80 protein-coding genes and 2 pseudogenes are annotated in these 115,343 nt (G+C 72.8%); 35 read left to right on the top strand and 47 right to left on the bottom strand.

Translation table 11 applies throughout. The annotated features are described in order from the left end of the window. Positions 1-175 precede the first annotated feature (175 nt). Entirely contained in the window at positions 176-1,171 is a 996-nt protein-coding gene (locus tag K7862_RS14435) for a pyridoxal-phosphate dependent enzyme (RefSeq protein WP_222962962.1), read from the top strand. Positions 1,172-1,216: 45 nt separating this feature from the next. Here the strand turns inward: K7862_RS14435 and K7862_RS14430 are convergent, their stop codons facing one another. Together K7862_RS14430 and K7862_RS14425 are read right to left on the bottom strand one after the other, a co-directional pair. Continuing rightward, positions 1,217-2,332, bottom strand: coding sequence for a MerR family transcriptional regulator (locus tag K7862_RS14430; RefSeq protein ID WP_222962961.1), 1,116 nt, complete (start codon positions 2,330-2,332; stop codon positions 1,217-1,219). A gap of 83 nt (positions 2,333-2,415) precedes the next feature. After that, on the bottom strand, positions 2,416-2,787 hold the full coding sequence (locus K7862_RS14425) for a VOC family protein (RefSeq protein ID WP_222962960.1): 372 nt from the start codon (positions 2,785-2,787) through the stop codon (positions 2,416-2,418). Between the two features lie 136 nt (positions 2,788-2,923). Between K7862_RS14425 and K7862_RS14420 the strand changes: the two genes are divergently transcribed. From K7862_RS14420 to K7862_RS14410, 4 genes and pseudogenes are all read left to right on the top strand, one after another. Beyond that, positions 2,924-3,463 carry a DinB family protein gene (locus K7862_RS14420; RefSeq protein ID WP_222962959.1) on the top strand — a complete coding sequence of 180 codons (540 nt, stop codon included), beginning with the start codon at positions 2,924-2,926 and terminating at the stop codon, positions 3,461-3,463. Positions 3,464-3,967: 504 nt separating this feature from the next. Beyond that, positions 3,968-6,310 (top strand): annotated as a pseudogene (locus K7862_RS14415) (GH92 family glycosyl hydrolase); the annotation flags it as partial. Positions 6,311-6,364: 54 nt separating this feature from the next. Further along, complete coding sequence (locus K7862_RS38610) at positions 6,365-7,222, top strand: beta-sandwich domain-containing protein (RefSeq protein ID WP_504740054.1); 858 nt, start codon at positions 6,365-6,367, stop codon at positions 7,220-7,222. Between the two features lie 115 nt (positions 7,223-7,337). Next, a complete protein-coding gene (locus tag K7862_RS14410) occupies positions 7,338-11,291 on the top strand; it encodes a GH92 family glycosyl hydrolase (RefSeq protein ID WP_222962957.1) in 3,954 nt (1,317 codons plus the stop codon). A 133-nt stretch (positions 11,292-11,424) separates the two neighbouring features. Here the strand turns inward: K7862_RS14410 and K7862_RS14405 are convergent, their stop codons facing one another. Genes K7862_RS14405 through K7862_RS14395 form a run of 3 tightly spaced genes read right to left on the bottom strand, consistent with a single transcriptional unit; the run spans position 11,425 to position 14,902 of the window. Beyond that, positions 11,425-11,781, bottom strand: coding sequence for a UBP-type zinc finger domain-containing protein (locus tag K7862_RS14405; protein ID WP_222962956.1), 357 nt, complete (start codon positions 11,779-11,781; stop codon positions 11,425-11,427). Continuing rightward, positions 11,778-13,229, bottom strand: a complete 1,452-nt coding sequence (locus K7862_RS14400) for an ATP-binding protein (RefSeq protein WP_222962955.1) — start codon at positions 13,227-13,229, stop codon at positions 11,778-11,780. The genes K7862_RS14405 and K7862_RS14400 overlap by 4 nt, the downstream gene beginning before the upstream one ends. Next, positions 13,226-14,902: an NAD(P)/FAD-dependent oxidoreductase gene (locus K7862_RS14395; RefSeq protein WP_222962954.1), complete on the bottom strand. Its 1,677-nt coding sequence runs from the start codon at positions 14,900-14,902 to the stop codon at positions 13,226-13,228. The genes K7862_RS14400 and K7862_RS14395 overlap by 4 nt, the downstream gene beginning before the upstream one ends. Positions 14,903-15,164: 262 nt before the next feature. Here K7862_RS14395 and K7862_RS14390 point away from each other — a divergent pair, with 262 nt between their 5' ends. Then, complete coding sequence (locus K7862_RS14390; RefSeq protein ID WP_222962953.1) at positions 15,165-19,319, top strand: beta-galactosidase; 4,155 nt, start codon at positions 15,165-15,167, stop codon at positions 19,317-19,319. Positions 19,320-19,529: 210 nt separating this feature from the next. Beyond that, entirely contained in the window at positions 19,530-21,149 is a 1,620-nt protein-coding gene (locus tag K7862_RS14385; protein ID WP_308011985.1) for a tol-pal system YbgF family protein, read from the top strand. A gap of 72 nt (positions 21,150-21,221) precedes the next feature. Here the strand turns inward: K7862_RS14385 and K7862_RS14380 are convergent, their stop codons facing one another. From K7862_RS14380 to K7862_RS14325, 12 genes and pseudogenes are all read right to left on the bottom strand, one after another. Beyond that, positions 21,222-22,112 carry a M55 family metallopeptidase gene (locus tag K7862_RS14380; RefSeq protein WP_308011984.1) on the bottom strand — a complete coding sequence of 297 codons (891 nt, stop codon included), beginning with the start codon at positions 22,110-22,112 and terminating at the stop codon, positions 21,222-21,224. Then, positions 22,109-23,056: a glycosylasparaginase gene (locus K7862_RS14375; RefSeq protein WP_222962952.1), complete on the bottom strand. Its 948-nt coding sequence runs from the start codon at positions 23,054-23,056 to the stop codon at positions 22,109-22,111. Before K7862_RS14375 ends, K7862_RS14380 begins: the two co-directional genes overlap by 4 nt. A gap of 251 nt (positions 23,057-23,307) precedes the next feature. Beyond that, positions 23,308-24,825, bottom strand: coding sequence for a glycerol kinase GlpK (gene glpK / locus K7862_RS14370; protein ID WP_222962951.1), 1,518 nt, complete (start codon positions 24,823-24,825; stop codon positions 23,308-23,310). A 75-nt stretch (positions 24,826-24,900) separates the two neighbouring features. Next, positions 24,901-25,529: pseudogene (locus K7862_RS14365) on the bottom strand (MIP/aquaporin family protein). Between the two features lie 175 nt (positions 25,530-25,704). After that, positions 25,705-27,585 (bottom strand): glycoside hydrolase family 76 protein, encoded by a 1,881-nt coding sequence (locus K7862_RS14360; protein WP_308011983.1) that lies wholly within the window; start codon positions 27,583-27,585, stop codon positions 25,705-25,707. Positions 27,586-27,786: 201 nt separating this feature from the next. Continuing rightward, positions 27,787-29,223 carry a Re/Si-specific NAD(P)(+) transhydrogenase subunit beta gene (gene pntB / locus K7862_RS14355; protein WP_222962950.1) on the bottom strand — a complete coding sequence of 479 codons (1,437 nt, stop codon included), beginning with the start codon at positions 29,221-29,223 and terminating at the stop codon, positions 27,787-27,789. Between the two features lie 9 nt (positions 29,224-29,232). Next, complete coding sequence (locus tag K7862_RS14350) at positions 29,233-30,774, bottom strand: Re/Si-specific NAD(P)(+) transhydrogenase subunit alpha (RefSeq protein WP_222962949.1); 1,542 nt, start codon at positions 30,772-30,774, stop codon at positions 29,233-29,235. 331 nt (positions 30,775-31,105) lie between these two features. After that, entirely contained in the window at positions 31,106-32,194 is a 1,089-nt protein-coding gene (locus tag K7862_RS14345; protein ID WP_222962948.1) for a sugar ABC transporter substrate-binding protein, read from the bottom strand. A 238-nt stretch (positions 32,195-32,432) separates the two neighbouring features. After that, a complete protein-coding gene (locus K7862_RS14340) occupies positions 32,433-33,647 on the bottom strand; it encodes a GNAT family N-acetyltransferase (protein WP_222962947.1) in 1,215 nt (404 codons plus the stop codon). A gap of 153 nt (positions 33,648-33,800) precedes the next feature. Beyond that, entirely contained in the window at positions 33,801-34,445 is a 645-nt protein-coding gene (locus K7862_RS14335; RefSeq protein ID WP_222962946.1) for a CGNR zinc finger domain-containing protein, read from the bottom strand. 40 nt (positions 34,446-34,485) lie between these two features. Then, positions 34,486-35,430 (bottom strand): ketopantoate reductase family protein, encoded by a 945-nt coding sequence (locus K7862_RS14330; RefSeq protein ID WP_222962945.1) that lies wholly within the window; start codon positions 35,428-35,430, stop codon positions 34,486-34,488. 116 nt (positions 35,431-35,546) lie between these two features. Further along, on the bottom strand, positions 35,547-36,377 hold the full coding sequence (locus K7862_RS14325; RefSeq protein ID WP_222962944.1) for an aldo/keto reductase: 831 nt from the start codon (positions 36,375-36,377) through the stop codon (positions 35,547-35,549). 219 nt (positions 36,378-36,596) lie between these two features. On the opposite strand from K7862_RS14325, the gene K7862_RS14320 reads away from it, so the two are divergent. Next, positions 36,597-37,997: a cellulose binding domain-containing protein gene (locus tag K7862_RS14320; RefSeq protein ID WP_262413133.1), complete on the top strand. Its 1,401-nt coding sequence runs from the start codon at positions 36,597-36,599 to the stop codon at positions 37,995-37,997. Positions 37,998-38,136: 139 nt separating this feature from the next. On the opposite strand, the gene K7862_RS14315 is transcribed toward K7862_RS14320, so the two are convergent. The 4 genes from K7862_RS14315 to K7862_RS14300 form a co-directional block, all read right to left on the bottom strand. Next, positions 38,137-39,330 carry a cellulose-binding domain-containing protein gene (locus tag K7862_RS14315; RefSeq protein WP_222962943.1) on the bottom strand — a complete coding sequence of 398 codons (1,194 nt, stop codon included), beginning with the start codon at positions 39,328-39,330 and terminating at the stop codon, positions 38,137-38,139. 130 nt (positions 39,331-39,460) lie between these two features. Further along, positions 39,461-40,381: a carbohydrate ABC transporter permease gene (locus K7862_RS14310; RefSeq protein WP_222962942.1), complete on the bottom strand. Its 921-nt coding sequence runs from the start codon at positions 40,379-40,381 to the stop codon at positions 39,461-39,463. Continuing rightward, on the bottom strand, positions 40,378-41,298 hold the full coding sequence (locus K7862_RS14305; protein WP_222962990.1) for a carbohydrate ABC transporter permease: 921 nt from the start codon (positions 41,296-41,298) through the stop codon (positions 40,378-40,380). The genes K7862_RS14310 and K7862_RS14305 overlap by 4 nt, the downstream gene beginning before the upstream one ends. A gap of 86 nt (positions 41,299-41,384) precedes the next feature. Further along, positions 41,385-42,740 carry an ABC transporter substrate-binding protein gene (locus K7862_RS14300; RefSeq protein WP_222962941.1) on the bottom strand — a complete coding sequence of 452 codons (1,356 nt, stop codon included), beginning with the start codon at positions 42,738-42,740 and terminating at the stop codon, positions 41,385-41,387. A gap of 514 nt (positions 42,741-43,254) precedes the next feature. Here K7862_RS14300 and K7862_RS14295 point away from each other — a divergent pair. Continuing rightward, positions 43,255-44,256 (top strand): beta-ketoacyl-ACP synthase III, encoded by a 1,002-nt coding sequence (locus K7862_RS14295; RefSeq protein WP_222962940.1) that lies wholly within the window; start codon positions 43,255-43,257, stop codon positions 44,254-44,256. Positions 44,257-45,013: 757 nt separating this feature from the next. Here K7862_RS14295 and K7862_RS14290 read toward each other — a convergent pair. Continuing rightward, a complete protein-coding gene (locus tag K7862_RS14290; RefSeq protein WP_222962939.1) occupies positions 45,014-46,021 on the bottom strand; it encodes a phosphotransferase family protein in 1,008 nt (335 codons plus the stop codon). A gap of 279 nt (positions 46,022-46,300) precedes the next feature. On the opposite strand from K7862_RS14290, the gene K7862_RS14285 reads away from it, so the two are divergent. From K7862_RS14285 to K7862_RS14275, 3 genes are all read left to right on the top strand, one after another. Further along, positions 46,301-47,563 carry a phosphodiester glycosidase family protein gene (locus tag K7862_RS14285; RefSeq protein WP_222962938.1) on the top strand — a complete coding sequence of 421 codons (1,263 nt, stop codon included), beginning with the start codon at positions 46,301-46,303 and terminating at the stop codon, positions 47,561-47,563. A 48-nt stretch (positions 47,564-47,611) separates the two neighbouring features. Further along, complete coding sequence (locus K7862_RS14280) at positions 47,612-48,373, top strand: SDR family NAD(P)-dependent oxidoreductase (RefSeq protein ID WP_308011982.1); 762 nt, start codon at positions 47,612-47,614, stop codon at positions 48,371-48,373. Positions 48,374-48,440: 67 nt separating this feature from the next. Next, positions 48,441-48,854 carry an RNA-binding S4 domain-containing protein gene (locus tag K7862_RS14275; RefSeq protein ID WP_222962937.1) on the top strand — a complete coding sequence of 138 codons (414 nt, stop codon included), beginning with the start codon at positions 48,441-48,443 and terminating at the stop codon, positions 48,852-48,854. A 124-nt stretch (positions 48,855-48,978) separates the two neighbouring features. Here the strand turns inward: K7862_RS14275 and K7862_RS14270 are convergent, their stop codons facing one another. After that, positions 48,979-49,386, bottom strand: a complete 408-nt coding sequence (locus K7862_RS14270; RefSeq protein ID WP_222962936.1) for a VOC family protein — start codon at positions 49,384-49,386, stop codon at positions 48,979-48,981. Positions 49,387-49,453: 67 nt separating this feature from the next. Between K7862_RS14270 and K7862_RS14265 the strand changes: the two genes are divergently transcribed. Beyond that, positions 49,454-49,915, top strand: coding sequence for a MarR family winged helix-turn-helix transcriptional regulator (locus tag K7862_RS14265; protein WP_222962935.1), 462 nt, complete (start codon positions 49,454-49,456; stop codon positions 49,913-49,915). A 96-nt stretch (positions 49,916-50,011) separates the two neighbouring features. After that, complete coding sequence (locus K7862_RS14260) at positions 50,012-51,196, top strand: acetyl-CoA C-acyltransferase (protein ID WP_222962934.1); 1,185 nt, start codon at positions 50,012-50,014, stop codon at positions 51,194-51,196. A 22-nt stretch (positions 51,197-51,218) separates the two neighbouring features. Here the strand turns inward: K7862_RS14260 and K7862_RS14255 are convergent, their stop codons facing one another. The 5 genes from K7862_RS14255 to K7862_RS14235 all read right to left on the bottom strand — a co-directional run bounded on the left by K7862_RS14255 (position 51,219) and on the right by K7862_RS14235 (position 58,159). Continuing rightward, positions 51,219-53,309 (bottom strand): restriction endonuclease, encoded by a 2,091-nt coding sequence (locus tag K7862_RS14255; protein ID WP_222962933.1) that lies wholly within the window; start codon positions 53,307-53,309, stop codon positions 51,219-51,221. A 257-nt stretch (positions 53,310-53,566) separates the two neighbouring features. Continuing rightward, positions 53,567-54,907, bottom strand: a complete 1,341-nt coding sequence (locus K7862_RS14250; RefSeq protein ID WP_222962932.1) for a D-alanyl-D-alanine carboxypeptidase family protein — start codon at positions 54,905-54,907, stop codon at positions 53,567-53,569. Positions 54,908-55,083: 176 nt separating this feature from the next. Further along, a complete protein-coding gene (locus tag K7862_RS14245; RefSeq protein ID WP_222962931.1) occupies positions 55,084-56,235 on the bottom strand; it encodes an inositol-3-phosphate synthase in 1,152 nt (383 codons plus the stop codon). Continuing rightward, positions 56,232-57,083 (bottom strand): MBL fold metallo-hydrolase, encoded by an 852-nt coding sequence (locus K7862_RS14240; protein ID WP_222962930.1) that lies wholly within the window; start codon positions 57,081-57,083, stop codon positions 56,232-56,234. Before K7862_RS14240 ends, K7862_RS14245 begins: the two co-directional genes overlap by 4 nt. Further along, on the bottom strand, positions 57,080-58,159 hold the full coding sequence (locus K7862_RS14235) for an LLM class flavin-dependent oxidoreductase (protein ID WP_308011981.1): 1,080 nt from the start codon (positions 58,157-58,159) through the stop codon (positions 57,080-57,082). Before K7862_RS14235 ends, K7862_RS14240 begins: the two co-directional genes overlap by 4 nt. A 166-nt stretch (positions 58,160-58,325) precedes the next feature. On the opposite strand from K7862_RS14235, the gene K7862_RS14230 reads away from it, so the two are divergent. After that, positions 58,326-59,600 (top strand): transglycosylase family protein, encoded by a 1,275-nt coding sequence (locus K7862_RS14230; RefSeq protein WP_222962929.1) that lies wholly within the window; start codon positions 58,326-58,328, stop codon positions 59,598-59,600. 69 nt (positions 59,601-59,669) lie between these two features. On the opposite strand, the gene K7862_RS14225 is transcribed toward K7862_RS14230, so the two are convergent. Together K7862_RS14225 and K7862_RS14220 are read right to left on the bottom strand one after the other, a co-directional pair. Beyond that, entirely contained in the window at positions 59,670-60,674 is a 1,005-nt protein-coding gene (locus tag K7862_RS14225; protein WP_222962928.1) for an aldo/keto reductase family protein, read from the bottom strand. Positions 60,675-60,755: 81 nt separating this feature from the next. Beyond that, positions 60,756-61,475: a hypothetical protein gene (locus tag K7862_RS14220; protein ID WP_222962927.1), complete on the bottom strand. Its 720-nt coding sequence runs from the start codon at positions 61,473-61,475 to the stop codon at positions 60,756-60,758. 277 nt (positions 61,476-61,752) lie between these two features. Here K7862_RS14220 and K7862_RS14215 point away from each other — a divergent pair, with 277 nt between their 5' ends. From K7862_RS14215 to K7862_RS14195, 5 genes are all read left to right on the top strand, one after another. Next, positions 61,753-64,539 (top strand): alpha/beta fold hydrolase, encoded by a 2,787-nt coding sequence (locus K7862_RS14215; protein ID WP_222962926.1) that lies wholly within the window; start codon positions 61,753-61,755, stop codon positions 64,537-64,539. Beyond that, positions 64,536-65,441: an ABC transporter permease gene (locus K7862_RS14210; protein WP_222962925.1), complete on the top strand. Its 906-nt coding sequence runs from the start codon at positions 64,536-64,538 to the stop codon at positions 65,439-65,441. Before K7862_RS14215 ends, K7862_RS14210 begins: the two co-directional genes overlap by 4 nt. 255 nt (positions 65,442-65,696) lie before the next feature. After that, on the top strand, positions 65,697-67,076 hold the full coding sequence (locus K7862_RS14205; protein WP_222962924.1) for a S53 family peptidase: 1,380 nt from the start codon (positions 65,697-65,699) through the stop codon (positions 67,074-67,076). Between the two features lie 221 nt (positions 67,077-67,297). Further along, positions 67,298-68,836, top strand: coding sequence for a chitinase (locus K7862_RS14200; protein WP_222962923.1), 1,539 nt, complete (start codon positions 67,298-67,300; stop codon positions 68,834-68,836). A gap of 188 nt (positions 68,837-69,024) precedes the next feature. After that, positions 69,025-71,286, top strand: a complete 2,262-nt coding sequence (locus K7862_RS14195) for a pectate lyase-like domain-containing protein (protein ID WP_372461575.1) — start codon at positions 69,025-69,027, stop codon at positions 71,284-71,286. Positions 71,287-71,391: 105 nt separating this feature from the next. Here K7862_RS14195 and K7862_RS14190 read toward each other — a convergent pair whose 3' ends face one another. From K7862_RS14190 to K7862_RS14175, 4 genes are all read right to left on the bottom strand, one after another. Continuing rightward, positions 71,392-72,495: a Gfo/Idh/MocA family protein gene (locus K7862_RS14190; RefSeq protein WP_222962922.1), complete on the bottom strand. Its 1,104-nt coding sequence runs from the start codon at positions 72,493-72,495 to the stop codon at positions 71,392-71,394. Continuing rightward, positions 72,492-73,238: a sugar phosphate isomerase/epimerase family protein gene (locus K7862_RS14185; RefSeq protein ID WP_222962921.1), complete on the bottom strand. Its 747-nt coding sequence runs from the start codon at positions 73,236-73,238 to the stop codon at positions 72,492-72,494. The genes K7862_RS14190 and K7862_RS14185 overlap by 4 nt, the downstream gene beginning before the upstream one ends. 98 nt (positions 73,239-73,336) lie before the next feature. Further along, positions 73,337-74,257, bottom strand: coding sequence for a sugar phosphate isomerase/epimerase family protein (locus K7862_RS14180; RefSeq protein ID WP_222962920.1), 921 nt, complete (start codon positions 74,255-74,257; stop codon positions 73,337-73,339). Between the two features lies 1 nt (position 74,258). Further along, on the bottom strand, positions 74,259-75,419 hold the full coding sequence (locus K7862_RS14175) for a Gfo/Idh/MocA family protein (protein ID WP_262413132.1): 1,161 nt from the start codon (positions 75,417-75,419) through the stop codon (positions 74,259-74,261). Positions 75,420-75,535: 116 nt separating this feature from the next. Between K7862_RS14175 and K7862_RS14170 the strand changes: the two genes are divergently transcribed. After that, positions 75,536-76,711 carry an ROK family protein gene (locus K7862_RS14170; protein ID WP_222962918.1) on the top strand — a complete coding sequence of 392 codons (1,176 nt, stop codon included), beginning with the start codon at positions 75,536-75,538 and terminating at the stop codon, positions 76,709-76,711. 306 nt (positions 76,712-77,017) lie between these two features. Here K7862_RS14170 and K7862_RS14165 read toward each other — a convergent pair whose 3' ends face one another. Both K7862_RS14165 and K7862_RS14160 read right to left on the bottom strand, forming a co-directional pair. Then, a complete protein-coding gene (locus K7862_RS14165; protein ID WP_222962917.1) occupies positions 77,018-77,512 on the bottom strand; it encodes a GNAT family N-acetyltransferase in 495 nt (164 codons plus the stop codon). 134 nt (positions 77,513-77,646) lie between these two features. Next, complete coding sequence (locus K7862_RS14160; RefSeq protein ID WP_222962986.1) at positions 77,647-79,077, bottom strand: AlkA N-terminal domain-containing protein; 1,431 nt, start codon at positions 79,075-79,077, stop codon at positions 77,647-77,649. A gap of 152 nt (positions 79,078-79,229) precedes the next feature. On the opposite strand from K7862_RS14160, the gene K7862_RS14155 reads away from it, so the two are divergent. Further along, complete coding sequence (locus K7862_RS14155) at positions 79,230-79,745, top strand: GNAT family N-acetyltransferase (protein WP_222962916.1); 516 nt, start codon at positions 79,230-79,232, stop codon at positions 79,743-79,745. Positions 79,746-79,791: 46 nt separating this feature from the next. Here the strand turns inward: K7862_RS14155 and K7862_RS14150 are convergent, their stop codons facing one another. Further along, positions 79,792-80,211: an NTP pyrophosphohydrolase gene (locus tag K7862_RS14150; protein WP_308011980.1), complete on the bottom strand. Its 420-nt coding sequence runs from the start codon at positions 80,209-80,211 to the stop codon at positions 79,792-79,794. A gap of 101 nt (positions 80,212-80,312) precedes the next feature. Beyond that, a complete protein-coding gene (locus tag K7862_RS14145) occupies positions 80,313-80,975 on the bottom strand; it encodes a ferredoxin (RefSeq protein WP_222962915.1) in 663 nt (220 codons plus the stop codon). Between the two features lie 311 nt (positions 80,976-81,286). Between K7862_RS14145 and K7862_RS14140 the strand changes: the two genes are divergently transcribed. Further along, entirely contained in the window at positions 81,287-83,755 is a 2,469-nt protein-coding gene (locus K7862_RS14140) for a beta-L-arabinofuranosidase domain-containing protein (RefSeq protein WP_222962914.1), read from the top strand. Positions 83,756-83,964: 209 nt separating this feature from the next. On the opposite strand, the gene K7862_RS38220 is transcribed toward K7862_RS14140, so the two are convergent. Continuing rightward, positions 83,965-84,741, bottom strand: coding sequence for a peptidoglycan-binding domain-containing protein (locus tag K7862_RS38220; protein ID WP_222962913.1), 777 nt, complete (start codon positions 84,739-84,741; stop codon positions 83,965-83,967). A gap of 646 nt (positions 84,742-85,387) precedes the next feature. On the opposite strand from K7862_RS38220, the gene K7862_RS14130 reads away from it, so the two are divergent. From K7862_RS14130 to K7862_RS14120, 3 genes are all read left to right on the top strand, one after another. Then, complete coding sequence (locus K7862_RS14130; protein ID WP_222962912.1) at positions 85,388-85,630, top strand: hypothetical protein; 243 nt, start codon at positions 85,388-85,390, stop codon at positions 85,628-85,630. Between the two features lie 432 nt (positions 85,631-86,062). Beyond that, positions 86,063-86,521, top strand: a complete 459-nt coding sequence (locus K7862_RS14125; protein ID WP_222962911.1) for a hypothetical protein — start codon at positions 86,063-86,065, stop codon at positions 86,519-86,521. A 295-nt stretch (positions 86,522-86,816) separates the two neighbouring features. After that, on the top strand, positions 86,817-88,970 hold the full coding sequence (locus K7862_RS14120; protein ID WP_372461576.1) for a SpoIIE family protein phosphatase: 2,154 nt from the start codon (positions 86,817-86,819) through the stop codon (positions 88,968-88,970). A 35-nt stretch (positions 88,971-89,005) separates the two neighbouring features. Here K7862_RS14120 and K7862_RS14115 read toward each other — a convergent pair whose 3' ends face one another. Further along, positions 89,006-90,502 (bottom strand): hydrolase, encoded by a 1,497-nt coding sequence (locus K7862_RS14115; protein ID WP_222962909.1) that lies wholly within the window; start codon positions 90,500-90,502, stop codon positions 89,006-89,008. A gap of 432 nt (positions 90,503-90,934) precedes the next feature. On the opposite strand from K7862_RS14115, the gene K7862_RS14110 reads away from it, so the two are divergent. The 6 genes from K7862_RS14110 (at position 90,935) to K7862_RS14085 (ending at position 101,462) form a co-directional block, all read left to right on the top strand. Continuing rightward, positions 90,935-92,332, top strand: a complete 1,398-nt coding sequence (locus K7862_RS14110) for an NADP-dependent succinic semialdehyde dehydrogenase (protein ID WP_222962908.1) — start codon at positions 90,935-90,937, stop codon at positions 92,330-92,332. Between the two features lie 217 nt (positions 92,333-92,549). Further along, the gene (locus tag K7862_RS14105; RefSeq protein WP_222962907.1) at positions 92,550-93,812 is read left to right on the top strand and encodes an FUSC family protein; all 1,263 of its coding nucleotides are present in this window, start codon (positions 92,550-92,552) and stop codon (positions 93,810-93,812) included. Positions 93,813-94,144: 332 nt separating this feature from the next. Further along, positions 94,145-98,413: a discoidin domain-containing protein gene (locus K7862_RS14100; RefSeq protein ID WP_222962906.1), complete on the top strand. Its 4,269-nt coding sequence runs from the start codon at positions 94,145-94,147 to the stop codon at positions 98,411-98,413. A gap of 86 nt (positions 98,414-98,499) precedes the next feature. Continuing rightward, positions 98,500-99,012, top strand: coding sequence for a mycothiol transferase (locus K7862_RS14095; RefSeq protein WP_222962905.1), 513 nt, complete (start codon positions 98,500-98,502; stop codon positions 99,010-99,012). A 168-nt stretch (positions 99,013-99,180) separates the two neighbouring features. After that, positions 99,181-100,902: an MFS transporter gene (locus K7862_RS14090; protein WP_222962904.1), complete on the top strand. Its 1,722-nt coding sequence runs from the start codon at positions 99,181-99,183 to the stop codon at positions 100,900-100,902. Positions 100,903-100,928: 26 nt separating this feature from the next. Continuing rightward, entirely contained in the window at positions 100,929-101,462 is a 534-nt protein-coding gene (locus K7862_RS14085) for a MarR family winged helix-turn-helix transcriptional regulator (RefSeq protein WP_222962903.1), read from the top strand. 93 nt (positions 101,463-101,555) lie between these two features. Here the strand turns inward: K7862_RS14085 and K7862_RS14080 are convergent, their stop codons facing one another. After that, entirely contained in the window at positions 101,556-103,082 is a 1,527-nt protein-coding gene (locus tag K7862_RS14080) for an MFS transporter (RefSeq protein ID WP_222962902.1), read from the bottom strand. Positions 103,083-103,332: 250 nt separating this feature from the next. Here K7862_RS14080 and pgm point away from each other — a divergent pair, with 250 nt between their 5' ends. Beyond that, complete coding sequence (pgm, locus tag K7862_RS14075; protein ID WP_222962901.1) at positions 103,333-104,976, top strand: phosphoglucomutase (alpha-D-glucose-1,6-bisphosphate-dependent); 1,644 nt, start codon at positions 103,333-103,335, stop codon at positions 104,974-104,976. A 105-nt stretch (positions 104,977-105,081) separates the two neighbouring features. On the opposite strand, the gene K7862_RS14070 is transcribed toward pgm, so the two are convergent. The 5 genes from K7862_RS14070 to K7862_RS14050 all read right to left on the bottom strand — a co-directional run bounded on the left by K7862_RS14070 (position 105,082) and on the right by K7862_RS14050 (position 111,746). Continuing rightward, positions 105,082-106,848, bottom strand: coding sequence for an ABC transporter ATP-binding protein (locus K7862_RS14070; protein ID WP_222962900.1), 1,767 nt, complete (start codon positions 106,846-106,848; stop codon positions 105,082-105,084). Between the two features lie 223 nt (positions 106,849-107,071). Next, positions 107,072-107,800, bottom strand: coding sequence for a chaplin (locus tag K7862_RS38135; RefSeq protein WP_222962899.1), 729 nt, complete (start codon positions 107,798-107,800; stop codon positions 107,072-107,074). A 150-nt stretch (positions 107,801-107,950) separates the two neighbouring features. Next, complete coding sequence (locus K7862_RS14060) at positions 107,951-108,484, bottom strand: CYTH domain-containing protein (RefSeq protein WP_222962898.1); 534 nt, start codon at positions 108,482-108,484, stop codon at positions 107,951-107,953. Between the two features lie 60 nt (positions 108,485-108,544). Then, positions 108,545-108,814 (bottom strand): DUF5133 domain-containing protein, encoded by a 270-nt coding sequence (locus K7862_RS14055; RefSeq protein WP_222962897.1) that lies wholly within the window; start codon positions 108,812-108,814, stop codon positions 108,545-108,547. 127 nt (positions 108,815-108,941) lie between these two features. Next, positions 108,942-111,746 (bottom strand): AfsR/SARP family transcriptional regulator, encoded by a 2,805-nt coding sequence (locus K7862_RS14050; RefSeq protein WP_222962896.1) that lies wholly within the window; start codon positions 111,744-111,746, stop codon positions 108,942-108,944. Positions 111,747-112,001: 255 nt separating this feature from the next. On the opposite strand from K7862_RS14050, the gene K7862_RS14045 reads away from it, so the two are divergent. Then, entirely contained in the window at positions 112,002-113,177 is a 1,176-nt protein-coding gene (locus K7862_RS14045) for a hypothetical protein (RefSeq protein ID WP_222962895.1), read from the top strand. 136 nt (positions 113,178-113,313) lie between these two features. Here the strand turns inward: K7862_RS14045 and K7862_RS14040 are convergent, their stop codons facing one another. Then, on the bottom strand, positions 113,314-113,487 hold the full coding sequence (locus tag K7862_RS14040) for a hypothetical protein (protein WP_222962998.1): 174 nt from the start codon (positions 113,485-113,487) through the stop codon (positions 113,314-113,316). A 435-nt stretch (positions 113,488-113,922) separates the two neighbouring features. Between K7862_RS14040 and K7862_RS14035 the strand changes: the two genes are divergently transcribed. Continuing rightward, positions 113,923-115,191 carry an MFS transporter gene (locus tag K7862_RS14035; protein WP_222962894.1) on the top strand — a complete coding sequence of 423 codons (1,269 nt, stop codon included), beginning with the start codon at positions 113,923-113,925 and terminating at the stop codon, positions 115,189-115,191. Positions 115,192-115,343: the final 152 nt, after the last annotated feature.

Raw genomic sequence — 115,343 nt, 5'->3', positions numbered from 1 at the left:
GCCGGCCGTACCGTACCGGTGACGTGTGCGGTCAGGCCGGGCGGAACGGGTCTGACCTGGGGATCGAACGGGGGCGCGGGTGCTCGGGGACGCGTTCAGCGGTTAGCCTCGGCGCACGACCACCGAGCGCGGGCCGCCCGCCGACGGGCCCCAGATCTCTCAGGAGGAGACCCCCATGAGCACCAACGGCCGGGTACAGCTGGGGACATGGCCGACGCCGCTCGAACCGGCGCCGCGCCTCGCGGCCGCGCTCGGCCTGGGCAGCGCGGACCTGTGGGTGAAGCGGGACGACCTCACCGGGCTCGGCGGCGGCGGGAACAAGGTCCGCAAGCTGGAGTGGACGGTCGGCGCCGCCCTCACCGACGGCGCCGACACCCTGGTGACCACCGGCGCCCCCCAGAGCAACCACGCGCGGCTGACGGCGGCGGCCGCGGCCCGGCTGGGTCTGACGGCGGTGCTCGTGTTCCCCGGCGCTCCGGGCGGGTCCGCGTCCGGGAACCTGGCGCTGGACGGCCTGTTCGGCGCCAGGATCGTCTGGGCGGGCGACGTCGACGCCGACGGGCTGGCCGAGGTGGCGGCCCGGACGGTGGAGCGGCTGGCCGGGGACGGCCGGCGTCCGGCCCTCATCCCCTTCGGCGGCTCCAACGCCCTTGGCGCCCAGGGCTACGCGGAGTGCGGGCGTGAACTGCTCGCCCAACTGCCGGACCTGGCCACCGTCGTGGTCGCGCTGGGCTCCGGCGGCACCATGGCCGGGCTCGTCGCCGCCCTGGGACCGGAGCGTGTGCTCGGCGTCGACACCCGGGCCATGGCCGAACCCGCCGCCGCGGTGGCCGCGATGGCGACCGGGGCAGGCGAGCGCGCCGTCACGCCCGGCGAACTGCTGATCCGCGACCAGCCGGGCGACTACGGGGTCCTCACCCCGCCGATCGCCGACGCCCTGACCCTCGCCGCCCGGACCGAGGGACTGGTGCTGGACCCGGTCTACACGGGACGGGCCCTCGCCGGGCTGGCCGCGGCGGTCGCGGACGGGACCGTCCTCCCCGGCCGCGCCACGGTGTTCCTGCACACCGGCGGACTGCCCGGCCTGTTCGGCCACCCGGCGGCCATCCGCCACGCCGAGGACGGCTTGCGGGACGCCGCGACGGCCCCCGAACCGGACCGGCACCCGTAGGCCCGAGGCGCCGGTCGCGGCACATCACCCGGCCGGCGAGTCCGGTCAGGCGACGAGGAGGCGCAGGCCGAGCTCCGCCGCGTCGAGGTCGACGAGTTCGCGGTTGCGTTCGGCCCACCGGCCCGAGGACAGGTCGTCGCGGAGCCTGCCGACCGCCCGCTGTTCGGCCTCCGGACCGACTCGGGTCCACACCGACACCGCGCGGCGCACGTGCTCCTCCAGGTACGCCCCGGGCCTGCGCCAGTACGCCTCGAAGAAGCCGTCGGCGCAGTCCCAGGGGATGAGCACCGGCTCGATGCGGGCCCCGATCGCGCGGGCCGCCTCCTCCACCGAGGGCCGTCCGGCGACGAGCCGGGCGACTTCGGGCAGGTAGTCGCGGGAGAGCCAGAACCGGTGACGCCAGCCGGTGTCACTGGCGTCGTGCGTGAACACCACCACGCGGCGCGCCACGCGTCGCATCTCGCGCAGCCCGGCGATCGGGTCGTGCCAGTGATGGAGGGTGCTGAAGGCCATCGCGGCGTCGAACGACCCGTCCTCGAACGGCAGCTGCTCCGCGGTGGCGGCCACGCACGGCGCCGCGCCCGCCGGACGCTGCGCCCGCATCACCGCCGACGGTTCGACCGCCGTGACGTCGCGGTCCGGGGGTTCGTAGGAGCCGGTCCCGGCGCCGACGTTGAGCACCGTCCGCGCGTCGCCGAGCGCGTCCCAGACCCTCGCGGCGATCCTGGGCTCCGTGCGTCGCGTCGCCGGGTAGGCGGACCCGATGGCTTCGTACAACTGCGCTCCGAACACCTTCAGTTGGTCCTCCGGCGGTGTCCTCATCCCCATCGCCCGTGCCTCCAGTTCCCTGTCGATGGCCGTCACCATGGCGGCAGCGCGGTCGCGCTGTTCCTGCAGGAGGCCGCGCAGCCGGTGCAGGTGCGCGACCGCGTCGGTGGCCGGGTCGTCGACCAGATCCGCGATCTCGCGCAGGCCGAAGCCCAGCCGCCGGTAGGCGAGTACCTCCCGCAGGCGCTCCACGTCACCCGCCGAGTAGGCCCGGTAGCCGCCCGCGGTCCGCGCGGACGGCCGTACGAGGGCGATCTCGTCGTAGTGGTGCAGCGTGCGCACGCTCACGCCGGCCAGCTCGGCAACGCGTCCCACGGTCAGGTGTTCCTCCATGCCACCGACGATGCGGCATGACGCCACGTGAGGGTCAAGCACTGGGCTCGTGCGGGGCGTGAGCGCTGCGGTCGGAGGGCCGGCTAAGCGGCGCGGCGGCCGAAGACGAGGCAGAAAGGGTGGTCCGCGGGGTCGGCGAACACCCGGTAGCGGCCTTCGAGTTCGCCGGGCAGACGCCGGGCGCCGAGGGCCAGCACCTCGTGTTCGGCGGTCTCGACGTCGTCCACCCGGATGTCCAGGTGCAGTTGCTGCGGGCGCCGCGGGTCGGGCCGGTCGGGAGCCGTCCAGTCGGTGACGCGCTGGAAGGCCGACTGCCGTGCGCCCGGCTCCGTTCCGATGACCACCCAGTCGTCGCCGTCCTCGTTGACGCGCATCCCCAGGACGGCGGCGTAGAACGCGGCGAGGGCGCGGGGATCGGGGCAGTCGAGCACCGTCTTCTCCAAGCGACCGATCATGTCCCGATTGTGGCACCCGCGCCCGCACCTTCACCCGCACCCGCGTGCGGAACGCCGCCGGGCTCCCTGCCCCGCCACGCCGACGGCCCGACAACTCCCGCGACGCGCGGCCCCCGGGCCCCTACACTCACCGCCCATGACACAACTGGACGAGCAGGGCCGTCCCGAGCCGCCCGCCGCCGCCGACGAGGCCGCGACCCTGCTGGGTTTCCTGGAGTTCCAGCGAGCGACCCTGGCCTGGAAGTGCGAGGGCCTGGACGCCGCGGGCATGGCGGCCACCGCTGCGGCCTCCACCATGACGCTCGGCGGGATGCTCAAGCACCTCGCCCTGGTGGAGGACTGGTGGTTCAGCGAGTGGCTCGACGGCAGGGAGCAGGCCGCGCCCTGGGACACCGTGGACTGGGACGCCGACCCCGACTGGGAGTGGCACTCCGCCAAGGACGACACGCCCGGGCAGCTCCTCGGTATCTGGCAGGACGCGGTCGGCCGCTCCCGCGAGCGCGTCGAGGCGGCCCTCGCGACCGGCGACATGGGTCAGTTGGCCCGGCGGACCGGAAAGAACGGCTTCAACCCGAGCCTGCGCTGGATCGTCTGCCACATGATCGAGGAGTACGCGCGCCACAACGGCCACGCGGACCTCATCCGTGAGGCCGTGGACGGCTCGACGGGGGAGTAGCCGAGGCGGGACGGTGCGGGCGGGGCCCGCACTCGCCCCTCGGGCAGAGCCACAGGCCAGGTGACGCCCGCCGGTCCCAGTCCCCGCTGCCTGCCCGGCCCGCGCGTGCCGACCCGGTGCCTGCCGCCCCGGTCCGGGCCCACCCGGGCTACCCGGGCGACCCCAGTCCGGGCCCACCCGGCCCCCCGGGCACGCCCCGTCCGCTCCACCCGCCCCGTCCGCATCATGAAACGGTTCACCGGCTCCCCGGGGCCCACGGGGAACGATCTCGGCCCCCCGTCCGAAACCAGCTCTGACCAGCCACGATTGACACCCAGGCAGGTCCGCGGGGACCACCGACCCCGCCCCCGCGCCCAAATCCTTTCACCTCGCCCCATTGACGCCGGTCGGCACTGAGGACAAGATTCCTGACGTCTCATTGGCATGTCCCGTGCCCCCACCACCTGGGCGCCAGGTGCGCCCGGCTCTCTGACAACGTTGTCACGGGAGGAGAGAGAGGAAAGCATGGCTGGAAGCAAGCAACGTCGCAGAGGTACGGCGGTGGTGGCGGTCGCCGCCTTCGCCGCGGCCGCCGCGGCAATGCTGCCGGCGCAGTCCGCGCTGGCGGCCGGCGACACCACAGGGGATCTCACCCACCTGGTCAACTCGTTCATCGGCACCCAGAACGACGGCAACACCTACCCCGGTGCGGCGGTGCCGTTCGGCATGGTGCAACTGTCGCCGGACACGGGCCACAACACGGGATACGACTACAACCAGGACCACATCCTCGGCTTCAGCTCCGTGCACCTGTCCGGTGTGGGCTGCGGCCTCGGCGGCGACCTGCCGGTGCTGCCGACGACCGGTGCGGTCACGTCCACCGACGACGCCGTGTACGCCGCGCCGTTCAGCCACAGCGACGAGACCGCCTCCCCCGGCTACTACAAGGTGAAGCTCGGCACGGGCATCACCGCGGAGCTCAGCGCCACCGCCCGCACCGGCTGGCAGCGCTACACGTTCCCGTCGACCGACCAGGCCAACGTCCTGCTCAACACCGGGCAGGCGCTGCACAAGGTCACCTCCAGCACGGTGACCGTGCTGGACGACCGCACGGTCGTCACGGCCATCACCGGGCGCGGCTTCTGCCAGGACACCCAGCCGTACACCCTCTACACCGAGACGAAGTTCGACCGGCCCTTCGCCTCGTTCGGCACGTGGAACGGCGCTGCCGTCACCGCGGGCAGCCACACGTCCACCTCCACCGGGCGCGGCGGCGCCTATGTGCGGTTCGACGCGACGCAGAACCACAGCGTCACGGCCGTCACCTCGCTGTCCTGGGTGGACGCGGCGGGCGCCGCCAAGAACCTCGCCGCCGAGGGCGGCGGCACGTTCGACACCACCAAGGCCGCGGCGACGCAGGCCTGGCAGGACCGGCTGAGCCAGATCCGTGTCCAGGGCGGTACCGACGAGCAGCAGCGCACCTTCTACTCCTCGCTCTACCGGTCCTTCCTCGCGCCGAACATCGGCAGCGACGTCGACGGCCGCTACACCGGCTGGGACGACAAGGTGCACGCCGGGGACGGCTCGACGTACTACCAGAACTGGTCCCTGTGGGACACCTACCGCACGCAGCAGCAGCTGCTGTCGCTGCTGGCTCCGGCCGAGTCCCGGGACATGGCGCTGTCGCTGCTGAAGATCGCCGAGCAGAGCGGCCAGCTGCCGCGCTGGGGCTACGCCACGGCCGAGACCAACATCATGACCGGCGACCCGGTGACCCCGTGGCTCGTCGACGCCTACCGCCAGGGCCTGCTGAAGGGCCACGAGGAGGAGGCGTACCGGATCCTGAAGAAGCACGTGGACAGCGCGGCGCCCGACTCCTCGCCGTCCGCGGTCCGTCAGGCCGACCCGGAGTACCTGGCCAACGGGTACGTCCCCTACGACCCGACGCGCCCGCAGACCAAGCCCGGCGACGACGACTACCAGCACGGGCCGTCCGCCACGCTGGAGTACGCGCTCGCCGACGCCGCGCTGGGCGGGATGGCCAAGGACCTCGGTCACGGCGCCGACGCCCGCAGGTACCTGGCCCGCGGCCAGAACTACCGGAACATCCTGGACCCGGCCACCGGCTTCTTCCGTGCCCGTGACAACGACGGCGCGTTCGTCGGCCCGTCCGACCCCGCTTCCAGCGTCGGCTTCCACGAGGGCACCTCGTGGCAGTACATGTGGCTGGTGCCGCAGGACGTGCCCGACCTGGTCGGCCTGATCGGCGGGACGGACACCGCCAACTCCCGGCTGGACTCGTTCTTCGCCTACGACCAGCTGCTGAAGGACCCGGCCGGCACCGCCCGCAACGTGTGGGTCAACGGCCCGTACTCGTACTACAACCAGGACAAGTACAACCCGCAGAACGAGCCCGACCTCGGCGCGCCGTACACGTACCTGTCCACCGGGCAGCCGTGGAAGACCACCGACGTCGTGCACGCCGCGCTGACCCTGTTCACCGACGCGCCCAACGGCGTGACCGGCAACGACGACCTGGGCACCATGTCCTCGTGGCAGGTGCTCTCGGCGATCGGCGTCTACCCGATGACGCCGGGCACCGACCTGTGGGGCCTGTCCACGCCGCTGTTCGACCGGGTGGACGTGACCCTGGACAAGCGGTACTACCCCAAGGGCCACCTCACCATCACCGCGCCGGGCAGCTCGGACAGCAACCGGTACATCCAGTCCGCGCGGCTGGGCGGCAAGCAGCTCGCCCACACCTACCTCACCACCGGTGACATCCGGGCCGGGCGGGACATCGACCTGACCCTGGGCACCAGCCCGTCGGCCTGGGGGACTCTGAAGTCCGACGCGCCGCCCACACTGGACAAGGCGCCCGACACCCAGCGTCACACCGCGGCGGCGGTCTCGCCGTCCGCCGTGGGCGTGCTCGGCGGCGGCACCGCCACCGACGTGACGGTCTCCGCGGTGCTGACCGCGCCCGGCACGGCGTCCGGCACCGTGAGCATCAGCGCCCCGGCGCCGCTCACCGTGGAGCCCGAGCAGGCCTCGTTCCAGGTGCGTTCGGGGACGGTGCCCGCCACGCACACCGTGCCGGTGCACATCACCGCGCCGGCCGGCACGCCCGACGGCACGTACCAGGTCACCGTCAAGGTGACGCAGACCGGCGGGCCCTCGGTCACCCGGACCCTCCCGGTCTCGGTGACCACCGCCACCTGCACCGGCGCCACGGGATCCTGCCCGCAGGACCTGTCCGGCCAGTACAACGTGGACGGGGTCAGCGCGTCCGGCGCCACCGGTGCCGACTTCGACGGCACGGGGACCAGCTTCCCGGCCGAGCAGCTGCCCGCCCCCGGCCCCGGGGTCCTCGGCGGCCACGCATACCGGTTCCCGGACACCACCGGCAGCGCGCCCAACTTCGCGACCGCGCACGGCCAGACCGTCGCCCTCGTGCAGCGGAACTACTCCGCCCTGGACGTGCTGCTCACCGCCCACCACGGCGACGTGCAGGGCACCGCGACCGTCCACTACTCCGACGGCAGCTCGGCCTCCGTGCCCCTGAACGCCACCGACTGGGCGTCGGGCTCCCCGCGGCTCGGCGAGGATCCCGCGATCCACGCCGACAGCCGCTACAACGCCCAGGGGCAGCCCGACGGCGTGGCGGTCAACATCTGGCACCTGACGGTGCCGCTGGACAGCGGCAGGACCGCTGTCTCGATCACCCTGCCCGACGACACCCGCATGGCGCTGTACGCGCTGAGCGGACGCAACGCCTGACGGACCGTCACACCTCCGTCGTCCAGTCATGCGGCCGGTCGCCGCGCCCCACGGGACGGGCGCGGCGACCGGCACGCACAGCCGGCCCCACCACGAAGCAGAGAGGCAGCACCCCATGACCCATGGCCGTGCCCGCCGTACCCTCGCCAGATCCCTGCTGGCAGGAGCGGTATCCCTGGCCCTGACCGCCCCCCTGTCCGCGCTCGCCCACGCGGACACCCCGGGAGCGGACGACGCGCCCGCCTTCACCACGTCGTTCGAGTCCGGCCAGCCGCAGCCCGACTGGACCAGCACCGCGGAGAACGGCCCGGACGGCAAGCCCATGGTCTCCGGTGTGACCGCGGGCACCCTGCCCGTGCTCGCCGGCAGCATCAAGGACAAGATCACCGCCGTCACCGCCAACTCGGACAACCCGCCGAACGAGGTCGCGGCCAACGCCGCCGACGAGGACCCCAACACCAAGTGGCTGACGTTCAACTCCACCGGGTGGGTGCAGTACCAGCTCAGCGGTGACGTCACGGTCAAGAAGTACGCCCTGACCTCGGCGAACGACTCCCCGGGCCGCGACCCCAAGGACTTCCAGCTCCAGGGGTCGGCCAACGGCACCGACTGGACCACGGTGGACAGCAGGACCGGCCAGGACTTCCCCGGCCGCTTCAAGTCCAAGGTCTACGACGTCGCCACGCCCGGTGCGTACCGCTACTACCGGCTGAACGTCAGCGCCAACCACGGGGACCCGATCGTGCAGCTCGCCGACCTGATCCTCTCCGACGGCTCGGCCGCACCGCCGCCCACCGCCGGGATGACCACCGACATCGGCAAGGGCCCGTCCTCCGGCCCCGACGTGAAGCCCAACGTGGGCTTCACCGGTCTGAAGGCCCTGGAGTACGCGGGCACCCACACCCAGGCGGGTGCGGTGCACGCGTACAACAAGCTGTACGACGTGCACATCAAGGTCAACCCGAACACCCGGCTCTCGTACGAGATCTTCCCCGAGCTGACCGGCGGCGACCTCAACTACCCCAGCACCTACGCCTCGGTCGACCTGCACTTCACCGACGGCACCTACCTCAGCCGGCTGCAGCGCACGGCGCAGGACGAGTACGGCAACGAGCTGTCCCCGCGCGGCCAGGGCGACGCCAAGGTGCTCTACGCCTCGCAGTGGAACCAGGTCTCCGCCGAGGTCGGCAAGGTCGCCGCGGGCAAGACCATCGACCGGATCCTGCTCGGCTACGACGACCCCAAGGGGACGTCGGGCGAGGGCGGTTCGACCCAGTTCAAGGGCTGGATCGACGACCTGGCCGTCGGCACCGTGCCGGCGAGCCACCCCAACGCCGACTACGTGAACGCGGTCGACACCCGGCGCGGCACCAACTCCTCGGGCTCGTTCTCGCGCGGCAACAACCTGCCGCTGACCGCGGTGCCCAACGGCTTCAACTTCTTCACCCCGGTCACCGACGCGGGCTCCGACAGTTGGGAGTACAGCTACGCGGCCCAGAACAACGCGGACAACCTGCCGACGCTGCAGGCGCTCGGCATCAGCCACGAGCCCAGCCCCTGGATGGGCGACCGCGACCTGTTCCAGGTGATGCCGTCCGGCGCGACCGGCACACCGGACCTCAGCCGCAGCGCCCGCGCGCTGCCGTTCCGCCACGCCGACGAGACGGCCGAGCCGGACTACTACGGCGTGACGTTCACCAACGGCATCAAGGCCGAGATCGCGCCCACCGACCACGCCGCGGAGTTCCGGTTCACCTTCACCGGTGACACCGGCAACCTGCTCTTCGACAACATCGACAACAACGGCGGCCTGACCTTCGACGCGGCCGACGGCACCCTGGACGGCTGGTCGGAGCACCGCAGCGGCCTGTCCACCGGGGCCAGCCGGATGTTCGTGCACGCCGAGTTCGACCAGGCGCCGGCCACCGCGGCCAAGACCACCGGGCAGGGCCGCGACAACGTCACCGGCTACGCCCGGTTCGACACCTCGAAGACCAAGACGGTGACGATGCGCATCGCCACGTCGTTCATCAGTGCCGCCCAGGCCAAGAAGAACCTCGACCTGGAGATTCCGGCCGGCACGTCCTTCGACACGGTGAAGAACCGGGCCGCCCAGGCGTGGAACGCCAAGCTCGGCAAGGTACAGGTGCAGGGCGCGAGCCAGAACCAGCTCACCACGCTGTACTCGAACCTGTACCGGATGAACCTGTACCCGAACTCCGCCTCGGAGAACACCGGTTCCGCGGACAAGCCGGTCTACCGGTACGCCAGCCCGTTCTCCAAGCAGGGCCCCAGCTCGGCCACCGAGACCGGCGCCCAGGTGAAGGACGGCAAGGTCTACGTCAACAACGGCTTCTGGGACACCTACCGCAGCGAGTGGCCCGCCTACTCCCTGCTGGAGTCCAAGACCGCCGGTGAGCTCGCCGACGGGTTCGTCCAGCAGTACAAGGACGGCGGCTGGACCTCGCGCTGGTCCTCGCCCGGCTACGCCGACCTGATGACCGGCACCAGCTCCGACGTGGCCTTCGCCGACGCCTTCGCCAAGGGCGTCGACAACTTCGACGTCAAGGCCGCCTACGCCGCCGCGGTGAAGAACGCCACCGTGGTGCCGACCAGCTCCGGCGTCGGCCGCAAGGGCCTGGACACCTCGGAGTTCACCGGTTACACCAACACCGCCCAGGGCGGCAGCGTCTCCTGGTCGCTGGACGGCTACATCAACGACTACGGCATCGGCACCATGGCCGCCAAGCTCGCCCAGGACCCGAAGACATCGAAGGCCGACCGCCAGCGCTACCAGGAGGAGTCCGACTACTTCCTGGCCAGGGCGCTCAACTACACCACCATCTTCAACAAGAACGTCGGCTTCTTCGAGGGCCGCAAGGCCGACGGCTCGTGGCGGGTGCCCGACGCGAGCTACGACCCGCAGCAGTGGGGCAACGAGTACACCGAGACCAACGCGTGGAACTACGCCTTCACCGTTCCGCAGGACCCGAACGGCGTCGCCGCCCTCTACGGCGGCCAGCAGAAGCTGGAGCAGAAGCTCGACACGTTCTTCTCCACCCAGGAGACCGCTGACGGCGACGCGGGCGGCTACGGCGGCACCATCCACGAGATGATCGAGGCGCGGGACGTCCGCATGGGCGAGCTGGGCCTGAGCAACCAGCCCTCGTTCGGCATCCCGTACATGTACGACTACGCCGGCGCCCCCGCCAAGACCCAGGCGGTCATCCGGGAGATCCAGCAGCGGCTGTTCACCGGCAGCCAGATCGGCCAGGGCTACCCCGGCGACGAGGACAACGGCGCCACCTCGACCTGGCAGATCTTCAGCGCGCTGGGCTTCTACCCGCTGCAGGTCGGCAACGACAACTACGTGATCGGCTCCCCGCTGTTCACCCGCGCGACGGTTCACCTGGACAACGGCCGCAGCATCGTGGTCAACGCGCCGGACAACAGCCGGAGCAACGTCTACGTGCAGTCGCTGAAGGTCGACGGCCAGCCGTGGAACAAGGTCTACCTCACCGGCGACCAGCTCAGGAACGGTGCGGTGCTCGACTTCACCATGGGCTCCAAGCCGTCCGACTGGGGGACCGGCAAGAACGCCCTGCCGCCGTCGCTCACCCCGGCCGGCAGCACCCCCGACCCGCTGACCGACACCACCGGTTCCGGGCTCGGCACCGGCAAGGCCTCCGACGGCACCGACGTCTCCGGCCTGTTCGACAACACCTCGGCCACCCGGGTGAGCTTCTCCTCCGCGACCCCGGTGATCGACTACGCCTACTCCGGCAAGGACGGCCAGCCGGCCGCCGGGCAGAAGGCGACCTTCTACACCCTGACCTCGGCCACCACCGCGGGGCAGGACCCGACGAGCTGGCGGCTCCAGGGTTCGAACGACGGCCAGAGCTGGAAGACGCTGGACAGCAGGTCCGGTGAGACCTTCAGCGACCGCCTGCAGACCCGTCCGTTCGAGATCGCCACGCCGGGCACGTACACCACCTACCGGCTGGTGGTGACCGCCAACAGCGGTGCCACCACCACCTCGCTGGCGGAGATGGAACTCCTCGCCCGCTAGGTGCCGCACAGGCCCGGGCTCCGCGGAACACCCCGCGGGGCCCGGCAGCGCGGTGGGCCGGTCCTCCGGGACCGGCCCACCGTCGTCCGTCGACCGGCGCTACGGCGTTGCGGCGGTTCAGCGGTTCAGCGGTTCAGTAGTTCAGATGGGTCTGCCAGTCCGCCGGGACCCGCTCGGCCGGACCCGGAGCCGACTGCCCCTCCGGGTGGCTGACCGGCGGGGCGAGGTCGGGCCCGTCGACGTAGGACTGCGTCCGGTAGTTCCAGTACCAGTCCTCGCCCGGCTCGTAGCTGCGGACCACGTCGTGGCCGGTCGTCCTGGCGTGCGCGTCCGCGTGCTGGGACGGGGAGCTGTCACAGCACCCGATGTGGCCGCAGGTGGCGCACCGGCGCAGGTGGAACCACCAGCCGCCGGCCGCGTCGCAGTCCAGGCAGCCCTCACCGCTCGGCGGCACGGTCGGGTCGATCCCCGGGATGTCGGAAGTGGTCATACGGGAGAAGCCTCCTCGGTGTCGGACTCCGCGGCGGTCAGCGGCAGCAGCACCCGGAAGCGGGTGTCACCCGGTTCGGACTCGACCTGCAGGTCCCCGTGGTGCTTGTTGACCACGATCCGCCACGAGATGTCGAGGCCGAGACCGGTGCCCTGTCCCACCGGTTTGGTCGTGAAGAAGGGCTCGAAGATCCGTTCGCGGATCTCCGCCGGGACCCCGGGACCGGTGTCCCGGAACTCCACGGCAAGCCTGCCGTGCTCGGACGAGGTGCGCACGGTGAGCGTCCCGGTGCCGTCCATGGCCGACACCGCGTTGTCGATCAGGTTCGTCCACACCTGGTTGAGCTCGCCCGGGTAGGCGGGGACGCGCGGCAGGGAGGTGTCGAACTCCTTGACCACCTTCACTCCGTCGCCGATCTTCCCCGCGAGCATCTGCAGGGTGCTGCCGAGCAGTTCGTGGATGTCGACGACCTGGTACGGCGCCCGGTCCAGCTGGGAGTACTGGCGGGCGGCGTTCACCAGTCCGGAGATCCGGGTGGTGGAGTCCTCGATCTCGTTCATCAGCAGTTCGGTCTCGACCGTGTAGTTCAGCCAGCGCAGCGCGCTCTCCAGCAGTTCGGCGTCGACCGCCGCAGCCACCTGGTCGAGCCACTCCTCGTCGAGGCCGGCCTGGACGAAGACCGGCGCCAGGTCCCAGCCGCCGCGGATGCCGTGGTCGTCCAGCCAGTCCGCGACGACGTCCTCGCGGTCGGAGGCTTCCAGCGGGCTCAGGTCCTCCGCCTTGGCGACCCGGTCGGCCGCGCGCTCCTGGATGCCCACCAGGGTGTCCAGGTCCGCCTGCCGGTACGAGCCGCCGGCCAGGATCTTCAGTTTGTGCCGCATCCCGGCGACGCGCTCGCGCAGCGCCGCGGTGGCCCGCAGCGCGGCCGCGGCCGGGTTGTTGAGCTCGTGGGTCAGGCCCGCCGACAGCGAGCCGAGGGCGAGCAGCCGCTCACGCTGGCTCACCCGCTGCTGGAACGCCTGGTTGCCGAAGAACAGCCCCTCCAGCAGGTGCACGGCCATCGGGAACCAGTCGTGCACGATGCGCGAGAACTCGTCGGCGGCCAGCACGAAGAACCGGGAGGGGACGGTCACCCGCATCGAGTTGGTGTAGAGCTGCGGCACGCGGTCGCCCAGGTAGGCCTGGAACGCCCCGGCGTACACCCCGCGCTGGGAGGTGCGGGTGATCTCCACGTCGTCGTCGCCGACCCGGCGCGAGGTGACGACGGTGCCCTCCAGCAGCACGTAGAAGCACGTCGCCGGGTCGCCCTCGGCGTACACCGGCCCGGGGTCCACGCACTCCACCCGGCCGGACGCGCAGAGCTGCCCGAGCTGGTCGTCGGTGAGCTTCTCGAAGAGGAACAGCGTCTGCAGCTCGGACGGGTCGCAGGGCAGCGTTTGCGGGGTCACAGGCCCTCCAGGTAGCGGTGCACGAGCATCACGGCCATCGCGCCCTCGCCGACCGCGGACGCGACCCGCTTGGCGGACTCGGAGCGGACGTCGCCGGCGGCGAACACCCCGGGCACACTGGTCTCCAGGTGGTAGGGCAGCCGGTCCGGTTCCCAGCCGGGGGGCCGGCGGCCCTCCGCGGTCAGGTCGGGACCGGTCAGCACGAACCCGTGGTCGTCACGGCGGACGACGCCGTCCAGCCAGTCGGTGCGGGGCGCGGCGCCGATGAAGACGAACATCCGCTGGCAGTCGACCAGTTCGGTGCGGCCGGAGGCGCGGTCGCGCAGCGCCAGGCCCTCCAGGTGGTCGCTGCCGTGCACCCCGGACACCTCGGTGCCGGTCCGGACGTGGATGGTGGGGACGGCCGCGATCTGCTGGATGAGGTAGTGCGACATCGACGCCTCCAGCGAGGGCGCGCGCACCAGCAGGGTCACGGACTTGGCGGTGCGCGACAGGTACACGGCCGCCTGCCCCGCGGAGTTGGCACCGCCGACGATGAAGACGTCCTGGCCCTCGCAGCCCGCGGCCTCGGTGAGCGCCGAGCCGTAGTAGACGCCGCGCCCGGTGAACTCGGTCATGCCGGGGACGTCCAGCAGCCGGTAGTTGACGCCGGTGGTGAGGATGACGCTGTGCGCCGCGACCGAGGAGCCGTCGGCGAACCGCACGGTCCGCGTCGGCCCGCTGACCTCCAGGGCGGTGACCTCGCACGCGGTGAGCATCTCGGCGCCGAACCGGCCGGCCTGGCGCCGGGCCCGGTCGGTCAGCTGCGCGCCGGAGACGCCGTCGGGGAAGCCCAGGTAGTTCTCGATGCGGGCGCTCTGCCCGGCCTGGCCGCCGGTCGCGGTGCGCTCGATCAGGACCGTGCGCAGCCCCTCCGAGGCGCCGTAGACGGCCGCGCCGAGTCCGGCCGGCCCGGCGCCGATCACCACCAGGTCGTAGAACTCCTCGGCCGGGCTGGTGGCCAGGCCCACCTGGGAGGCCAGGTCCTGGTCCGAGGGCTCGACCAGCACCTCGCCGCCGGGCGCGACCACGACCGGCAGACGCATCCCGTCGTGCCCGGCCGCCGCCAGCAGCCGCTGCCCCTCGGGCTGGTCGGACAGGTACCAGCGGTAGGGCACCTGGTTGCGGGCGAGGAACTCGCGGACGCCGGTGGAGCGGGCCGACCAGCGATGGCCGACGACCTTGGTCTCGGGCACCGGGCGGTGGTCCGAGCTCAGCCACGCGTCCAGCAGGTCGTCCAGCACCGGGTAGAGCTTCTCCTCCGGCGGGTCCCACGGCTTGAGCAGATAGTGGTCGAGGTCGACGACGTTGATCGCGTCGATCGCGGCGCCGGTGTCGGCGTAGGCGGTCAGCAGGATCCGGCGGGCGCCCGGGTGGATGTCCATGGCACGTTCGAGGAACTCGATGCCGTTCATCTCCGGCATCCGGTAGTCGGCCAGGATCACCGCGACCAGGTCGCCGCGCAGCTTGATCTCCTTGAGCGCGTCCAGCGCCGAGTCCCCGGACTCGGCGCGTACCACCCGGTAGCGCTCGCCGTAGCGGCGGCGCAGGTCACGGGCCACCGCGCGTGAGACGCCCGGGTCGTCGTCGACGGTCAGGAGCACGGCTCGGCGAGAGCTGTCCGCTGTAGTCATGGGCATCCCCGTCCCCGGTTGTGGCCTGCGCGGATGTCGTCCACGCACGTCCCCGGTTCAGCCTAATGGGCTGGGGGGTGAGACGCATGACCGATGATTTGTGTCCGAATGGTTGCGTACGACAAGGCCCGATGCAACACTCCCAGACGCAAACCAACGAATTCGCGCAGCACCCCCCACCCTGAAGCCTGAGTGTTCCGGTGATCCGTGGGCGAGCGCACGGCCCCCACGGTGAACGGGACACCGACGTGGAGGTCCCCGAATGACAGCTCACCGCACAGGCGGCCGGATACTCCGGCGCTGCCTGGCGATCGGTGCCACCCTCGCCCTCGTCCTGGGCCTGGGCTCGACGGCCGGTTCGTTCGCCGCCTCGCCGCGGCCGGCCGCCGTCACCTCCGCCGCTCCCGCGGCGGCCGGCAGCCACTCCGTCACCTACGACGGCTACTCGTTCATGATCGACGGCAAGCGCACCTACCTGTGGTCGGGGGAGTTCCACTACTTCCGGCTGCCCAACCAGGACCTGTGGCGCGACGTGCTGCAGAAGATGAAGGCGGCGGGCTTCAACTCCGTCTCCCTGTACTTCGACTGGGGCTACCACTCCCCGGCGCCGGGCGTCTACGACTTCACCGGCGTGCGGGACGTCGACAAGCTGCTCGACATCGCCGACCAGGTCGGCCTCTACGTCATCGCCCGCCCCGGCCCGTACATCAACGCCGAGGTGGACGGCGGCGGTTTCCCCGGCTGGCTGTCGACGAAGGCGGGCAACACCCGCACCAGCGACCCGCAGTACCTGAAGTACAGCGACGAGTGGCAGACCCAGATCGACCGCATCCTGGCCCGCCACCAGCTCACCGACGGCACCGGCTCGGTCATCGAGTACCAGGTCGAGAACGAGTACTACAACGGCAGCGCCGCCGGCCGCACCTACATGAAGCACCTGGAGGACAAGGCCACCGCCGACGGCATCACCGTGCCCCTGGTCGGCAACAACAACGGCACCTTCAACTCCGGTGACGCGGCGCTGGCCGTGGACGGCGCCGACTCCTACCCGCAGGGCTTCAACTGCAGCAGCCCCACCAAGTGGAACGGCGTCCCGGACATCAGCTACGACCACCCGGCCGGGAAGCCGCTGGAGACCGCCGAGTTCCAGGGCGGCGCCTTCGACCCGTGGGGCGGCCCCGGCTACGACAAGTGCGCGCAGCTGATCAACGACCAGTTCGCGGACGTCTTCTACAAGCAGAACATCGCGGTCGGCGCGACCTCGCAGAGCTTCTACATGACGTACGGCGGCACCAACTGGGGCTGGCTGGGCGAGCCGCAGAACTACACCTCGTACGACTACGGCGCCGCGATCCGTGAGACCCGGCAGCTCGACCCGAAGTACGACCAGGACAAGCTGATCGGCTACTTCACCCAGGCGGTCGCCCCGCTCACCAAGACCGACGCGCTCCCGGCGACGCCCACGGACAACGCCGCGATCGTGGACACCGCGCGGCTCAACCCCGACACCGGCACCCAGTTCCACGTCCTGCGGCACGCAGACTCCACGTCGACCGGCACCGACAGCGCCCACGTCACCATCGACCTCGGCGCCCACCCCGGGTACACCTACGACGACCGGGACAGCGCCCTGGCGTACACCGGCGGCTGGTCCCACGTCGGCTCCGAGCAGAACTACACCGGCGGCGACTACCAGCACACCGAGTCCTTCAGCAGCACCGCGGGCGACAGCATGAGCGTCGGCTTCACCGGCACCGGTGTGAAGTGGATCAGCAACCTCGACGGCAACCACGGCACCGCGGACGTCTATCTGGACGGCGCCAAGGTCAAGACCGTCGACCTGTACGGCGCGAACAAGCAGAACCAGTACGTGGCCTACCAGGCGAGCGGCCTGGCGGCCGGCGCGCACACGCTGAAGATCGTCGTCACCGGGAACAAGAACTCCGCGGCGAGCGGCACCTTCGTGACCGTCGACGCCATCGACGTGGCCACCGGCTCGGCCTCCACCGCGCCCGTCTACACCGTGCCGCAGCAGCCGGGCACCTCGCTCGCGCTGAACGGCCGGCAGAGCAAGATCATCGTGGCCGGATACGACCTCGGCGGCAACCACCTGCAGTACTCCACCTCGGAGATCATGACCAACGCCACCATCGGCGGCCGCGACGTCGCCGTGCTCTACGGCGACCACGGCTCCGACGGCGAGACCGTGCTGAAGTACGCGGCGCGGCCCACGGTCACCGCCACCGGCGGCAGCGTCACCTCGACCTGGGACCCGGCCACCGGCGACCTGCGGCTCAACTACAGCCACACCGGACTGACCCGCGTGCAGATCACCGGCGGCGGCCACCCGCTCCTGCTGCTGCTCGCCGACACCGCCACCGCCAAGACCTTCTGGCGGCAGGACACCGCGGCCGGCCCGGTCCTGGTCCGCGGCACGCACCTGCTGCGCGGCGCGACCGCCCAGGCCGGGACCCTGGCGCTCACCGGCGACAACGGCACCGACCCGGCCATCGAGGTCTTCGGCACCGCGGCCGCGGTCACCTGGAACGGGCACACCGTGCACACCACGGCCACGCCCACCGGCAGCCTCACCGGCTCCGTCGCCACCGCCGCGCCGGTCACCCTGCCCGCCCTCACCGGCTGGAAGCACGTCCAGGAGTCGCCCGAGTCCCAGCCGGGCTTCGACGACTCCGGCTGGCAGGTCGCCGGCAAGATGACCTCCAACAGCACGACCACCCCCGGCAGCCTGCCGGTGCTCTTCGCCGACGACTACGGCTTCCACACCGGGAGCACCTGGTACCGCGGCCGGTTCACCGGCACCGGCAAGGAGACCGGCATCACCCTGTCCGCGCAGAGCGGCGGCCGTGCCGCTGCCTCCTCGGTGTGGCTCAACGGCACCTTCCTCGGCAGCTCCACCGCCGACGGCCAGAAGACCTACACCTTCCCGGCCGGCCTGGTGAAGACCGGTGCGGACGCGAACGACAACGTGATCTCGGTGCTGACCGTCAACATGGGCCACGAGGAGGACTACAACGAGTCCAACGGCAACAAGGCCGCCCGCGGCCTGACCGGGGCCACGCTCACCGGCAACCCGCTGGGCACGGTCACCTGGCGCCTGCAGGGCGTCCGCGGCGGCGAGACCCCGGTCGACACCGTGCGCGGACCGCTCAACACCGGCGGCCTGTACGGCGAGCGCGCCGGCTACATGCTGCCCGGGTACCCGACCGGCGGCTGGCAGCCGGTCACCCTGCCGGCCACCGACACCACGCCCGGCGTCTCCTGGTACAGCACCACGGTCGCCCTGGACCTGCCCAAGGGCCAGGACACCTCGCTGGGCCTGAGCATCACCGACGACCCGTCCCGCGAGTACCGCGCCGAGCTGTACGTCAACGGCTGGGACGTCGGCAACTACGTCAACTACCTCGGCCCGCAGCACAGCTTCCCGGTGCCCGACGGCATCCTGAACCCCAACGGCAGCAACACCGTGGCCATCGCGGTCTGGAACCTGGACGGCTCCACGGGCGGGCTCGGCAAGGTCGCGCTGACGAACTACGGCAGCTACGCCTCCTCGCTCACCGTCGCCCAGAACGACAGTCCCCGGTACGACCCGGCCGCCTACCGGATGCCGGCCGCACCGCGCTCCTCGGTCAGTCTCGCGGTGCCCGGATCGGTGAGCGGCGGGCAGCACTTCACCGCCACCGCGACGGTCAGCGTCCCGGCCGGCGCGCCGCCCGCCACGTCGGTCACCGCGGCACTCGCCGCGCCCGACGGGTGGACGGTCGGCGCCGCGTCCACACCGCCGTCGGTCGCCCGGATCGACGGCGGCGGCTCGGCCACCTTCAGCTGGGACGTCACCGCGCCCCAGAACCCGGCCAAGGCGAGCCCGCTGACGGCCACCGCGACCCTGCGGCAGGCCGGCCGCACCGCCACACCCGCCGACACGCGGTTCACCGGCTCCGTGCCGGCGCCGCCGCCCGCGGGCGCGGACCAGGTCAGCGACCTGACATGGCTGTCGGCGACCAACGGGTGGGGGCCGGTCGAACGTGACCAGAGCGTCGGCAACACCGCGGCGAACGACGGCACCCCGCTGAAGCTCGGCGGCACCACCTACGCCAAGGGGCTGGGCACCAACTCGCCCAGCGACGTCCAGGTCTATCTGGCCGGCGGCTGCAGCCGCTTCACCGCGACCGTCGGAGTCGACAACGGCGACCCGGGGACCGTCACCTTCTCCGTGATCCTGGACGGCAAGGTGCTCACCACCACGCCCGTCCTCAACGGGAAGTCGGCGCCGGTCGCCCTCGACGTCCCCGTCAGCGGCGGTCAGGTCCTCGACCTGTCCGTGGGCGACGGCGGGGACGGCAACGGCAACGACCACGGCGACTGGGGCAACCCGATCGTGACCTGCCAGGGGAGCTGAACCCCCCCACGTCACGGAACCGCCGCACCGGGGGCACAACCCGCCCCCGGTGCGGCGGTTTTCGTGTCCCCGGGCACCGATACAGTGATGCGTGAGGAGGGAACCCGAGGCAACCTTCTCGCATCTGACATTTGTTGGGCCCGGTGCCATGAACGCGGCACACGCGCCCGGGGGCGGGACCGGCCGAGCGCCGGGAGTCGAGGGGGCTGCGTGTCCTGGGATCAGTACGACATGGCCGGGGGAGCGGGCGGCGGGGACGCCGGCCCGCCCGGGGGCTTCACCCTGCCGCCCTTCCCGCCGGCGCCGCCGCCGGGGCCGCCCGTGGTCCCGGCCGGCCCCGCCGACCGCGTGCGGGCCCTCGCCGTGGCCGTGCTCAACCTCAGCGGGCTCGGGCTGGGCTACGCGCTGCTGCGCCGCTGGTTCGCCATGGTGGTGTGCTGGGCCGCGACCGCCGCGCTGCTGGTGGCGGCGCTGCCCGCGGACGCCGAGGGGGTGTCACGCGGCGTCCTGGCCGCCTACCTGGCGTTCCTGGCGCTGGCGGCCGTGCACGGTGCCAGGCGCGGTCTGCGCACTCCGCTGAGCCGGCCTCCCCGCGCGCCGATCGCGCTGCTGCTGGGCCTGGTGATGCTCGCGGTGCCGGCCGGGGCCGTCGCCGCCTACGGCGGGGCCCAGGACGAGGCCACCCAGAAGATGCTGCTGGAACACCTCGACCACGCCGACCGGCTGGTGCGGGCCGCCAAGGCCAAGCCCTTCGCCGCGGCCCAGCCCGACTACCGCACGGCGCTGGCCGCCTACCGGGACCTTAGCCAGAACCACCCGGGCTCCCGTGCGGCGCGGCGCGTCCCGGACCGGCTGGCCGCCTACTACACGGCCGTCGGCGCGCCCTTCGCGCAGAAGAGGTACTGCGACGCGATCGCCCCGCTGACCTATCTGCGCACGGTGCCCGCCTCCTACGGCAAGCCCGGCGTCGGCGCGCTCGCCACCTGGCCCGACGACCGGCTGGCGACGTCGCTCTACGAGTGCGGGGTGGCCGACCTGGCCAAGGACCCGTCGGCGTCCGGCGGCAGCGGCGACCACCTCAGCGAACTGCTCACCCTCTTCCCGGCGTCCCCGCAGGCCGCGAAGGTCGAACCGGCCGTCCGGTCCACCATCGGCGGCGCCGCCGCGGGCCTGCACGGCAAGGACCCGTGCTCGGCCACCGAGCGGCTGCGGCAGCTCGGCAAGCGGGCCGCGGCGCTCCCCGGCGACAACGCCGGGCTGACCGCGGCCCTGACCAAGGACTCGCGGCAGGCCGACGGGTACGTCGAGTCCGGCACCTACGCCTGCGGCGTGCACCAGTACCGCAGCGGGGACTTCCCCGGCGCGGTGGAGACCATGAACGGCTTCGCGCAGAAGTACCCGCACGACCGGAACCGGGCGCTGGCCCAGAAGATCTCCATCGCGGCCCGGGTCGCCCAGGTGGAGCCCGCCGCCGGGCACCGCCTCCCGACCACCGCGTCCGGCGGCAGCATCCCGATCACCGTCAGCAACGACAGCCCGGAGGCGACGGAGGTGTTCTTCACCGGCCCGGTCACCGGTAGCTTCACGCTGAGCGCCTGCGGCAGCTGCCACGCGTACACCGACGCGGCCGCGGGCCGGACCTCGGCGTGCAAGAGCGGCAAGAACTACCCGAAGAAGACGCTCAACCTCCCGGCGGGCACCACGTACTTCATGTACACCTCCGGCGAGAAGTCGAGCCGCAACACGCCCGGCGGCGACACCGTCAAGCTCCAGTACGGCTACATCTACACGGAGTGCACGTTCAACGTGAACGCGTCGTTCAGCCTGTAGCCGCGCGGCCGCGGCGGAGGGGCGGCCGGCGTGGCGGGCGGGCCGGGGATCACCGCGGCCCGCCCGTGCGCGTCACTCCGCGATGCCGCGGGTGAGCAGGACGACGGTGATGAACGTGCGGTACAGCCGCAGCGGGTCGCTGTCCGTCATCCGCACGGTCACCGCGTCGCCGGGAACGGTCTCGACGCCCGCGATCCAGGTGGCCATCTCGGCCAGGTCGGGGTTGCGCATCCGCACGGTGAGCGTCGCGGGCAGCTCGATCCGCGGCGGCCGCGCCGCGGCCAGCCCCTCCACCGCCCGGCGCGCGGCGTCCCGGATCACCTCGCGGGCGTCCTCCGGGTGCAGGCTGTCGGCCGAGAACCGGGACACCGAGGACTTCACCACGGCGGGGACGACACCCGGGCAGAAGGGCTCGGCCTCGGCCGCGGTCGTCTCGTCCCCGGTGATCAGCACCACCGGCACCCCGTGCGCGAGCGCGACCAGGGCGTTGATGCCGCTCTCGCCGGCCAGGACGTCGTTGAGCCGCACCTCGCTGATCGCCAGCGGGTTGTAGGTGTGCGACAGCGTGGCCCGCGGGCCCGACATCGACCCGTGGTAGGACACGAAGAAGATGCCGTCGAACGAGCTGTCCAGGCCCTGCATCATGTACAGCGGCTTGTGCCGGCCCGACAGGTAGCGGGCCCGGCCGGCCAGCGCGTCCGGCCGCAGGTTGGCCATGGTGGAGTGCGAGTCGTTGACCAGGAAGCGGCTCGCGCCGCCGGCCTGCGCGCCCTCGATGGCGGCGTTGACCTCCTCCTGGAGCAGCGTGCGGTAGTACGTGTACTCGGGCTGCCCCGGGCGGCACTGCCCCCAGTCGACGACACCCGCCGTCCCTTCCATGTCCGAGGAGATGAAGATCTTCGGTCCGGCGGTCTCGCGCGCGTCGGTCACCGCGCCGGCTCCCGTCTCTCGTGTGTCGCTCACAGCACCACCCGGGGCCGGAACTCGGGCTCGGTCGACGACTCGGTCATCAGGACGTAGACGCTGCCCTCCTGACCGGCGGCGCCGCCGTGGCGCCCGTCCGGGGTGAGAGCGAGGGCGCGCAGCTCGGAGCGGTAGTCGTCCGGGAGGGTCGCGGCGTCGGCGAGGGCCGTCCGGCACGCCGAGGCCGGGTCCTGGCCCGCCGCCATCAGGTCGACGATCGAGCGGGCGGTGCCGCCGCGCATGCTCAGCTCGCCGCGGCCGGTGCACGCGGCGCCCCCGGCCCGCAGGTCGCACCAGTTGCCGGCGCCGGGCAGCGCCGAATCGCCCACGCGGCCGGGGTACTTGTACGGATAACCGGAGGTCGAGACCCCGACGCACATCTCCCCGGTCGCGTCCAGGGCGATGATGTTGATCGTTCCCCACAGGCCCTCGTGAGGCGCGAGGCGGCGGATCAGGGCGAGCGCGCTCTCCCGGTACCGCTGGTCGCCGTCGGTCGCGGCGGTGTTCTCGCCCTCCACCGCCTCCCGGGAGTCGGTGACCTGCTTGCGCCACTGCTCGCGCGAGGCGTCGGTGAGCAGGTCCGCGGTGGTGAAGCCGCACTCCTCGGCGAACAGCGCGGCGCCCTCGCCGACGAGCAGGCTGTGCTGCGGCAGCTTCTCGAGGACCGCGCGGGCCACCGAGATCGGGTTCGGGTAGTTCTTCAGGGCCGCCACCGCGCCGAACTGCCGTCCGGAGCCCAGCATCAGGGACGCGTCGAGCTCCACCTCGCCCCGCGCGTTGGGCAGTCCCGCGGTGCCCACGTAGTGGTCCGCCGGGTTGTCCTCGCACCGGCGCATCGCGGCCTCGACTGCGTCCAGCGCGGAGCCGCCGCGCCTGAGCACCTCCATGCCGGCCGGTATGCCGGCCTCGCTGCGCTCACTGCCGATGATCAGCGGATCCGCCATGGTTCTCCTGTCCGAGTGCCGCCCGGCGGGATCCCCGCCGGTTCGCCGGAGCATACGTGTATCGCGCAACTTCCGGTGCGGTGGCAGTCTCGCATCCGGTCCGGCGCTCGTACAGTCACGATCCGCCAACGGCCGCGGCCCCCGGCCGGCCCGTCGCCGGGAGGCGACGGTGCCGGTCAGGGGCCGGTTTCGGTGCAGTGGGGGCGGGGCGCGGTGCCCGGCGTGCCGCCGGGCTCCGGGTCGCCGGTCGGCTACTCGACCTCCACCCAGTCCAGGGTCCGGTCGACCGCCTTCTTCCAGCCCTTGTAGCCCTCCTCGCGCTGCTCCTCGGACCACCTGGGCTCCCAGCGCTTCGACTCGTGCCAGTGCTCGCGCAGTTCGTCGGTGTCCCGCCAGAAGCCCACGGCCAGACCCGCGGCGTACGCGGCGCCCAGCGCGGTGGTCTCGGCGACGACGGGACGGCTGACCGGGACGCCGAGGACGTCCGCCTGCGTCTGCATGCACAGGTCGTTGGCGGTCACGCCGCCGTCGACCTTGAGCACGTCCAGGTGCACCCCGGAGTCCTGCTCCATGGCCACGACGACGTCGCGGCTCTGGTAGCAGATGGACTCCAGGGTCGCCCGCGCCAGGTGCCCGTTGTTGTGGAACCGGGCGAGGCCGACGATGGCGCCGCGGGCGTCCGAGCGCCAGTAGGGCGCGAAGAGGCCGGAGAAGGCCGGCACGAAGTAGATGCCGTCGCTGCCGTCGACGGTCTTGGCCAGCCGCTCGCTCTCCGCGGCGTCGGTGATGGCGTGGAGCTGGTCCCGCAGCCACTGCACCGCGGATCCGGTGACGGCGATGGAGCCCTCGAGCGCGTAGACGGCCGGCTGGTCGCCGAACTTGTAGGCCACGGTGGTGATCAGCCCGTGCTCCGAACGCACCGCCTCGGTACCGGTGTTGAGCAGGAGGAAGTTACCGGTGCCGTAGGTGTTCTTGGCCTCGCCGGGGGTGAAGCAGACCTGGCCGACCGTGGCGGCCTGCTGGTCGCCGAGCACACCCGCGATGGGGATGGGGGCGTTCAGCGGGCGCGAGGTGCGGGTCTTGCCGAACGCCTCGGGGTGCGAGGACGGGTAGATCTTCGGCAGCATCGCGCGCGGGATGCCGAAGATGCCCAGCAGTTCGTCGTCCCAGTCCAGCGTCTCCAGGTCCATCAGCATGGTGCGGCTGGCGTTGGTGACGTCGGTGGCGTGGATGCCGCCGTTGGGGCCGCCGGTGAGGTTCCACAGCACCCAGCAGTCGGTGGTGCCGAACACGGCGTTGCCCTGCTCGGCCGCCTCCCGCACGCCCTCGACGTTCTCCAGGATCCACTTGATCTTGCCGCCGGAGAAGTAGGTCGCGGGCGGCAGGCCGGCCCGGCGCCTGATCAGGTCGCCGTGGCCGTCGCGCTCCAGCGCCTTGGCGATGGAGTCGGTCCTGGTGTCCTGCCAGACGATCGCGTTGCAGTACGGACGGCCGTTGCGCGGGTCCCACACGACGGTGGTCTCGCGCTGGTTGGTGATGCCGATCGCGGCGAGGTCGGTCGCCGAGATGCCGGCGGTCCGCACCGCGTTCTGGATCGCGACGTTGGTGCGCTCCCAGATCTCGATCGGGTCGTGCTCGACCCAACCGGGCTTCGGCAGGTACTGAGTGTGCTCCAACTGGTGTTTGGCCACCTCGTTGCCGTCGTGGTCGAAGATCATGAAGCGGCTGCTGGTGGTGCCTTGGTCCACCGCGCCGACGAAGTCCGCCATGCCTGCTGCCTCTCGTGCGTGGAGCGCGCCCCGAGGGGTGCGGCCGCGCTCCTGGGATCGGTTGCGCCTGGTCGGTCAGGCCTCGGGCGCCGGAACGCGGCCGGGGGGCTCGGGTTCGGCGGTGGGCAGGAAGCGCCCGATGAACAGCTTGTAGGCCACAGCGCCGACGAGCCCCCCGATGAGCGGGCCGGCGATGGGCACCCACCAGTAGAGGTTGCCCCACTGATCACGCCAGGCATGGTGATGGCCGGTGATGAAGCTGGCGAGCCGGGGACCGAGGCCACGCGCCGGGTTGATCGCGTACCCGGCGTTGGTGCCGAAGGCCATCCCGATCGCCGCCACGACCAGGCCGATGACGAAGGGCGCCAGGTTGGCGCCGCGAACGCGCCGAGGAACTGCGCCACCCAGTACGGCAGCACCTTCCGCCACGGAAACCCTTTGAACGCCGCCAGTGCCAGGGTCACCGCCGGGTTCAGGTGGGCGCCGCTGAGCCGTGCCGCGACGTAGACGCCGAGCGTGACGCCCAGCCCCCACGCCCAGGCGATGCTGTCGTGGTTGCCCAGTCCGCCTTTCGGATCGGTCAGTGCACCGCCGGCGACGACCTGGGCCACCACGCCGACGCCGAACAGGATGAGGATGAGCGTGCCGGTGAACTCCGCCGACAGCTCGCCCGTCAGTCCTGCTGCGCGTACACGTTTCACCATGGGTTCCTGCTTCCTGCCGGTCGTTTCCGCCCGGCTGCGGTTCGCTGGAATGCGCTCCGCCCTCACACCGAAACACGTGGCGCCGTGTCCTGGCGCGCGCTGCTGCGCCGTACGGACGACAGGGGCGACGAGGAACCGGTGCGGGGGCGGATCGGGATCGTCGGGGACAGGGGGACTATCCGGCGGCCAGCAGGGCGCTGAGAGCGGACGCCTGCGTCCGCCAGTCGCGCACGTTCGGGGCCGACGACGTGCCGCCGCCCGCCCATCGCTCGCCCAGCCGGTTGAGGCTGTCGCGGTCGGCGTTCCATACAGTGTCCGCCTGGGTGGCGGCGAAGGCGCCGTACGCGTTGCCGGTGACGGAGTCCAGATCCTGCAGGTAGCGCATGAAGACCCCCTTGAACTGCTTGCCGTTGTCGTCGCAGCCGCCGGTCGCGGTGTCGCACGACTCGGTGAGCACGCCCCCGCTGACCAGCGCCGGGGAGGCCACGGCGGCGTCGGCCAGCCGCCGGGCGGTGGCCAGCGCGCTGGCGTCCCCGGTCGCCCGCCAGATCTCCACGCCCGCGCCGATGGCCAGGCCCTGGTTGTAACTCCACACCGTCTGGGCGTTGTTGGCGCATCCGCTGGTCAGCCCGTCGTTCACCAGGCCGGAGCCGTTGATCAGCCCGCTGGCGGTGAACCAGTGCCAGGCCGTGGTCGCCCGGCCCAGCCAGAGGGTGTCGCCGCTGATGCGGTTGTGCAGTTCGGCGGTGATCCGCACCCACAGGCCGTTGGTCACGGCGTTCTTGTAGGTGCGCTCCCGGTCCCACCACACCCCGCCGCCGCAGGTGCTCGTGTCCCACAGGCCGTTGACGTAGTTCGCGATGGTCACGGCCTCGTCGAGGTAGCGGCTGTCGTGGGTGAGGTCGTACGCGTCGAGCCAGGCCAGCGCCCACCACTCGGAGTCGTCGGTGGAGCGGCTGATGAAGTCGCCCTCGATCGGGTCGGAACTGCGGGCGCCGGCCGGGAAGGACACGCGGTCGACCTGGTAGGTGCGGTCGACGATCCAGGCGTGCCGGGTGTCCCCGGTCTGCCGCATGTAGTCGATCACGGTGGCCAGGGCGACCGCCGAGTTCCACCAACTCGACGGCCAGTAGGCGGTGTTGGGGTCATAGGAATACATCAGGGCGTCCGCCGCGGCGGCGTCGCGGCTGACCGCGGGACGGGCCCAGGCGGTGCAGCTGCCGTTCTGGCCCTCCACCGCGCGCCCGCAGGCCCGGACCGCGCCGCCGTAGAGCCGGCCCAGCGGGTCGCTGGTGTTGATCTTCACGGTGCGGGTGCCGGTGCCGCCCGCCGGGACGCTGGTGCGGCCCATCGAGGAGCCGTCGGGCCAGTCGGCGCCGCTGTCCCAGGACCGGTCCATCCACACCTCGTCGCCCGCCTTGCCGGAGGCGATCGTGGCCCAGGCCATGCCGGAGGAGTCGGTGTGCAGGGCGATGGTCCGCCCCGACAGGGTGGCCGGCGCGACCGGACGGCTGTCGCCGCCGGCGGCGTCGCTGCCGTCGCAGACTGCCGCGCACACCTTCAGGTGCGCCCACTGCGTGCAGCTCACGCCCTGCGCGTCACCGCAGGCCCGCAGCACCGCGCGGCGGTGGTTCGAGGGGTCGTAGAGGTTGTACATCAGGGTCCGGGTCCCGGTCCACGCGGACGGGATCCACGCCTTGCCGAGCAGGCCGTCCCAGGTGCTGCCGCCGTCCCAGGACCGGTCGAGCCAGACCGAGTCGTCGACCTGGCCGTGGTCGATGCTCGCCCAGGCCATGCCGGTCACGTCGTCCACGTGCAGTTCCAGCAGCCGCCCGTTGACCGTCACGTTCGGGACCGGGAAGGTCTCCTGCGCGGCCTTCGACGGGTCGAGGGTGTCGCACGCCAGCGCGCAGACGGTGGTGGCGGCCTGCGGCGCGGATGCCGCGGCCGGGGTGCTCGCCGAGGCCGCCCAGGCGGGCGTCACGAGCAGCAGCAGAGCCGTCAGGAGCGCGCACCACAGCGCCGCCGACGGGGATGAGGTGGGTAACGCAGGCAACTTCCGTAACACCGGTGTCCGCACGGGTTCCCCTTCGCGCCGTCAACTCCGTTGATTTCCAACGTTGTACGACACGCAGGACACCGTTGTCCATGTCCGGTCAAGAATTGGCGCACAGGCCGCCGCCGGGGTTCGTCCGGTGGAAAGGGCGCGCCCCCGGGCCGGCCGTCGCCGGCCCGGGGGCGCCGGGGTGCTCCCGGCTCAGGAGGAGGCCAGGCTCCGCTCCGGCAGGTGCAGCGCGCGCAGGATGCCCTCGACGCTCTGCTTCGCGTCGCCGAACAGCATCCGGCTGTTCTCCCGGAAGAACAGCGGGTTCTGCACCCCCGCGTACCCCGAGGCCATCGACCGCTTGAAGACGATGACGTTCTCCGACTCCCACACCCGCAGCACCGGCATGCCCGCGATCGGGCTCGACGGATCCTCGGTGGCCGCCGGGTTCACCGTGTCGTTGGCGCCGATGACGAGCACCACCGAGGTCGCGGCGAAGTCGTCGTTGATCTCGTCCATCTCCAGCACCACGTCGTAGGGCACATTGGCCTCGGCGAGGAGCACGTTCATGTGCCCCGGCAGCCGGCCGGCCACCGGGTGGACCCCGAACCTGACCTCGACGCCGCGCTCCCGCAGCACCCGCGTCAGCTCGGCCACCGGATGCTGCGCCTGGGCCACCGCCATCCCGTAGCCGGGCGTGATGATCACCGAGGTGGCGTTCTGCAGCAGCTCGGCGGTCTCCTCGGCGGTGGTCTCCCGGTGCTCGCCGGTCTCCGCCTCGCCGTGGCTGGGCGCCTCGATGCCGAAGCCGCCCGCGATGACGGAGATGAACGAGCGGTTCATCGCCTTGCACATGATGTACGACAGGTACGCACCGGAGGAGCCGACCAGCGCGCCCGTGACGATCAGCAAGTTGTTGTCGAGCAGGAACCCGGCCGCGGCCGCCGCCCAGCCCGAGTAGCTGTTGAGCATCGACACCACGACCGGCATGTCACCGCCGCCGATCGACGCGACCAGGTGCCAGCCCAGGGCCAGCGCCACGACCGTGACGGCGATGATCAGCCCCAGCCCGGGACTCGCCACGAACCAGACCGTCAGCCCCACGAAGACCGCCAGGGCGCCGACGTTGAGGAGGTTCTTGCCGGGCAGCATCAGCGGACGCGACTTGATCCTGGCGGACAGCTTCAGGAACGCGATGATCGAGCCGGTGAAGGTGACGGCGCCGATGAAGATGCCGATGAACACCTCGGCGTGGTGGATGCGCAGCAGGTTCGAGGCGATCTCGGTCTGCGCGGAGCCGCGCGCCTCCACGTCCAGGTAGCTGTTCCAGCCCACCAGGACCGCGGAGAGGCCGACGAAGCTGTGCAGCATGGCGATGAGTTCCGGCATCCCGGTCATCTCCACCACGCGGGCCCGCCACAGGCCGATACCCGCGCCGACGGCCATCGCGACCAGGACGAGCAGCACCGCGCCACCGGAGATGTGCCGCCCGGCGAACACGATGGTGGCGACCAGCGCGAGCGCCATCCCGCCGATGCCGAAGACCACGCCGGCGCGGGAGGTGCGGTGCTGGGAGAGCCCGGCCAGGCTGAGAATGAACAGCAGCGCGGCGACGACGTCCGCGGACTGCATGGCTGTACTGGCGTTCATGCTTCGACCTCAGCCTTTCGTGAACATGCTGAGCATGCGACGGGTGACGGCGAACCCACCGAAGATGTTGATGCTGGTGAGCAGGATCGCCGCGAACGACAGCACGGACACGGCCACCCGGTCGTGGCCGAACTGCAGCAGCGCCCCGATGATCACGATGCCGGAGATCGCGTTGGTCACCGACATCAGCGGGGTGTGCAGTGCGTGGTGGACCTTGCCGATGACGTAGTAGCCGATGACGACGGCCAGCACGAACACCGTGAAGTTCCCTACGAGTTGCGTCGGGGAGAAGGCGATCAGCAGGAACAGGGCGAGCATGCCCAGGGCGATCAGCCCGTACCGGCCGGCGGGCGACAGGCGCCGTTTCTCCTGGGCCGGCGCCGCGGGGACGGGCGCCGGGGCGGCCGCGGGCGCGGCCGACACCTGGACCGGCGGTGGCGGCCAGGTCTTCTCGCCGTCGCGGGCCACCGTCACCGAGCGCTGCACCACGTCGTCGAAGTCGAGGGCGAGCCGGCCGTCCTTCTCCGGGGTCAGCAGTTTCAGCAGGTTGACCAGGTTGGTGCCGTAGAGCTGGGACGCCTGGGCCGGCAGCCGGCCCGCCAGGTCGGTGTAGCCGATGATCGTCACGCCGTTCTCGGTGACCACCGCCCGCCCGGCGACCGTGCCCGCGACGTTGCCGCCCTGGGCGGCGGCCATGTCCACGATGACGCTGCCCGGTTTCATCGCGGCCACGTCCGCCGCGGTGATCAGCCGCGGAGCCGGCCGGCCCGGGATGAGGGCCGTGGTGATGATGACGTCGACGTCGGCGGCCTGCTCGGAGTAGATCTCCGCGGCCCGCCGGTCGTACTCCTCCGAGGTCGCCTTGGCGTAACCGTCCGTCCCGGCCTCCTGCTCGACCTCCACGGCGAGGAACTCGCCCCCCAGCGAGCGCACCTGGTCGGCGACCTCGGGACGCGGGTCGGTGGCGCGCACCACCGCGCCCAGGCTCCCGGCCGCGCCGATCGCCGCGAGACCGGCCACCCCGGCGCCCGCCACCAGCACCTTCGCCGGGGGCACCTTGCCCGCGGCCGTCACCTGGCCGGTGAAGAAGCGCCCGAAGACATGGGCGGCCTCGATGACCGCCCGGTAGCCGGCGATGTTGGCCATCGAGCTGAGGACGTCCATCGACTGCGCACGCGAGATACGCGGTACCGCGTCCATCGCGAGCGCGGTGATGGGCCGCGCGGCCAGCTCGTCCAGCAGCTCCGGCGACTGCCCCGGGGCGAGCAGCCCGATCAGGGTCGCGCCCTCGCGCAGCCGCGCGATCTCCTCGGGCGAGGGCGCGTTGACCTTCAGGACGACGTCCGCCCGCCAGGCGTCGCCGACCCGGGCCCCGGCGTCGGTGTAGGCGTCGTCGGAGAAGCCCGACGCGGTGCCGGCCCCCGACTCGACGACGACCTCGTAGCCGAGGCCGAGGAGCTGACGGACGGTCTGGGGCGTGGCCGCCACCCGGGTCTCCCCGGTGCTCGACTCGGCCACGACCCCGATCTGTTGTGCCGCGGTTTCGGACATCGCGCTCCCCTCTCACCTGGCGATGGGACGACGAAAAGGAACATCGGACAAGGCATCGGTACGGACGGGCAGCGGGCGGGAACAACGGACTGCCCTGCGATGCATCCCCAGACAGTGGAGGAGCGCCCCGCACAGCACAAGGAGCAGTGGATGTGGTCTGCCGCACCTTACGGGCCCGGTGGGCCGCGCAAAAGACCCCGTCCGCGGCCCGCGGGGGCCGTGCGCGGGCGTGCGACGGCCCGGGAACCGCCGTGGCGGCGGGCCCCGGGCCGGGGGAACGGTGCCCGGACGGCCCATCGGTTGGGCGCGTCCGAACGGAGGAACGCGGCGGCTACTGGATGCCGTTCTCCTTGCACGCCTGGGCGAACTCGGCGGTGCAGATCTGGGCGGTGGTGTACATGCCGTCCTTGACCACGGTGTCCTTGATGTTCGCCTTCGTCACCGAGACCGCGGTCAGCAGTTTGGCCGGCACGCTCTGGCCGGAGCCGCTGGTGGCCGTGGTGTCCGCGACGGACGTGACGGCCTTGCCCTGCAGCAGGTCCACGGCGATCTCGGCGGTCGCGTCGGCCTCCGGCTTGTACGCCTTGTAGACGGTCGCGGACTGGGCGCCGGCCAGGATCCGCTGGATCGCGGTCAGGTCCGCGTCCTGCCCGGTGAGCGGCACGTGCATCCCGGCGCCCTTGAGGGCGGTGGCGATACCGCCGGCCATGGTGTCGTTCGCCGAGTAGACGCCGACGATGTTCTTCGCGCCGATCTGGGTGATGGCCGCCGTCACCTTCTGGTTGGCGACGGTGTCCTTCCACAGACCGCTCTGCTCGTAGGCGACGGCCACCTTGCCGTCGAGCACCTTGTGCGCGCCCGCCTTGAACTGGGCGGCGTTCGGGTCGGCGTCGTCGCCGTTGATCATCACGATCTTCGCCTGCGGGGTCGCCTTGGGGCCGAGCGCGTCGAGCAGCGCCTGGCCCTGCAGTTCGCCGACCTTCTCGTTGTCGTACGACACGTAGGCCGAGACCGGACCCTGCGCGAGCCGGTCGTACGCCACGACCTTGATGCCCTTGTCGACGGCGGACTGCACCGAGGAGCGGATGCCCACCGAGTCCTGGGCGTCCAGGATGAGCACCTTCACGCCCTTGGTGACCATGGTGTTCACCTGCTGCGCCTGCTTGGACGCGTCACCGGCGGCGTTGTCGTACGTCACCGTGCAGTCCGGGCACAGCTCCTTGATCTTCGCCACCATCAGCGGCTTGTCGAACCGCTCGTAGCGGGCGGTGACGGTGTCCGGCAGCAGGATGCCGATCGACTTGCCCGAACCGGACGCGTTGTCCGACTTCTTGTCTCCGGCCTTGCCGCACGCGGCCAACGCCAGGGCCATCGACACGACGGCCGTCCCCACGATCACCCGACGCCTCATCGCGGTCATCGAACACTGCCTCCCCGGAGGGGCCGCAACACCGCGGCCCAAGTGACCGTGAGTCAACTCGGACCGTGGGTCGTGCGTCAATAAGCCGACACCAAGAGAATTGCTCCTAGCCGGAGTTGGGTGCGCTCCCAGCGGTGGACTCCGGGTCCTGACGAGGGTGGTTCGTCAAATAGTGCGCCGGAGTGTCCGGATGACGCACGGGGGATTGGGTCAAAGTCGGAAGTACCACGGCCGGTGGTCAGAACCAGTGGACGGTGTGCGGCGTCCGCTCGGCGCCGAACAGGGCGTCGGCGAGCGGCAGCACCCGGGGGTCGCCGGCACGGACACGTCCGGCGTCCGCCAGGGCCGAGGGCGCGACGCCGCCGAGCAGGACCGAGCCGAGGTCGCTGACGTCCAGGCTGAGGTCGGCCGCCTCGTCGGTCCGCTCGCAGGCGGCCGTTCCGCCGCTGACGGTGAGCGCGTAACGGCCGGCGACCTCCGGGCGGACGGAGTCGGCGACGTCGAGGACCAGCCGCCCGTCCATCCGGTAGCCGCGGGCGGCCAGCGCGCGCGGTACGTCCAGCACCCGCACCCACAGCCAGTCCGTGTCCTTCGAGACCGTCGCCGCGCGGTGGTCCGTCAGCAGCCAGCGCAGCCACCCTGCCCGCGGCACCGACTTGAGGACGATCTCGGTCACCAGGTCGTGTCCGGCGAAGAAGTGGAACAGCCCGGCGTAGGCGTCGCGGTCGGCGGCGACGAACTCGTCCACGTTCAGCGGGCGGGCGCCGGTCACCGGGTCCACCGCGCCGACCAGGTAGCTCGCGTACCCGTTCGGCCGTCCCTGCGCGTCGTGGTGGAAGGCGACCAGACGCTGGGTGAGGGCCACCGGAGGCTGGCCGGCGCCGGTCTGCCAGGACTTGGCCGGCCGCGACAGGGCGCCGGGCTGGGTACGGCGGTAGGCGTCGTACACCGCCGCCAGGTCGTCGCCGCACTCGGAGCGCTGCCGCACCACCACCGACCCGGCCGGCGCCGGTCCCGCCAGGGCGGCGCGGTGGCGCGCCACGGTCAGGCGCTGCGTGAAGGTGGCCGGGCCGTACCCGAACCGCCGGTAGATGACCGCCTCGGAGGCCAGCAGCACGGCCAGGCACTCCCCGCGGTCCGCGACGTCGTCGAGCTGCCGGCGCATCAGGGAGGTGAGGATGCCCCGCCTGCGGTGCGAGGGCAGCACCCCCACGGCCGTGATCCCGGCGACCGGCAGCAGATTCCCGCCGGGCATGGTCAGCTCGAAGCTGTACGCACCGGCGGTGGCCACCGCCCGCCCGTCGTCCTCGGCGATCAGGCAGCGGTCCATCTCGAACCCGGACCACCAGGCGCCCTCGCCCGCGGCCGGTGTCTCGGGGACCTGGCCGAAGGCGGCGAGCAGCGTGGTCACAAAGGTCTCGCGGTCGGCCTCGCGCGTGGCGCGGATGTGCATGGCTGGTCCCTCCGGGGCGGCGACAGGGTGACCCCACAGTGTCGGGCCTCGGTGCGGGCCGCGGCCACCCGGTTTCCCGCCGGACGACGACACGGGGGTGGTGGCGGGCGACGGTTGCGTGCCGGGGCTGCGCGCAGGGCTGACGTGCGGTCGTCAGGCCGGGTCCGCGGCCGCGCGTCCGCGGTGCCGTGCGGCCTTCGCGCTGTTGCCGCAGCGCCGCATCGAGCACCAGACGCGGCGGCGTCCTGGCGTGCCGTCGAGGTAGAGCATCCGGCAGTGCGGTCCGGCGCACTCCCGCAGACCGGCGCGGCGCACCGGGTCCGCCATCAGGGCGATCAGGTCGCGCGCCACCAGCGACCGCAACTGCCGTCCGGTCAGCGCGGGCCGGGCCACGACGACACCCTCCGGCCCGGACTCCAGGCGCGGGGCGGGCGGTTCGTGGTGGGCGCACTCGTTGACCAGTGCCACCGACGTCAGGGCGGGCACGGTACCGCGCAGGCCCGCGGACGCCACGTCGTACGCGGCCTCGCGCAGCAGCCGCAGCTCTGCCACCAGGGCCTCGGTCGCCTCGCCCTCCTCCAGCCGCACGGACACGCCCTCGCACCACGCGCCGAGGCGGCCGGGACCGTCCAGGCGCTCGACCGGATCGCCGTGACGGCGGCCGAGGGTCGCGACGAGGTCGAGGGCCAGACCACCGCCGTCGAACCGCAGGCTGCGCGTCAGCGCGCTCACCCGGGGACGCGGACCGCCCCCGGCCCCGCCCGCCCCCTCCGGCGCGGGTGTCCCGGTCTCCGTCACGAACGCCTCCTCACCACGTCCCCGGTAACCGCTGCGACAGTTACTCGGCACCGGTCGCGGGTGCGCCCATGACGTACGGGGAGAGCACGTCCGCGATGGCCTGGTTGCGGGGCGCCGGCACTCCGAGTTCGCGGCCGAGATCGGCCACCGCGCCGCTGAGCCAGGGCAGTTCGAGACGGTTGCCGTTCTTCAGGTCGTTGTGCATCGAGGACGTCATGTCGGCCGGGAGGGTGTCGCAGAACGCCAGCCGCTCGTCCGCCAGACCGGCGTCCAGGTCCACGCCGCGGGCCCGGCCGACCGCGGCCGCCTCGCGCATCACGTCGCGCAGCAGCGCCCGGGAGCCGGGGGTGCCGCGGACCACGCCGATCGGCTGCCGGACCGCGGAAGTCGTCCCGGACAGGCCGGTCAGGAACACGAACTTCTCCCAGATCACGCGCTCGACGGCCGGGCTCACCTCGGCCTCGATGCCCGCCGCCGCGCACCGGTCGAGCAGCGCGCCCGCGCGCCGCGACGGCTCGGCGCCGTGCGCGCCGAACTCCCCGAAGACCAGCTTCTGCAGCGTGCCGTTGTGGCGCACCACGCCGGGTTCCTCGATGAACGCGGAGATGTAGCAGGCGCCGCCCATGACGGAACGCGCGGGCAGGTGCTCGCGCAGCACGTCGTCCTTCTGCACGCCGTTCTGCAGCGAGATGACGGTGGCGCCGGCCTCGGCCAGCGGCCGCAGCTGCTTGGCGACGTCCTCGGTGTCCCAGAGCTTCACCGCGACCAGGACGACGTCGGCCGCCGGGACGTCCGCGATCGAGGGCACCACGGCCTCGGGCGCCACCCGGAGGTCGCCCAGGGCGCTGCGCACGCTCAGGCCGTCGGCCCGGATCGCCTCGAGGTGGCGGCCCCGGGCGACGAACGTGACCTCGTCCCCGGCGGCCGCGAGGCGCGCGCCGAAGAACCCCCCGACGCCTCCCGCTCCGACGACGGCAATGCGCATGGCGACCCCTGTCCCTTCGTGCCCACCGTTCAAGTAACCCCCCATGGGGTTACCAGGACCCTACCGGTGGCCGCGCGTCCGGCGCCAGGGCCGCCGCCGTCCGCGCCCGGGTCGGGTCAGAACTCCTCGTGGTGGCGCGGGTCGCCGCCCAGCCGCCGATGGGTGCGCGAGGCGATGCCCGCCATCTCCTGCGGGTCCAGGGCGAAGTCGAAGACATCGAGGTTCTCCCGACGGCGGGCGGGATCGGAGGACTTGGGGATCGGCACCACCCCGAGCTGGGTGTGCCAGCGCAGCACCACCTGCCCGGGAGTGCGTCCGTGGGCCTCCGCGACCTTCGCGATCGCCGGATCGGAGAGCAGGTCGCTGCCCCGGCCGAGCGGACTCCAGCTCTCCACCGCCACCCCCTTGCCGGCCAGGTAGGTGCGCAACTCCTCCTGCGGGAACAGCGGATGCATCTCGATCTGGTTCACCGAGGGCAGCACTCCGGTCTCCCGCTCCAGCCGGTCGACGTGCTCCGCGGTGAAGTTGGAGACGCCGATCGAGCGGACCACGCCCTCCTCGCGGAGCTTGATCATCGCCTTCCACGACTCGACGTACTTTTCGACGCGCGGCAACGGCCAGTGGATGAGGTACAGGTCCACGTAGTCGAGGCCGAGGCGCTTGCGCGACTCCTCGAACGACGCCAGCGTCTCGTCGTGACCGTGGTGGCGGCCGGGCAGTTTGGTGGTCACCACCAGTTCCCCGCGGGCGACTCCGCTGTGCGCGATCCCGCGTCCGGTGCCGCTCTCGTTGCCGTAGTTGGCCGCGGTGTCGACCAGCCGGTATCCCGATCCGACGGCCTCGGCGACCGCACGCTCGGCCTCCGCGTCGTCCATCGGATAGGTGCCGAGGCCGATGCCGGGCAGGGTGGTGCCGTCGTTGAGGGAGTGGACCGGAACGGTGGGCATGGATATGTCCCCTCTGTCCTTGTTGTCGCGGGAGTGCCGTCCGGTCAGCCTACGTCCGCCTCCCTGTGGTTCAGCCGGGCGGGGCGCCTGACACGCACCCCTGTCCGGGTGAAGTGCCGGGTGCTGGACAGCCGTCGCGGGCGGACCCCACTATGGGAGCGCTCCCATAGTGCTCCGTTCCCCCCACCTTTCCGGAGACGCACCATGAGTCCTCGCGAGATGAGCCTTACCCGGCGCCCCGCCCCGCCACCGCGCCGCCGGGGCGCACGGCGGCTGCCCGCCGCCCTGGCCGCACTCGCCGGCGCCGCACTGGTCTGCGCGCTGACGATGCTTCCGGCGCCCGCCGCGACGCCCAAAGGCGCGGCCCCCAGGACCGACGCTGCCGCCGCGGCGGCCGATGTGACGGGCAACGCCACCCACTTCGACGGCCTCGGCCAGCCCTACGGCGGCTGCGGCATGCCCCAGTCCGAGCTGGAGACCCAGGACTTCGTCGCCCTCAACGTCTTCGACACCCCGGGCGACTACACGATGTACCCGCGTCCGGTGCCGCCCGACCAGAGCGCCAGGATCGGCGCCTGGAACAACGGGCACAACTGCGGCCGCTGGGTGAGGGTCACCATCGGCGACTACTGCACCGGCACCAACGACGGCGCCCCCGGGCAGCCGTTCTGCCGCAACGGGTCCTGGACCGCCGACACCTACAACGGCGCCACGCTGACGATGCTGGTCGCCGACAGCTGCGCCGACGCCAACGCCTGGTGCCGTGACGACCCGAACCACCTCGACCTGGCGACCGCGTCGCTCAACCGCTTCACCCGGAACGGCACTCCGGTCACCGGCCTGCCGGACCACTGGAACAACCGCCACGTCTCGTGGAGTTACGTCCCCGCGCCGGACTACACCGGCGACATCCGCATCGGCTTCCTCCAGGGGGCGCAGCGGTGGTGGCCGGCGATCTCCGTCTCGCACCTGCCCAACGGAGTGCACGGAGTGGAGTACCTGTCCGGCGGCACCTGGCACGACGCCCAGATGGACAGCGACATGGGGCAGGCGTTCGTCCTGGCGCCGACCACCTCGGGCGGCGCCGAGTTCACCATCCGGGTCCGGGACGCGTCGGACGCCTACCTCTTCGGCGGCCGCACCTACGACTTCTCGCTCCCCTCCTCCTGCTCGAACACCTGCGGACCGGCGTACACCGGCGTCACCTACACCACACAGGGCGGCGACGGCGGCACCCCGCCCACGACCCCGCCCACCACCCCGCCGACCACGCCCCCCACGACGCCGCCGACCACCCCTCCCACGACCCCGCCCGCCTCCGGCGGCTGCTCGGTGACGGCGCACGTCACGAACTCCTGGCCCGGCGGCTACCAGGCCGACGTGACGGTGCTCAACCCCGGAACGGCGGCGATCCGTTCGTGGGCCGTGCGGCTCGCCCTGCCCTCCGGGGTGAGCGTCGCGAACATCTGGAACGCGACCGTGAGTTCGTCGGACCCGCCGACCACCGTGCGCAACGCGGCCTGGAACGGGACGGTCGCGCCCGGCGGTTCTGCGTCGTTCGGCATGACGCTGAACGGCTCCGACCAGAACCTGGGCCTGCCCGTCTGCACCTCGGCCTGACCCGCACGCCGCCGGTCCCCGCCCGTCCCAGCCGCTGATCGCGGGAGTCCGCCGCGGCCGTGACGGAAAGGGCGGGGCCGGACCGCCACCTGGCAGGTGGCGGTCCGGCCCCGCCGGCGTGCCGCGGTGCCGGGCGCTCTCAGCAGCCGATCGGCGAGGAGCCCACGGCCACGTCGTCGAACCACAGGGTGTCGTCACCGGTCGCGTAGCTCTCCCAGCCCAGCCGCAGCGCGGTCGGCCGCGGCGGCGTCGTCCGGCTCAGCCACTGCTGGTCGACGTCCTGGGTCGGCACGCCGTCCACGTGCAGCCCCGGCACCTGCTGGTCGTCCAGCCAGGTGTCCAGGCGCGGCGCCGAGGTGTCGACCATGAACCGCAGGCACACCCAGCGGTTCACCGGCAGCGGGGTGCTCAGCGCCACCCCGGCGGGACTCTGCGCGGGCAGGGTGGCGTCGTCGGACTCCCGGTTCCACTGCAGGGCGCCGTTCTGCCCGCCGATCCGCAGCGCCCGGCCGTTCTGGGACGCGTCGGGCATCGACACGAAGGCCACGTGGGAGGCCGGCAGCGCGGTGGTGTGCCGGACCCACATCCGCAGGTAGACGACCGGCCCGACCCCGGACAGGTCCCGGGTGCTGACCGCGAACGCGTGGTTGCAGTAGCCCGCCCTGCCGTCCACGCGCAGCGACTTGGTGCCGGTGTGGGCCACCGTGGAGTCCACGGCCACCGTGCCGGTTCCCTGGCAGTCCGGCGCCGCGGCCTGCCAGTCGCCGCTCGGCGCGCTGCCGGCCTGGTCCTCGAAGCCGGAGCAGATCGCGGCTCCCGCGCAGCCGGCCGGCGGTGTCGTCGGGGGAGTGGTGGGGGGTGTCGTGGGAGTGGTCGGCGGGGTCGTGGGGGGTGTCGTCGAGCCGTCGCAGGCCGTCCCGTTGAGGGTGAAGGCGGCCGGCGCCGGGTCGGCGGTGTGCCAGGTGCCCTGCAGTCCGAAGTCGGTCGAGGCGCCGGCGCCGAGCGTGCCGTTGTAGGCCAGACTCGCCGCCACGACCTGTTTCCCGGTCTGCGTCACCTGGGCGTTCCAGGCCGAGGTGACCTGCTGGTCGCCCGCGTAGGTCCAGGCGACCTGCCAACTGCTCAGCGGCGCGCCGAGGTTGGTGACGTGGATCTGGGCGGTGTAGCCGCCGGACCACGGGTTGTCGGTGTAGGTGACCGAGCAGCCGGCCGCCGCGCCGCTGGCGGGCACGGCCAGCGCGGCCGGGACGACCAGGGCTATGGCGGCGAGCAGCAGGAGCCAGGGCCGTCGGCGTAACGAGGTGAGCAGGGGGTGCCAGTGGTGTGTTCTCATGGCGCTCCTCCAGAGGTGGGGGTATGGGAGCGCTCCCATCATCACAGCGGGACGGCCCGGTGGAAAGCCCGCGGGGGCGGCGGGCCACGGCCCGCCGCCCCCGATGGGCCTCCGCCGCCGTGCGGCCGGTTCAGCCCTTGCTGGAACCGAGCGAGAGGCCGGCGATGAACTGCTTCTGCAGCAGGATGTAGACCACCAGCGTCGGCACCGCCGCGATCATGGCCGCGGCCGCGATCAGGTTCTGGTTGCTGACGAACTGGCCCTGCAGGTTGGCGAGCGCCGAGGTCACCGGGCGCTTGTTGCCGGACGACATCAGGGTGATGGCCCAGAAGAAGTCGTTGTAGATCCACGTCGTCAGCAGCGTGGCGAGCGCCGCGAGCGCGGGCCGGCACAGCGGCACGGTCAGCCGCCAGAACCGGGTCCACAGCGACGCGCCGTCCACCAGCGCGGCCTCGTACATCTCGCCGGGGATCGACTTCATGTAGTTGCTCAGCACGAAGACGCAGAAGCCCAGCTGGAAGGCCACGTTGATGACGACCAGGCCGAAGATCGAGTTGTACATCAGACCGCTGCTGGACAGGAAGTGCGGCAGCGTGATCTTCAGGTAGATCCGGTACAGCGGGGTGATGATGACCTGCTGCGGGAGCAGGTTGCCGGCCGTGAAGAGGATCAGCAGCGCGACATTGACCTTGACGTTGACCCGGGTGAGCACGAACGCCACGCCCGAGGCCAGGCAGAGCACGATGATCACGGCCGGCACGGTGATGAGCACCGAGTTCCAGAAGAAGTGCAGCATGTCCGACTGGGTCCACGCGTCACGGAAGTTCTGGAACGTGATGTGGTGCGGCATCGACACGTAGCCGTACTTGCGGGTGTCGGAGTACGGCCGGATCGCCACGTACAGCGCGAAGGCGATCGGCAGCAGCCACAGCACCGAGGCGACGATCAGGAACACCTGGGAGGCGATCTGGCCCCACGCCTTGGGCTTGGCGCCCGGGCCGCCGGTGCGCCGCGCGGGCGCCTCGATCCGCGGAAGGGTGTCGGCGCTCATGACTGTTCCTCCCGGCGGAAGGTCTGGTAGAGGAAGATGCTGATGGGCACGAGGGAGATGACCAGCAGCACCACGCCGAGCGCCGAGCCGAAGCCGACCCGCTGGGTCTCGCCCACGATGTTCGTCGTGACGAGGACCGACAGCAGTTCGAGGCCGTTGATGCCCTTGTTCGTGATGTAGACCAGGTCGAACGCGCGCAGCGACTCGATGACCGTGACCACCATGATCACGATGTTGATCGGCCGCATCACCGGGAAGACGATCTTCCAGAAGGTCTGCCAGGCGTTGGCGCCGTCGACCAGCGCGGCCTCGCGCAGCGAGGGGTCGACGGCCTTGAGGCCGGCCAGGTAGAGCACCATGACGTAACCGGCCTGCCGCCAGGTCGCCTCCAGCAGCACCGCCCACAGGTTCAGGTGCGGATTGCCGAGCCAGTCGATGGCGTTGTCGTTGCCGTTGCGGCCGATGACGGTGTTGATCAGGCCGTAGTTCTGGGAGTAGACGAACTCCCAGATGATGCCGACCAGGGCGAGCGAGAGCATCACCGGCAGGAACAGGATGCTCTGGTACATCCGGCTGCCGCGGATGCCGCGGTCGATCAGCACGGCGAAGAGCATGCCCAGCGGCGTGGCGATGACCACGAACACGGCCAGCCAGATGAGGTTGTGCCGGACCGCGGGCCAGAACTCCGGGTAGATGGTGGCGGCCTGGTGGTAGTTCTGGATGCCGTAGACACAGCCGTTGTTGAGGATCGAGGGCATGTTCGGCACGCAGGACTTGGTGTGCAGGCTGCCGACGCCGTTCCACTTGGTGAACGACAGCAGCACGGTGCCGATGGCGGGGAACCACACGAAGGCCAGGTCGAGCAGCAGCGGTATGCCGAGCAGCACCGCGACCACGATGCGGTCGCGGGGGGTCATCTTGCGCATGCGCCGACGGCGGCGGGCCGGGACTTCCGTCCTGGCCTCCGCCGCCGCCGGGTCATGCACCTGGGAGGCGGAACTCATCAGGAGTAGATCGCCTTCGCCTGGGCCTCCGCGCTCTTCTGCAGGCTCGCGATGTTGCCGGTGCTCGGGTCGTCGATGAACTTCTGGATGATCGAGATCATCGCGTTGGCCATCGCCGGGTCCGAGTCACGGTCCATGAACTGGGCGACCGACTTGCACTTGGCGATCTCGGCCACCGACTTCTTCTGGATCGCGTTGTAGGTCGGCACCTGGAGGCCGTTGACCAGGCCGACGTCCCACTGGTCGGTCTTGAGGTAGGCCGACTCGGCGCCGCCGGTGCCGATGTACTTCAGGATCGCCTTGGCGGCGTCCGGGTTCTTGGCCTTCTTGGAGAGCATGAAGCCGTCGGTGGGGGCGTCCATGTAGTCCTGGCCCCACTGCGGGTTGATCTCCGGGAAGACGAAGAAGTCCAGGTCGTCCAGGTTGGCCTTGTCCGTCACGTACTGCGCGGCGACCTGGTTGGTGCCCTGGAACATCATGCCGGCCTGCTTGGTCTCCAGCGCCTTCGCCGCGTCCTGCCAGATGCGGCCGTTGGCGCCGGTCTGCAGGTACGGCATGATCTCGGCCCAGTGCTGGAACACCGTGTGCACGCCCTGGTCGGTCCAGGGGATCTGGTGCTTCATCAGCTTGATGTGGTAGTCGTACCCGTTGATCCGCATGTTCAGGATGTCGAACGTGCCGAGCGCGGGCCAGCCGTCCTTGTCCGCGAACGCGATCGGGATGATGCCGTCCGACTTCATCTTCTTGGCGAGCTGGACGTACTGGTCCCAGGTGGTGGGGACGGTGTAGCCCTTGGCCTTGAAGACGCTCTTGTTGTAGAAGACGACCCACGGGTAGTTGTAGATCGGCACCAGGTACTGGTGGCCGTCCAGACCGGTGGAGAGCTGCTTGGCGGCGGGGCCGAAGCTGCTCCCGATCTCCTGCCAGACGTCGTCGATCGGCTCGGCGAGGCCCTGGGCCGCGAAGTACTGCATGCGGTAACCGGCGAACCAGGTGAACAGGTCGTCCGGGGTGCCCTGCAGATAGCTGGTGATGTTCTGCTGGAACGTGTTGTGGTCGACCGTGTTGATCTTGACGTTCACCTTGGTCGCCGCCGTGGCGCCCGCGGTCAGCGCGGCGAACGCGGACTTGGCCGCGGGGTCGGAGTAGTTCGACCCGAACGTCACGGTGCTGCCGGCCACCGGCGTGGATCCGCCGGACTTCTTCTTGTCGTCCGAGCTGGAGCTGCTGCAGGCCGTCAGCAGGCCCCCGGACACCGCGGCGAGACCGGCCGCTCCGGCGACTCCTCGCAGCAGGTTCCTGCGGGTCGGGGAGGCCGCGGCCTCAGTGCTACCCGACGACTCGACGTCCGACATGGTGCCTCCATGTGTGTGTGGGCGTATCTAGGGGGCCGACGGCGAATGCTGGCGGAGCGGAGGTTTCTGGCGGCTCCAGCACCGATCCGTTTCCAACAGAAGTCACCAAGATGAAACGCCATCGCAACTGCAGGGGTAGTTCTACGCCACATGCACAAGGTCGTCAACGCCCTGATCCGGATGAGTTGCCGGACCGTGATGTGCGGCCTGTGTTGGAACATGTTTGCTTCCGGTCGGAGGCTTCCCGGCCGTGGGCTCACCAACGTACCGGCCGCCTCTCCAGGCACCGACGCCTGCCCTTTCGCGGTGCGGGCCGTGGCCTGATCCGCGCCCCCGGCGAACCGGCACAACCGTGTCCATCCCCGGTTGACGGGACCGCCGGAGACAGAATCGCGGTGGAAGGAGAGACGAGGAAGAGATCATGGACAGGGCCGACACCCCTGGACGAGACGGCTGCCCCGCCGTCCCGTCCACGGATGCCGGCCGACGTACGGCCGACACCCGGAAGGCTCCGATGAAAGCTGAGTTCCGCCCGCCCGCGGATGCCCCGTACACCCGGATCCTCGGGGTCGGCGCCTACCGCCCCCGCCGCGTCGTCGACAACGCCGAGGTGTGCCGGCACATCGACTCCTCCGACGCATGGATCCGCTCGCGCACGGGCATCGTGTCGCGCCGCTGGGCCGGACCGGACGAGACGCTGGGCGTCATGGCGGAACACGCGGCGAACAAGGCCGTCGCCGCCGCCGGTCTGAGCCCGGCCGACATCACCTGCGTCATCGCGGCGACCTTCACCCACCTCATGCAGACCCCGGCCATCGCCACCGAGATCGCCCACCGCATCGGCGCGGGCGGCGCACCCGGCTTCGACATCTCCGCGGGCTGCGCCGGCTTCGTCCACGGCGTGGTGCTGGCGTCCGACGCCGTCCGCGCCCGCGGCGGCAACGTCCTGGTGGTCGGCGTGGAACGGATGTCGGACATCCTCGACCTGACCGACCGCTCCACCGCCTTCATCTTCGGCGACGGCGCCGGCGCGGTCGTCGTCGGACCCTCGCGGACCCCCGGGATCGGCCCGGCGGTGTGGGGCGCCGACGGGTCGCAGGCGGACGCGATCCGGCAGAGCGTGCCCTGGGACACCCTGAAGAAGGAGCCGGGCCACCCCTTCCCCGCCCTGCGCCAGGACGGCCAGCGGGTCTTCCGCTGGGCCGTCTACGAGATGGCCAAGGTCGCCGGGCGGGCACTCGAGGCCGCCGGTGTGGAACTCGGGGAACTGGACGCCTTCATCCCGCACCAGGCGAACGTCCGCATCATCGACAGCATGACCCGGTCGATGGGCCTGCCCGCCGGGGTGACCGTCGCCAAGGACATCGTCACCAGCGGCAACACCTCCGGCGCCTCCATCCCGCTGGCCATGGAGGCCGTGCTGTCCTCCGGCGCCGCGGTCTCGGGCGGCACCGCCCTGCTGCTGGGCTACGGCGCCGGGCTCTCCTACGCCGCGGTGACCGCGGTCCTGCCGTGACGTGAACCCCGCCGCCGGCCGCGTCTCGGCGCGGCCTGCCGCCGTCGCCGGAGCCCGGATCGCCGCCCGGCCGCGGACGGGGCGCGGACAGCACGAGGCGGCGGTGATCCTGGGACCACCGCCGCCTGGTGTGTTCACCCGGAGGAACGGGACTCCGGCGCGGGCCGGCGCTGTCAGGCCGCCGGCCGGCGGGGATCCCGGGCTCGCCCGGGTCGTTCACCGGCGCGGGACACGCGGCCGGCAACGGATCGCCGGCGCGGGACGGGCACCGCGCGGGAATCGTCTCAGAGGCTTCTGAGGAGGAGATGAGAACCGGCCACGGTGATCGCGCTCTCAGCCGGCTGGCGGCGCGGGTCCGGCGCGGCCGGCCGCGGCTCCGTCACGCGGGCCTGGTGCGGCCGGGTGGCCGTGACCCGGGCGAGGCGCGCCGCCACGGAGGCGTGATGGCCTGAAACCGCCGCTTGCCGGACCCCGTGGCCGGGTTGGCCCGGTGCGGCCCCTGCCGCCCCGGCGCACGCATCGCCGCAGCCTCCGGCCGGACCCCGGCCCTGCGCGGCCCGTCGGCTGCCCGCGCGGTTGACGTGCCTCCGGCGGCGGCCTGGGGGCCGTCCTGCCGGTCATCCCCGGTCAGGGCGCCACTCGGGCCGCGCCTCACCCTCGCCGGCCGGTTCGGTCCGGTTCGGTCCGGTCCGGCCGCGCGTCGCTGCGAGCGGACCCGGGCGACCCGTTGGCTCGCCGTCGCGTCCGCCGGTTCGGGTCAGCCGGCGGACGCGAGGGCGGCCTCCAGTCGGGGCGCGGCGAAATCGCGGACCCACGCGGTGTGTTCGGCGTCGTACCCGCGCGGAACCGCCTCGGTCAGCATGATCAGGTACAGATAGCAGCGGTAGAGGGCGATCCGGCGCAGCGCGGCCGGGCCGTCGAGGTCCGCGGTGCCGCCCGCGGCGCGGTAGCCCGCCAGGAACGCCGGGTCGCTCTCCGCGTCGCCGAGGAACAGCGACAGCGAGGCGAAGTCCGCCAGCGGGTCGCCCCAGAACATCCGCTCCCCGTCGATGATCCCGCTGATCGTGCGCTCACCCTCCGGCCCGTCGAGCAGGACGTTGCCCGGCCACAGGTCGAAGTGGACCAGCGCCGGGACGGTCACCTCGTCCAGCACCTCGCGCGCGGCGGCCAGCCGGGCCCGGACCTCAGGGACCGGCAGCGGGAGCCAGGAGCCGTAGCGCTCGGCGTCGTCCAGGACCGCGCCGGTCATCGCCGTGAAGGCCGCCGACCAGCGCGGGGCCCGCGGGATGCCGCCCGGCGCCGGGTAGCCGAAGCCGGGCCCGGTCACCGCGTGCAGGCGGGCCACCAGCGCGCCCAGGCCGGTCCTGAGCCGGTCCCGCTCGGCCGCCGCCATCCCCTCGGCCACGTCCCACCACGGCACGCCGTCCACATGCGTCATCAGCAGGTACGGCTCCCGGCCCGGGCCCTCGGCCGGTTCGGCGTGCACCACCCGCGGGGCGGGCACCCCGGCCCCGACCGCCGAGCGGTGGAAGAGCGCCTCGCCGTACAGCAGTTCGCGCTCGTAGGTCAGGCGCGGCCGGCCAAACGGGGGCGGCACCTTCAGCACCAGCCGCTCGCCGCCGTCGAGTTCGACGGCGTACAGGCCGTTGTAGGTGCCACCGGTCAGCGCCGTCACCCGCCGTACCGCGCCCGCCCCGGCCTCCCGCGCGCCGGCCGCCGCCGCCCGCGCGAGGAACGTGCTGATCCGTTCGTCCGCGACTGTCATCGCCCGGCCTCCCCGCCTCGTCCGGGCGGACACCTTAGCCGCTCGCCGCGCGCCGCGGGCCGAACGCCCGCGGGGACGAGGCCAGCCACGACGCGGGATCGCGCCGTGGACGGGACCCCGGCGCCCGGCCCGCCGCTCCCCGGCCGGGCGCCCGCCAGCCGGCCTAACGGCTGTGGCGGAGTGCCCGCCGCCTCCGTAGAGAGGACTCAGACAAGGGACTCGTCGCACGGCGGCGTCGGACCGCACGAGCGGCGGCGGCCCGGTCCCGGAAGGAGCGCCATGACCCAGGGCGGGCAGATCGCGGAGCCGCAGGAGGAGACCGGCGCCGGCGGTTCCGGCGGCGGCCGGGACGGGACGCGGCGGCGCCGCCGCAGGCTGCTGCCGTGGAAGCACCGGCGCGACCTGGACCCCGCGCAGCTCCGCCGCCGGCGGATCACCGTGCGCAGCCTGCTCGCGGTGACCCTGGTGTGTCTCGGCACGCTCGGCTGGTCGGTGGGCCGGGCCCTGACCTACCCGGGCAAGGACAGCACCACCGCCCGCCTCGCCGAGTGGGCCCGCGACCACGAACTCGGCTTCGTGGTCGACAAGCTGGAGGACTGGCAGTACCGCATGAACCCGCCCAAGGTCGGCGGCACGCTGTCCCCGGACGCCCTGGCCCGGATGAACGACACCGCCCCGGCCACACCGTCGCCCGCCCACATCGCCGCGCAGCCGCTGATCCCGCTGCGAGCGCCCATGACGCCCATGGTCAGCCCCGGACTGCCGGGTGAGGGCGTGTACCGCACCCTGGCAAGCGCGCACGGCGAGCCGGTGGTGCAGGGCACCTACGTCCGCCCCGACAGCGAGCACACCTCGTACGAGGCGGCGGTCGCCTGGATCAGCGGCAAGTACGCGCGCTTCCAGCTGCACCCCGGCTTCCGGGAGCCCGGCGGCACCTTCGACGTGCCGCCGACCATCCCGAAGGGGCAGCGGACCGGTCTGGTCGCCACCTGGAACGGCGGCTTCCGGATCACCGACGGCGGCTCGCGCGGCGGCTTCTACCTCGACGGCCGGACCGCGGGCGAACTGCGGGACGGCGCCGCGTCCGAGGTCTTCTACCGCGACGGCTCGATGAAGCTCGGCGTCTGGGGCCGTGACGTGCGGATGACCCCGGACGTGGTCGGCGTCCGCCAGTGCCTGGAGCTGATGGTCGACAACGGCCGCGTGGTGCCCGACATCGACGACGCCTCGAAGTGGGGGGTCAGCGACCAGAGCAAGATGTTCGTGCCCCGCTCGGGCGTCGGCGTCACCGCGCAGGGCGACATCGTCATGGTGGTGGGCCAGGCGCTCGACGCCCGCAGCCTCGCCGCCCTGATGCAGCGCGCCGGCGCGGTGCGCGCGATGCCGCTGGACATGAACCGCGCCTGGCCGTCGTTCATGTCGTACGACGGGAGCAAGGACCCGGCCGACCCCAAGCCCACCAACATCCTCGACTTCGAGGACCCGCCGGACCGGTACTACGTCCAGGCCACCCGCGACTTCGTCGCCGTGTACGCCCGTTGAGGCAGCCGCCGCCCCCCGCCGGTGATCGCCGGCGCATAGGCTGACCGGGTGACAACAGCCAACACACAGCAGCGACGTGTCGTGGTGTCCGGCGGCGGCACCGGCATCGGCAAGGCCACGGCGGCGGCGTTCGCCGCCGCCGGCGACCAGGTGGTGATCCTCGGCCGCCGCGAGGAGGTGCTGAGGGCCGCCGCGGACGAGATCGGCGAACGGCACGGGAAGGACACGATCGCCTGGCTGGCCGCGGACCTCGCCGAGCCGGAGCAGGTACGCCGCGCGGTCGCCTCCGTCGCCGAGGACGGCGAGGTCGACGTGGTCGTCACCAACGCCGGCGGCAACGTGGCCTTCACCACCGACGGCTCCCTGGAGGGCATCGCCGACGGCTACCGGCGCAACTTCGACGCCAACGTGCTGACCGCGGTCCTGCTCACCGAGGCCCTGATCCCGCACCTGCGGCGTCCCGGCGGCCGCATCGTCCACCTCTCGTCGATCGCCGCGGTCCGCGGGCCCGGCTCGTACGGCGGCGCGAAGGCGGCGCTGCACGCCTACACCTACGAACTGGCCGCCCGGCTCGGCGCGGACGGCGTCACCGCGAACGCGGTCGCGCCCGGGTTCGTCGGCGAGACCGAGTTCTTCGGCGACCGCGCCACGCCCGAGTTCGTCGCCTCCCGGGTCGACGCCACCCTCACCGGCCGGCCGGGCCGCCCCGAGGAGATCGCCGCGGCCATCCAGTACCTGGCCTCGCCGGCCGCCGCCTATGTGACCGGTCAGGTCCTGCACATCAACGGCGGCACGGTCCTGGGCCGCTGACCGTCCCCGGGCCGGCGCGCGGAAATGCGCTGCCGGTCCGGGGCGGGCAGGCCGTAGGCTCGGTCCCATGGCAGGTCATGAGGAGACCGGCGGCACCGCCCGCGTCGACAGCTGGATCTGGTGCGTGCGCCTGACCAAGACCCGGTCGGCGGCCGCCGCGGCGTGCCGGGCCGGGCACGTCCGGGTCAACGGCGAGCGGGCCAAGCCCGCGCAGGCCGTCCGGGCCGGCGACGAGGTGCGGCTCTACCACGCCGGGCGCGAGCGGATCGTGGTCGTCTCCCGGGTGATCGCCAAGCGCGTGGGCGCGCCGGTGGCCGCCGAGTGCTTCGTGGACAACAGCCCGCCGCCGCCCCCGCGCGAGGACGTGTTCGCGCTCGGCGTCCGGGACCGGGGCGCCGGACGCCCGACCAAGCGGGACCGGCGGGAGATGGACCGGCTGCACGGGCGGCCGGCCCGGCCGCAGCGCCCGTCGGCGGGCTGAGCGGCGGCCGGCTCCGGCACCCGGTTCCTCCGGAGAACCCGCCCGGTCCGGGCGGCCGCCGGGCCGAGAGGTCACGCGACTCGGGCCGCGGGTCGGTCCGGCGAAGCCCGCGGCCCGGCGCGCGTCAGTACGACTGCAGTTCGATGAGGTGCCCCTCCGGATCGCGCAGGTGCGCGGTGCGCATCGTCGGCCCCCAGTCCGGACGGTCCGTCGGCGGGACCACCGAGGCCGCGCCGTGGGTCATGCACAGCCGGTAGCCGGCGTCCACGTCCCCCACCCGGCTGACCAGCATCGCCCGGTCCTGGGTGGCGGGCGCGTGGGCGGGAAGCTCTTCGGTCCCCAGCACGGCGGCCATCGCCGACCGGTCGAACAGCATCAGCGCGCCCTGGGCGCCGACGTCCCAACTGGCGTACGGCCCCTGGACGTCACCGCGGGTCCGGGAGGCGCCGATCAGCTCCGGCAGCACGGCGTCATAGAAGCGGAAGACCGCGGCGAAGTTGTGCACCAGCAGGCGCGGATGGAGCGCGTCCATGAGGACCTCCGGCGTTCATCGCATGATAGGTGAGCACCAATGATAGGTACGAACCTATGATATGCCCATGGATGCGCTGGACCGGACGACACCGCCGACACTGACCGGCCTCACCCCCTACCTGCTGTCCAGGACCGGCAAGGCCGCCCGCGGGGCGCTCGCCGCCCGGCTGGCCGAACAGGGGCTGCGGCTCTGGCACATGGCGGTGCTCGCGGCGCTCGCCGACTTCGGGCCGCACGCCCAGCGGGAGCTGGCCGTGCGGCTGTCCATCGACCCCAGCGACGTCGTGAAGGTGGTCGACGAACTCGCCGGGCCCGGGTACGTCGAGCGCGCCCGCGACCCCGGCGACCGCCGGCGGGTCGTGGTGACCCTCACCCCCGCCGGGCGTACGGCACTGGCCGGGCTCAGCGACCAGGCGGCGGCCGTGCGGGACGCGGTCCTCGCGCCGCTCGACCCGGCCGAGCGGGCCACCCTCCATGCCCTGCTCAGCCGGGTCTTCGCCGGTCTGGACGGGCTCTCGACCCCATAAACTTGCAGTGCTAGTTTATGGGTGCGACGGCGCGGCACGACCGCGGACACCGCCGCAGGCATCACCGCAGAGGACCACGCCACCCGAGGAGCCCCGATGCGCCCCGTCCACTTCGCCGCCGCCCGCCGGACCCCGATCGGGCGCCTGCGTGGCTCGCTGTCCGCCGTGCGCCCGGACGACCTGGCCGCCACCGCCCTGCGCGGCCTGCTGGCCGGCGTACCCGGTCTGGACCCCGCCCGCGTCGACGACGTCTACTGGGGCGCCGCCAACCAGGCCGGCGAGGACAACCGCAACGTGGCGCGGATGGCCGTCCTGCTCGCCGGCCTCCCCGACAGCGTGCCCGGCGCCACCGTCAACCGCCTGTGCGCCTCCGGCATGGAGGCGGTGACCAGTGCCGCCCGCATGATCGCCGCCGGCGAGGCCGACATCGTGGTGGCCGGCGGATCGGAGTCGATGAGCCGCGCGCCCTTCGTGCTGCCCCGCCCCGACGAGGCGCTGCCGCGGGCCATCGAGACGTTCGACACCCGGCTCGGCTGGCGGCTGACCAACCCGCGGATGAGCCAACTGCACGGCGTGCTGTCGATGGGCGAGACGGCCGAGGAGGTCGCCGAACGCCACGGGATCGGCCGCGAGGACCAGGACGCCTTCGCACTGCGCTCGCACCGGCTCGCCGCCGCGGCCCGCAAGGACGGTCTCTTCGACGCCGAGATCCTCCCGGTGACCCGGCCCGACGGTGTGGTGGTCACCGAGGACGAGTGCATCAGGGAGGACACCACGGCCGAGCGGCTGGCCGCGCTGAAGCCGGTGTTCCGGGCAGGCGGAACCGTCACCGCGGGCAACGCCTCTCCGATGAACGACGGTGCCGCCGCGCTGCTGCTGGTCAGCGAGGAGGCCCTGGAGGAGCTCGGGCTGGAGTCCCTCGGCCGGTACGCGGCCGGAGCGAGCGCGGGCGTGCACCCCGACGTGATGGGCCTCGGGCCCGTCCCGGCGACCCGGCGGGTCCTCGCCCGGCTCGGCCGCGACATCGGCTCCGTGGAGGAGGCCGAGTTCAACGAGGCGTTCGCCGCCCAGGCCCTGGCGAGCGTCCGCGAACTGGGCATCGACCCGGAACTGGTCAACCCCACCGGCGGCGCGATCGCCCTCGGCCACCCCCTGGGCTGCTCCGGCGCGCGCATCCTCACCACCCTGCTGCACCGCATGCGCCGCACCGGCGCCCGACGGGGGCTGGCCACCATGTGCGTCGGCGTCGGTCAGGGATCGGCGGTCCTCGTCGACCGCTGACGCCGCCGCCCGGCCGCCCGCGCTACTCCACCTCGATCCCGTGGTCGTGGAGCAGCGCGGTCAGCGCGGCCGGGCCGCCGTAGCCCTTGCCGCCGCTCACGAAGGTCCAGTCGCCCGACGGGCGGCGGCGGAACGAGCCGAGCACCAGGGCCGTCTCGCCCGGGCGGCCGTCGGACACCTCCAGACGGTCCGCCTCCCGGCCGGTGGGGTCGGTCAGCCGGATACGGGCGTTCGTGAAGCCCGTCAGATCGGCGTCCGGGTTCGCCTCCGGGTCGACCGCGGCGACCAGCACCACCCGGTCGGCCTCGGCGGGCAGCCGGTCGAAGTCCACCCAGATCGCGGCCTTGTCCTCGCCCAGCCCCGGCATCATCCGCACGGTGCCGTCCGGCGTGCGCGGGTTGTTGTAGAAGACGAAGCGGTCGTCGTCCAGCGCCCGGCCGCCGCGGCACACCACAGCGCACACGTCCAGCACCACCTCTCCGTCCCACCTGAGCCCGAGCACGCTCGCGTCGGGCTCGTCGTCCGGGCCGGCCGGGGAGGACGCGGCGGGGGAGGCCGTGCGCGGTCCCAGGCGCCCGCGCAGCCCGTGCTGGTGCAGCAGCTCGACCAGATCGGTCCCCGACACCAGGGTCAGCGGTTTGCCGTGCGCGAAGGTGTGGGACGTCGGACCGAACCCCGACGTGGTGATCAGGACGCCCTTGTTGGCGCCGATGCTCTGCACGGTGCCGAAGAGGTCGCGCACGGCGCTCGGCGAGACCGTGTTGCGGTATCGCTTGACCTGCACCACGATCGTGCCGCCGCGGATCGGGTCGGGGTCCAGCGCGTCCACGTCGACGCCGCCGTCGCCGGAACGCACGGTGGTGACCGCCTGCATGCCCATCGCCCGGAACAGCTCGGCGACCAGCTCCTCGAACTCCAGCGGATCCATCGTCAGCAGGTCCGGCTCCTCGTCCCCGCCCTGCGAGGCGACCTGCCGCCCGGCCGCGCCCGGCAGCCGCGCGGGCGCCACCGCCGCCCGTTTGTCCGGCCGCGGTGACAACTGCCCTGCCAGCGCCTGCTCCAGGCAGTCCACCGCGTTCACCTGGGACAGGTTGAGCGCGGTGAAGTCCTGCCGGGTCACCAGCACCGAGGCCAGGAAGACCTGGGTGCGGTGCCCGGTCGCCGGATCGGTCTCGTCCACGAAGCCGTTGAGCGCCACCGACTCCAGCAGCCCGGACGGATCGGCGCCGAACACCTCCCGCAGCACCAGCAGCACGCACTGCGCCAGCACGTCCCGGTAGGCCGCCCGGCGCTCGGCCACCGGCCGCGCCACTTCCTTGTCCCGATCGGCACCGGGCATGTACCGCACCAGGGCGGCCTCCGGGACGATCCCCGGCCCCGGCAGCTCCCAGTTGAGCACCAGCCGCCGCTCCGGCCCCTCGAAGGACGCCGACACCTGCCGCGGCAGACCCTGCGGCCACGCCCGCGAGGCGTACAGGACCGCGGTGATGTACTCCTGTACCGCGTCGGGCTCTCCGCGGCCCACCGCGTCGAGCAACTCCCGTACACCCGCGTTGTGCTGCTGGATCTCCGCCATCCGCCGCGCGGCCCAGTGGCGGTACTGCTCCTGGTAGGCGGCCAGTTGGCGTCTGCGCTGCGCCTCGGCCGCCTCCGCGGCCCGCAGGTCGCTCGCGTACCGCGCCTGCGCGGCCTGCTCCTGCGCCCTGCGGCTGCCCCAACCGGCGGGCTGCCGCGGCATGTACTGCTCCGGCCGGGGCGCCGGTATCGGCTCGGCGAGCGAGCCCGGCGCGAACGGCTCCAGGTCCTCCGGCGTGAACAGGTCCGCGGGCGTCAACGCGGGGACCGCGCATCCCGTACGCAGCAGGTTCGCCAACTCGGCCATCCGGTCGTCGAGTTCACCGCTACGGCGGCGGGCGTCCTCCTCCCGGCGAGCGCGGTACTCCGCCTGCTGCTCGCGGCGGCTGCGGGCCAGGGCGCGCTCGGCCGCGCGCTGCTGCCGCTCCGCCTCCCGCTGCTGCTGCACCCGCGCCCGGTGCTGCGCCTCCGCCTGGCGCTGCTGCTGACGCTGGACCTCCGCCCACGCGGACCCCACCCCGGTCGAACGACGGCTCATGCGCTGGCGGCTTCCTCTCCGTGCGGACGCGGTGGCCCGGCGGCCCCCCGAGGCCCGGAGGTCAGCCGGGCATCCGACCTTATCGCCGGGTGAACGCCCACGTCACGGCGGCAGTTCCAGGTGCCGTGACGCCGGCGGCCGGCCGGCGATCGCTGTCCGTCACTGGCGATCTCTGCCGGCCCCGGCAGGCCCAGACAAAGCCGACCGGTCGCCGCCCCTCGGGACGGCGACCGGTCTCCGGTGCTCCGGCGGCCCGCTCAGCGGGCCTTGCCCGCCCCCCTGCGGCGCAGCACCAGCACCGACAGGCCGGCCGCCACGGCCAGTCCGCCGCCGACGTACCACGCCGTGGCCGAGGCCGACGTACCGCGCGCGGACGCGGGGGAGGCGGGGTGGCCCACCGCGGGCGAGGCGTCGCCGGCCTTCCCGGCCCGGTTCGCCGCCCGCCCGGCCGCCTGGCCCGCGTTCTCGCCCAGCTCCCGGCCGGGCAGCGGCGCGCTGGCCGAGGAGCCCTGCACCGTGGCCGGCTGCATGCTGTTGAGCGTGCCCACCGAGGTGGTCTGGCCGGCCGCCTCGAAGCCCCAGTCGAGCAGCTTCGTCGCCTCGTTGTAGACGGCGTTCGCCACACCGGACTGCGGGTTCATCACCGTGGCGATCAGCGTCCGGCCGTCGCGGCGGGCCGCGGCGATCAGCGTGTTGCCGGCGTTGGTGGTGTAGCCGTTCTTCACCCCGACCAGCCCGGGGTAGGGGGTGACGCCCTTGGCGCCGGTCAGCAGCCGGTTGGTGTTCTGGATGCCGAAGGAGTCGATGTAGTTGCCGTGGGCGTCGTAACCGCCGGGGAAGTCGGCGGACTTGGTGGAGCAGTACTCCGCGAAGTCGGAGTTCTGCAGGCCGGCCCGGGCGAACACGGCCAGATCGTAGGCGGAGGACACCTGCCCGGGCTGGTCGTAGCCGTCGGGGGACACCACATGGGTGTCGTCGGCGCCGAGCATCCTGGCCTTGGCCTGCATCTCGCTGACCGTCTGCGCCACGGAGCCGTTCATGTGCGCGAGGACGTGCACGGCGTCGTTGCCGGATGCCAGGAACACCCCGCGCCACAGGTCGCCGACGGAGTAGGTCTGGCCGGCCTGGATGCCGACGAGGCTGCTGCCCGGGCCGATGTCCGCGAGGTCGGAGTCGGTCACCTTGTGGGTGGTGTCCCGGGAGAAGCGGGGCAGGACGGTGTCGGCGAAGAGCGTCTTCAGAGTCGAGGCGGGTGGCAGTTGCCGGTGGGCGTCCTTGGCCGCCAGCACCTGGCCGGTCGTCGCGTCCGACACCAGCCACGACAGGGCGGACAGGCCGGACGGCACGTCGGGTACCCCGTCGTGGGGGAGGGCGTGCACGCCCGGTTCGGCGAGCAGTGCGCCGCCCCCGGCCATCGCGACGGACGACGACGACCCCTCGGAACCGTGACCGTCGCCGGTGGCGGCGGCCGGTCCCGTGGCGGGAACCAGGGACAGCGCACACAGGCCGCAGGCGGCGGCCAGGGTCGCCGCGGTACGGGGAAGCGGCCTGGTCAGGGCACGGACAGATCGGTGGAAAGGGGGACGGATGGCAGTCATGCGATCACCGTATGAACGCCCCCGCGGGATGGCGCGGTGGCGAGCGCCATCCGGATGAGCCCCGGCTCGGCGAACCGTGACGGGTCGTCGGGGCAAGCCGACACGCCGTCACATCGGCACGGGAAACGCGCCTCCGGGTGCGGGGGCGGAGTGCCCCGCACCCGGGTGAATCCCCGTCAGGCGTCCACCGGCGCGACGGCCGGGTCCTGGGGGCCGGGGGCCGCGTCCCGGGGAGCCGGAGCGGCCTTCATCAGCTCGGCCGAGACCGGGTCCACCACACCCCCGGCGCCCTGGTCCAGCGCCGCCTTCAGATGGCGGACGGCGTCCAGCACGTTGCCCGCGGCGCTCGGGGAGTCGTCCACCTCCATGCGCAGGTCGACCTCCACCGGCGTCCCGCCGAACGCCTCGCCCTGGACGCGGATGAAGGCCACCTTGCGGTCGCCGAGGAACGGGATGAAGTCCGCCCCCACGTGCATCCGCGGCCCCGGGCCGCCGGGCGCCGCGCCCGCCAGCGCCCCCTGCGCCTTGGTGGCCTTCTTGCCGGCCATGCGCTCGGGGTCCTGCATGTTCAGGAAGTCCATGTTGCCGCCGCCCAGCAACTGGTAAGTGCTGTGCAGCGCGACGCCGTTGAGCTGGAGGGCGTCCATGAGCGCCCGGTGCACCAGCGTCGCCCCGAACTGGCTCTTGAGGTCGTCGCCGGCGAGCGGCAGCCCGGCGTCCGCGAAGGCCCGCGCCCACTGCGGCGAGCGCGCGATCACCGCGGGCATGCAGTTGACGAAGCCGCAGCCGGCGAGCAGCGCCGCCCGCGCGTACACCTCGGATGCCGCCTGGCTGCCCACCGGCAGGAAGTTGACCAGCACATGGGTGCCGGACGCGCGCAGCCGCCCGGCGATCTCCTCGGCCGTGGCGTCCCCGCGGGCGTCGAGCCGCCCCGAGGCGCTGCGGCCGACGCCGTCGCCGAGCGCGCCCTCGGTCACCTGGACGTCCAGCCGCGGCACCGCGGCGAAGGCGCGCGCGTTGTTCGGCGGCGCCCAGATCGCCTCGGACAGGTCCCGTCCGGTCTTGCCGGTGTCGACGTCGAACGCGGCGGTGAAACGCACGTCGCCGATCGCGTATCCGGCGCACACCGCCTGCCGCAGTCCCGGGGTGCCCTCCGGCGCGTCCCGGTAGAACTCCACGCCCTGCACCAGAGAGGAGGCGCAGTTGCCGACGCCGACGATGCCGACGTTGACCGTGCCGTGTCCGGTCGTGCCGGCGGCGTCCGGCCCGGTGCCGGCCGCCGGGACGGCCCGGCCGTCCGCGGTGCTGCGGTCCGGCCCGTTCGTCATACGTCCCCCTCGATGTGCAGCAGGAAGTGGTCGAACCGGTGGACGCCGGGGCGTCCGCCGGTCTCGGCGAGCGCCCGGCGCAGGTCGCGGAGCCGTCCGGCGGACATCTGCAACGGCGGCTCGTCGGGCTGGTGGGTGGTGCCGCGCGGGTAGTCGTCCCCCGGCGTGGTCGTCATCTCCACGTGGCAGCCGAGCAGATGGCTCACCGGGTGGCGCTCGCAGAACGCCAGCAGCCGGTCGACGGTCGCGGAGTAGGCCGGCAGGTCGCGGATGTAGAGGTGGCCCGGGTACAGGGTGTCCCCGGTGAACAGCAGACCCGTGCGGCGGTCGTGGAACACGGTCGCGGCCGGCTCGTGGCCCGGCCCGGGGAGCACGTCGACGACCCGGCCGCCGAGGTCCACCTCGGCGCTGCCCTCCGGCCAGGCGGCCAGCCCGTAGAAGTCCCGCACCGCCTCCGGTGACGGGCCGACCACCACGGTGTCCGGCCGGTCCGTGAACTGCCCGTCGCCCGCGATGTGGTCGCCGTGGCCGTGGGTGTGCGCCACCACCAGCCCGTACCCGGGCCGCGGGTGCAGCTCCAGCCAGTCCGTTACCGCCTCGTCGACCACCCGGCGCAGCGGGAAGTACGCGGGGTCCTCGGTCGCGCCGGTGTCGATCAGCAGGGCCCGCTCGGACCCGAACAGCAGGAAGAGGAAGGGCGCTTCGAAGTGCACCGACATGTTCTGCCGCAGGATCAGGGTGCTCTCGTCGAAGGCGTGGACCTGGATCTCGGGCGCCGGATCGTGCTTGGCTGACGGCCAGCCCGCATGCCAGCGCACGTCGAGCCCGGCCGGCTTGAGTGCGGTCATCCGACGACAGTACCGGGTGCTCCTCCGAGCACTTCGGCGAGCAGGCGGTAGGACTCCAGCAGTGCGGCGCGGTCGTAGGTGCTGGTCGTGACCAGGTACTCGTCCGCCGCGCTGCGGGTCAGCAGCGACTCCAGCGCCTTCGCCACGTCCTCCGGGGTGCCGTGCACATGCCCCTCCATCGCCGCCTCGAAGCGCTCCCGCTCGGGCCCGCTCATGGTGCGGGCGGCGATCGCCTCCGCGGGCGCGAGCGCGGGGAAGACGCCGCGGGTGCGCGAGTAGGCGGTCGACCACGCCTCCGGCACCAGCAGTCGCCGGGCCTCCTCGCCGGTCGCCGCGACGGCGACGGTTCCGGACAGCACCACGTACGGCTCGGCGCACCACGCGGAGGGCCGGAAGGTCTCCCGGTAGCGGTCGACGGCCCGCAGCACCGCGTCCTCGCCGCGGCCGCCGATCACCAGCGGCAGGCCGTGCGCGGCCGCCAGCTCCGCGCCGCTGCCGACGGCCAGCAGGAACGGCTGCGGCCGCAGCCCCTCGGCCGGCCAGGCGTGGACCTGGGGATACGCGTCCTGGGCGCCGGTGAACCAGCCCAGCAGCTCCGTGAGCCGCTTGCCGAACTCCGCCGCCTCCTCCTTGCCGGCGCCCAGCGCCTTCCTGATCCCGCCCGTGAAGCCGACCGAGCGGCCCAGGCCCATGTCGATGCGGCCGGGGTGGAGCGACTCCAGGACGCCGAACTGCTCGGCGACCACCAGCGGCCGGTGGTTGGGCAGCATCACCCCGCCGGTGCCCACCCGGATCCGCGAGGTGACGGCGGCCACCGCCGCGGCCAGCACGGTCGGCGCCGAGCCCGCGACGCCCGGGACGCTGTGGTGCTCGGAGACCCAGAACCGGTGGTAGCCCAGTGCCTCGATCTCCCGGGCGAAGGCCACGGTGTCACGCAGCGCCTGCGGCCCGCCCGGCTGCGGCCCCCGGGCCTCCCGCCGCCCCCGCGGACCGGGGTCCGCGCCGCCGCCCGGCATCTCGCGGGTGCGGGACCGGTCCAGTACGGAGAACGGGGTGTCGCGCAGTACGGAGCTCACCTCCTGGTCAACACCGGCCGCACTCGCTCATTCCCCGTCACCGTCCGTACGCAAGGGAGCACTCTTGTGGCAGGAGAGGGGGCAGGCCTATCTTTGGCGCGCCCGGCACACGGGTGTTCGGCAGCCCCACTGACCAAGGGGCCGGTCCTGGAGAGGACGCGCAATCATGCCCTTACGCGGACGCCACCGCCGTTACCGTCCCAGCCGGGTGTCGCAGGCATCGCTGACCGTCACCGCGAGCGGTGCGGGACTGGCCCTGCCGCTCGTCGGCCTCAGCACCGCGCACGCCGCCTCGCCGGGTGTGTGGGACAAGGTCGCCACCTGCGAGTCCTCCGGGAACTGGCAGATCAACACCGGCAACGGCTTCTACGGCGGACTGCAGTTCGCGAGCAGCACCTGGAAGTCCTTCGGCGGCAGCGCATACGCCCCGCGTGCCGACCTCGCCACCCGGAACCAGCAGATCGCGGTCGCCGAGCGCGTGCTGCGCAGCCAGGGCCCCGGCGCCTGGCCGGTGTGCTCGCTGCGGGCCGGGCTGACCAGGGAGGCCGCCACCTCCTCGCACACGGTGCAGGTGGCGACCGGCACCGCGCGTCCCGCCACGCACCACGCGTCCAGGACGACGGCGAGGACCACACATCCCGCGCCCGCCCACCCGGCGTCGGCGCATCCGGGGGAGAACGGCCACTACACCGTCGTGACGGGCGACACCCTGTCCGGCATCGCGGAACAGCGTCATGTCTCCGGCGGCTGGCCGCAGTTGTACGCCGACAACCGGACGGTCGTCGGCGACGACCCGGACCTCATCTTCCCCGGTCAGCGCCTGAGGGTGCCCGGGGCGGAGGCCAAGCCGCTGCCCGCGGAGTCCGCGGGCGTGACCGCGCCGCACCGGACGCCGCCGAAGAAGGGCGCCCCGCCCAGGACCACGCCGAAGCCTGCGGCGCACCCGGCGGCCAAGCCCAAGCCGGCGGCGGCCAGGCCCGCGGCGAAGCCCGGCGGGGCGCACACCCAGGAGCAGCACACCGCCCCCGTGCGTAGCGGGTACACGCTCCCCGTCTCCCACGCGCCGATCGGTACGGCGTACCACGCCTCCGGCAGCCACTGGGCGAGCGGCTACCACACCGGGGTGGACTTCCTGGTCTCCACCGGCACCGCCGTCCACGCGGTCGCCGCCGGCCGGGTCGTCACCGCGGGCTGGGGCGGGTCGTACGGGTACCAGATCGTCATCCGCCACGCCGACGGCCGCTACAGCCAGTACGCCCACCTCTCGCAGATCTCGGTGAAGGCCGGCCAGCAGGTCAACGAGGGCCAGCGGATAGCGCGTTCCGGCGCCACCGGCAACGTGACCGGACCGCACCTGCACTTCGAGATCAGGACCGGTCCGGAGTACGGCGACGACATCGACCCGCTGCGCTACCTGCGCGCGCACGGCGTGTCGGTCTGAACGGCGCCGGCCGGGGGCCGCACCCACCAGCGGTGCGGCCCCCGGCGACGGCGCGGCGTGGGCCCCCCGCTACGGGCGCTGCGGCGGCACGTTGTCCTGGACGCGCTTGGGGTCGGTGATCGCGACGGGCGCGAGCGCCTCGTCGATCGCCGCCATCACGTCCGCACCCAGCCGTACGCCCGCGGCCTTGGCGTTCTCCGCGACCTGCTCGGGACGGGAGGCGCCGACGATCGCGGCGGACACGTTCGGGTTCTGCAGCACCCAGGCGACCGCGAGCTGAGCCATGCTCAGACCCGCGTCGGCGGCCAGCGGCTCCAGCAGCTGCACCCGCTCCAGCACCTCGTCGCCCATGTAGCGGCCGATCATGGAGGCGCCGCCCTTGTCGTCGGTGGCGCGCGAACCGGCCGGCGGCTCCTGCCCGGGACGGTACTTGCCGGTCAGCACGCCCTGTGCGATCGGCGAGAACACGACCTGCCCGATGCCGAGCTCCTCGCAGGCCGGGACGACCTCGCCCTCGATGATCCGCCACAGCGCCGAGTACTGCGGCTGGTTGGAGACCAGCGGGATGCGCAGCTCGCGGGCCAGCGCGTGGGCCCGGCGGATCTGGTCGGCGGTCCACTCGGAGACGCCGATGTAATGCGCCTTGCCGGAGTGCACGATGTCGGCGAACGCCTCCATCGTCTCCTCCAGCGGCGTGAACCGGTCGAACCGGTGGGCCTGGTACAGGTCGACGTAGTCGGTCTGCAGTCGGCGCAGGGAGTTGTCGATCGACTCCCTCAGGTGCTTGCGGGACAGGCCGCGGTCGTTGTGGCCGGGGCCGGTCGGCCAGAACACCTTGGTGAAGATCTCCAGTCCCTCGCGGCGCTCGCCCTTCAGGGCCCGGCCGAGGACCGACTCGGCACGGGTCTGGGCGTAGACGTCGGCCGTGTCGAAGGTGGTGATCCCGGCGTCCAGGGCCGCGCGGACGCACGCCGTCGCCGCGTCCTCCTCCACCTGGGAGCCGTGGGTGAGCCAGTTGCCGTAGGCGATCTCGCTGATGATCAGGCCGCTGCGGCCGAGGTGACGGTATTCCATGATGCCCGACTGTAGATCGTCCTTCCGCGGGCCTGCCAGGTGCACCCCTCCCGGGCAGCGCCGACGCGCCCCGAGGCGGCCTCAGCGGTTGGCGGGGGTGGTGAGCAGATACGCCTCGCCGGCCCGCGTGCGGTGCCGGGTGGACTGCCAGCCGCGGGCGGCGAGCACCTCGGCGCACCGGTCGAGGAGCTCCGCGCCCCGGCCGGCGGCCCCCGGGGACGGGCCGGAGGACGGCCCGGGGGACGGCCCGGGGGACCAGGCGACCTCAGCGGCCCCGGGATGCGGGGAGGCGGCCACCCGGTAGCCCGGCACACCGGCGCTGCCCGCGGAGGCCGGACGGCCCGGCGGACAGCCCGCCGCCTCCAGCGCCAACGCCACGGCGTGCACGACGCGTTCGCGCTCCCATGGCGCGGGCACTGCCGTCCGGCCGTCCAGCAGCACCGCGCGGATCTGCAGCAGGCCCTCCCAGGCGGCGGCGACCTCGGCGGCGCGCCGCCCGGGATCGGCGGGCGGCAGCATGCCCGAGCCGTCGTCCGCGGTGAACGAGCCGGACGCCGGGGCGGGCGCGGCCGGCTCCGCGGGCTGTTGCGCCGACGTGCCGGGGGACTGCTCCAGTTCCTCGCGCAGCCGTCGCCCCGCGGTGGTCAGGTAGTAACTGTGGTGGCCGCCACGGCCGTGCGGCACGGCGAGCCCGGCCGCGACCAGCGCCGCGCACACCGCCGGGGGCGCCTGCACCCGGCCGGTCGCCGGATCCGACCCGCACACCGCCCTGCGTCCCGCAGCCCCCAACCCCTTGCCCATGACTCCGACTGTAGGCGCAGCCACTGACGGTGCCGTCCGCCGCCGGGTCGCAGGGTCGCTGGGTCGCAGCTGCGCCGGGTCGTCGCGGGTCGGGCTGCCGGCGCCGCGGCAGGGGGCGGACCGCGGGCGGCGGTACGTCCGTGCGGGGTGGGACCGTGTGCGCCGCGTACCGCCCGCGTCCGGCCGCCCGCACCGCACGGTGCGCGGGTGTCTGGGAAATGCCGGGGAAAGAAGCGGGTGCGCGGGGGCGGCCGGGCGGGCCGCCTAGGATCGGGGGATGGATCTTCGAAGGGCGCTGCGCCGGCCGCGATGGACGAGGCGGGCCGCCGTGGCGGGTGTGCTCGCCCTGCTCGTGGCCGGCGGGGGAGCGTTCGCCGTGGGCAGCGCGGCCGCCGGCGGCGGCCCGGCGGTGCACCGCAGCGACGCCATGCTGTCCGGCGCCGGGGGAGTGCGCCTGGACACCTCGTACTTCACGGCCGGCGGTCCCGGCCGCCGGCCCGCCGTGCTGCTCGGCCACGGATTCGGCGGCAGCAAGGACGAGGTCCGCGGCCAGGCCGAGGCGCTGGCCCGGCACGGGTACGCGGTGCTCACCTGGTCGGCCCGCGGGTTCGGCCGCTCCGGCGGCCGGATCGGGCTGAACGCGCCCGACGGCGAGGTCGGCGACGTGCGCAAGCTCGTCGACTGGCTCGCCACCCGCCCCGAGGTCCGCCTGGACGCGCCCGGCGACCCGCGGGTCGGCATCACCGGCGTGTCGTACGGAGGCGCGATCTCGCTGCTCGCCGCCGGCTACGACCACCGCATCGACGCGATCGCGCCCCGCGAGACGTACTGGAACCTCAGCGACGCGCTGTTCCCCGGCGACGTCTACAAGAAGCTGTGGGCCGGCATCTTCTTCTCCAGCGGGTCCACGCCGCTCTCCGGCGGGCTCGGGACGTCGCCCGGCACGTCCGGGACGCAGTCGCCGGCCGGCACCGGACCCCAGCCCGGCGTCGCGGCGTCGGGGGCGGCGCCCGGCGGGATCGGGTCCGCGTCCGCACCCGCGGCCGACCCGGTCTGCGGCCGTTTCACGGCGTCGATCTGCGCCCTGTACAAGCGCGTCGCCGAGGCCGGCCGGCCCGACGCGGCCGCGGAGGCCCAGCTCGCCGCGCTCAGCCCGTCGGCGGTGGCCGCCCGCATCAAGGTGCCGGCGCTCATCGTGCAGGGCCAGACCGACTCGCTGTTCACCCTCGGCCAGGCCGACGCGATGGCCGAGGCGCTGCGGGCCAACGGCGCCCCGGTGAAGGTCGACTGGATCGCCGGCGGTCACGACGGCGGCGACACCGAGGACAGCCGGGTCGACGGGCGGGTCACCGCCTGGTTCGACCACTACCTCAAGGGCGAGACCGCCACCGGCACCGGGCCGGCGTTCCGCGTCACCCGTACCGGCGGCCTGAACTCCACCGACGGCAGCGTGGTGCTGCGCGGCGCGAGCGGCACCGCCTACCCGGGTCTGAACGGCACGGCCACCCGCCGCTACACGCTGACCGGCGGGCAGCAGCGGATCACCAGTCCGGCGGGCGGCGCGCCGCCGTCGATCTCCGCGGTGCCCGGCGCCGGCGCCCTCAGCCAGCTCTCGCAACTGGGCGCCGGCCTCTCCCTCGACTTCCCCGGCCAGTTCGCCGCCTTCGACTCGGCCGAGCTGAGCCGCCCGGTCACCGTGACCGGCGCCTCCTCGGTGTCGGTCACGGTGGCCACCACCGCGCCGGACGCGGTGCTGTTCGCGAAGCTGTACGACGTGGCCCGCGGCGGCAAGGAGTCGCTGCCGGAGTCGCTGGCCACGCCGCTGCGCGTCGCGGGTTCGCCAAAGGGCACGACGGTCCGGATCCGGCTCCCCCCCGTCGACCACCAGTTCGCGGCCGGGCACCGGCTGCGGCTGGTGCTGTCCACCACCGACCTGGGCTACGCCTCCCCGGCCGCCCCCTCCGTGCTGACCGTCTCGCTCGCCGACCCGCGTCTGGTGGTGCCGACCGACCCCGGACTGACCGCCGACGCGAACGCGCTGCCGTGGTGGGTCTGGGCGCTGCCGCCGCTGGCCCTCGCGATCGCCGTCGCCCTGCTGCTGACCGGCCGCCGCCGCGTCCGGCCGCGGCCCGCCGACCCGGCGCTGGCGACGGTGCCGCTGCAGATCACCGGTCTCAGCAAGCGGTACGCGAAGTCGGCCGACCGGTACGCGGTGCGCGACCTGTCGTTCCGCGTCGAACCCGGCCAGGTGCTCGGCCTGCTCGGGCCCAACGGCGCCGGCAAGACCACCACGCTGCGGATGCTGATGGGCCTGATCCGGCCGGACGAGGGCGAGATCCGCGTCTTCGGCGAGGCCGTGCGGCCCGGGGCGCCCGTGCTGTCGCGGGTCGGCGCCTTCGTCGAGGGCGCCGGTTTCCTGCCGCACCTGACCGGGCGCGCCAACCTCGACCTGTACTGGCAGGCCACCGGACGCCCCGCGGAGCACGCGCACCTGGCGGAGGCGCTGGAGATCGCCGGACTCGGCGACGCCCTGGACCGCGCGGTGCGCACCTACTCGCAGGGCATGCGGCAGCGCCTGGCCATCGCGCAGGCCATGCTGGGCCTGCCGGACCTGCTGATCCTCGACGAGCCCACCAACGGTCTCGACCCGCCGCAGATCCGTGAGATGCGCGAGGTGATGATCCGTTACGCCGGCTCCGGCCGCACCGTGATCGTCTCCAGCCATCTGCTCGCCGAGGTGGAGCAGAGCTGCACCCACCTGGTGGTGATGGACCGCGGACGGCTCGTCACCGCCGGTCCGGTCGCCGCCATCGTGGGCTCCGCCGACACCGTGCTCGTCGGGGTCGACGGCGAGGTGCCGCAGTCGGTGGTGGACAAGGTCGCGGCGCTGCCGGGCGTGGCGACGGTCGTCCGCGAGGAGGACGGCCTGCTGGCCGTGCTCGACGGGATGACCGCGTCCCGGCTGGTCGCCGAACTCGTCCGGCTCGACATCCCGGTGGCCCAGGTCGGGCCGCACCGCCGCCTCGAGGACGCCTTCCTCACGCTGATCGGAGGCTCGGCATGAGCACCGCACCCGCCGCGTCCGTGCCCGCACCGGCCCCGGCTCCCTCCGGCCCCGGCGGCGCCACCGCGCCCGGCTACCGGCCCGGGCGGACGCTGCGGCTGCGGGTGGAGGCGCGCCGCCAGTTGCGCCGCCGCCGCACGATGATCGTGGCCGCCCTGCTGGCCGCGCTGCCGTTCATCCTCATCGCTGCCTTCGCGATCGGCGGGACGCCGGACGGCGAGGGCCGCAACGGCCCGACGCTGATGGACACGGCCACCGCTTCCGGCGCCAACTTCGCGGCCACCTGCCTGTTCGTCTCCGCCGGGTTCGTGCTGGTGGTGCCGGTCGCCCTGTTCTGCGGGGACACCGTCGCCTCCGAGGCCGGCTGGTCGAGCCTGCGCTACCTGCTGGCCGCTCCCGTGCCGCGGGCGCGGCTGCTGGGCGTCAAGCTGGCGGTGGCGCTGGGATTCTCCGCGGTGGCCATCGTGCTGCTGCCGGCCGTCGCGCTGGTGGCGGGGACCGTCGCCTACGGTTGGGGCGACCTGGAACTGCCCACCGGCGGCGCGCTGTCCTCGGGCAGCGCGCTGCCCCGGCTGGCGATCGCGGTCGCCTACATCTTCGTCAGCCAACTGGTCACCGCCGCGCTGGCCTTCTGGCTGTCGACGGTCACCGACGCCCCGCTCGGCGCGGTCGGCGGCGCCGTGGGCCTGACCATCGTGGGCAACGTGCTGGACGCGGTGACCGCGCTCGGCTCGTGGCGGGACGTGCTGCCCGCGCACTGGCAGTTCTCCTGGGCCGACGCGCTGCAGCCCAGCATGGAGTGGACGGGGATGCTGCAGGGCACCTCGGTGTCGGTGTCGTACGCCGTGGTGCTGGCGGCTCTGGCGTTCCGCGGCTTCCGGACCAAGGACATCGTGTCCTGAGCGTGGTCTCGCGGGCGGGGTCTCCTGAAGGGACCGGGTGCGATCCCGGGGATCCGGCGTAAGGCCAACCCTTGTCCATCCCCTGTCGGCCCATTTTCTGACGAGGAGTGAGCAAAGATTTCGGCCGTTCGGGTAAAGCGCGGGGTAGTAAACGGCGAATTCGCTTGTTCTGCGCATGATCTGCAGATGTGATCATCGCAGCCGCCTGTTGTGCGGTCGCACCACCCACCGGAGAGCACCACTCAAGGAGGGTCCATGCGCAGAACTCGCCCGCGGCCTCGTGTCGTGGCCGCCGCGGCCGGGGCCACCGCCCTCACCGCCGCCGCGCTGATCGCCGCGCCGATCAGTGGCGCGGCCACCGCCGCCGGCCACCCCGGGGCCGCCGTGAAGGTGCTGCCCGCGGTGGCCGGGCACCACTTGATCAAGGGCGCCGGCAGCCCGCTGACCATCGCGCAGTGCCAGGCGAAGTGGGGCATCAACTGCTACACGCCCCTGCAGTACCGGCAGGCGTACGACCTGAAGCCGCTCTACCGCGCCGGCGTGACCGGCAAGGGCCGCACGATCGTGATCGTGGACTCGTTCGGCTCGCCGACGATCCAGCACGACCTGGACGTCTACAGCGCGCAGTTCGGCATGGCCAGCACCCACGTCCAGGTGGTCAAGTGGGGCGACGTCCCGCCGTTCGACCCGACCAACCCCGACCACACCGGATGGGCCGGTGAGACCACGCTCGACGTGGAGATGGCCCACGCGATGGCGCCCGACGCGCACATCGTGCTGGTGGAGACGGGCGTGGCCGAGACCGAGGGCGTCACCGGCCTGCCGGAGATGATGGACGCCGAGAAGTACATGGTCGACCACGGCACGGGCGACGTCATCACGCAGAGCTTCGGCGCGACGGAGAACACCTTCCCGGGCTTCGGCCAGGGGGACTTCTCCAGCATCCAGAACCTGCGGTACGCGTTCAAGGACGCGCAGCGGCACGGCGTGACCGTGCTGGCGTCCTCGGGCGACGGCGGGGCGACGGACGCCATGGCGGACGGCAGCACCGACTACCCGTACCCGGTGAACTCCTGGCCGTCGTCCGACCCGCTGGTCACCTCCATCGGCGGCACCCAGCTCCACCTGGACGACGCGGGCAACCGCCTGGCGCCGGACAGCGTGTACAACGACTACGGCGCCGGCGGCGGCGGCCAGTCGCACGTCTTCTCCCGGCCGTTGTACCAGAACGGCGTCCGGCAGGTCGTGGGCGAGCGGCGCGGTACCCCCGACATCTCGATGTCGGCGGCGGTGGACGGCGGCGCCTGGGTGTACTCCAGCTTCGACCCGACCGCGGTCGGCTGGGACGTCTACGGCGGCACCAGCGAGGCCAGTCCGCTGTTCTCGGGCATCGTCGCCCTGGCCGACCAGCTCGCCGGCCACCGGGTCGGCGACATCCACCAGGCCCTCTACGCGCTGGCCAAGGGCAGCCCGAAGTTCAGCGGCATCGTGGACGTCGCGGACGGCACGAACAACAGCTACGACGGCGTCACCGGTTACACCGCGGTGAAGGGGTACGACATGGCGACCGGTGTCGGCACGCTGGACGCCGCGCGTTTCGTCCCCGCCCTGGCGCTGACGAGTCGGCGGCACTGATCACCTGACCGCCCGTCAGGACCGGGCGGTCACCGGCCGGCCGTCGCCGTGCCCCCACGGGGGTGCGGCGGTGGCCGGTTTTCCGTACCGGACCGGATCTGTCAACAACCTTGTCTGTTAGGACCCTTGACAGTTGGGTGGTCCAGACCAACAGTATTGGTCCAGACCAACCACGTGCTTCCGGATGCTGAAGCCCCCCACCGTCGAAGGGAGCGCGGTCCATGACCGGACCCGTTCGCAGACCCGTCCTCCGCACGCTGCTCACCGGAGTCGTCACCGCCGTCGCCTCGGCCGGCCTGGCGCTGACCGGTGCCGGCACCGCCCACGCGGCCACCCCACTGCCCGCGCACGTCTTCGCCCCGTACTTCGAGGCGTGGAACGGCGACAGCCTCTCCGGCCTCGCCTCGCAGTCCGGCAACAAGTACCTGACCATGGCCTTCATCCAGGCCGCCACCAAGGGCTCCTGCACGCCGTACTGGAACGGCGACAGCGGCATGCCCATCTCCTCGGCGAACTTCGGCAGCGACATCAGCGCGCTGCGGGCCTCCGGCGGCGACGTGATCCCGTCGTTCGGCGGCTACACGGCCGACAACACCGGCACCGAGATCGCGGACAGCTGCACCGACGTCAACTCCATCGCGGCGGCCTACGAGAAGGTCATCACGACCTACGACATCAGCCGCATCGACCTCGACACCGAGGACAACTCGCTCACCAACTCGGCCGGCATCGACCGCCGCAACAAGGCCGTGAAGGCGGTCGAGGACTGGGCCGCGGCCAACGGCCGCTCCATCCAGTTCTCCTACACCCTGCCGACCACCACCACGGGCCTGGCCGCCAGCGGGCTGAAGGTGCTGCAGAACGCGGTCTCCAACAACGCCCGGATCGACGTCGTGAACCTCATGACGTTCGACTACTACGACGGTGCCACGCACAACATGGCCACCGACACGCAGACCGCCGCGCAGGGCCTGCACGACCAGCTGAAGACGCTGTACCCGGCCAAGACCGACGCGCAGCTGTGGGGTTCCATCGGCGTCACCGAGATGCCCGGCATCGACGACTACGGCGCCGCCGAGACCTTCACCACCGCCAACGCCACGACCGTCTACAACTGGGCGGTCAGCAAGGGCATCAACACCCTGTCCTTCTGGGCGCTGCAGCGTGACAACGGCGGCTGCCCCGGCACCGGCGGGTCCGACACCTGCTCCGGCACCACGCAGAGCACCTGGCAGTTCAGCCACACCTTCGAGCCGTTCACCAGCGGCGGCACCACCCCGCCGCCGCCCACGAACGACTTCTCCCTGTCGCTGACGCCGTCGTCGGCCTCGGTCGCCGCCGGCTCGTCGAGCAGCGCGAGCGTCAAGACGGCCGTCACGGCCGGTTCGGCGCAGTCCGTCGCACTGGCGGTCAGCGGCGCGCCCGCGGGCGTCACCGCCTCCGTCAGCCCCGGCTCGGTCACCGCGGGCGGCAGCGCCACCCTGTCGGTGTCCACCACGGCCGCGGCGGCCAGCGGCACCTACACCCTCACCGTCACCGGGACCGAGGGTTCGGCCGTGCACTCGGCCACCTACAGCCTGACGGTGACCGGCGGCACGACCACCTGCACCGCGGCCCAGTGGAGCTCGTCGGCGGTCTACGTCGGCGGCAACACCGTGTCGTGGAAGGGCCACACCTGGAAGGCCAAGTGGTGGACGACGGGCGAGGAGCCCGGAACCACCGGTGAATGGGGTGTCTGGCAGGACCTCGGCGCCTGCTGAACCGCCCGGCCGCACGACCAGCGGTCCGGCCCCGGCACCGGGGCCGGATCGCCTCTTCGCATGTCCGGAGCCCCTGCCCCCGTGCATAGTTCACGACTTATTTTTTGATGTGTATTGACTCCTGAGCGCGCAGGCCCCTAGCGTCCACAGCGCATCGCGAACCCCACAACGCGACCAAGGAGACACCTGTGACCCAGGTCCTTGCCGTGCCCGGCACGCCCGCCCCCCGAAGCCGTCGCCGCAGACGGACGGCCGCCCTCGCGGCGGCACTCCTGCTCCCGGTCTCGGCCGGGATCGCCCTGGTCACCGCCCGCGACGCCGGCGCCGCCACGCTGCCCACCGCGCCGGCCACCGTCACCAACGCCGGCAGCGGCAAGTGTGTCGACGCCCGCGCCGCGGCCACCGGCAACGGCACCGCGGTGCAGCAGTACACCTGCAACGGCACCGCCGCGCAGTCCTGGCAGTTCACCGCCACCGACAGCGGCTACTACCGGATCGGCGTGTCCACCGCGCCCGACCAGGTCTGGGACGAGACGGGCGTGTCCACCGCGGACGGCGCCCTGACCCAGCTGTGGCTGTACGGCGGCGGCCTCAACCAGCAGTGGCTGCCCGTCGCCGAGTCCTCCGGCGCCTTCCACTTCGTCAACCGCAACAGCGGCAAGTGCCTGGACGTGCCCAGCGCCTCCACCGCCGACAGCGTCCAGCTCCAGCAGTACACCTGCAACGGCACCGCCGCGCAGTCCTTCAACGTCAGCGGCAGCGGCGGCGGCACGACGACCCCGCCGCCCGGCACCCCGGACTTCGGCCCCAACGTCACCGTGTTCGACCCGTCGATGTCGACTTCCGCCATCCAGTCGAAGATCACGTCGGTCTACAACGCGCAGGTCGGGAACGAGTTCGGCAGCCAGCGCAACGCCATGCTGTTCATGCCGGGCAGCTACAACGTGAGCATCCCGGTCGGCTACAACACCCAGGTCTCCGGACTGGGCCTGTCGCCCGACCAGGTCGACATCACCGGCAGCGGCATCCGGGTCGAGGGCCACACCAGCGACGGCAACGCCACCCAGAACTTCTGGCGCGACGTCGAGAACATGTCGCTGAGCCCCAGCTCGGGCAGCACCATGTACGCCGTCTCCCAGGCCGACCCCTTCCGCCGGATGGACGTGCACGGCGGCATGCTGCTGTACGACAACACCCACGGCACCTCGGGCAACTGGTCCAGCGGCGGCTACATCGGCGACTCGCGGATCTCCGGGACCATCAGCTCCGGCACCCAGCAGCAGTTCATCACCAAGGACACGTCCATGGGCGGCTGGAGCGGCAGCAACTGGAACATGGTCTTCGTCGGCGACAACGGCGCGCCAGGCAACGCGTTCCCCAACCCGCCCTACACCACGGTCGCGCAGAGCCCCACGACCAAGGAGAAGCCGTTCCTCTACGTCGACTCGGCGGGCAACTGGCAGGTGTTCGACCCGGCGTTGCGCACCAACGCCCAGGGTCCCGACTGGGTCGACGGCACCCCGGCCGGCACCTCGATCCCGATCAGCGACTTCGCCATCGTCAAGCCCGGTGACACCGCAACGACGATGAACAACGCGCTCGCCTCGGGCAAGAACCTGCTCGTGACCCCAGGCGTCTACCACCTGTCCGCGCCGCTGAACGTCACCCGGCCCGACACCGTGGTGCTCGGCATGGGCATGGCCACGCTGGTGCCGGACAACGGCGTCACCGCCATCACCACCGCCGACGTCGACGGCATCGACATCGCGGGCCTGCTGATCAGCGCCAACACCACCAACTCAGCGACCCTCATGCAGGTCGGCCCGGCCGGCTCCACCGCGAGCCACGCGGCGGACCCGACGGTGCTGCAGGACGTGTTCTTCCGCGTCGGCGGCGACATCGCCGGCAAGGCCACGACCACCCTGGTGGTCAACAGCGCCGACGTCATCGGCGACGACCTGTGGCTGTGGCGCGGCGACCACTCCAACGGCGTCGGCTGGAACACCAACCCGGCGATGCAGGGCCTGGTCGTCAACGGCGCGAACGTCACCATGTACGGCCTGGCCGTCGAGCACTACGAGAAGTACCAGACCACGTGGAACGCCAACGGCGGGCGGTTGTACTTCTACCAGAGCGAGACGCCCTACGACGTGCCCGACCAGGGGAGCTGGACCACCAGCGGCGGCGACCTCGGCTACGCCTCCTACAAGGTCGCCAACTCCGTGACGTCGCACGAGGCGTGGGGTCTGGGCATCTACGCCTACCTCCGCGACAACCCGTCCCTGGTCCTCGGCCACGCCATCGAGACGCCCACCGGCGCCGGCGTGAAGTTCCACAGCATGGTCACCACCGTGCTGGGCGGCGCGGGCACCATCAACCACATCATCGACAACACCGGCGCCCAGGTGACCGCCAGCCACAACCACGAGACCTGGACCAACTACCCCTAGAACGGCCTCGGACCGGGAAGAAGACCTGGCCGACCCATCCCCCCACGGGTGGGCCGGCCAGGTGGCCGGGGTTCGCACCCCGGCCGCTCGGCGCGGCGACGCCGGTCAGGCGAGCGTCGCCGCCACCGGGTCCCAGTCCGCCGGCAGCGTCTCCACCGCCGGGGCGCCCGACTCCAGCTCCACGAAGCCGTGCTGCTCCGCCGACTCGGTGATCGTCGCCATCAACTCCAGCACGTGCTGCGCCAGTTCCCCCGACGCCCGGTGGTCGCCGCCGCCGCGGATGGCCCGCGCCATGTCCAGCACGCCCAGGCCGCGACCGGCCGTGCTGCCCTCCACCGGCAGATCCCGCCAGTCCTGGTCGCCGAACGCCTGTACACGGAGCGGGCCGTCGAAGGTGTTCGGGTCGGGCAGCGACAGGGTGCCCTCGGTGCCGGTGATCTCGATCATCCTGCGCGGCACCGAGGCGTCGAAACTGAACGTCGCCGACGCGCTCGGACCGCTCGCGAAGTCCAGCAGCGCGTGGACGTGCGTGGGCACTTCGACGTCGAAGGCGGTACCCGCCTTCGGCCCCGAGCCGATCACCCGCTGGGCCCGCGCCTGCCGGGCGGTGCCCGCGACCCGCGTCACCGAGCCGAACAGCGCGACCAGCGCCGTCAGATAGTACGGGCCGATGTCGAACAGCGGCCCCGCGCCGTACTGGAACAGGAACTCCGGGCTCGGGTGCCAGCTCTCGGGGCCCGGCCCCTGGGTGACCGCGGTCGCGCTGACCGGCTCACCGATCAGCCCGGACCGCACCGCCCGCGCCGCTGACTGCAGGCCCGCGCCGAGGAACGTGTCCGGCGCGCTGCCGACCCGCAGGCCCCGCGTCTGCGCCTCGGCGAGGATCTTCGCACCGTCGGACGGCGCCAGCGCCAGCGGCTTCTCGCCGTAGACGTGCTTGCCCGCCCGCAGCGCGGCGGTCGCGACCTCGGCGTGCGCCGCCGGGATCGTCAGGTTGACGACGATCTCCACCTCGGGGACGGCCAGTGCCGAGGCCAGGTCACCGTACGAGGGCACCCCGAACGCCTCCGCCTGCGCGCGGGCCCGCTCCAGGTCGAGGTCCGCCACCGACAGCACCGCGACGTCCGGGAACGAGGCCAGCGCCGTCAGGTACTGCGTGCTGATGACGCCGGCGCCCACCAGCGCCACGCCCACCGGGCCTCCGCTCATGAACGCCCCTCCAGCGCGGTCAGGTAGGAGTGCGACTCGGCGACGGCCTCGAAGATGTCGCCGGCGCACGAGTCGAGTTCGACGATGCGCACCGCCTCGGGCGCGGCCGCCAGGATGGACGGGACGTCGATGGTGCCCTTGCCGACCGCGGTGTGCGGCTCGTCCTTCACCCCGGGACCGTCCTTCACGTGCAGGGCCAGCACCCGGTCGCCCAGCGTGCGCAGCAGCTCGGGCACGTCCGCGCCGCCCACGGCCGCCCAGTACGTGTCGACCTCCAGGAACACCTCGGGCGCCAGCAGGTCCGCCAGCACCTCCAGGGCGGTGCGGTCCTCGAAGCGCGGCTCGATCTCCCACCAGTGGTTGTGGTAGCCGATGCGGATGCCGCGTTCGGCGGCCTTGGCGGCGAAGCCGTTCAGCAGGTCGGCGGTGCGCCGCAGGCCCTCGAGCGTGGTGAACTCGTCGTGGTCGATGCCGCCGGGGATGATCGCCAGGTCGGTTCCCACCGTGGCGACAGCGTCGAACACCTCGCCGGCGTCCTTGTCGAACAGGGCGTAGGCGTGGGTGCTCGCCACGCTGATGCCCAACTCGTCCGCGACCTTGCGGAATCCGGCGGGGTCCGCGGTCGGGTCGTACGTCTCCACCGAGCGGTAGCCGATCTCGGCGAGCCGGGTCAGGGTGCCGTCACGGTCGGCGGCGATCTGGTCCCGGAGGGTGTAGAGCTGGATGCTCAGGGGGTGGGTCATCGAACGGAAGCCTCCTCGGGAGTACAGCAGTGCGGCAGTTCGGCGCTGCGGCACTACGGCGTCGGTGCGGGGGTGTGCAGGATGCCGGGTGGTGGGAGTCAGCCGACGATGAGAGGCCGGAGCGTGCGGTGCGCGATCTCCAGGCCCTGGGTGACCCGCTGGACGTCACCGCTCCAGACGGGGTCCTCGTGCTCCACGGACAGCACGCCGGTGAAGCCGCCCTCGTACAGGGTGTCGACGACGCGGCGCCAGTCCACGTCGCCGAGCCCCGGCACGCGGTACCGCCACCAGCCGCTGTCCCAGCCGTCGTTGCGCTCGACGGTCCTGCCGAAGAAGCCGTACCGGTTCCTGGCGGCAGGATCCAGCTGGGCGTCCTTGGCCTGGGCGTGCGGGATGCGGTCCAGGTAGGGCTTGAGCGCCGCGACCGGGTCGATGCCCAGCCACAGCAGGTGCGAGGGGTCGTAGTTGAGGTACAGGCCGAGTCCGAACATCCACTCCCACAGCTCGGGGGAGTAGGCGAGGTTGCCGGGGTAGCCGTCCGGGTGCCACCCCTCCATCACGCAGTTCTCGATGATGATCTTCACGCCCCGCTCGGCCGCGTAGGCGACCAGCGGCGGCAGTTCGCGCTCGGCCAGCGCGATGTTCTCCTTCACCGACAGACCCGGGTGGCGGCCGATGAAGGTGCCCACGAACTCCACTCCGAGCAGCTGCGCGGCGTCGACGTTGGCCCGCACGTGCGCCGCGATCTCGGCCCTGCGGGCCTCGTCGGGGTGCAGGTTGTTCTCGTAGTACGCCAGCGACGACAGCGTCAGGCCGTGCTTGTCGAAGAGCCCGCGGACCTCCTCGGCCTCGCGCTCCCCGAAGTGGGCCACGTCGATGTGGCTGGCCTCGAACTCCCGGGACCCGGTGGACGGCCAGGTCGCCACCTCGAGCGCCTCGTAGTCGTGCGCGGCCGCCCAGGCGGCGATCTCGTCCAGCGGCAGTTGCGGAAGGCAGGCGGTCAGGAAGCCCAGCTTCATCTCAGGAGACCTCTTTCCAGGACCGGTCGGCCGCGGATCGCAGGACCGCCTCGGTGAGGCGCACCATGCGCGCGGCGTCGTCGAAGGTGGGGAACGCGCCCCCGGCGCCGTCGCCGCGGATCGCGGCGTGCACGTCGCGGACGAAGGCGGCGAAGCAGTCGAGATACCCCATGGGGTGGCCGCCCGGCACCACCGACAGCCGCGCCGCCTCCGGCGACAGCAGAGCCGGATCGCGCAGCACGGTCGCGTTCTCACCGCGGCTGCCGACGAACAGCGACTCCGGGTTCTCCTGGTCGAAGGCGAGCGCCGTGCGGGCGCCGTCCACCTCGAACCACAGCCGGTTCTTGCGGCCGGGCGAGATCTGGGAGACGGTCACCGACCCGGTCGCGCCGAGGTCGGTGCGGAACAGCAGCTGCACCGCGTCCTCGGTGGCCGGCCGGCCGCCGTCGCGCGGCACCGTCTGGGTGACGGCGGTCAGTTCGGAGATCCGGTGCCCGGTCACCCACTCCACCAGGTCGCACCAGTGCGAGCCGATGTCGGCGAACGCCCGCGAGGGGCCGCCGGCCACCGCGTCCACCCGCCAGTTGGTGTCGCCGGGCTCCGAGAGCCAGTCCTGGAGGTAGTGCCCGTGCACCAGCCGCACCTCGCCGGCCCGGCCGTCCCGGACCCGGGCCCGCGCCTCCGCCGCCATCGGGTGGTAGCGGTAGACGAACGGCACGGCGGCCACCCGCCCGCTGCTCGCGGCCAGTTCCGCCAGTGCGTCCGCGGTGGCCGGCGACGTCGTCAGCGGCTTCTCGCACACCACGTGCTTGCCGGCGCGCAGGGCCAGTTCGGCCAGCCGGGCGTGGACGTCGTTGGGCGTGCAGAGATGGACCACGTCGACCTCGTCGCTGGTGACCAGCTCCTCCGACGAGTCGAAGGCCCGGTCCACGCCGAGCGCGGCGGCGGCCTCCTTGGCCCGGGCGGGCGTGGAGGCGCTGATGCCGACCACGGGGGCGCCGGTGCGGCGGACCGCGTCCAGGTGCACCCGGCCGATCATGCCGGCGCCCGCGATGGCCGTGCGCAGCGGTGCCGTCGGCGGTCCCTGCGGCGATGCGTGCGGCGACGCATGCGGTGGTGATGCGTGCGGTGCTGCGTGCGAGTCGCGGCCCGAAGTTGCCAACGTGGCCCTCCCTTTCGGTTCACCAATGACGCTAGCCATCCGGGTTTCGGTTGACAATGGCAAGATTTCGGCTAACTTCTGTCATAAATAGGGGCCGGTGGAGGGACGAGGATCGCGTGAGCGCAGCAGGCGAACGGCAGTTGACGGCACTGAGCGAACTGGCCGGACTCGTCGCCGGCGGCGCCACCCGGCGCAGCCAGCTCGTCACCGCGACCGGTCTGTCCCGGGCGGCCGTCGCCCAGCGCGTGGACCTGCTCATCACCAAGGGCCTGCTGGTCGAGACCGGCACGGTGGCGACCGAGCGGGGCCGGCCGCCGCTCGCCCTGCAACTCGCCTCCGACGCCTCGGTCGTCTGCGCGGTCGACCTGGGCGCCACCCACAGCACGGTCGCGGTCGCCGGGCTCGGCGGCACCGTGCTCGCCGAGGCCACCGAGGAGATCGACATCGACGACGGGCCCGAGGCGGTGCTCAGCCGGCTGCACGAACAGCTCGGCCGGCTGCTCGCCGAGGCAGGGCACCCCGCCTCCCACGTCCGGGCGATCGGCATCGGCGTGCCCGGACCCGTCGAGGCCAGCACCGGAACGGTGATCCGCCCGCCGATCATGCGCGGCTGGGACGGCTACCGCGTCCCCGCCTTCTTCGAGGGCCGCTACGACGCGCCCGTCCTCGTCGACAACGACGTGAACATGATGGCGCTGGGCGAGTACGCGCACCGGCCGGCGACCGCGCACCTGCTCTACGTCAAGGTCGGCACCGGCATCGGCTGCGGCATCGTCTCCGGCGGCAGCGTGCACCGCGGCGCGACGGGCGCCGCCGGCGACATCGGCCACATCCGGGTCCCCGGGCACGACGACGTCCTCTGCCACTGCGGCAACACCGGCTGCGTCGAGGCGGTCGCCTCCGGCGCGGCGGTGACGGCCACCCTCCGCGAGGCCGGACTGCCCGTCGAGCACGTCGCCGACGTGGTGCGCCTCGTCCAGGCCGGCGACCCCACCGCCCGCCGCCAGGTGCGGCTCGCCGCCCAGCGCATCGGCGACGTCCTCGCGTCCCTCGTCAGCTTCTGGAACCCCGACGCGATCGTGCTCGGCGGCAGCATCGCCAGCCTCCACGACGATCTGCTGGCCGACATCCGGGCGGCCGTCTACCGGCGCGCCCTGCCCCTGGCGACCCGCACGGTGGCGATCGAGGCGACGATCCTGGGGCGCCGGGCGGGGATCGAGGGGGCGCGGCGGCGGGCCGTGCAGCATCTGCTCTCTCCCGAGGGGATCGCGCGGATTCTCGCTGCCCGCTGAGGTGTGGCCTCCGGCCCGGTAGACGGTACGGCTCCGGGGTGCCCCTCGGCCGCTGTTGCCGTCTGACGGTTCGCCGTGGCTGGTCGCGCTGGGGCTCCTCCGGGGCGGAGCCCGGGGGACGTCGTGCCCCTGGCGGGGCTTGAATCGGTTTGTGGTGGCGGGGCCAGTCCGGGAGCAGCCTCCTCGGACGTGTGCGTGCACGGTCTCTCCGCAGGAAGTGCCCGGGCGGATGCACACGTCCTGCGGGCGCACTCCCTCCCCATCCCCTCCGGCGGGTCCCTGGCTGCCGGGGGTAGGCGGGAGTGCTCAGGCGGTCACGCGCTCCATGCAGACCAACTGGTTCCGTTCGTCCCATGAGGTGGTGACGCCGAAGCCGAACCGTTCGTAGAGGGCGATGGCATCGGTGCGCCAGGCCCAGACCGAGAGGCGGACGGATTCCACGCCGGTGTCGGCGGTGTGGGCGAGCGCGGCACGGATGAGGGCGGACGCGACCCCCTGGCCGCGGAACGCGGGGTCCGTCCAGAGGCGCTTGATCTCGGAGTGCCCGCCGGCGGGTGCGGTGACCACCAGGCAGCCGAGCGGGGTGTCGGCCCGCTTGGCGATGAGGACGAAGTCGTCGGCGAACGCGGCCTGCGGGTCGCTGACTTCGGCCCGGTAACGCTCCGGCAGCGCTGTCACATCCGCGACGGCCGCCCCCTTCTCGGCCTCGGTCCGCAGATGGTAGGCCGCCAGCAACTGCGCCGGCCCGTCCCCGTCGTGCCCCGCCCACCGCACGACCGTGACCTCGTCCCGCTCACTCATGCCGCCATCCTCGCACCCCGACTCAGCCGCCCCCCGGCACGTACCGCCGCCCCTGTCTCCCCGTACCCGGAAACCGAGCAAGCCCAGCGCAGGAGGGCCTTCGGGCCAGGGGCTGCCCGGGCGGATGGGGGGGATCAAGGCGCCGCAAGGGATGGGGCGGCCCAGAGGTGGTGGGTGGCGTAGGAGCTCCAGGGCCGCCAGGCCGCAGCCGCCCCGGGGGCGTCAGGCGACGGCAGCACATCGGGATCGCCGAGCCCCCGCATGCGGATGAGCGCCGCCGTCCACGGCGTGACCCCGGGCAGCGCCAGCAGATCCCGTTCCGCCTGCTCCCGGTCCGTGCCCGGGTCCAGCCGGACGGTCCCCGAGGCCAGCGCCGCGGCGACCATCCGCACCGTCTCCCGCTGCTCCGGCGGCACGCCGTCCAGGCCGGAGAGGTCGGCCTCCACCAGGTCGGCGGGCCGGGGGAAGAGATGCGTGAGGCCCCCGCCGGGCGCGGCGAGCGGCTCGCCGAATGCCGTCACCAGGGCACCGGCCAGCCGCCGCGCCACCTCAGGGGCCGCCCCCGCGCCCAGGACCTCGGCCACCGCGAACTCCTCGGGATCGGCGGCGCCCGGCGCCCGCAGACCCGGCCGCGCGGCGACCAGCGGCGCCAACTCCGGGTCGGCGCCGAGCCGTTCGGCGACCGCGTACGGGTCGGCGTCCAGGTCGAACAGGCGCCGGACGCGCTGCGTGGCCGTGGTGAGGTCACGGAGGTCGCCGAGATGCAGCCGGCAGTCCAACCAGGCTCCCGCGGACGGCCGTTCGTCGACCTCTGCCACGGCCGGGGCGTGCGGCAGCCGCAGCGTGCGCCGGTACGTACGGGCGCCCGGCTCGCCCGCGACCTCCTCGACTCCCGGCACCGCGCGGTCCGCGAGGAAGTCGAAGACCTGACCGCTGTCGTACGGCCCGCGGTACGCCAGCCGCAACGGCACCCCCGACGCCCCGTCCGTGACGGCCCGCACGCCCCGGCCGGGCCGCGCCGCGCGCAGTTCCGTGGGCGTGGCCGCGTAGATCTCCCTGATCGTCTCGTTGAACTGCCGCACGCTGGCGAAGCCGGCCGCGAAGGCGATCTCCGCTGCCTGCAGGGACGTGGTCTGCAGGAGGACCCGTGCGGTGTGCCCGCGCTGGGCGCGGGCCAGCGCGATCGGCCCGGCGCCCAACTCGGCGTTGAGCTGGCGCTGCACCTGCCGGGCGCTGTACCCGAGCCGGGAGGCCAGCCCGGCGACGCCCTCACGGTCGACCACGCCGTCGCCGATCAGCCGGACGGCGCGGCCGACCACGTCGGCCCGCACGTTCCAGTCCGCCGACCCCGGCACCGCGTCCGGGCGGCAGCGGCGGCAGGCCCGGAAGCCGGCGCCCTGCGCGGCCGCGGCCGTCGCGAAGAACGAGACGTTGACCCGCTTCGGCGTCACCGCCGGGCAGCTCGGACGGCAGTAGATACCGGTGGTCGCCACGGCGAAGAAGAACACGCCGTCGAAGCGCGCGTCGCGGCTGCGCACCGCCTCGTACCTGCTGTCCTCGGTCATCATGCGTCCAGTATGGGCGCGGCCCCCTTCTCTCGGCTGGCGGATTTCGGACGCCACGTCCCGGGTCCCGGCCGATCGTGACCCCGGCTCGGCGGACGGGCCGGCGTCCGAAATCCGGTGGCGTCCCGGGGGGCGGCCGGGAGAATACCGGCATGCCCATCCGTGCCGTGCGTCCGGCCGAACTGCCCATGCTGCAGGACATCGAGAGGGCGGCCGGCCGGATCTTCCGGGACATCGGCATGCCCGAGATCGCCGAGGACGAGCCGCTTCCGCTCGACGTACTCGGCCGCTACCGGGACGCCGGGCTCGCCTGGGTGGTGACCGACGCGGCCGCCCCGACCGGCCTCCCGGTCGGCTACCTGCTCGCCGACCGCCTCGACGGCGACCTGCACGTCGAGCAGGTATCGGTGCACCCCGGCAGCGCGCGCCGAGGGCTCGGCCGGAGCCTGCTGGAACATGCGGCGGCGCACGCCGCGCGTCAGGGCGCGCCCGCGTTGACGCTCACCACCTTCAGCCGGGTGCCGTGGAACGCCCCGTACTACGCGCGCTGTGGTTTCCGGGTGCTGGACGAGGGCTCGCTGACGCCCGGCCTGCGGGCGGTTCGGGAACGGGAGGCGGCGCACGGCCTGGACCGGTGGCCGCGGGTCTGCATGCGACGGCCCGCCTGACGCCGCGGCGCCCGCTCGCGCGCCGCCGGTCCGGCCCCGCCGGAGATCAGCGGCGGCGGACGGTCCGGGGCCCGACGAAGACCGCACCGGCCGCGGCGACCCGGGCGCGCAGGCCACGGTCGGCGGTGACGACCAGGCAGGGGCGGCCGGGGGCCTCCTCGTGCGCCTCCTCGGCGAGCCGGACGATCAGGTCGTCGCCGCTGCCGGTGGCCCGCTCCACGCGGACTCCGGTGACCGGGGCGACGCCGCGGGCGGCTCCCTCGACCACCAGCACCACCTCGACCGGGCGGCCGACGGCCCACGGCGGGGCGTCGCCGCCGGCCGGGAGCCCTTCCGCGGCCAGCGGCGCCAGCGCGTCCCGCAGACGTTCCGCCGCACCGTGCCGGTCGTGCCACCAGCCGTCCGGCACGGAGCCGACGACGTTCGCGCCGTCCACGATCACCATCGGCCGGTCGTCGTCCGTCACGGGCCCTTCCCTTCGCTCGCCGCCGATCGGCACGTCGGTCCGCACTCGCGCGGCCGGGGCGCACCGCCGCCAGTCTGCCCCACGCCGGTGCCGCCGCCGTCCTAAAGGCGGGGCAGCGCCTCGCCGGGGCGTGGCTCGCGTCGCTGTTCGAGCCAGAACAGGTAGCCGCGCAGGTACCCCTCCAGGCCGTCGTCGATATGGGCGACGAAGTCCCGGTGGCCCCGGGCCGCGTCGTGGTAGTGGGGCTGGTAGACGGGATCGGCGTTGAACCCCCACTGGGGGTGGGTGTCGGCGCCCCAGTCGGCGGCTATGGCGACGGCCCACTCCCTGACCCTGGCCCGGTCCCGCCACCAGTCGCGGACGGTCTCCACGGTCCAGTGCTCGTCGCCGTCCCAGTTGTAGCCCCGGTACAGCTCGAGCCGGCAGCCGTGGATCATCGCCTCCGTCTCGTCCGGGTCCACCGGTTGGCGGTAGACGAACTCGAAGCCGAACCCGTCGCCGAGGTCGTCGTCGTAGGCGATGTGCTCAGGGGCGTCCCGACGCCCGATGGCGAGGCTGTCCGTCTCGCCCGCGTAGAACGGACCCGGCACGTTGCGCCAGTTCCGCTGCTCCCAGACGCCGGTGAACAACTGGTGCGGGGGCTCCGCGAGGCTCTCGACGAGGCGCCGGGCCGTCGGCAGCGGGTTCCAGTAGCCGGTCACGGTCCCATCCTGCCCGCCGCCCGGGAACGCCGCCCAGGCGCCCTCCTGGCGACGGTCCGTCACGACGCGTGCGCTCGCACGGATCGCGCGGGCGCGGCGGCGTCCGCTGTCGACTTCGCTGAGTACACATCAGGCCCGACGGCCGGTATTTGCAACGTTAGAAGAGCCGTAGGCCCTCCCGCAAGAGGGCTGCGGCCAGTCCTGCCGCCGGACCAGGCGGGAGCCGAGAGATCGCTCTCAGCCGGGATTCATCCGGGACTTGGGCAAGTTGTGCGCACCCTCTGGACACAACCGCCACGCCCGTGCTGTCATGCCGGTTGTCATCAGTCTTTGCAACGTTGGAATGCGACCGAGGCGCCAGGAGGCCACCCCCCATGCCCCTGAACCGCAGGCACTTCGTCGGCACTGCGGCAACCGCCGCGGCGGCCGCCGCACTTCCGCTGTCCGCGGCCGGTACGGCCCAGGCCGCCGCCGGCAGCCGCGGCCGCACCCACATCACGTCCGCGCCCCGGGTCGCCCCGGCGGCCGGCGGCCTGTACACCCCCAACGCGGCGCCGCTCGCCCCCACCGCGTTCCTCCGCCTGCCGCCCGGCGCGGTCACCGCACGCGGCTGGCTCGACGGCCAGCTCCGCCGCCAGCTCGCCGGTCTGTGCGGGCAGTACGCCTCCATCTCGCACTTCCTGGTGATGGCGAACACCGGCTGGGTGCACCCGGACCACACCGGCTGGGAGGAGGTGCCGTACTGGCTGCGCGGCTACGTCGACCTCGCCGTGCTCACGCAGGACGCGACGGCGCTCGCGGCCGTGCGCAGCTGGATCGACGCGATCGTCGCCACGCAGCAGCCCGACGGCTTCTTCGGACCGGCCTCCCTGCGCACCTCGCTCGGCGGCGGCCCGGACTTCTGGCCCTTCCTGCCGCTGACCTGGGCCCTGCGGTCCTGGCAGGAGTACAGCGGCGACACCCGCATCGTGCCGATGCTCACCAACTTCCTGCGGTACATGAACGCGCAGGGCCCGAGCGCCTTCAACCAGAGCTGGGTGTCGGTGCGCTGGGGCGACGGACTGGACACGGTCTACTGGGTCTACAACCGCACCGGCGCGTCCTTCCTGCTCGACCTCGCCGACAAGATCCACGCCAACGGCGCCAACTGGGTCGACAACCTGCCGACCCTGCACAACGTCAACGTCGCGCAGGGCTTCCGCGAGCCCGCGCAGTACGCCCTGCGCTCGCCGTCCAGCACGCTCACCCAGGCCGCCTACCGCAACTACACCTCGGTGATGTCGAGTTACGGGCAGTTCCCGGGCGGCGGCTTCGCCGGCGACGAGAACGCGCGGCCGGGCTTCGGCGACCCCCGGCAGGGCTTCGAGACCTGCGGCATCGTCGAGTTCATGGCCAGCCACCAGTTGCTGACCCGGATCACCGGTGACCCGGTGTGGGCCGACCGCTGCGAGGACCTCGCCTTCAACTCGCTGCCCGCCGCGCTCGATCCCGACGGCAAGGCCGTGCACTACATCACCAGTGCCAACAGCATCGACCTGGACGACACCGTCAAGTCGCAGGGGCAGTTCCAGAACGGCTTCGCCATGCAGGCCTACATGCCCGGCGTCGACCAGTACCGCTGCTGCCCGCACAACTACGGCATGGGATGGCCCTACTTCACCGAGGAACTGTGGCTGGCCACGCCCGGCAACGGCCTGGCGGCCGCGATGTACGCGCCCAGCACGGTGACCGCCGCGGTCGGCGACGGCACCAGGGTCACGGTGACCGAAACGACCGACTACCCGTTCGACGACACCGTCACCCTCACCGTGAGCGCACCGCACGCGGTGGAGTTCCCCTTGCTGCTGCGCATCCCGGGCTGGTGCTCCGCGCCGCAGCTGACCGTCAACGGCCAGGCGGTGAGCGCCACCGCGGGACCCTCCTTCGTGACGCTGCAACGCGCCTGGCACGACGGCGACACCGTCGTGCTGCGCCTGCCGCAGAACATCGTGCTGCGGAGCTGGCCGGGCAACAACGGCGCCACCGCCGTGGACCGGGGTCCGCTCACCTACGCGCTGTCCATCGGCGAGAACTACGTGCAGTACGCGGGGACCTCGCAGTTCCCCGAGTACGCGGTGCACGCCACGACCCCGTGGAACTACGGGCTGGCCCCGAACGACGGCAGCTGGACGTTCCGCAGAAGCGGCGGACCGCTCGCCGCCAACCCGTTCACCCACCAGGGCACGCCGTTCACCATCTCCGCGCCCGTGCGCCCGATCGGCGAGTGGCAGTCCGACAGCCAGCACGTGGTCAGCCCGCTGCAGGCCGCGCCCGCGCGCAGCACCGCCGCGGTGCAGAACGTCGACCTCATCCCGATGGGGGCCGCCCGGCTGCGGATCTCCGCGTTCCCCACCGTGAGCCCGACCGGCCACCTGTGGACCAGGACGCTGGACTACCTGAAGATCCGCAACAAGAACTCCGGCAAGCTGATGGGCGTCGACGTGATGTCGACGGCCAACAGCGCCCACGTGGTGCAGTTCGACGACAACGGCACCGCCGACCACCTGTGGCAGTTCATCCCGAACGGTGACGGCTGGTACCGGATCCGGAACCTCAACTCCCAGAAGGTGCTGGGCGTCGACCTGATGTCCAAGGCCAACAGCGCCCAGGTCGTGCAGTTCGACGACAACGGCACCTCCGACCACCTCTGGCAGCTGATCGACAACGGTGACGGGTGGTACCGGATCCGCAACCAGAACTCCGGCAAGGTGCTCGGCGTCGACCTGATGTCCACCGCGAACAGCGCGCCCGTGGTGCAGTTCGACGACAACGGGACCGCCGACCACCTCTGGCAGCTCCTGTGAGCCGTCGCCGGCTGCCCGTGGGGGGCCGGCCGGCGGCATGACTCCGCGGGTGGCGCGAGTGGGCGCGCGCCGCCCGCGGCAGAGGGCGAGGCGGCGTACCTGACGGCTTCAGCAGGTACGCCGCCCCGTTCCGACGACGGGGACGACGGCTCGGACCCCGTGCACGACGGCTTCGCCCGAGAAGGCCGCCTCGCGCCGGGACAGCGGCGTCACGCGGTGAGCGCGGCGCGGGTGCACGGGCCGTAGACGCCCGGCGGATCGCAGGTGAGGCCGCGGTCCTCCTGCAACTGGGTGACCCCGCGGACCGTCGGCTCGTCGTACACGCCGGACACCGACACATAGGTGAACCCCTGCTGGAACAGCAGTTGTTGCAGATCCCGCACGTCCGGTCCGCCGTCCCCCGAGCGCAGCGTGCGCGGCCCGGCCGTGGGCGACGCCGAGGACGCGGTGGGGACGCCCGACGCCGTGCGCGGGGAGGAGGTCGTCGTGACCGCCGGCGGCGGAGCCCCGTGGCTCCCGCGCGGCCCGGCCGTGGGGTGGCGGGGCGCTCCGGCAGACGCGGAGGGAGGACCCTTCCGCGCCGGCGGGGCCGTCCGCGGCAGCGGCAGGGTCGCGAAGGACGAGCCGGACGAGGCCGGCCCGGGCAGTGGCGGGTACCCGGTCGCGCCGGCCGGCGCATCCGGCCAGAGGACCCAGGCGAGCAGCAGCGTCAGCCCGGCCACCGCGATCGCCAGGCCGCCGAACAGCAGCGGCCGCTCCGGCCAGGACCGGGACGCCGCGGGCGAGGCGCGGCGGCGTGAGCGCGGACGGGACGAGCCGGACGACGCGCGGTCCGCAGCCCCGGTGGCGGACGGGTCCGGGGGCACGGACGGTACCGCCTCGGGGAACACCACCTCGATGACGTCGGGCGGTTCCGCTCCCGCCCCGAGCGGCGCCCGTACGACGTCCCTGCGCGGCGTCCCCCTGTCGTGCTGCCAGTCGCTCACCGCTGCACCGCTCCCACCGTGTCGGCCACGTGCGTCCGCCGGATCCCGTCCTACCACCACCGGAGGGGATGCCCGCGGCCATCACGGTTCGCCCGACAACCGTGCCCCGGGCAGGGCAGACTGGGGCGTTCAGCTCATGCTCGCCGGCAACGCCGCGTGTGTGCGGAGTCCCTGACGCGACGTCGGCACCCCGGCCATCGGACGGTCAGTCCAGCGGCGGCGGGGCCGGCATCGGCGACGGGGTGGGTGTCGGCGGGACCGGATCGGGAGCGGGCCCCGGGGGAGTGGGCTCGGGCCCCGGCGGGGACGGCGGAATCGGGTCGGGAGACGGCCCGGGCACCGGACGGGGCTCCGGGGCCGGCACCGGGTCGGGGCCGGGGGCGGGTTCACCCGGGCGGCCCGGGGGAGTGGGTGCGGGGAACGGCTCGGTCATGGTGACCTCCGGCGGTTCGGCGCGGAACGGTTGCGTCCCGCGGCTGGACGTCCCCACACGTACCCGATGATCGCCGTGCCATGCCGCCCGCTCGGCACACGCCCCCGCGTGCGCTCCCGTGCGGGTGAACCGCGCCGCGCGCGGCAACCGCGCCCCGGCGCACACCAGTCCCACGGATCAGCAGCCACAACCGCGACACGGAAGGAGCCGGCCGTGACCGACGAGTGGGATCCCCGGTGGACACCCGGTCTGGCGCACGTCCTCATCACCGCGGGAGACGAGACGAGCGCGTACCGGATCTTCGACGCGCTGGTCGACCGTTTCCCGGGTGTCGAGCCGCCGACCCGCCCTCCCGCACGTCCCGGCACGGTGGTGCTCGCGGTCGTCGCCCCCACCGCGGACGCGATTCCGGCGCAGCGCCGTCGTCACCCGAACGGTTCAGCGGAGCGGCCGTAGCCGCGCGCCGCGCATGCGTCCGGTCAACGTCTCCCAGCCATCGTCGAGTTGACGGCCGGAGGCAATGGCCGGCGGCTCGTCCGGACGGCGCGTGGGTGGCGCGCCGGCCGGGCGGCCCGGGCCCGGACGGCGTTCCATGCGGACTGTGTGCCGGTCATCCTCCGAGCGGTCACGGGATCGCCCCGGCACCCGGAGAACGCCATGCGCGCTGGACGCATAACCGCCGCCGCCCTCCTCACCGGATCCGTGCTGGCCGTCGCGGCCCCACCCGCGCTCGCTTCCTCCTCGCTCGCCGCCCGCTCGGCCGCACCGCTCCCCACTGTCCCCGTCCCTGCTCTCCCCGGCCCCGATGCCCCGGAGGCGACGCCGGGCTCGCCCAGGCCGACCGCACCAACGGCGTTCGCAGCGCCGCCCCGGCCGGAGGCGCCCGCCGTGAACGCCGACTCGATCACCGCGCCCGGCGAGTTCGGCGGCCTGGTCACCTCGTTCGGCTTCAGCGTCACCCCGTCGACCGTCGGCCCGGGCGGCACCGTCACCCTGCGGGCCACCGGCTGCGCCACGCAGGCCACGGCCTCGGCGCCCGCGCTCCTGGAGGACGTGCGCCTGGGCAAGGGGCGCGGCGCTGGCCAGTCCGCCACCGTCACGCTCCGGGCCGACGCCACCCCGGGCACGCGGTACGAGGTGGCCTTCACCTGCGGCACGGAGCAGGGCAGCACTCCGCTCACGATCGGCAGCGGCGGCGCGGCGACCCCGTCGCCCTCCCGGCGCTCGGTGCAGAACGCGCTCGGCGGCTCGTCCGGCCCGGGCAGCGCCGAGGTCACCGTCGGCGCCGTCCTCGTCGCGGTGGCCGGCGGGCTCGTCCTCCACCGGTTGCGTTCGCCGCGCCACTGACCGGCCGCCCGTGCGCCCGGCCGGTTCCGCGGAGCCCGGAACAGGGCGACGCGTCACTTCCGGCGAGTGCGGAGATAATGGCAGGGATGCGGACGAAAACGGAGGAAGCAGCCGTGGTCGTCCCGCTCGGGGGCCGTGCGGGCCCTGAGCGGGAGGGCGGCTGCGGAGCGCGGCCGTGAGCACGGGACGACGGCCGGGGCGCGGGTGGTACGACCCGCGCGTGGGACCGCACGGCTCGGTCCGCAGGGTGCCGCCGTCCGACATCGGCCCCGGCGAGCGGCTGGCCATCAACGGCGTGGGCAGCTTCGACTGGGACCTCGACCAGGGCACCTTCGACCTGGACGAGACCGCTCTCGACGTCTTCGACCTGCGCCCCGAGGAGTACGACCGGCGCCCCGACTCGCTGGTGATGCGGGTGACCCCCGAGGAGGGCGCACGGCTGGACGTGGCGCTCCGCAGGGCCCTGCAGTCCGGCCACCGCAGCTACAGCGGGTACTTCCAGGTCACCCGGCGCGACGGCGTGAAGCAGTGGACCCACACACAGGGCACCATCCTGCGTGACGACGGCGGGACGGCCCGCCGGGTGGTCGGTGTCGTCCGGAACGCCACCGAGGAACTCGGCCAGGCGCCGCCCTTCCCAGGCATGGACGGACAGGCGGTCGGCGCGGCGGACGCGTCCGGCGCCCGGAGCCGGACCGCGGCGGCGGACGGGACGGGCGACGCGTTCCGCGACGCGACCGGGGACGGGGACGGGGACGGGGAGGGGGACGGTCGCAGTCTGTCCTCGCTGGTGCGCCACACCACCGAGGCGCTCTCCCACGCCGTCACCGTCGACGACGTGACCGCGGTGCTCACCGGCGCCGGCGCGCTGCAGCGCTTCAGCGCCGACGGGCTGATCCTCGGCCTGATCGAGGGCGGGAACCTGCGGTTCGTCGCCGTCACCGGCGAGCCGATGGCAGGCTTCAGGGACCTGGAGCTGCGCCGCCTCGACGACTCGCTGCCGCTGTCCCAGGCGGTCATCACCCAGCAGGCGCGGTTCGTGACGTCCTCCGCCGACCTGCTCACCCGCTTCCCGCTGCTGCGCCCCTACCTGGAGCGGTCCGGGCTGCACGCCGCCGCCTTCCTGCCGCTGATCGCGCAGGCCCGGGCGATCGGGGCGATGGGGCTGTTCTACCGCCGGCGCGACCGGTTCACCCGGGAGGACCGCGAGACCTACGGCGCGCTGGCCGGCGTCCTGGGCCAGTCCCTGCAGCGGGCGATCCTCTTCGACCAGGAGCGGGAGTTCGCCACCGGGCTGCAGGAGTCGATGCTGCCCCGGCACATCCCGCGGTTCGAGGGCGCCGAGATCGCCGTCCGCTACCACAGCGCGTGGAGCGGCCGGGAGGTCGGCGGGGACTGGTACGACGTGGTGGCGCTGCCCCAGAACCGGGTGGGGCTGGTGGTCGGCGACGTCCAGGGCCACGACACGCACGCGGCGGCCGTCATGGGCCAGCTCCGCATCGCCCTGCGCGCGTACGCCGCCGAGGGCCACCCGCCCTCCACGGTGCTCGCCCGCGCCTCCGGCTTCCTCGCCGAGCTCGACACCGAACGCTTCGCGACCTGCGGTTACGCCGAGGTCGACCTGGTGAGCGGCACGGTGCGCACCGCCCGCGCCGGGCACCTGGGCCCGCTGATCCGGCACACCGACGGACGCACCGGCTGGCCGAACGTCCGCGGCGGTCTCCCACTGGGCCTGGCCACCACGCTCGATCTGCAGGAGTTCCCGGAGACCCGGCTGGACCTCGTTCCCGGCGAGACGCTGGTGTACTGCACGGACGGCCTGGTGGAGGAGCGCGGCGGGGACATCACCCTCGGCATGGACGCGCTGGCGGAGGCCGTCCACAACGGGCCGGAGCGCGCCGAGGAGCTCGCCGACCACCTGGCCGACACCCTCTGGGAGCGCTGGGGCTCCACCGACGACGTCGCCCTGCTCATCCTGCGCCGCGCCCCCGACCCGGGTTCCCGGCACGCACCGCGCATCCACCAGTACGTCCACCAGGCCGACCCCGAGGGCCTGGCCGACGCGCGCGGCGTCCTGCGCCAGGCACTCACCGCGTGGCGGATGGGCGCCCTCGCCGACGACGTCGAACTCGCAGCGGGCGAGCTGCTGGTCAACGTCCTGCTGCACACCGAGGGCGGCGCGGTGCTCACCCTGGAGGTGCTGCCGGAGCCGGTACGCCGGGTGCGCCTGTCGGTCCAGGACCGCTCCAGCGTGTGGCCGCGCCGCCGGTCGCCCGGCGAGGCGGCCACCTCCGGCCGCGGACTGCTGATGATCGACGCGCTCGCCGCCCGGTGGGGCGTCGAGCCGCGGGGCGACGGCAAGGCCGTGTGGTGCGAGTTCGGCTCACCGGACGGCGCCGCCCCGGGCGCCGCGTCAGGGCCGGACGCCGAGGACGTCACGGGGACCTGAACGCCGCGCCCGCGGCTCGCACGGACCCTCGCGGGTCAGCTGACGTTGAGCGCGGTGTCGTCGACCACGAACGACGTCTGCAGCTTGGAACCCTCCACACCGGTGTACTTGATCGTCACCGTCTGCCCGGCGTACGCGCTGAGGTCCACCGTGTGCTGGGCGTACCCCGAATTGGCGTTGACGTTGGAGTACGACCCGACGGTGCCGAGCACCGTGCCCGAGGAGTTCAGCACCTGCACCTTCAGCGTGTCGTAGGCGGTCGAGCCGGTCTCCGCGGTGTCGATGTGCAGCCAGTACGAGAAGGACGCCGCGCAGCCGGCCGGGACGGCCACCGTCTGGGACAGGGTGTCGGTGGTCGCCGTGCCGTAGCCGTCGAGCCACGCCTTGTACGAGCCGCTGTGCGCCGGTTCGGCCGAGGCGTTGGTGATGACGCTGCTCGACGCGGACCAGGAGGTGTTGCCCGACTCGAAGCCGGGGTTGGCCAGCAGTTGGCGCGGGGTGCACGAACCACCGGTCGGCGGCGTGGTGGGCGGGGTGGTCGGCGGGGTCGTGGTGCCGGAGCCGCTGCCGGCCAGCCACGCCGTGGCGTTCAGCGCGAGGGCCGCGTCGGTGCCGGCCGGGTCGTCCCAGCCGTTGTACAGCGTGTTGCCGGACTGGCCGGTGCCGTCGTCGACGGGCGAGCTGTCACCCCAGATGGCCACGCGCCCGCTGCCGAAGCTGCTGGTGACGAAGAACGCCCCGGTGTTGCCGGAGTACCCCGTGCGGTACAGCAGCCCCTTGACGTTCGGGTTGTCGGCCGGCTTGAGGGTGAAGGTGGTGCCGTCGCGCAGGATGCTGCCGGTGACCGTGCCGAACGGGCCGTGCAGCACCGGGTCCGAACTGTCGCTGATCGCCCGGGGGTTGTCGGTGCTGACGTCGAGCAGGTCGACGGAGAAGCCGAACGGGTCGGTGTTGTCGACGCCGTTGTTGGTGAGCAGGTCGTTGATGACGCACGGCGAGTCGCAACCGTCGTTGTTCCGGTCGCTGTTGTTGTGGTCCGAGATGAGGAACAGACCGCCGCCGTTCTTCACGAAGTTCATCACCGCGGTCTTCTCGGCGGCGGTGAGCTTCACGTTCGGTTCGTCGACGACGAACGTGTCGAAGTTCGCGAGGTCCTGCGGGTTCGAGGAGTTGCCGTAGGTGATGGTCTTCCCCGACGGCAGCGTGTTCAGGGTGTAACCGCCGGACTTCTGCAGGGCGACGCCCCAGGCCGACAGGGCGCCGGTCCAGTCGGTCTCGGACTGCGGGGACGGGTTCTGGGCGAGCGGGTCGGGCTGGCTGGTGCTGATGATCCAGTCCGCGTTGCCGGCGGTCTCCGCCTTGGTGTTGTCGAACAGCACGCGGTGGGTGGTGGCGGCCGCCGGCGACGCGGAGCGGGCCGGTGCGGCCTGCGCGTCGCCGGTGGCGACGCCGGCCACCGCCAGACCGATGGCGCCCGCCGCGGCGGCCGCCGCGATCAGCGCGTGGCGGCGGGGGGAACGGGATCCAGGCATCCGTCAACCTCCAGTGAGGGTGGGGGAGTGGGGGGCGTGGGGACGTGGGGGGATCGAAAGGACCGGTGACGCAGGGACAGGGCTCGGTGCCGTGCGGTCAGAGTCTGCGCGCGTAGAACATGACATGTATGTGCCAGGAGTTAAGGATGGATGAACGGTACCCGTCGGGGATAGGCCCGTGAACCAGGAGACTGGGCGGAGTGGCTGGGGCGGCCGTGGGCAGGTGTTCCGCCGAGCGGGTGCCCCGGCCTGCCGCCCGGGCGCGCGCTCTCGCGGGACCTCACGGCGGGGAGCAGGATGGAGCGGGGGCGTGAGCCGCCGCACGTGCCCGGACGCCGGGGCGTGTCGTGCGGGTCGGGCCGTACCGCCGGCCCGGTGCGTGGGTCTCGCCGTGTCACTCGCCGCCAAGGCGTCCGCCCGAGGAGGAGCAGCATGCCCATCGCCACCGTGAACCCCACGACGGGGGAGACCCTCAAGACCTTCGAACCCCTCGGGCCGGACGGGATCGAGGAGCGCGTCGCCAAGGCCGACCGCGCCTTCCGCGCCTACCGCGGCACCGACTTCGCCTCCCGGTCCGCGCTCCTCGCCTCGGCCGCCGACCTCCTGGACAAGGAACGCGACGAGATCGCCCGGACCATGACCACGGAGATGGGCAAGACGCTGGCCGCCGCCCGCGCCGAGGCCGCCAAATGCGCCAAGGCGATGCGCTGGTACGCCGCCAACGGCGAACGCCTCCTCGCCGACGAGCACCCCGCGCAGTCCGACGTCGAGGACAGCGGCGCCCACCGCGCCGTGGTCCGCTACCGCCCGCTCGGCGTGGTGCTGGCCGTGATGCCGTGGAACTTCCCGCTCTGGCAGGTCGTCAGGTTCGCCGCTCCCGCGCTGATGGCCGGCAACACCGGCCTGCTCAAGCACGCCTCCAACGTCCCGCAGACCGCGCTCTACCTCGGCGAGCTGTTCCGGCGGGCGGGTTTCCCCGAGGGCTGTTTCCAGACCCTGCTCATCCAGTCCTCCGCCGTCGACGCGGTGCTGCGCGACCCGCGGGTGGCCGCGGCCACCCTCACCGGCAGCGAGGGCGCCGGGCGCGCGGTCGCCGCCGTCGCCGGCGACGCGATCAAGCCGACGGTGCTCGAACTCGGCGGCAGCGACCCCTTCGTGGTCATGCCGTCCGCGGCCGGCGAACTGGACCAGGCGGTCTCCACCGCCGTCACCGCCCGGGTGCAGAACAACGGGCAGTCGTGCATCGCCGCCAAGCGGTTCATCGTCCACGCCGACGTCTACGACGCGTTCGCGGAGCGCTTCGGCCGGGCGATGGGCGGGCTGACGGTAGGGGACCCGATGGAGGAGTCCACCGACATCGGCCCGCTCTCCACCGAGCAGGGCCGCGCCGACCTCGAGGAACTCGTCCAGGACGCGCTCGGCCAGGGCGCCCGGGCGCTGTGCGGCGCCCGGCGGCCCGAGTCGCGGCAGGCCGGGTGGTTCTACGAGCCGACCGTGCTGACCGACGTCACCCCGCGGATGCGGATCCACCGCGAGGAGGCGTTCGGACCGGTCGCCACCCTGTACCGGGTGCCGGACCTGGACGCGGCCGTCGAACTCGCCAACGACACGCCCTTCGGCCTGAGTTCCAACGTCTGGACGCGCGACGAGGACGAACAGCGCCGCTTCGCCGCCGATCTGCAGGCGGGCGGCGTCTTCTTCAACGGCATGACCGCCTCCCACCCCGCGCTGCCCTTCGGCGGGGTCAAGCGCTCCGGGTACGGCCGGGAACTGTCCGCCCAGGGCATCCGGGCGTTCTGCAACGTCACCACGCTCTGGTACGGCCGCTGAGCGGTCGAACGCGTTCGAACGGAAGGGACCACAGGGAACGCCGCCACGGCGGGCGCCGCGGGTTCGCGTGAGGTGAAGGTGTGAACCCGCCGGGCCCCGCCGTGGCGGCGCCGCTCACCCGGTGCGGCCGAACCTAGGCTGACCGCAGCCCCGGGCCGAGCCGGGAGGGCGGGACGTCCGGGGCCGTAAGATCGCCGAGAGCGGGAAAGGTCCGGGAATGCCCGACGTACCAGAACCCGTGGTCAAGCTGGTCCGGTGGAGCACCGAACCGGCCGCCGCCCAAGTCGTCCGCTCGACCGCCGCCGCCGTCATCGCCTATGTCGTCGCCCTCTGGCTCACCCCGCAACCGGCCCCGCTGACCGCACCGCTGACCGCCCTCCTGGTGGTCCAGGTGACCCTCTACTCGACCTTCACCACCGGTGTGCGACGGGTGAACTCCGTCGTCGTCGGCGTGCTCATCGCGATCGGCTTCAGTGCCGGGGTGGGCCTGACGTGGTGGAGTCTGGGCCTGATCATCTTCACCGCGCTGCTCGTCGGCCGGTTCGTGCGGGTCGGCGAGTTCGAGGTGGAGGTGGCGATCAGCGCGATGCTCGTCCTCGGTGTCGCCCGGGTGGCCAACACGGCCTGGGACCGGATCCTGGAGACGCTCATCGGCGCCGCCGTCGGACTGCTGTTCAACCTGCTCTTCGCGCCCCCGGTGTGGGTGCAGACGGCCGGGGGCTCCATCGAGGAGCTGTCCCACCGGATGGCCGGACTCTTCCGCGACATGGCCGGCGAGGTGGCCGGGCACCTGCCGGTCGAACGGGCCGCCTCCCGCCTGCACGAGGCCCGCCGGGTCGACCACGACATCGTCGAGGTGGACGCGTCCCTGCGGCAGGCCGAGGACAGCCTGCGCTGGAACCCGCGGGTGCGCGAGGGGGTGCTGTCCCGGATCGTGCTGCGCACCGGTCTGGACACCCTGGAGATCTGCGCGGTGGTGATGCGTGTGCTGTCGCGGACCCTGACCGATCTGGCCAAGGCCAGGACCCAGGAGCGGCTGTTCCCCGAGGACATCGCGGCGGCCCTGGAAGAACTGCTCAACCAGGTGGCCAACGCCATCGAGAGCTTCGCTGTGCTCATCACCACCCAGGTCGCGGCCAGCGCGGAGTCGGCGGAGGAGCGGCTGTCGCAGGCGCTCGCGGACAGCGCGGTGATCCGTGACCGCACCGCCGACCTGCTGCTGCACGCCGTGCAGCAGCATCCGCGCCAGTGGCAGCTGCACGGTGCGGTGCTCGCCGAGGTGGACCGCATCCTCGACGAACTCGCCGTCGAGAAGCGCTCCGAGCGGCTCGTCGAGGAGCTGGACCGCTACTCCTCCGAGGCCAGTCAGCGGCACCCGCGGCTTCAGCTGATCAAGCGCCGGCTGACCAAGTCCACCGTGGTGCAGCGGACCTCCGCGCCGGTGCGCGAGGCGTTCCGCAGGCCGTCGCGCGGCGACTGATCCCGCCTCGCGCGCCGCTGCGGCGCGCGTCCTCGCCCCGTGGCTCCCGCCGTGGCCGGAAACCGCCGGTCGCGCCGGGAGCCGGCGTGTTCCGGGCGCCGCGCGTGGGCGGGTCCCGCTGACCGCGCGTGAATCGTTGCCGTCACAGGCATAGACGCCGCTGTAGCGCGTCTGTAACACTGCGCCAACACGCACGCAAAATATGAGCAGATCGACGATGGATCCGCATGGAACAGTGCAACTTACCCAGTTGAACCCCGCACGTTTCGGATAAGTCGAGTAGTGCGCCTCAAGATCGCCATCCTCCTGACCCCACGACTTCGAGGGACGCCATGAGATCGAAGCGCTCCATCCCACGCCTGATAGCGGGGGTGATCGCGACCAGCCTGCTGTACCTCGGCGGCCAGGTCCTCCCCGCCGCGGCCTCGGCGCCGCACCCCGGGACCGCGACGCCGGCCTCGGCCAGCTCCGCCGACTCGGGGCACACCGCCGCCCAGCTCGACGACGGGAACCAGAACTCCTACTGGCAGAGCAAGGGCGGGGCGCTGCCCCAGTGGGCACAGATCGACCTCGGCCGCAGTACCCGCATCGACCAGGTCCGCCTCAAGGTGCCGGCCGGGTGGAAGGGCCGTACCGAGACCCTCGCCCTGCAGGCCAGTGACGACGGCAGCGGCTTCAGCACCGTGGTGCCCTCGAAGGCGTACTACTTCGCGCCCTCCTCGGGCAACACGGTGACCGTCTCCTTCCCGGCCACGCTGGCGCGCTACGTCCGCGCCGAGGTGACCGGCAACTCCGCAGGGAAGGCCGCCCAGCTCTCGGAGATGACCGTGCGGGCGGCCGCCGCCTCCACCGTCAACCTGGCCGCGGGCAAGCCCACCGCCGAGTCCGGTCACGCCGACGTCTACCCGTCCGGCAACGCCGTCGACGGCAACGCCAGCACCTACTGGGAGAGCACCAACAACGCCTTCCCGCAGTGGCTGCGGGTCGACCTCGGCAGCGCCGTGGCGGTCAACCAGGTGGTCCTGAAGCTGCCGCCTTCCTCCGCCTGGGCGACGCGCACCGAGACGCTGGCGGTCCAGGGCAGCACCGACGGTTCGACGTTCTCCGACCTCGTGGCGTCCGCCGGGTACACCTTCGACCCGGCCACCGGCAACACCGTCACCATCAACTTCAACCAGGCCACGACCCGTTACGTCCGGCTGAACGTCACCGGCAACACCGGCTGGCCGGCCGGCCAGATCTCGGAGTTCGAGGTCTACGGCCCCGCCACCGGCGACACCCAGGCGCCGACCGCGCCCTCCGGCCTGGCCTACAGCCAGCCCGCCTCCGGCCAGGTCAAGCTGACCTGGAACGCGGCCACCGACAACGTCGGGGTCACCGGGTACGACATCTACGCCAACGGCACCCTGCGCACCTCGGTGGCGGGCACCGTGCTGACGTACACCGACAGCCAGCCCGACACCGCGACCGTGACGTACTACGTCAAGGCCAAGGACGCGGCGGGCAACCAGTCGCCGGCCAGCAACAGCGTGACCCGCACCGGCTCGTCGGGCGACACGCAGGCGCCGACCGCGCCCACCGGCCTGGCCTACAGCCAGCCCGGATCCGGCCAGATCAAGCTGACCTGGAACGCGGCGAGCGACAACGTCGGCGTGACCGGGTACGAGGTCTTCGCCAACGGCGCCCAGATCGGCACCACCGCGGCCGCCACGCTGACCTACACCGACAACCAGCCCGACAGCGCCACCGTCTCGTACTTCGTGCGGGCCAAGGACGCGGCGGGCAACGAGTCGGCGAACAGCAACACGGTCACCCGCAACGGCACCACGCCCACCGGCACCAACCAGGCGCTGGGCAAGCCGGTCACCGCGTCCTCCACCGTGCAGAACTTCGTCGCGGGCAACGCCGTCGACGGCGACCTGACGACGTACTGGGAGGGCACCGGCACCAGCTCGCTGACCGTTCAGATGGGCGCCGACGTCGACACCAGCTCGGTCGTCGTCAAGCTCAACCCGGACCCGATCTGGGGCGCGCGCACCCAGACCATCGAGGTCCAGGGCCGTGAGCAGAGCGCGAGCGGCTTCACCCAGCTCGTGGCGCCCAAGAGCTACTCCTTCGACCCGAACAGCGGCAACTCGGTGACGATCCCGGTGTCGGCCCGCATCGCCGACGTGAAGGTGATCTTCTCGGCCAACTCCGGCGCCGGCGGCGGCCAGGCGGCCGAACTGCAGGTGATCGGCGTGCCGGGCCCCAACCCCGACCTGACCGTGAGCAGCCTGAGCACCACCCCGGCCGCGCCGGTGGAGACCGACCCGATCACGGTGAACGCCACCGTGAAGAACATCGGCACCAGCGCGTCGGGCGCCACCAACGTCAACTTCTACCTGGGCGCCACCAAGGTCGGCACGGCGTCCGTGGGCGCCCTGGCGGCCGGCGCGAGCACCAACGTGACGGCGAGCATCGGCGCCAAGGACGCGGCCACCTACCAGCTCACCGCCAAGGTGGACGAGTCCAACGCGGTGGTCGAGCAGAACGAGACCAACAACAGCACCACCACCTCCCTGGTGGTCAAGCCGGTGGACACCTCCGACCTGGTCGCCTCGCCGGTGGCCTGGTCGCCGGGCAACCCGTCCGCGGGCCAGAACGTCACCTTCACGGTCGCGCTCAAGAACCAGGGCACGGTCGCGTCGGCGAGCGGCGCCCACGGCATCACCCTGTCCATCCTCGACGCCACGTCCGGCAGCGTCGTCAAGACGCTCACCGGGTCCTACTCCGGCTCCATCGCACCGGGGGCCACCACCGCCCCGGTCGGCCTCGGGAGCTGGACCGCCGCCAACGGCAAGTACACCGTCAAGACGGTGATCGCGGTGGACGGCAACGAGGTGGCCACCAAGCAGGCCAACAACACCACCAGCCAGCCGTTCTTCGTCGGCCGCGGCGCGAACATGCCGTACGACTCCTACGAGGCCGAGGACGGCGTCCTGGGCGGCGGCGCCACGGTGCTCGGCCCCAACCGCACCGTCGGCGACCCGGCCGGTGAGGCCTCCGGCCGCAAGGCGGTGCACCTGGCCGGCAACGGGGACAAGATCTCCTTCACCACCCGGTCCGCCACCAACACCCTCGTCGTCCGCTTCAACATCCCGGACGGCCCGGACACCACCCTGAACGTCTACGTCGACGGCGCCTTCCTCAAGGCGATGCCGCTCAGCGCCAAGTACGAGTGGCTGTACGGCGACGAGACCAGCCCGAACAACTCGGCCGGCTCCGGCGCCCCGCGGCACATCTACGACGAGGCCGACATGCTGCTCGGGACGACCGTCCCGGCCGGCCACACCATCACCCTGCAGAAGGACGCGGCCAACTCCGCGGCCTACTACAACATCGACTACATCAACACCGAGCAGGCCACCGCGGTCCCCAACCCGGACCCGACCAAGTACGTCGTGCCGGCCGGCCTCACCCAGCAGGACGTGCAGAACGCCCTGGACGCCGCCCGCCAGGACACCACCAAGCTCGGCGTCTACCTGCCGGCGGGCGACTACCAGACGGCCAACAAGTTCACCGTCTACGGCCGCGCGATCAAGGTGATCGGCGCGGGCCCCTGGTTCACCCGCTTCTTCACCCCGCAGGGCCAGGAGAACACCGACGGCGGCTTCACGGTGCAGTCCAGCGCCAACGGCTCCACCTTCACCGGGTTCGGCTTCTTCGGGAACTACACCAGCCGGATCGACGGCCCGGGCAAGGTCTTCGACCTCAACGGCATCGCGAACCTGACCGTCGACAACGTCTGGATCGAGCACACCATCTGCGCGGTGTGGGCGACCAACGTCGACAACTCCACGTTCACCAACATGCGCATCCGCGACACCTTCGCGGACGGCATCAACCTCACCAACGGCAGCACGGGCAACCTCGTCAGCAACGACGAGGCCCGCAGCACCGGCGACGACAGCTTCGCGCTGTTCCCGGCCATCGACAACCACAACGAGCAGGAGACCGGCAACACCTTCCAGAACCTGACCGTGCAGACCACCTGGCGCGCCGCCGGGCTCGCGGTCTACGGCGGTGGCGGCAACACCTTCAGCAACCTGTACATCGCCGATATCCTCACGTACCCCGGCATCACCGTCGGCTCGCTGCAGTTCGGCGGCATCCCCGCCCTCGGTTTCGAGTCCTCGCCCCAGACGACCTTCGACAACATCTCGCTGGTCAGGGACGGCGGCCACTTCTGGGGAGCGCAGACCTTCCCCGCGCTGTGGATCTACTCCGCCGAGTTCAAGCTCCAGGGCCTGCGGATCAGCAACGTCGACATCAGCAGCCCGACCTACTCCGGGATCATGTTCCAGACCAAGTGGAACGGCTCCACCTCGCTCAACCCGATCCAGGACACGGTCTTCACCAACATCAGCGTCACCGGTGCCCACAAGAGCGGTGACACCTACGACGCCAAGTCCGGATTCGGACTGTGGGCCAACCCGCAGCCGGAGTCCGGTCAGGGACCGGCCGTCGGTTCCGTGACCTTCAACGGACTGCACGAGAGCGACAACGCCGTCGACATCCAGAACACCACGTCGACCTTCACGATCACCGTCAACAACTAGCGCGGCAGGATCGCTCCGGCGTTCCGGCGGGTATCGGTGTGGGTGATCACGGGATCACCCACACCGAGCCATGACCGGGAGCCACCATGAACACCGCCGAACTGCTCGCCGACGCCTTCGGCCGCGTCCAGGAGGACGTGCACGGCGCCGTCGACCGGCTGACCGCCGACGAACTCGCCGAACCGGTCGAACCCGGCGCGAACACCGTCGCCTGGCTGGTCTGGCACCTCACCCGGGTACAGGACGACCACGTCGCCGAGGTCGCCGGCCGCGAACAGGTGTGGACCGCCGACGGCTGGCACGGCCGCCTGGGCCTGCCCTTCCGCCCCGCGGCCACCGGCTTCGGCCACGGCCCCCAGCAGGTCGCCCAGGTCAGGGTGGACGACCCGGCCCTGCTCACCGGCTACTTCGACGCGGTCCACGCGGCCACCCTGGAGTACGTCAAGGGACTGCGCAACGCCGACCTCGACCGGATCGTCGACGAGCGCTGGGACCCGCCGGTCTCCCTCGGGGCGCGGCTGGTCAGCGTGATCAACGACGACACCCAGCACGCCGGTCAGGCCGCCTTCATCCGCGGAGTGCTGCTGCGCCGCAGGTGACGCGACCCGCCGCCGCCGTGGCCCCCGGCTGACGCGCGCCCCCGCACGCCCGCCGCGCCTCGGTGCACGCCTGCCGGTCCCGGCCTGCGATGATAGAGTTACTTAGCCTAAGTTAAGTAACTGCACGGGTTACGCGGGTCAACTGCACGGGTGGGGAGCACCGGCCACATGTCCACTGAACAAGACGCGGCGACACGAATACCGGGACGTCCCTCCCGCTTCTCCGCCGACCACCCGCACTACAAGTGGGTGGCGCTGTCCAACACCACGCTCGGCATGCTCATCGCGACGATCAACTCCTCGATCGTCCTGATCTCGCTGCCGGCCATCTTCAACGGCATCGGACTCGACCCCCTGCAGCCCGGCAACGTCAGCTACCTGCTGTGGATGCTGATGGGTTACATGCTGGTCACCGCCGTCCTGGTGGTGACGCTCGGCCGTCTCGGCGACATCGTGGGCCGCGTCAAGATCTACAACATGGGCTTCCTGATCTTCACGATCACCTCGGTGATCCTGTCGGTCGACCCCATGCACGGCGGCGGCGGGGCGCTCTGGCTGATCGGGTGGCGTGTCGCCCAGGCCGTCGGCGGATCCATGCTGATGGCCAACTCGGCGGCGATCATCACCGACGCCTTCCCGGCCCGCCAGCGCGGCATGGCGCTCGGCGTCAACATGGTCGCCGGCATCGCCGGCTCCTTCATCGGACTGGTGCTCGGCGGCCTGCTCGCCGAGTGGAACTGGCGCTCCATCTTCTGGGTCAACGTGCCCATCGGCCTGATCGGCACCGTCTGGGCGTACCGGTCGCTGCACGACACCGGCGTGCGGCGCCCGGCCCGGATGGACTGGTGGGGCAACATCACCTTCGCCGTCGGCCTGACCGCCCTGCTGGCCGGCATCACCTACGGCATCCAGCCCTACGGCGGCCACACGATGGGATGGACCAACCCCTGGGTGCTGGCCGGACTCATCGGCGGCGTCGCGATGCTGGTGATCTTCTGCGTGATCGAGTCGCGGGTCGCCGAGCCGATGTTCCCGCTCAAGCTCTTCCGCAACGCCTCGTTCGCCGGCGGCAACGCGGCCACCCTGCTCGGCTCGATCGCCCGCGGCGGCCTGCAGTTCATGCTGATCATCTGGCTCCAGGGCATCTGGCTGCCGCTGCACGGCTACGACTACGCCGACACCCCGCTGTGGGCCGGCATCTACCTGCTGCCGCTGACCGTCGGCTTCCTGGCGGCCGGCCCCATCGCGGGCGCCCTGTCCGACCGCTACGGCGCCCGGCTCTTCGCCGCCGCAGGGTTCGTGGTGATGGCCGGGTCCTTCGCGGGCCTGCTGCTCATCCCCACCGACTTCAGCTACTGGGTGTTCGCCGTGGTGGTCTTCCTCAACGGCCTCGGCGGCGGCCTGTTCGCCGCGCCCAACACCTCGATCATCATGGCGAGCGTGCCCGCCGAGGCCCGCGGCGCCGCCTCCGGCATGCGGGCCACCTTCCAGAACGCCGGCATGGTGCTGTCCATCGGCGTCTTCTTCTCCCTGATGGTCGCCGGCCTGGCCGGCTCGCTGCCGGGCACCCTCAGCTCCGGGCTCACCGCCCAGGGCGTGCCCGCCGCGAACGCCCACCAGATCGCCCAGCTCCCGCCGGTCGGCACGCTCTTCGCCGCCTTCCTCGGCTACAACCCGATCCAGCAGCTCCTCGGCCCCGACCTGCTGGGCAAGCTGCCGGCCGCCAACGCCCACAACCTCATCGGGCGGGAGTTCTTCCCCCACCTGATCTCCGGGCCCTTCCACGACGGACTCGTCGTGGTGTTCACCCTGGCCATCGTGATGTCCTTGGTGGCCGCTGCGGCATCCTTGATCCGCAGCCGCACGTCCCGCACCGCCGCGCGGGACTGACACCACGCACGAGGAGGCGCCCCGCCATGACCCCAACCGACGGGCGCGGGGCGCCTCCCGGGCACCCGGCACCGCCGTCGTCGTCGGCGGTGGCCCGGCTGCGGCTGATCGTGGCGCGGCTCTACCGGCAGCTCGCCCAGGCCTCGGGCGACGACCTCAACCTCACCTACGCGCAACTGTCGGCACTGGCCCGCGTCCAGGAGTACGGGCCGCTGCGGCTGGGTGAACTGGCCGCGCGCGAGCAGGTCGCCGCCCCCACCCTGACCCGGACCCTGCGGCCGCTGGCTGCGGCCGGTCTGCTCAGCAAGGAGCCCGACCCCCTGGACGGCCGCTCGCTGCTGGTCAGCATCACCGCGGACGGCGAGGACCTGCTGGTCCGCATCCGGCGTGAGCGCTCGGAGTTGCTGGCCCGGCGGATGGCCCGGCTCACCGCCGAGCAGACGAGCACCCTGATGGCGGCGCTGCCCGTCCTGGAGCAGCTGCTCACCGAGCCGGAACCGCGGCCGGAACAGGACGCGCACCCCGAGGAAGCCCCGCCGGCGCCGCCTGCCGAGGGGTGAGCCGCGTCGGCCCTGGGGGCGGGAGAGGGACGCGGCCGGGGCCGCGCCGACGGGGGCCCGCAGGCCCTCCGCGCGGCCCCGGCACACGGTCCGTCAGCTCGCGGCCCTCTCCCGGCCGGGGCCCGGTTCCAGCGGCGGCGCCGAGAACCCGCAGTGCGCGCGGCACTCCGGATGGGCGCAGTCCGGCCGGCCGGTCGCCTCCTGCAGCGCCCCGCCGGGCACGAGCAGGAACGCCAGCAGCGAGGCCAGGACGCACAGCACCGCGCAGATGATCATCGACTTGCCGAACGCGGAGTTCAGCCGCTGCGGATCGCGGTACGCCTCTCCGGACAGGCCCACGGCCAGCGGCAGCGCGGCGACGATCAGCAACTGGGCGACCCGGGCCGCCGCGTTGTTCACCCCGCTGGCGATCCCCGCGTGGTCCACGTCGACCGACGCCAGCACCGTCGCCGTGAGCGGCGCGACGAACATGCTCAGCCCCAGGCCCTGGACCAGCACACCGGGCAGCACGTCCGCGAGATAGCCGGAGGAGCCCGGGGAGATCCGGGTCAGCAGCAGCAGGCCGCAGGCGGCGACCAGCGGCCCTGCGGTGAGCGGCCACCGCGGCCCGATCCGCTGGGCCATCGCGCCCGCGGGCGCCGACAGCACCAGCATCAGCGCCGTCGACGGCAGGGTCGCCAGCCCGGCCCGGACCGCGCTGTAGCCGGCGGCCACCTGCAACTGGACCGGCAGCACGAAGAACACCCCGCCGATCGCCGCGTACAGGCACAGCGTCACCACGTTCATCGAGGTGAACAGACGGGACCGGAACACCGACAGCGGCAGCATCGGGTTGGGCCGGCGCCGCTCCGTGCGGAGGAACGCCACCCCGCAGGCGACGCCCAGGGCCGCCGCCACCACGACGGACGACCAGGAGGAGTGACCGGACGCGGCGATCAGGGCATAGGTGACCCCGGCGAGGAAGAGCGCGGCCAGCGCGGCGCCCGGCACGTCGAAGCGGCCGGTGGCGTTGCGGTCCCGGCTCTCCGGCACGTGCCGCATCGCGATGAGGACCACGAGCGCCGCGACCGGCAGGTTGATGAAGAAGATCCAGCGCCAGCCCGGCCCGTCGACCAGGTACCCGCCGAGGAACGGCCCGATCGCGGCCGCCACGCCCCCCAGACCCGACCACGCGCCGACGGCCTTCGCCCGGTCCTCCTCACGGAACGTCGACTGCACCAGCGCCAGCGAGCCCGGGGTGAGCAGCGCCCCGCCCACCCCCTGCAGCGCACGGGCGGTGATCAGCAGGCCCGGACTCTGCGCCAGGCCGCACAGCGCGGAGGCCAGTGCGAACCACACCGCGCCCGTCAGGAAGACCTTGCGCCGCCCGTAGCGGTCGCCGAGACCGCCGCCCAGCAGGATCAGCCCGGCCAGCGTCAGGAGATAGCCGTTGACGGTCCACTGCAGCGCGGCCAGCGAGGCCCCGAGATCCCGGCCCAGGCGTGGCAGCGCGATGTTGACGGAGGTGCCGTCCAGCAGCGCCATGCCCGAACCCAGGACCGAAGAGGCCAGCACCCACCGTCCCTTCGCGGACGACAGCGGCAGCCCCTGCGGGGCCGGCACCCCGGCCGTGGTGCTCATTCACGCGCCTCCCATCCGGCGGTCCCGCCGCGCCCGCGCACCCGCCGGCCGGTCCTCACCCTATCGCCGCCCGGGCGCCGCCACCTTTCCTGCGCGGGCGCCCGCGTCGACGGCCCGCCGACCGCGGACCGCGCCGGGCAGGCGTGAGAATGGGCGCACCGGGAAGGTCATCACCGCGCCCGGACCAGCACGGCCGCACACCCGCCCGCAGCACCACCACGAGAGACCAGCACCAGCGAAGGAGACGCGGATGCCGCACGAGCGTGCCGGAACACCGGCCAGGCCCGAGGACCTGGTGGACGTACCCCGCCTGGTGACCGCCTACTACGCTCTGCACCCGGACCCCGGCGACCCGGCCCAGGCCGTCGCCTTCGGCACCTCCGGACACCGCGGCTCCTCCCTGGCCACGGCGTTCAACGAGCACCACATCGCCGCCACCAGCCAGGCCATCTGCGACTACCGTGCCCGGCAGGGGACGACCGGGCCGCTCTACCTCGGCGCCGACACCCACGCGCTGTCCGAGCCCGCCCGGGTCACCGCGCTGGAGGTGTTCGCCGCCAACGAGGTGACCGTCCTCATCGACGAGCACGACGGCTGGACCCCGACGCCCGCCGTCTCGCACGCCATCCTGGCGCACAACCGGGGCCGCACCAGCCGGCTGTCCGACGGCGTGGTGGTCACTCCCTCGCACAACCCGCCCACCGACGGCGGCTTCAAGTACAACCCGCCGAACGGGGGACCGGCCGGGTCGGACGCCACCGGCTGGATCCAGGACCGCGCCAACACCCTCATCGCCGAGGGCATGAAGGGCGTCCGGCGCATCCCCTACCGGCGCGCGCTGGCCGCCGACACCACCGGGCGCTACGACTTCCTCGGCCGCTACGTCGACGACCTGCCGGCAGTGCTCGACCTGGAGGCCGTGCGGCGGGCCGGGGTCACCGTCGGCGCCGACCCGCTCGGCGGCGCCTCGGTGGACTACTGGGGCCGCATCGCCGAGTGGCACGGCCTGGACCTGACGGTCGTCAACCCGCACACCGATCCCACCTGGCGGTTCATGACCCTGGACTGGGACGGCAAGATCCGGATGGACTGCTCGTCGCCGTACGCGATGGCCTCGCTCATCGCCCGCAAGGACGAGTACCGGATCGCCACCGGCAACGACGCGGACGCCGACCGGCACGGCATCGTCACCCCGGACGCCGGTCTGATGAACCCCAACCACTACCTGGCGGTGGCCATTTCGTACCTCGCCCGCAACCGCGAGCACTGGGGCCCCGAACTGGCCATCGGCAAGACGCTGGTGTCGTCCTCGATGATCGACAAGGTGGTCGCGGGCCTGGGCCGCACGCTCACCGAAGTCCCGGTCGGCTTCAAGTGGTTCGTCGACGGGCTGCTCGGCGGCACGCTGGCGTTCGGCGGCGAGGAGTCCGCGGGCGCGTCGTTCCTGCGGCGCGACGGCAGCGTGTGGACCACCGACAAGGACGGCATCCTGCTGGCACTGCTGGCTGCGGAGATCACCGCGGTCACCGGCCGCACGCCCTCCGAGCACTACGCCGACCTGACCGAGGAGTTCGGCGCGCCCTCCTACGCCCGCATCGACGCCCCGGCCACCCGTGAGCAGAAGGCGGTCCTCGCCAAGCTGTCCCCGGAGCAGGTGCCGGCCGAGGAACTGGCGGGCGAGCGGGTCACCGCCGTACTCACCGAGGCCCCCGGCAACGGCGCCCCGATCGGCGGCATCAAGGTGTGCACCGACAGCGCCTGGTTCGCCGCGCGGCCGTCGGGCACCGAGGACGTCTACAAGATCTACGCGGAGTCCTTCCTCGGCGACGAGCACCTGGCGCGCGTCCAGGAGGAGGCCAAGGCGATCGTGGACGGCGCCCTCGGCGGGAGCTGACCCGGGCGCCGGCCGAGAGCCGGCCGGGGACGTCCGGCCGATCACCGGGCGGCCGCCGAAGGCGGCGCCGTCCCGGCCGGGAGCACCGGCCGGGGCGGCCGCCGCCTACGCGAGCTGCGCCGACTGCAGTCCCGCGTACGCACCACCGCTGCGCAGCAGTTCGGCGTGCGAGCCGACCTCCACGATCCGGCCCTCGTCCATCACCACGATCCGGTCGGCGTTCTTGATCGTGGACAGGCGGTGCGCGACCACGAACACCGTCCGGCCGCGCACCAGGCGGCTCAGCGCCTGCTGCACCAGCGCCTCCGAACGCGAGTCGAGCGCCGACGTGGCCTCGTCCAGCACCAGCACGCGCGGGTCGCGGATCAGCGCCCGGGCGATCGCCAGCCGCTGCTTCTGCCCGCCCGACAGCCGGGCCCCCCGCTCGCCGACCACCGTGTCCAGGCCCTGCGGCATCCGGTCGATGAACTCCAGCGCGTTGGCGTCCCGCAGCGCGGCACGCACCGTCTCCTCGGGGACGTCCTCGAGCCCGTAGGTGACGTTCTCGCGGACGCTGCCCTCGAACAGGATGGACTCCTGCGGTACCACCGACAGGTAGTTGCGGTAGTCGCGCAGGTCCAGGCCCTCCATGTCGACGCCGTCCAGCAGGATCTGGCCGCGGGTCGGCCGCAGGAAGCCGATCACCAGGTTGAGCACCGTCGACTTGCCCGCGCCCGAACCGCCCACCAGGGCGATGGTCTCGCCGGGCCGCACGTCCAGGTCGAAACCGGTGACCGAGGGACGGTCGCTCTCGGGGCAGGTGTGGCCGACCCCGCGGAACTCGAACCGGCCGACCACGCCGTGCACCGGCGCCTTGCCGTCGTTCTGCTCCAGGTCGGGCGCCTGAAGCACCTCGCCGATGGAGCGCACCGACTCCAGGCCCTTGCCGATCTGCGGGGTCAGGGTGAGCAGCGTGGTCACCGACCCGGTGAGGCTGGAGAAGTAGGCGCTCAGCATCACCACCGTGCCGGCGCTGACGTCGAGCCAGCCGTAGTACGCCACCAGCGCCGAACCCGCGAGGCAGGCCACGCCGATCGCGTTCAGCAGGATCCAGGCGAGCGAGCCGAACCAGCCGTTGAGCCGGTCCAGGCGCAGCCCGGCGTGCAGCACCTCGCCGAGCGTGCGGTCCATCCGCACGAGCGCGGTGTTCTCCAGGCCGTGGGCCCGCGTGATCGGAATCAGCGTCGTCATCTCGCTGACGCGCGAGGAGAGTTGCTCGACCTGCTGGCGGAACATCTCGTTGCGGCTGCGCAGCCGCCGGCGCAGCTTGACCACCAGCAGCGCGGAGGCCGGCACGACCACCAGGTACACCGGCAGGAACGCGGGCGCCTGGATGCCGATGACCACCAGCCCGCCGGTGAGGGTGGCGATGGCGGCCAGGCCGTTGTCGGCGGTCTGCTGGGCCGCGGTCTCTATGGTCTCGACGTCCCGGATGACCTTGGCCTGCAGCACGCCGGCGCTCACCCGGGAGTGGTAGCCGATGGACAACTGCTGCATCCGGTGGCACAGCCCGCTGCGCAGCCGGGTCCCGGTCCGCCGGATGGAGCCCTGCATGCAGCGCACATAGGCCAGATGCAGCGGCAGGTTGAGGACCAGGATGACCAGCAGCACCGCGGCGTTCCACCACAGCACGGATATGTGCTGGTGCTGGACGACGACGTCGACGACGTTCGCGGTGATCAGCGGCAGCAGCCAGACCGGGGTGTGCTTGCCGAAGAACGCCAGGACGGACAGCACGAGGCGGCCGCGGTCGGGATGGAAGAGGTAGAGGAGGGTTCGTACGGGGTGCTCGCCACGGTAGCGGTGGCTGAGCGTGCCTTGCGGCAACGCCATTGCGGGGCTCCTCGAATCACGTCTTCGCGGTACGGCGGGGAAGATGCGCGCCGTCGGCCCGCCTCGGCGCTGAGAGGGGCCGCCGTGCTCATGCGCGCGCATGAATCCTAGGCGTGACGAGGGGCCGGGTGACAGGTCACCCGGCCCCTCGTGAGCGGCTGCCGACGTGGCGGGAGCGGAGCGCCGTTCGGAGGCGGAACGGTTCTCCGGTTCCCGGGCGACGTCAGCCGCGGCCCGGACGGAACCGCCGGTACAGCGAAGCGCCGGCGATCAGGGTGCTGACGCTCCCCGCCCCGGCCCAGCCGAGCCCGTCGGCTCCGGTGTGCGCCAGCGTGGGGCCGGCCTGGGGGAGTGCGGCGGCCGGTGCCGCCACCGGCAGCGGCGCGGGCGTCGCGCTCTCGTGCTGCTGCGGCGGGGTGGCGGTGTCCACGCCGGTGTTGCCGATGGCCGGGTTGCCCACGCCGACCGCGTTCACCGAGTTGCCGACGATGTTGACCGGCAGGTCGATCGGAACCTGCACCGCGTTGCCCGACAGCACGCCGGGGGAGCCGTGGGCCGCACCGGAGGCGTGGGCGCCGCCGCCCGAACCGGTCCGTGTGCCGGACGAGGACTCGTCCGCGGACGCGCCCGCGTGCCGCCCGCGGCCGCGGTCCGTCGCCTGCCGACCGGGGTGGGCGTGACCGGGGACTTCCGGCGGGCACCACGTGGAGTCCGAGCCGCCGGCGCACGAGTTGCCCGACGCCGGGTCGAGCAGGCCGATCACGTTGATGGTGTTGCCGCAGACGTCGACCGGCACGTGCACCGGGATCTGCACGGAATTGCCCGACAGGACTCCCGGCGAGCCCGCGGTGTCGCCGCCCGCCGCCGCGTCCGCCTGGGCGTAGCCTGCCGAGGCCAGTACGCCACCGGCGACCATCGCGGTGACGAGCCCCTTTCGGGCGACCCTGTCCATACGCTCCCTGCCTTCCGGAATACCCGCACGGACCGGATGTCCGCACCGGGCACAACGCGCCAGAGAGCCATTCGGGTCATGCCGGACCGCCATTTCATCCCAACGGGTGACCGTGCGTCATGGCGCCCGAACCCGTGCGGGCGGGCCGGGTCACTCCGGGGCGACGCCGTACCCGGCGAGCCATTCCAGCAGTTCCGCGCGGGTCGCGGTGACCAGCCGCCCGCCGGTGAACCGCGGGTCGGCGGTCACCTCCGCGACGGCGGAGGACGGCACGGCGAACACCCGTGCCGACGCGTCGGAGTCGAACTCCGCCTCGGCCAGCACCAGTCCGTGAAGCGGCTGCTCGAACACGTCGACGCCCAGCGGCGGCACGCTGTACCGCGTCTTCGACAGCACCCTGGCCGGGAGACCGGCGAAGACCTCGTACTCGGCGGCCGACAGATAGGTGTTGGTGATCAGTCCCTGCATGGCGCCCGGATGCCGCGCGGGGATCTTCTGCGTGAGCTTGAACACCGGTTCGGCGCCCGGCTGTTCGACCCGGCGCAACCGCATCCGGGTACCCGTCAGATACCGGTCCACGATCCGGAACGCCGTCGCCGGCGGTGCCGGGGGTGAAGCGGCGAGCAGGAAGCGGCGCTCCCGCTCCACCCGCGCGTACTTCCCTGCCTGCGGCGTGTCCTCCATGCCGTCCACCGTACGGTGCACCCGGCACCCGGCACCCGGCAGACCCGTTGCCGGGTTCGGTCAGGCCGCGTTCTCGCCCAGCGCCGCCGAGCCCTTGAACGTGTGCCGCTCGATGTGCGCGCGGGCCGCGGCCAGCGCCGGGCCGATCTCCCGCGTACCGGTCGACACGCACAACGTGTAGACGGTGTCCAGCAGTTGGCGCCGGACATGCGGGTCGAGGCTCTCGCCGCCGTCCGTCGCTGCTGGAACTTCCCGGCGGCCCGTGAGGGCGCTCAGCGCCTCGTAGCGTTCCATCAGGTTGCGCAGCACCGTCGGGTGGGCCATCAGCATCGTCGTACTCCTCAGTGTTCGGCGAAGTCGAGGCGCGTCTGCCCGGATTTCCCGACCGTATGCACCTTTCTCTGACGCATCTTCGGAAACAGCCTCCTCCGGAGCACGGCGTAGCTGGTCAACGGCGTTATGGGTCGGGGGTGTTGTTCTCCGCATCGGAGGGCGGACCGCCGGAGATCCGGGCCAGGCGGCGCCGGATGTCGTCCGCCAGCGGGGTGTCGAGCGCCTGGGCCACCGCGAGGGCCCGGGTCAGCGCGGAGCGGGCGGGAGCGAGGTCGCCGCGCCGGAGGTGGATCCGGCCGAGCGTGTCGAGGGTCTCCGCCTCACCCGCCCGGTCCCCGCAGGCGCGCCGGCACTCCAGGGCCTCTCGGCAGTGGACGAGCGCCGGCTCTGTGGCGCCGGCCGCGAGATGCGTGCGGGCCAGCCCGTCCAGGACACTGCCCTCCCACCGGCGCTCACCCCACTTGCGGAACATCGCCAGCGCCTGCTCCTGCGCGGCCAGACTCTTGCGCAGCCGGCCCGCGTCCCGGTACAGATCGCCCAGGTTGGCCAGCGCGATGGCCTCACCCGCCTGGTCCGGGATCGCCTGGCAGCCCGCCAGCGACTGCTCCTGGCACTCGATGGCCTCCGCCGTTCGGCCCATCCGGCGCAGGGTGTTGCCCAGATTGGTGAGCACCCCGGCCTCGCCGCTGCGGAAGCCCGCCTCGCGCATCAGGGCCAGCGCGTTCCGGTAGTGGCTGACGGCGGCCGGGTAGTTCCGCAGACGGTGCTCCGCGACGCCCAGACCCACCAGCAGCCGCGCCTCCGCCAGCCGGTCGCCGAGCAACCGGGCACTGGGCAGGGCGAGTTCGTGGCAGCAGATCCAGTCCGTCCAGTGGCCCCTGGCCTCGAAGAAGCCCCACAGGCAGCGGGCGAGCTGCCAGGCCTGACGGTGCCGTCCGATCCGCGCGGCCGTCTCGACCAGCGGCGCGAACACCCCGCGCTCGGCGTCCAGCCAGGCCAGCGCCGCCGCCCGGTCCCCGAACTCCGCCCCCGTCCTGGGCGCCGACGGATCCGCCCGGTCCAGGCGCTGCGGTCGCAGCAGCTGTTCCGCACCGTCGACCGTCGCCAGATAGAAGTCCGCCAGCCGGGCCAGCGCGGCCGCCCGCTCGTCCGCGCTCTCCGTCCGGCAGCACTCCCGGGCCGCGTACGCCCGCAGCAGGTCGTGCAGCCGGTACCTCCCGGGGCGCGGCTCGTCGAGCAACTGGCAGTCCACCAGGCCCTCCAGCAGCCGGTCGGCGGCCACCACGTCCACACCGCACAGCGCCGCCGCGGCCGCCAGACCGAGCTCGGCCCCCGGGAACAGACCCAGCAGCCGGAACATCCGCCGCGCCCCCGTGGCCAGCGACCGGTACGACAGCGCGAACGCGGCCTCCACACTGCGGTCCTCGGCGGCGAGTTCGTCCAGCCGCCGCTCCTCCACCGCCAGCCGGTCCCGCAGATGCGCCACCGTCCACGCCGGCCGGTGCCGCAACCGCGCCGCCGAGATCTGCACGGCCAGCGGCAGCAGGCCGCAGGCCCGCAGCACCGCCTCGGTGGCGGCCGGCTCGGCCGCCACCCGGTCGGGCCCGGCCACCGCCGCGAACAGCGCCAGCGCGTCGGTGAACGGCAGGACGTCCAGACTGACCGACTCGCCCGCGTCCAGGCCGGTGAGCCGGCGCCGCGAGGTGATGACCACCAGGCAGGACGCCGAACCCGGCAGCAGCGGCCGCACCTGCCCGGTGTCCACGGCGTTGTCGAGGACCAGCAGCGCCCTGCGCCCGGCCAGCCGGGACCGCCACAGGGCGGCCCGGTCCTCCGCGCCCGCCGGGATCCGCTCACCCGGTACGCCCACCGCCAGCAGCAGCCGCTCCAGCGCGGCCGCGGCGGTCACCGGCCGCCGGCCCGGGGTGTGCCCGTGCAGGTCGATGTACAGCCGGACGTCCGGGCACCGTCCGGCCAGCCGCTGCGCCACGTGTACGGCCAGCGTCGTCTTGCCCACCCCCGCCATGCCGTCGATGGCGCACACCCCGCGCCCCGCCGCGGCCACCACCCGGGCGGCCTCCGCCGTCCGGCCGGTGAAATGGTCGCTGTCCCGCGGCAGATCGACCCAGCGCTCGCCCGGCTCCGCCTCCCGCGGCCCGCCCGGCAGCAACGAGGGGTCGGCCACCACGATCCGCTGCCGCAACTCGCCCAGCAGCGGCCCCGGATCCAGCCCGAGCTGCTCCGCGGACACCGCGCGCGCCCGGTCGTACGCGGCCAGCGCCTCGGCCTGCCGTCCGTCGCGGTACAGGGCCGTCATCAGCAGCGCCCACGGCCGCTCCCGCAACGGCTCGGCGTCCGCCAGCCTCCGGGCCTCCGCGGCGGCCGCACCGAAACGGCGCCGGGCGAGCAGCACCTCGGCGCGGTCCTCGGCGAGCGACTGCCGCGCCGCAGCCAGCCACTCCCGCCGCGCCTGCGCGAAGGGCCCCGGGACCCCGCCGAGCACACTGCCGTCGAACAGCGCCAGGGCCTCATCCAACAGCCGCTCGGCGAGCGGCAGCCGCCCGGCTCCGGACGCGGCACGGCCCTCGTCGGCGAGCCGCTCGAACCGCGCCAGATCGGTCGCCTCGGGATCGGGCAGCCGCAGCCGGTACCCGGACGGGTGCGACTCCAGGAAGCGGCCGGGGGAGCGGCGGGCCCGGACCGGCTCCAGCGCCCGCCGCAGACCCGCGACATACGTGTGCACGGCGCCCTCCGGGTTGCCCGGCAGCGCCTCGCCCCACACCGCGTCGATCAGCTCGCCGCGGTCCACCACCTGGTCGCGCCGCACCGCGAGCACGGTGAACACCGCGCGCTGCAGCGGCGGTCCGAGGGCGATCTCCCGGGCGTCCACCGACGCCCGCACCGGCCCGAGCAGGCGGACCGACAACACCCCCTGCCCCGCGGCCGATCCGCCCCCGCCGCTCCCCGCACCGGCGCTCCCCGTGCCGCCGGCATCCGTCCCCCCGGTGATCCCGTCACCGGCACCCGCTCTGTCGTCCACGGCAGCCCCCCGGCCCGCTCGCCCGCCCCCTCGGCTCCGGCCGCGTCAGGACCGCGGTCCCCACCGCATCCAGACCGTGTCCAGAGCCCGCTGCCAGGATGCCCGCGACAGGCAGTTCACGGAAGCTGGGACGTCAGGAGAGTGATGGTGGGAAGCGGGCTCCCGAATCCGATCTCGCGCCGTTCGGGGCGGCGCGCACGCAGGGCATGGGCGGCCGGCGCGGCCGCGGGCGTACTCGCCGCGGCGGGCCTGGCGCTCGGCCCGGTGGCGGACGCCGCCTCCGGGCCCACCGGCCCGTCCTTCTACTACGTGGCCGCCGACGGCGCCCTGTGGGGCGTTCCGGACGGCGGCAGCCAGGCGGTGCCGCTCGGTCCCGCCGGCCAGGCGGCACCCGGGGCGCACGTCGCGGCCGTCCGGCTGCCGGGCGGCTCGCCGTCGGCCTTCTTCGTCGGCACCGACGGAACGGTCTTCCAGTCCTGCCCGCAGGCGGTGAAGCCGGTCGCCGTCACCAAACCCGGCTTCGCCACCTCCGGTTCCGTCGTCACCGCCGCGGTGGTGGCCGGGCAGTACGCCGTCGCGGCCGACGGCATCCCCACGCCGCAGCCGGCCCGGGCCCGGGCGACGGTCCGCCCGGCGGAGATCAGCAACCCCTGCTCGCCGCCGTCGGTCCGGATCGTCTCCAACGTCAGCCCGTCCTACGTCTCGGGCGGCGCGATGGCCTCCGCCGGCACCGCCGACGGCGGCTGGGGGCTGTTCTGGGTGGACACGTCCGGCGCGGTCGACGCCCAGTGGCGGCTGCCCGGCGGCAAGGTCACCGAGAAGGAGCTCACCCCCGCGGGTACCGCGACTCCGGGCGGCGGTCTGGCGGCCGTCCCCGGCGCGAGCGGCGTGACGCTCTTCTTCACCGGACACGACGGACAGGTCTACGTCGCGCACCCGGCGGAGGGCGGCGGCCTGGCCGACACCCCCAAGGCGAACCCGACCGCGCCCACCGCCGTCCCCGACGGAGCCCCGCTCACCGCCGCACCGCAGGGCGGCGGACTCGCGGTCGGCTACGTCGCGGGCGACGGGACCTTCACCGTGGCCGCGCTGACCCTCACGGGTGACTGGCAGCGGACCGACGGCGTCGGCAAGGCCGGTTCCTTCGCCCCCGGTTCACAGGTCGGTTCGTACGGCGGCGCGGACTGGGACGACTGGTACTGCGGCACCCCGCCGCCCTTCTTCTGGCACTTCCACGGACCGGTCCCCGGGCCGGACCCGCAGTGGACGACGATCGGGCAGGGCAACGGCGGGCCCGGCTTCTTCTTCGCAGCCGGCTGAGCGGTCCGCCCGAGGGGGGCCGCGGCTGCGGAGGGGAGCCGCGAGCCGGCGCAACAGGCAGGGAGGGCCCGCCCGGACACCGTCCGGGCGGGCCCTCGCGTGCCGGGGCGCGCGGTGAACTCCCCTCCGGCTCAGGTCAGTCGATGCCGCGCAGGATGTGCGTCTCGGACGGATCGTCCTCGTAGCCGGCGAGCCTGATCGGCGCGCATCGCGACCACGTGTCCAGCGGGCGCTCCTCGTCCCTCAGTGAGGCACCGTCGCGTCCGTGCTCGGCCCGCTTCTCCGATGGCTTGACCTGTTCAGCTGACACCGCGCACTCCTTAGCGTCGCGTGGGCCGGATACGCCGGACGCGGCCGTTTCCCTCGCGTCGGCGCCCGGCATGACTGATCCTTCGGGCGGTACGGACGCGGTGGCGCCTTGGTGTGCCCCTGCCGGACGTCGGCGGGGCAGGACCGGAAGCGCGGCCGAGGTGGCGACTCGTTCCGGGACGGGCTGCGGGGCCAGGTACTTCCCCGGGAAGCCTGCTCGTCCCGCACAGCGTATGCCGCCGCGCCCCCCTTCACCAGCCGGTTTACCTCACACGGGTCGCGGTCCCGGGCGACCCGGGAGCCTGCCTCACAGGCGTGATTGCTACGGTTTCCCGTGCTCAACAGTGAGAAGGTCCGCCACGACCGCGTTCGGCCATCCGGGTCAGGGCCGGCGTCCGGAGCCGAGCGGAAGCAGTCCCGTTCCCGGCTCACCCGGATGCTCGCCGACGTCACCCCCCTGCGGGTGAACCCCGACTTCCGGCGCCTGTGGTTCGGCAACACCGTGTCCTACATAGGCCAGCAGATGACGGCGATGGCCGTCGCCCTGCAGGTCTACGCGATCACCGGATCCAGTTTCCATGTCGGCCTGGTCGGCCTCTGCTCGCTCGTCCCGCTCATCGCCTTCGGCCTGTACGGCGGGGCCGTCGCGGACGTCGTCGACCGGCGCAGGCTCGGCCTGATCACCGCATGCGGGGCGACCCTGCTGTCCGCGGCGCTCGCGGCGGCGGCCATCGCCGACGTCCGCTCGGTGTGGCTGCTGTACGCGATCGTCGCCCTGCAGGCGGTCTGCTTCGCGATGAACTCCCCGGCCCGCTCGTCGATGATCCCGCGGCTGCTGCCGGCCGAGCAGCTGCCCGCGGCCAACGCGCTGGCCTCGCTGGCCGGAGGCGTCGGGCAGATGGCCGGACCGATGCTCGGCGGTGTCTTCGTCGGCCTCTGGGGCTACCAGGCGGCCTACCTCATCGACGTCGCCGCGTTCACCGCGTCCCTCTACGCGATGTGGCGGCTGCCGGCGATGCTGCCCGAGTCCGACGCGGGGGCCGCCCCGGAGCCGGCCGACGGGGAGCCGGCCGCCGCTCCCGCGGCGCGGCGCCGGCCCTCGGTCATGGAGGGCCTGCGGTACCTGGGCTCCCGGCCCAACCTGCGGACCACGTTCGTCTCCGACATGTGCGCGATGGTGCTGGCCCAGCCGCGCGTGCTGTTCCCGGCGATCGCCGGGCTCTGGTACGGCGGGGACACCCGCACCGTCGGACTGCTGGCCGCGGCGCCCGCGGCGGGAGCACTGCTGGGCAGCGTGTTCTCCGGCTGGCTCGGCCGGATCCACCGGCAGGGCCGGGCCGTCCTGGTCGCCGTCGCCTCATGGGGCGCGGCCGTCGCCGTCTTCGGGCTCACCCGCAACCTGTGGCTCGGCCTGCTGTTCCTGGCGCTGGCCGGGTGCGCCGACACCGTCAGCATGGTGTTCCGCAACACCATGCTGCAGGCGGCCGCGCCGGACGACATGCGGGGGCGGCTCCAGGGGGTGTTCCTGGTGGTGGTCGTCGGCGGCCCCCGCCTCGGGGACTTCCTCGCGGGCTCCGCCGCCGACGCGGTGTCGCCCGCGGCGGCCGTGGTGGGCGGTGGCGTGGCCTGTGTGCTGGCCATCTCCCTGATCGCCGTCCTCCAGCGCGGCTTCACCCGCTACGACGCGCGCCACCCCGTCCCCTGAGGTCAGGCTTCCAGCCCGGTAGAGCGGTACGGCTTCGGGCTGCCCCCGCGGCTTTGCCTGCCGTCCTCCACCCCCTGATGCGCTGCCCGCGCCCCCTCGGCCTCCGGCCTGCCCCGGCCCCCCGTCGCCGTCCACCGGTTCGCCGTGGTTGT

The sequence above is a fragment of the Actinacidiphila acidipaludis genome, assembly GCF_019890725.1.
Taxonomy (GTDB): domain Bacteria; phylum Actinomycetota; class Actinomycetes; order Streptomycetales; family Streptomycetaceae; genus Actinacidiphila; species Actinacidiphila acidipaludis.
Note: the sequence above shows the minus strand (reverse complement) of the source record. Positions and strands in the feature narration are given on the sequence as shown.

Bases quoted from the DNA above. Each gene is read 5' to 3' on its own strand.
- K7862_RS14265 (WP_222962935.1), top strand. From the start codon at position 49,454: ATGGATGCGCTGGACCGGACGACACCGCCGACACTGACCGGCCTCACC.
- K7862_RS14190 (WP_222962922.1), bottom strand. From the start codon at position 72,495: ATGAGCGGAGGCCCGGTGGGCGTGGCGCTGGTGGGCGCCGGCGTCATC.
- K7862_RS14215 (WP_222962926.1), top strand. From the start codon at position 61,753: ATGGATCTTCGAAGGGCGCTGCGCCGGCCGCGATGGACGAGGCGGGCC.
- K7862_RS14045 (WP_222962895.1), top strand. From the start codon at position 112,002: ATGGTGGGAAGCGGGCTCCCGAATCCGATCTCGCGCCGTTCGGGGCGG.
- K7862_RS14270 (WP_222962936.1), bottom strand. From the start codon at position 49,386: ATGGACGCGCTCCATCCGCGCCTGCTGGTGCACAACTTCGCCGCGGTC.
- K7862_RS14325 (WP_222962944.1), bottom strand. From the start codon at position 36,377: ATGCCCACCGTTCCGGTCCACTCCCTCAACGACGGCACCACCCTGCCC.
- K7862_RS14105 (WP_222962907.1), top strand. From the start codon at position 92,550: ATGCCCGACGTACCAGAACCCGTGGTCAAGCTGGTCCGGTGGAGCACC.
- K7862_RS14155 (WP_222962916.1), top strand. From the start codon at position 79,230: ATGCCCATCCGTGCCGTGCGTCCGGCCGAACTGCCCATGCTGCAGGAC.
- K7862_RS14110 (WP_222962908.1), top strand. From the start codon at position 90,935: ATGCCCATCGCCACCGTGAACCCCACGACGGGGGAGACCCTCAAGACC.
- K7862_RS14180 (WP_222962920.1), bottom strand. From the start codon at position 74,257: ATGAAGCTGGGCTTCCTGACCGCCTGCCTTCCGCAACTGCCGCTGGAC.
- K7862_RS14200 (WP_222962923.1), top strand. From the start codon at position 67,298: ATGACCGGACCCGTTCGCAGACCCGTCCTCCGCACGCTGCTCACCGGA.
- K7862_RS14205 (WP_222962924.1), top strand. From the start codon at position 65,697: ATGCGCAGAACTCGCCCGCGGCCTCGTGTCGTGGCCGCCGCGGCCGGG.
- K7862_RS14390 (WP_222962953.1), top strand. From the start codon at position 15,165: ATGACAGCTCACCGCACAGGCGGCCGGATACTCCGGCGCTGCCTGGCG.
- K7862_RS14300 (WP_222962941.1), bottom strand. From the start codon at position 42,740: ATGTCGGACGTCGAGTCGTCGGGTAGCACTGAGGCCGCGGCCTCCCCG.
- K7862_RS14245 (WP_222962931.1), bottom strand. From the start codon at position 56,235: ATGACGAACGGGCCGGACCGCAGCACCGCGGACGGCCGGGCCGTCCCG.
- K7862_RS14100 (WP_222962906.1), top strand. From the start codon at position 94,145: ATGAGATCGAAGCGCTCCATCCCACGCCTGATAGCGGGGGTGATCGCG.
- K7862_RS14410 (WP_222962957.1), top strand. From the start codon at position 7,338: ATGACCCATGGCCGTGCCCGCCGTACCCTCGCCAGATCCCTGCTGGCA.
- K7862_RS14080 (WP_222962902.1), bottom strand. From the start codon at position 103,082: ATGAGCACCACGGCCGGGGTGCCGGCCCCGCAGGGGCTGCCGCTGTCG.
- K7862_RS14420 (WP_222962959.1), top strand. From the start codon at position 2,924: ATGACACAACTGGACGAGCAGGGCCGTCCCGAGCCGCCCGCCGCCGCC.
- pntB (WP_222962950.1), bottom strand. From the start codon at position 29,223: ATGAACGCCAGTACAGCCATGCAGTCCGCGGACGTCGTCGCCGCGCTG.
- K7862_RS14425 (WP_222962960.1), bottom strand. From the start codon at position 2,787: ATGATCGGTCGCTTGGAGAAGACGGTGCTCGACTGCCCCGATCCCCGC.
- K7862_RS14160 (WP_222962986.1), bottom strand. From the start codon at position 79,077: ATGACCGAGGACAGCAGGTACGAGGCGGTGCGCAGCCGCGACGCGCGC.
- K7862_RS14295 (WP_222962940.1), top strand. From the start codon at position 43,255: ATGAAAGCTGAGTTCCGCCCGCCCGCGGATGCCCCGTACACCCGGATC.
- K7862_RS14430 (WP_222962961.1), bottom strand. From the start codon at position 2,332: ATGGAGGAACACCTGACCGTGGGACGCGTTGCCGAGCTGGCCGGCGTG.
- K7862_RS14095 (WP_222962905.1), top strand. From the start codon at position 98,500: ATGAACACCGCCGAACTGCTCGCCGACGCCTTCGGCCGCGTCCAGGAG.
- K7862_RS38135 (WP_222962899.1), bottom strand. From the start codon at position 107,800: ATGGACAGGGTCGCCCGAAAGGGGCTCGTCACCGCGATGGTCGCCGGT.
- K7862_RS14375 (WP_222962952.1), bottom strand. From the start codon at position 23,056: ATGGCGGATCCGCTGATCATCGGCAGTGAGCGCAGCGAGGCCGGCATA.
- glpK (WP_222962951.1), bottom strand. From the start codon at position 24,825: ATGGCGGACTTCGTCGGCGCGGTGGACCAAGGCACCACCAGCAGCCGC.
- K7862_RS14290 (WP_222962939.1), bottom strand. From the start codon at position 46,021: ATGACAGTCGCGGACGAACGGATCAGCACGTTCCTCGCGCGGGCGGCG.
- K7862_RS14055 (WP_222962897.1), bottom strand. From the start codon at position 108,814: ATGCTGATGGCCCACCCGACGGTGCTGCGCAACCTGATGGAACGCTAC.
- K7862_RS14395 (WP_222962954.1), bottom strand. From the start codon at position 14,902: ATGACTACAGCGGACAGCTCTCGCCGAGCCGTGCTCCTGACCGTCGAC.
- K7862_RS14255 (WP_222962933.1), bottom strand. From the start codon at position 53,309: ATGAGCCGTCGTTCGACCGGGGTGGGGTCCGCGTGGGCGGAGGTCCAG.
- pgm (WP_222962901.1), top strand. From the start codon at position 103,333: ATGCCGCACGAGCGTGCCGGAACACCGGCCAGGCCCGAGGACCTGGTG.
- K7862_RS14220 (WP_222962927.1), bottom strand. From the start codon at position 61,475: ATGGGCAAGGGGTTGGGGGCTGCGGGACGCAGGGCGGTGTGCGGGTCG.
- K7862_RS14260 (WP_222962934.1), top strand. From the start codon at position 50,012: ATGCGCCCCGTCCACTTCGCCGCCGCCCGCCGGACCCCGATCGGGCGC.
- K7862_RS14275 (WP_222962937.1), top strand. From the start codon at position 48,441: ATGGCAGGTCATGAGGAGACCGGCGGCACCGCCCGCGTCGACAGCTGG.
- K7862_RS14240 (WP_222962930.1), bottom strand. From the start codon at position 57,083: ATGACCGCACTCAAGCCGGCCGGGCTCGACGTGCGCTGGCATGCGGGC.
- K7862_RS14115 (WP_222962909.1), bottom strand. From the start codon at position 90,502: ATGCCTGGATCCCGTTCCCCCCGCCGCCACGCGCTGATCGCGGCGGCC.
- K7862_RS14070 (WP_222962900.1), bottom strand. From the start codon at position 106,848: ATGGCGTTGCCGCAAGGCACGCTCAGCCACCGCTACCGTGGCGAGCAC.
- K7862_RS14285 (WP_222962938.1), top strand. From the start codon at position 46,301: ATGACCCAGGGCGGGCAGATCGCGGAGCCGCAGGAGGAGACCGGCGCC.
- K7862_RS14250 (WP_222962932.1), bottom strand. From the start codon at position 54,907: ATGACTGCCATCCGTCCCCCTTTCCACCGATCTGTCCGTGCCCTGACC.
- K7862_RS14085 (WP_222962903.1), top strand. From the start codon at position 100,929: ATGACCCCAACCGACGGGCGCGGGGCGCCTCCCGGGCACCCGGCACCG.
- K7862_RS14185 (WP_222962921.1), bottom strand. From the start codon at position 73,238: ATGACCCACCCCCTGAGCATCCAGCTCTACACCCTCCGGGACCAGATC.
- K7862_RS14330 (WP_222962945.1), bottom strand. From the start codon at position 35,430: ATGCGCATTGCCGTCGTCGGAGCGGGAGGCGTCGGGGGGTTCTTCGGC.
- K7862_RS14060 (WP_222962898.1), bottom strand. From the start codon at position 108,484: ATGGAGGACACGCCGCAGGCAGGGAAGTACGCGCGGGTGGAGCGGGAG.
- K7862_RS14320 (WP_262413133.1), top strand. From the start codon at position 36,597: ATGAGCCTTACCCGGCGCCCCGCCCCGCCACCGCGCCGCCGGGGCGCA.
- K7862_RS14225 (WP_222962928.1), bottom strand. From the start codon at position 60,674: ATGGAATACCGTCACCTCGGCCGCAGCGGCCTGATCATCAGCGAGATC.
- K7862_RS14340 (WP_222962947.1), bottom strand. From the start codon at position 33,647: ATGCACATCCGCGCCACGCGCGAGGCCGACCGCGAGACCTTTGTGACC.
- K7862_RS14210 (WP_222962925.1), top strand. From the start codon at position 64,536: ATGAGCACCGCACCCGCCGCGTCCGTGCCCGCACCGGCCCCGGCTCCC.
- K7862_RS14140 (WP_222962914.1), top strand. From the start codon at position 81,287: ATGCCCCTGAACCGCAGGCACTTCGTCGGCACTGCGGCAACCGCCGCG.
- K7862_RS14350 (WP_222962949.1), bottom strand. From the start codon at position 30,774: ATGTCCGAAACCGCGGCACAACAGATCGGGGTCGTGGCCGAGTCGAGC.
- K7862_RS14435 (WP_222962962.1), top strand. From the start codon at position 176: ATGAGCACCAACGGCCGGGTACAGCTGGGGACATGGCCGACGCCGCTC.
- K7862_RS14035 (WP_222962894.1), top strand. From the start codon at position 113,923: ATGCTCGCCGACGTCACCCCCCTGCGGGTGAACCCCGACTTCCGGCGC.
- K7862_RS14345 (WP_222962948.1), bottom strand. From the start codon at position 32,194: ATGACCGCGATGAGGCGTCGGGTGATCGTGGGGACGGCCGTCGTGTCG.
- K7862_RS14315 (WP_222962943.1), bottom strand. From the start codon at position 39,330: ATGAGAACACACCACTGGCACCCCCTGCTCACCTCGTTACGCCGACGG.
- K7862_RS14090 (WP_222962904.1), top strand. From the start codon at position 99,181: ATGTCCACTGAACAAGACGCGGCGACACGAATACCGGGACGTCCCTCC.
- K7862_RS14305 (WP_222962990.1), bottom strand. From the start codon at position 41,298: ATGACCCCCCGCGACCGCATCGTGGTCGCGGTGCTGCTCGGCATACCG.
- K7862_RS14310 (WP_222962942.1), bottom strand. From the start codon at position 40,381: ATGAGCGCCGACACCCTTCCGCGGATCGAGGCGCCCGCGCGGCGCACC.
- K7862_RS14165 (WP_222962917.1), bottom strand. From the start codon at position 77,512: ATGAGTGAGCGGGACGAGGTCACGGTCGTGCGGTGGGCGGGGCACGAC.
- K7862_RS14230 (WP_222962929.1), top strand. From the start codon at position 58,326: ATGCCCTTACGCGGACGCCACCGCCGTTACCGTCCCAGCCGGGTGTCG.
- K7862_RS14405 (WP_222962956.1), bottom strand. From the start codon at position 11,781: ATGACCACTTCCGACATCCCGGGGATCGACCCGACCGTGCCGCCGAGC.